At 51.3% G+C, this 87,537-nt stretch carries 69 protein-coding genes and 5 tRNA genes; 53 read left to right on the top strand and 21 right to left on the bottom strand.

The genetic code is table 11. The features are described 5' to 3' along the window. The first annotated feature begins 225 nt into the window (after nucleotides 1-225). Together KP814_RS23540 and KP814_RS23535 are read left to right on the top strand one after the other, a co-directional pair. Nucleotides 226-687, top strand: coding sequence for a methylglyoxal synthase (locus KP814_RS23540; protein WP_216739060.1), 462 nt, complete (start codon nucleotides 226-228; stop codon nucleotides 685-687). 200 nt (nucleotides 688-887) lie between these two features. Beyond that, nucleotides 888-3,821: an insulinase family protein gene (locus KP814_RS23535; protein ID WP_216739059.1), complete on the top strand. Its 2,934-nt coding sequence runs from the start codon at nucleotides 888-890 to the stop codon at nucleotides 3,819-3,821. A gap of 69 nt (nucleotides 3,822-3,890) precedes the next feature. Here KP814_RS23535 and KP814_RS23530 read toward each other — a convergent pair whose 3' ends face one another. Continuing rightward, nucleotides 3,891-4,709 carry a pyruvate, water dikinase regulatory protein gene (locus KP814_RS23530; protein ID WP_216739058.1) on the bottom strand — a complete coding sequence of 273 codons (819 nt, stop codon included), beginning with the start codon at nucleotides 4,707-4,709 and terminating at the stop codon, nucleotides 3,891-3,893. Between the two features lie 426 nt (nucleotides 4,710-5,135). On the opposite strand from KP814_RS23530, the gene ppsA reads away from it, so the two are divergent. The 3 genes from ppsA (at nucleotide 5,136) to rraA (ending at nucleotide 8,829) form a co-directional block, all read left to right on the top strand. Beyond that, nucleotides 5,136-7,466 carry a phosphoenolpyruvate synthase gene (gene ppsA / locus KP814_RS23525; protein WP_371824086.1) on the top strand — a complete coding sequence of 777 codons (2,331 nt, stop codon included), beginning with the start codon at nucleotides 5,136-5,138 and terminating at the stop codon, nucleotides 7,464-7,466. A 108-nt stretch (nucleotides 7,467-7,574) separates the two neighbouring features. Continuing rightward, entirely contained in the window at nucleotides 7,575-8,252 is a 678-nt protein-coding gene (locus KP814_RS23520) for an NAD(P)H-binding protein (protein WP_216739056.1), read from the top strand. 85 nt (nucleotides 8,253-8,337) lie between these two features. Further along, nucleotides 8,338-8,829 (top strand): ribonuclease E activity regulator RraA, encoded by a 492-nt coding sequence (gene rraA / locus KP814_RS23515; RefSeq protein WP_216739055.1) that lies wholly within the window; start codon nucleotides 8,338-8,340, stop codon nucleotides 8,827-8,829. A 49-nt stretch (nucleotides 8,830-8,878) separates the two neighbouring features. On the opposite strand, the gene KP814_RS23510 is transcribed toward rraA, so the two are convergent. From KP814_RS23510 to KP814_RS23495, 4 genes are all read right to left on the bottom strand, one after another. After that, nucleotides 8,879-9,190: a PilZ domain-containing protein gene (locus KP814_RS23510; protein ID WP_241567020.1), complete on the bottom strand. Its 312-nt coding sequence runs from the start codon at nucleotides 9,188-9,190 to the stop codon at nucleotides 8,879-8,881. 369 nt (nucleotides 9,191-9,559) lie between these two features. Continuing rightward, nucleotides 9,560-10,219 carry a TIGR04211 family SH3 domain-containing protein gene (locus tag KP814_RS23505; RefSeq protein ID WP_216739054.1) on the bottom strand — a complete coding sequence of 220 codons (660 nt, stop codon included), beginning with the start codon at nucleotides 10,217-10,219 and terminating at the stop codon, nucleotides 9,560-9,562. Between the two features lie 174 nt (nucleotides 10,220-10,393). Then, nucleotides 10,394-10,693, bottom strand: a complete 300-nt coding sequence (locus tag KP814_RS23500; RefSeq protein WP_216739053.1) for a YciI family protein — start codon at nucleotides 10,691-10,693, stop codon at nucleotides 10,394-10,396. A gap of 47 nt (nucleotides 10,694-10,740) precedes the next feature. Beyond that, nucleotides 10,741-11,325, bottom strand: a complete 585-nt coding sequence (locus KP814_RS23495) for a septation protein A (RefSeq protein ID WP_216739052.1) — start codon at nucleotides 11,323-11,325, stop codon at nucleotides 10,741-10,743. A gap of 167 nt (nucleotides 11,326-11,492) precedes the next feature. On the opposite strand from KP814_RS23495, the gene KP814_RS23490 reads away from it, so the two are divergent. Together KP814_RS23490 and KP814_RS23485 are read left to right on the top strand one after the other, a co-directional pair. Continuing rightward, nucleotides 11,493-12,353: a PHP domain-containing protein gene (locus tag KP814_RS23490; RefSeq protein WP_216739051.1), complete on the top strand. Its 861-nt coding sequence runs from the start codon at nucleotides 11,493-11,495 to the stop codon at nucleotides 12,351-12,353. Nucleotides 12,354-12,363: 10 nt separating this feature from the next. Beyond that, nucleotides 12,364-13,533 carry a phosphatidylserine/phosphatidylglycerophosphate/cardiolipin synthase family protein gene (locus KP814_RS23485; RefSeq protein ID WP_216739050.1) on the top strand — a complete coding sequence of 390 codons (1,170 nt, stop codon included), beginning with the start codon at nucleotides 12,364-12,366 and terminating at the stop codon, nucleotides 13,531-13,533. A gap of 41 nt (nucleotides 13,534-13,574) precedes the next feature. Here the strand turns inward: KP814_RS23485 and KP814_RS23480 are convergent, their stop codons facing one another. Further along, complete coding sequence (locus tag KP814_RS23480; protein ID WP_216739049.1) at nucleotides 13,575-14,132, bottom strand: YecA family protein; 558 nt, start codon at nucleotides 14,130-14,132, stop codon at nucleotides 13,575-13,577. A 221-nt stretch (nucleotides 14,133-14,353) separates the two neighbouring features. After that, nucleotides 14,354-17,521: a ribonuclease E gene (rne, locus tag KP814_RS23475; RefSeq protein WP_216739048.1), complete on the bottom strand. Its 3,168-nt coding sequence runs from the start codon at nucleotides 17,519-17,521 to the stop codon at nucleotides 14,354-14,356. A gap of 551 nt (nucleotides 17,522-18,072) precedes the next feature. On the opposite strand from rne, the gene KP814_RS23470 reads away from it, so the two are divergent. From KP814_RS23470 to sppA, 3 genes are read left to right on the top strand one after another with little or no spacing between them, the layout of a single operon-like run. Continuing rightward, entirely contained in the window at nucleotides 18,073-19,020 is a 948-nt protein-coding gene (locus KP814_RS23470; RefSeq protein WP_216739047.1) for an RluA family pseudouridine synthase, read from the top strand. Between the two features lie 12 nt (nucleotides 19,021-19,032). Beyond that, nucleotides 19,033-19,674 carry an HAD family hydrolase gene (locus KP814_RS23465; RefSeq protein ID WP_216739046.1) on the top strand — a complete coding sequence of 214 codons (642 nt, stop codon included), beginning with the start codon at nucleotides 19,033-19,035 and terminating at the stop codon, nucleotides 19,672-19,674. Nucleotides 19,675-19,734: 60 nt separating this feature from the next. Then, nucleotides 19,735-20,724, top strand: a complete 990-nt coding sequence (gene sppA, locus KP814_RS23460; protein ID WP_216739045.1) for a signal peptide peptidase SppA — start codon at nucleotides 19,735-19,737, stop codon at nucleotides 20,722-20,724. Nucleotides 20,725-20,780: 56 nt separating this feature from the next. Here the strand turns inward: sppA and KP814_RS23455 are convergent, their stop codons facing one another. Continuing rightward, nucleotides 20,781-21,377, bottom strand: a complete 597-nt coding sequence (locus KP814_RS23455; protein ID WP_216739044.1) for a nucleoside triphosphate pyrophosphatase — start codon at nucleotides 21,375-21,377, stop codon at nucleotides 20,781-20,783. A 126-nt stretch (nucleotides 21,378-21,503) separates the two neighbouring features. Here KP814_RS23455 and KP814_RS23450 point away from each other — a divergent pair, with 126 nt between their 5' ends. The 9 genes from KP814_RS23450 to tmk all read left to right on the top strand — a co-directional run bounded on the left by KP814_RS23450 (nucleotide 21,504) and on the right by tmk (nucleotide 27,998). Further along, nucleotides 21,504-22,025, top strand: coding sequence for a YceD family protein (locus tag KP814_RS23450; protein WP_216739043.1), 522 nt, complete (start codon nucleotides 21,504-21,506; stop codon nucleotides 22,023-22,025). A gap of 47 nt (nucleotides 22,026-22,072) precedes the next feature. Then, nucleotides 22,073-22,252 carry a 50S ribosomal protein L32 gene (rpmF, locus tag KP814_RS23445; protein ID WP_011396041.1) on the top strand — a complete coding sequence of 60 codons (180 nt, stop codon included), beginning with the start codon at nucleotides 22,073-22,075 and terminating at the stop codon, nucleotides 22,250-22,252. A gap of 11 nt (nucleotides 22,253-22,263) precedes the next feature. Beyond that, nucleotides 22,264-23,271 carry a phosphate acyltransferase PlsX gene (gene plsX, locus KP814_RS23440; RefSeq protein ID WP_216739042.1) on the top strand — a complete coding sequence of 336 codons (1,008 nt, stop codon included), beginning with the start codon at nucleotides 22,264-22,266 and terminating at the stop codon, nucleotides 23,269-23,271. 72 nt (nucleotides 23,272-23,343) lie between these two features. Beyond that, the gene (gene fabD, locus KP814_RS23435) at nucleotides 23,344-24,261 is read left to right on the top strand and encodes an ACP S-malonyltransferase (RefSeq protein ID WP_216739041.1); all 918 of its coding nucleotides are present in this window, start codon (nucleotides 23,344-23,346) and stop codon (nucleotides 24,259-24,261) included. Nucleotides 24,262-24,274: 13 nt separating this feature from the next. After that, nucleotides 24,275-25,006, top strand: coding sequence for a 3-oxoacyl-ACP reductase FabG (fabG, locus tag KP814_RS23430; protein ID WP_216739040.1), 732 nt, complete (start codon nucleotides 24,275-24,277; stop codon nucleotides 25,004-25,006). A gap of 113 nt (nucleotides 25,007-25,119) precedes the next feature. Beyond that, nucleotides 25,120-25,353: an acyl carrier protein gene (gene acpP, locus KP814_RS23425; protein ID WP_011396045.1), complete on the top strand. Its 234-nt coding sequence runs from the start codon at nucleotides 25,120-25,122 to the stop codon at nucleotides 25,351-25,353. 100 nt (nucleotides 25,354-25,453) lie between these two features. Next, entirely contained in the window at nucleotides 25,454-26,278 is an 825-nt protein-coding gene (gene pabC, locus KP814_RS23420) for an aminodeoxychorismate lyase (RefSeq protein ID WP_216739039.1), read from the top strand. Further along, nucleotides 26,229-27,308: an endolytic transglycosylase MltG gene (gene mltG, locus KP814_RS23415; protein WP_371824085.1), complete on the top strand. Its 1,080-nt coding sequence runs from the start codon at nucleotides 26,229-26,231 to the stop codon at nucleotides 27,306-27,308. Before pabC ends, mltG begins: the two co-directional genes overlap by 50 nt. Before the next feature lie 51 nt (nucleotides 27,309-27,359). Next, nucleotides 27,360-27,998 carry a dTMP kinase gene (tmk, locus tag KP814_RS23410; RefSeq protein WP_371824084.1) on the top strand — a complete coding sequence of 213 codons (639 nt, stop codon included), beginning with the start codon at nucleotides 27,360-27,362 and terminating at the stop codon, nucleotides 27,996-27,998. A gap of 65 nt (nucleotides 27,999-28,063) precedes the next feature. Here tmk and acnB read toward each other — a convergent pair whose 3' ends face one another. Then, a complete protein-coding gene (gene acnB / locus KP814_RS23405; protein ID WP_216739038.1) occupies nucleotides 28,064-30,634 on the bottom strand; it encodes a bifunctional aconitate hydratase 2/2-methylisocitrate dehydratase in 2,571 nt (856 codons plus the stop codon). Between the two features lie 338 nt (nucleotides 30,635-30,972). On the opposite strand from acnB, the gene KP814_RS23400 reads away from it, so the two are divergent. Continuing rightward, nucleotides 30,973-31,581 carry a tRNA-(ms[2]io[6]A)-hydroxylase gene (locus KP814_RS23400; protein WP_216739037.1) on the top strand — a complete coding sequence of 203 codons (609 nt, stop codon included), beginning with the start codon at nucleotides 30,973-30,975 and terminating at the stop codon, nucleotides 31,579-31,581. Between the two features lie 27 nt (nucleotides 31,582-31,608). Here KP814_RS23400 and KP814_RS23395 read toward each other — a convergent pair whose 3' ends face one another. Continuing rightward, nucleotides 31,609-32,343 carry a UDP-2,3-diacylglucosamine diphosphatase gene (locus tag KP814_RS23395; protein ID WP_216739036.1) on the bottom strand — a complete coding sequence of 245 codons (735 nt, stop codon included), beginning with the start codon at nucleotides 32,341-32,343 and terminating at the stop codon, nucleotides 31,609-31,611. A 3-nt stretch (nucleotides 32,344-32,346) separates the two neighbouring features. Continuing rightward, entirely contained in the window at nucleotides 32,347-32,841 is a 495-nt protein-coding gene (locus KP814_RS23390) for a peptidylprolyl isomerase (RefSeq protein WP_216739035.1), read from the bottom strand. A gap of 219 nt (nucleotides 32,842-33,060) precedes the next feature. Between KP814_RS23390 and KP814_RS23385 the strand changes: the two genes are divergently transcribed. After that, on the top strand, nucleotides 33,061-34,749 hold the full coding sequence (locus tag KP814_RS23385; protein WP_216739034.1) for a glutamine--tRNA ligase/YqeY domain fusion protein: 1,689 nt from the start codon (nucleotides 33,061-33,063) through the stop codon (nucleotides 34,747-34,749). Between the two features lie 53 nt (nucleotides 34,750-34,802). Further along, the gene (cysS, locus tag KP814_RS23380; RefSeq protein ID WP_216739033.1) at nucleotides 34,803-36,206 is read left to right on the top strand and encodes a cysteine--tRNA ligase; all 1,404 of its coding nucleotides are present in this window, start codon (nucleotides 34,803-34,805) and stop codon (nucleotides 36,204-36,206) included. Nucleotides 36,207-36,304: 98 nt separating this feature from the next. Here cysS and folD read toward each other — a convergent pair whose 3' ends face one another. Further along, nucleotides 36,305-37,189, bottom strand: coding sequence for a bifunctional methylenetetrahydrofolate dehydrogenase/methenyltetrahydrofolate cyclohydrolase FolD (folD, locus tag KP814_RS23375; RefSeq protein ID WP_216739032.1), 885 nt, complete (start codon nucleotides 37,187-37,189; stop codon nucleotides 36,305-36,307). A gap of 339 nt (nucleotides 37,190-37,528) precedes the next feature. On the opposite strand from folD, the gene KP814_RS23370 reads away from it, so the two are divergent. From KP814_RS23370 to KP814_RS23300, 15 genes are all read left to right on the top strand, one after another. After that, nucleotides 37,529-37,605 (top strand) — tRNA-Pro (locus tag KP814_RS23370). Between the two features lie 60 nt (nucleotides 37,606-37,665). Continuing rightward, nucleotides 37,666-37,742: transfer RNA gene (locus tag KP814_RS23365), tRNA-Arg, on the top strand. A 39-nt stretch (nucleotides 37,743-37,781) separates the two neighbouring features. Beyond that, nucleotides 37,782-37,857 (top strand) — tRNA-His (locus tag KP814_RS23360). Between the two features lie 68 nt (nucleotides 37,858-37,925). Beyond that, nucleotides 37,926-38,010: transfer RNA gene (locus KP814_RS23355), tRNA-Leu, on the top strand. Nucleotides 38,011-38,128: 118 nt separating this feature from the next. Continuing rightward, nucleotides 38,129-39,478, top strand: coding sequence for a trigger factor (tig, locus tag KP814_RS23350; protein ID WP_216739031.1), 1,350 nt, complete (start codon nucleotides 38,129-38,131; stop codon nucleotides 39,476-39,478). Nucleotides 39,479-39,586: 108 nt separating this feature from the next. After that, complete coding sequence (gene clpP, locus KP814_RS23345) at nucleotides 39,587-40,228, top strand: ATP-dependent Clp endopeptidase proteolytic subunit ClpP (RefSeq protein ID WP_011396058.1); 642 nt, start codon at nucleotides 39,587-39,589, stop codon at nucleotides 40,226-40,228. A 77-nt stretch (nucleotides 40,229-40,305) separates the two neighbouring features. Next, on the top strand, nucleotides 40,306-41,589 hold the full coding sequence (gene clpX / locus KP814_RS23340; RefSeq protein WP_127969652.1) for an ATP-dependent Clp protease ATP-binding subunit ClpX: 1,284 nt from the start codon (nucleotides 40,306-40,308) through the stop codon (nucleotides 41,587-41,589). Between the two features lie 211 nt (nucleotides 41,590-41,800). Beyond that, complete coding sequence (lon, locus tag KP814_RS23335; protein WP_127969653.1) at nucleotides 41,801-44,233, top strand: endopeptidase La; 2,433 nt, start codon at nucleotides 41,801-41,803, stop codon at nucleotides 44,231-44,233. Between the two features lie 198 nt (nucleotides 44,234-44,431). After that, the gene (gene hupB, locus KP814_RS23330) at nucleotides 44,432-44,704 is read left to right on the top strand and encodes a nucleoid-associated protein HU-beta (protein ID WP_011396062.1); all 273 of its coding nucleotides are present in this window, start codon (nucleotides 44,432-44,434) and stop codon (nucleotides 44,702-44,704) included. 42 nt (nucleotides 44,705-44,746) lie between these two features. Then, nucleotides 44,747-44,823, top strand: a tRNA-Asp gene (locus tag KP814_RS23325). An 80-nt stretch (nucleotides 44,824-44,903) separates the two neighbouring features. Continuing rightward, nucleotides 44,904-46,790, top strand: a complete 1,887-nt coding sequence (locus KP814_RS23320) for a SurA N-terminal domain-containing protein (RefSeq protein WP_216739030.1) — start codon at nucleotides 44,904-44,906, stop codon at nucleotides 46,788-46,790. Nucleotides 46,791-47,113: 323 nt separating this feature from the next. Further along, nucleotides 47,114-47,923, top strand: a complete 810-nt coding sequence (locus KP814_RS23315; protein WP_011396064.1) for a C39 family peptidase — start codon at nucleotides 47,114-47,116, stop codon at nucleotides 47,921-47,923. Nucleotides 47,924-47,986: 63 nt separating this feature from the next. Then, nucleotides 47,987-49,003, top strand: coding sequence for a transporter (locus tag KP814_RS23310; RefSeq protein WP_216739029.1), 1,017 nt, complete (start codon nucleotides 47,987-47,989; stop codon nucleotides 49,001-49,003). A 30-nt stretch (nucleotides 49,004-49,033) separates the two neighbouring features. After that, nucleotides 49,034-50,656 carry an OmpP1/FadL family transporter gene (locus KP814_RS23305; protein WP_216739028.1) on the top strand — a complete coding sequence of 541 codons (1,623 nt, stop codon included), beginning with the start codon at nucleotides 49,034-49,036 and terminating at the stop codon, nucleotides 50,654-50,656. A gap of 2 nt (nucleotides 50,657-50,658) precedes the next feature. Then, nucleotides 50,659-51,795, top strand: coding sequence for a MalM family protein (locus KP814_RS23300; protein WP_216739027.1), 1,137 nt, complete (start codon nucleotides 50,659-50,661; stop codon nucleotides 51,793-51,795). A 15-nt stretch (nucleotides 51,796-51,810) separates the two neighbouring features. On the opposite strand, the gene KP814_RS23295 is transcribed toward KP814_RS23300, so the two are convergent. Both KP814_RS23295 and KP814_RS23290 read right to left on the bottom strand, forming a co-directional pair. Continuing rightward, entirely contained in the window at nucleotides 51,811-52,887 is a 1,077-nt protein-coding gene (locus KP814_RS23295; RefSeq protein WP_216739026.1) for a polysaccharide deacetylase family protein, read from the bottom strand. Next, nucleotides 52,884-53,552 carry a DNA-J related domain-containing protein gene (locus KP814_RS23290; protein WP_216739025.1) on the bottom strand — a complete coding sequence of 223 codons (669 nt, stop codon included), beginning with the start codon at nucleotides 53,550-53,552 and terminating at the stop codon, nucleotides 52,884-52,886. Before KP814_RS23290 ends, KP814_RS23295 begins: the two co-directional genes overlap by 4 nt. On the opposite strand from KP814_RS23290, the gene KP814_RS23285 reads away from it, so the two are divergent. From KP814_RS23285 to tssI, 8 genes are all read left to right on the top strand, one after another. Then, on the top strand, nucleotides 53,551-54,363 hold the full coding sequence (locus KP814_RS23285; protein ID WP_216739024.1) for a DUF547 domain-containing protein: 813 nt from the start codon (nucleotides 53,551-53,553) through the stop codon (nucleotides 54,361-54,363). The genes KP814_RS23290 and KP814_RS23285 overlap by 2 nt on opposite strands. A gap of 122 nt (nucleotides 54,364-54,485) precedes the next feature. Next, the gene (gene ttcA / locus KP814_RS23280) at nucleotides 54,486-55,343 is read left to right on the top strand and encodes a tRNA 2-thiocytidine(32) synthetase TtcA (protein WP_216739023.1); all 858 of its coding nucleotides are present in this window, start codon (nucleotides 54,486-54,488) and stop codon (nucleotides 55,341-55,343) included. A 73-nt stretch (nucleotides 55,344-55,416) separates the two neighbouring features. Then, on the top strand, nucleotides 55,417-55,674 hold the full coding sequence (locus KP814_RS23275; RefSeq protein WP_216739022.1) for a hypothetical protein: 258 nt from the start codon (nucleotides 55,417-55,419) through the stop codon (nucleotides 55,672-55,674). Between the two features lie 470 nt (nucleotides 55,675-56,144). Further along, complete coding sequence (locus KP814_RS23270; protein ID WP_216739021.1) at nucleotides 56,145-57,578, top strand: aldehyde dehydrogenase family protein; 1,434 nt, start codon at nucleotides 56,145-56,147, stop codon at nucleotides 57,576-57,578. A gap of 74 nt (nucleotides 57,579-57,652) precedes the next feature. Beyond that, on the top strand, nucleotides 57,653-59,320 hold the full coding sequence (locus KP814_RS23265; protein WP_216739020.1) for an acetolactate synthase large subunit: 1,668 nt from the start codon (nucleotides 57,653-57,655) through the stop codon (nucleotides 59,318-59,320). Between the two features lie 137 nt (nucleotides 59,321-59,457). Beyond that, the gene (locus KP814_RS23260) at nucleotides 59,458-62,190 is read left to right on the top strand and encodes an ATP-binding protein (RefSeq protein ID WP_216739019.1); all 2,733 of its coding nucleotides are present in this window, start codon (nucleotides 59,458-59,460) and stop codon (nucleotides 62,188-62,190) included. 183 nt (nucleotides 62,191-62,373) lie between these two features. Beyond that, nucleotides 62,374-63,753 (top strand): hypothetical protein, encoded by a 1,380-nt coding sequence (locus KP814_RS23255; protein ID WP_216739018.1) that lies wholly within the window; start codon nucleotides 62,374-62,376, stop codon nucleotides 63,751-63,753. A gap of 534 nt (nucleotides 63,754-64,287) precedes the next feature. Further along, nucleotides 64,288-66,267: a type VI secretion system tip protein VgrG gene (tssI, locus tag KP814_RS23250; RefSeq protein WP_216739017.1), complete on the top strand. Its 1,980-nt coding sequence runs from the start codon at nucleotides 64,288-64,290 to the stop codon at nucleotides 66,265-66,267. A 105-nt stretch (nucleotides 66,268-66,372) separates the two neighbouring features. Here the strand turns inward: tssI and KP814_RS23245 are convergent, their stop codons facing one another. The 4 genes from KP814_RS23245 to KP814_RS23230 form a co-directional block, all read right to left on the bottom strand. Next, on the bottom strand, nucleotides 66,373-67,167 hold the full coding sequence (locus tag KP814_RS23245) for an XRE family transcriptional regulator (RefSeq protein WP_253938591.1): 795 nt from the start codon (nucleotides 67,165-67,167) through the stop codon (nucleotides 66,373-66,375). Between the two features lie 103 nt (nucleotides 67,168-67,270). After that, nucleotides 67,271-69,403: a carboxy terminal-processing peptidase gene (locus tag KP814_RS23240; RefSeq protein ID WP_371824083.1), complete on the bottom strand. Its 2,133-nt coding sequence runs from the start codon at nucleotides 69,401-69,403 to the stop codon at nucleotides 67,271-67,273. 451 nt (nucleotides 69,404-69,854) lie between these two features. After that, nucleotides 69,855-72,008, bottom strand: coding sequence for a 3-hydroxyacyl-CoA dehydrogenase NAD-binding domain-containing protein (locus tag KP814_RS23235; RefSeq protein ID WP_216739015.1), 2,154 nt, complete (start codon nucleotides 72,006-72,008; stop codon nucleotides 69,855-69,857). Between the two features lie 45 nt (nucleotides 72,009-72,053). Beyond that, nucleotides 72,054-73,262, bottom strand: a complete 1,209-nt coding sequence (locus KP814_RS23230; RefSeq protein ID WP_216739014.1) for an acetyl-CoA C-acetyltransferase — start codon at nucleotides 73,260-73,262, stop codon at nucleotides 72,054-72,056. Between the two features lie 253 nt (nucleotides 73,263-73,515). Here KP814_RS23230 and KP814_RS23225 point away from each other — a divergent pair, with 253 nt between their 5' ends. Continuing rightward, entirely contained in the window at nucleotides 73,516-73,782 is a 267-nt protein-coding gene (locus KP814_RS23225) for a late competence development ComFB family protein (protein ID WP_011396085.1), read from the top strand. Between the two features lie 90 nt (nucleotides 73,783-73,872). Here the strand turns inward: KP814_RS23225 and KP814_RS23220 are convergent, their stop codons facing one another. Next, a complete protein-coding gene (locus tag KP814_RS23220; protein WP_216739013.1) occupies nucleotides 73,873-76,725 on the bottom strand; it encodes a DUF349 domain-containing protein in 2,853 nt (950 codons plus the stop codon). A gap of 233 nt (nucleotides 76,726-76,958) precedes the next feature. Here KP814_RS23220 and KP814_RS23215 point away from each other — a divergent pair, with 233 nt between their 5' ends. Next, nucleotides 76,959-77,438, top strand: coding sequence for a regulatory protein RecX (locus KP814_RS23215; protein WP_216739012.1), 480 nt, complete (start codon nucleotides 76,959-76,961; stop codon nucleotides 77,436-77,438). An 18-nt stretch (nucleotides 77,439-77,456) separates the two neighbouring features. Here the strand turns inward: KP814_RS23215 and mltF are convergent, their stop codons facing one another. After that, on the bottom strand, nucleotides 77,457-78,986 hold the full coding sequence (gene mltF, locus KP814_RS23210) for a membrane-bound lytic murein transglycosylase MltF (protein WP_216739011.1): 1,530 nt from the start codon (nucleotides 78,984-78,986) through the stop codon (nucleotides 77,457-77,459). A 238-nt stretch (nucleotides 78,987-79,224) separates the two neighbouring features. Here mltF and purL point away from each other — a divergent pair, with 238 nt between their 5' ends. Both purL and KP814_RS23200 read left to right on the top strand, forming a co-directional pair. Next, a complete protein-coding gene (gene purL, locus KP814_RS23205; RefSeq protein WP_216739010.1) occupies nucleotides 79,225-83,121 on the top strand; it encodes a phosphoribosylformylglycinamidine synthase in 3,897 nt (1,298 codons plus the stop codon). Nucleotides 83,122-83,715: 594 nt separating this feature from the next. Then, nucleotides 83,716-84,027 (top strand): YqfO family protein, encoded by a 312-nt coding sequence (locus tag KP814_RS23200; RefSeq protein WP_216739009.1) that lies wholly within the window; start codon nucleotides 83,716-83,718, stop codon nucleotides 84,025-84,027. A 36-nt stretch (nucleotides 84,028-84,063) separates the two neighbouring features. Here the strand turns inward: KP814_RS23200 and KP814_RS23195 are convergent, their stop codons facing one another. Next, nucleotides 84,064-84,609 (bottom strand): NUDIX hydrolase, encoded by a 546-nt coding sequence (locus KP814_RS23195; protein WP_216739008.1) that lies wholly within the window; start codon nucleotides 84,607-84,609, stop codon nucleotides 84,064-84,066. Between the two features lie 157 nt (nucleotides 84,610-84,766). On the opposite strand from KP814_RS23195, the gene KP814_RS23190 reads away from it, so the two are divergent. Genes KP814_RS23190 through purT form a run of 4 tightly spaced genes read left to right on the top strand, consistent with a single transcriptional unit; the run spans nucleotide 84,767 to nucleotide 87,326 of the window. Continuing rightward, nucleotides 84,767-85,348, top strand: coding sequence for a CoA pyrophosphatase (locus KP814_RS23190; protein WP_216739007.1), 582 nt, complete (start codon nucleotides 84,767-84,769; stop codon nucleotides 85,346-85,348). A gap of 6 nt (nucleotides 85,349-85,354) precedes the next feature. Then, nucleotides 85,355-85,876, top strand: coding sequence for a gamma carbonic anhydrase family protein (locus KP814_RS23185; RefSeq protein ID WP_216739006.1), 522 nt, complete (start codon nucleotides 85,355-85,357; stop codon nucleotides 85,874-85,876). Between the two features lie 12 nt (nucleotides 85,877-85,888). Next, the gene (locus tag KP814_RS23180) at nucleotides 85,889-86,092 is read left to right on the top strand and encodes a DUF1289 domain-containing protein (RefSeq protein ID WP_216739005.1); all 204 of its coding nucleotides are present in this window, start codon (nucleotides 85,889-85,891) and stop codon (nucleotides 86,090-86,092) included. 31 nt (nucleotides 86,093-86,123) lie between these two features. After that, nucleotides 86,124-87,326, top strand: coding sequence for a formate-dependent phosphoribosylglycinamide formyltransferase (purT, locus tag KP814_RS23175; protein WP_216739004.1), 1,203 nt, complete (start codon nucleotides 86,124-86,126; stop codon nucleotides 87,324-87,326). The last annotated feature ends 211 nt before the right edge of the window (nucleotides 87,327-87,537 follow it).

The following is an 87,537-nucleotide window of genomic DNA, read 5'->3' as shown; positions in this document are numbered from 1 at the left end:
AGCTGGAGCTGGAGCTGGAGCTGGAGCTGGAGCTGGAGCTGGAGCTGGAGCTGGAGCTGGAGCTGGAGACTCGCCGGCCGGCGTTTCGTTGTTGTTTTCGCTTGTCATAGAGTCTGGTCTTTGCCTTTGGGTTCTGACATATTCGTATAAAAAGCTACATCCGATCTGCCGATGTCAGCGTTTTAGCATGTATAGAATAAAGTCTGAAATAGTGGATGTAACTACATGACAGATCAAGTAAATCGCCCCAAGGGCGTCACCAGTGTCGCTCTTATCGCTCACGATAACAAAAAGGCCGACCTGATCGCCTGGGTGGAAAAAAATAGCGTTAAACTGAACAAATGTACAGTCTACGCGACGGGGACGACGGGAAAATTAATTGCTGAAAAAACGGGAGTAGATGTCAGGCGCTGCCATAGCGGTCCACTTGGTGGAGACCAGCAGATAGGCGCTTTGATCTCAGAGGGAAAAGTTGATTTGCTGATATTCTTCTGGGACCCGTTGGAGCCGATGCCGCACGACCCCGATATCAAGGCGCTGCTGCGTTTAGCGACCTTGTGGAATGTGCCCAGCGCCTGCAATTCGGCGACTGCTGACTTTTTGGTCAACTCAAACCTGTTTGAAGAATTTCTGCCGCAGCGCCCGGATTTCGACTCCTATCTCAACCGGGATGTTCCCAATAAATGATTGCCTGCCATAGGAATGCGCAATCGAGGAGATAGAAAGATATGTCGGGTACGGTATTCGGTAAATATCTGTTCTCTCTGTTACACTTGTTTCAATTGTCGTTCTCTGTAGGCGCGGTTTTGAGCGTATCGGCAGCCTTCAGGAGAGCGGCGCAAGGAATTAAAACTAACTCGACACTCGTAAAGATTGGCTGGAAATAAATGTCTGACTCGTTGTCTTTGGATATCGCCCATCCCACATTTGAATGCATTAGCCGGCGCAAAATAGATGCGTTGAAAATTGAGCTTCAGGAATTCCGGCATCTGAAAACCGGAGCCAGGCACTTTCACTTGAGTTCCGAGCAAAAAGAAAACGTCTTTCTGGTTGCGTTGCGCACAGTGCCGACGGATTCCACTGGCGTCGCCCATATTCTTGAGCACACAACGCTGTGCGGAAGCAAGAATTTCCCTGTGCGCGATCCGTTTTTCATGATGACCCGGCGTTCACTGAATACCTTTATGAACGCGTTCACCAGCAGCGACTGGACGGCTTATCCGTTCGCCAGTCAGAACCGCAAGGATTATTTTAATCTGCTGGATGTCTATTTGGATTCCGTGTTTTTCGCGAATCTGAATGAGTTGGATTTTGCGCAAGAAGGGCACCGCTTTGAGTTTGAAGAAGCGGAAAATCCCAATTCTGACCTAGTCTACAAAGGTGTTGTCTACAATGAGATGAAAGGCGCAATGAGTTCGCCGATGTCGCAATTGTGGGGGGCGGTCACCAAATATCTGTACCCGACATCCACGTATCATTTCAACAGCGGGGGAGAGCCTGACCATATCCCCGACCTGACTCACGAGCAACTGTTGCAGTTTTATCGTAAGCATTATCACCCCAGTAACGCCGTGTTCATGACCTTTGGCGATCTGCCGGCGAGTGAGCTGCAGAAAGTATTTGAAGACAAGGCGTTGCAACAGTTCGAGCGCTCTGACGATATTCCTGTGATTAGTGATGAAAAGCGTTACTTCTCGCCGATTCGCGTGCAAGAAGCCTATCCGCTGGCGGCGGAAGAAGAGTCCGCCTCCAAGTCACATATTGTTATGGGCTGGCTGTTGACGCCGAGCGGCGATCTTGAGCGCAATCTGGAAGCTCACCTGCTGTCCAATGTTCTGCTGGAAAACAGCGCATCTCCATTAATGCATGCACTGGAGACGACGGATTTGGGGCACTCTCCATCCGGCCTCTGCGGCTTGGAAGACTCCTATAAAGAAATGGCGTTTGTGTGCGGAATAGAAGGCTCTGAGCCTGAGCGCGCAGCAGCGTTTGAGTCTTTGGTCGTCGGCGTGCTGGAAAAAGTGTCGACGGAAGGCGTACCACTGGAGAAACTTGAAGCTGTGTTGCACCAGTTGGAACTGAGTCAGCGTGAGATTTCCGGCGATTCTTATCCTTACGGCCTGCAATTGATTCTGGCGGCCATGTCGCCTGCGCTGCAGGGCGTAGATCCTGCGGAATTATTGGACATTGATCCGGTGCTGGTGAAGTTGCGTGAGCGCATCAAGAACCCGGAATACATCAAGACTCTGGTGAAAGAGCTGCTGCTGGATAATCCACATCGCATTACTCTGACCTTGGCTCCAGATGCGCAATTGGAAGCTCAGCGGGAAAAATATACTCACGCTAAATTACAGGCCGTTAAGAGCCGTTTGTCGGATGAAGAAAAGCAGAAAATCGTCGCTCAGGCACAAGCGCTGAACGAGCGCCAGAATCAAAAAGACCCGGAAGATATTCTTCCTAAAGTGGGTCTGGATGATGTTCCTCTGGATATCGCGATTCCTGAGCCGGTCAAGGCTCAAGGCGTTCTACCGCTGACAGCGTATGCTCAGGGAACTAACGGCATAATCTATCATCAGGCTATTTTGCCATTGCCGGATCTGAGTGATGAGGAATTATCGCTGTTGCCGCTGCTGACTTTCTGTCTGGCGGAAGTCGGCGCTGGTGAGTGTTCCTATCTGGAGATGCAAGAGCGCCAATCCGCCTACACCGGCGGTGTTTCCTGTTATTGGGAGATTCGCGGCGAGGTGGCGGATGAACAGAAGTGCAAGGGCTTCCTGGTTGTTTCCGGCAAGGCGTTGCAGCGTAATCAGGCCGAGTTGATTGGTCTGATGAAAGAGTTTTTATATCAGCCGCGCTTTGATGAGCTGGATCGCATCAAGGAGCTGGTGGCGTTGCTGGCTTCCAGAAGGGAGCAGGGCGTTACCAGTAATGGTCACGGTATGGCGATGATGGCGGCGGCGAGTCGCTTAAGTCCTGCGGGGGCGATTGGTCACCGCACTGGCGGTTTGGCGGGCATTCAGTGGATCAAGGCGCTGGATAAATCCTTTGCGGATAAAGCGAAATTGCAGGCGTTTGCGGATAGTTTGAAGCAGTTGCACCAGAAGCTTATCGCCAATCCAGCGCAGTTTTTGAGCGTTGCAGAGCCAGCCAATTTGGATGCGTTCAATCAGGCTGCATTTGCAGGATGGGGTGAGGCTGCGTCTGATTCTGAAGTCAGTCTGCTTAACCTGCCTGCTACGCGAGAGCATTGTCAGGTGGGTTGGATCACCAACAGCCAAGTAAGCTTCTGCGCGAAAGTCTATGCGACGGTTCCCAGCGATCATGCCGATGCCGCGGCATTGACTGTATTGGGGCACTATCTGCGCAACGGCTTCCTGCATCGGGCGATCCGTGAGCAGGGCGGCGCCTATGGAGCCGGGGCGGGACAGGATAACGCCAACTCCGTATTCCGCTTCTACTCCTACCGCGACCCGCGGATAGAAGGGACGTTGAGCGACTTTGACGATTCAGTCACTTGGCTGCTGAATCGTGAGCACGACCCTGCTGAGCTTGAGCAGGCGGTGTTGGGCGTAGTGAGCAACATTGATAAGCCGCGCTCTCCTGCTGGCGAAGCGAAGTCCGCTTTCCATAGCGAGTTGTTCGGTCGCACGGCCGAGCAGCGGAAACAGTTCCGTCGTCGCGTGCTTGCTGTGACGATGGAAGATTTGGAGAGGGTGGCCAACACTTATCTGCTGAACAAAGAGGCCAGTGTGGCGGTGGTGGGTGGAGAGAACGCTAAGGATACTTTCACCAAGCTGAATCTGGCTATTCACAAGATATAAATCGCTACGCCTCACGGCGATGTAATGACATAGAAGCCCCGGCGACGCAGGTTGCCGGGGCTTTTTTTGTTAGCGAATACGGCGCTCGATGCCGGTCATCATCATAATTCGGGTGGATATTTCTTCAACGGAATAGTCGGTGGAATTGAGGTAAGGAATACGCTCGCGACGGTACATCAGCTCTACTTCTTCCACTTCATAATTACACTGCTTGATGGAGGCGTATTTGGAGTTGGGCTTGCGCTCATTACGAATGACTGCGAGACGCTCGGGGTCTATGGTCAGACCGAAAATCTTTTCGCGATAGCTGCGCAGCGATTCCGGCAGGCGCTGGTCAAGAATGTCGTCTTCGGTCAAAGGGAAGTTGGCCGCCTTGATGCCGTATTGCAGTGCAAGGTAAATGCAGGTGGGCGTTTTGCCGCTACGGGAGACGCCAACCAAAATGATGTCCGCCTCGTTGTAGTAGCGGATCCGGGCCCCATCGTCGTTCTCCAGGGCGTAGTTCATAGCGTCAATACGACGGTTGTAAGAGGAGTTGCTGACGATAGAGTGGGATTTGCCGACAGTATAAGTGGATTTTGATCCTAGTTCCTGCTCCAGAGGCTCCAGGAAAGTGCCAAAGATATCAATCATATACCCCTGGCTTTTGCGTATTTCAGCGCGAATTTCACTGTTTACGATGGTGTCGAATATGACGGGTTTATTGCCGTCTATTTCCGATGCTTTATCTATGCGTGCGACGGCTTTGCGGGCTTTTTCCAGTGAGTCGATATATGGCAGGGTGATCTTTTCAAATTCTATGAATTCAAACTGCGCCAGCAGACTCTGTCCCAAGGCTTCGGCGGTAATGCCTGTGCCGTCGGATATAAAAAATGCGGTTCTTTTCATGAAGTTTAACCTGCTCAAAGCATATAAAAGGCGGAAGTAATAGTTAGTTATGATTTAAATGTATCTGTGCGTTTCCTTTGTCGCGAGTCCCGCCGCCGACAAGACTGGTCTGGAATGCCGCAATCGAAAGACTTGATCGTAATCGCCTAATTGCTAATTGTCTTCCTGTATTGTTGGGTGCAGAGCCCAGTATACAGATGCTAGACTACGCCGGATAAGTCGCTTATAAAGTGAATCACAAATAAGATTAGGCATAAACATCATAGGGATGGCTGCTACTTGTAGTTATCTCGGTAAACGGTTACAACTGTGTGGCGCCGCTGAGCTATGATTTGCGACATGCTTCGTAGTTTGACGCCAAACGCTATGATTTGACTAGGGAGAAGCACCTTGGAAGATTACATCATTTGGTTTGAAAGCCTGGGTATGGGCGATATCGACAAAGTGGGGGGAAAGAACGCCTCACTTGGCGAGATGATCAGTAACCTGGCCCATGCCGGGGTTACCGTTCCGTTGGGGTTCGCCACTACCGCTCACGCTTATCGTGAGTTCCTCCAAACCGAAGGATTGGATAAGCGCATTCATGATGAGCTGGCCAAGTTGGATGTGAACGATGTGGTAGCGTTAGCGGAAACCGGTTCCCGTATTCGCCAATGGATTACTGACACTCCTTTCCCCAAGCAGTTGGATGAAGCGATCGCCTCTGGCGTCGCTAAGTTGCAAGAAGGCAATCAGAATATGGCGGTGGCGGTTCGTTCCTCCGCTACTGCAGAAGACCTGCCGGACGCCTCTTTCGCAGGCCAGCAGGAAACATTCCTGAATATCGTTGGCGTCGAAAATATTAGACACGCAGTGAAAGAAGTTTTTGCGTCGCTGTTTAATGATCGCGCTATTTCTTACCGCGCCCACCATGGTTTTGAACACAGTCACGTGGCGTTGTCTGCGGGCATTCAGCGCATGGTGCGCAGCGAATCCGCATCCAGTGGAGTTATGTTTACCCTGGATACGGAGTCAGGCTTTAAAGATGTTGTGTTTATCACTGCATCTTACGGTCTGGGCGAAACGGTTGTGCAGGGCGCCGTGAATCCTGATGAATTCTATGTTCACAAGCCCACTTTCGAAGCCGGTCGTCCCGCTGTACTGCGTCGCAATCTGGGCAGTAAAGCCATCAAGATGGTGTATGGCGATCACGGCTCCGCCGGCAAGTCCGTGCAAACGGTGAATGTTGATCAGGAAGATCGTGGTAAGTTTTCCCTGACTGATGCGGAAATTTATGAGCTGACGCGTCAGGCGTTGGTTATTGAAAAGCATTACGACCGTCCGATGGATATCGAGTGGGCGAAAGACGGCGACGACGGCAAGCTGTATATCGTACAGGCGCGCCCTGAAACCGTTAAGAGCCGCGCTTCCGCCGTCATGGAGCGTTACCTGTTGAAAGAGAAGGGTAAAGTGCTTTGTGAAGGTCGTAGTATCGGTCAGAAAATCGGAAGCGGACCGGTTCGCGTCATCACCAATATCTCCGAGATGGATAAGGTTAAGGATGGCGATGTCTTGGTCACAGATATGACCGATCCGGATTGGGAGCCTGTAATGAAGCGTGCTTCCGCCATCGTGACGGATCGCGGCGGTCGTACCTGTCATGCGGCGATTATCGCCCGTGAGTTGGGTATCCCAGCGGTCGTCGGTTGTGGAGACGCGACCGAGTTGTTGAAGGACGGCGTCAATGTGACGGTATCCTGCGCCGAAGGCGATACCGGTATGATCTATGAAGGTCTGCTGGACTTTGAATTGCAGAAAAACAGCGTTGAATCCATGCCAAAACTGCCGTTCAAAATCATGATGAACGTCGGTAACCCGGATCGCGCGTTTGACTTCCAGGCGTTGCCCAATGAGGGCGTGGGTCTGGCGCGTTTGGAGTTCATCATTAACCGTATGATCGGCGTGCATCCCAAGGCGCTGTTGAACTTTGACACCCTTCCTCGCGATGTTAAGCAGGTCGTGGAGAAGCGCATTTCCGGTTATTCGTCTCCGGTCGATTTCTACATTGAGAAACTGGTTGAGGGCATTTCAACACTGGCGGCGGCGTTTTATCCGCAGCGCGTCATCGTGCGTTTGTCTGACTTCAAGTCCAATGAATACGCTAACCTGATCGGCGGCACCATCTATGAACCGGAAGAAGAAAACCCCATGTTGGGCTTCCGTGGCGCCTCCCGTTACATTTCGGACTCTTTCCGCGACTGTTTTGAGTTGGAATGTCGCGCGCTGAAGAAAGTGCGTAATGAAATGGGCTTCACCAACGTAGAGATCATGGTTCCGTTTGTGCGAACTGTGGGCGAAGCCAAGCAGGTAGTTGAGCTGCTTGAACAAAATGAACTGCGTCGCGGCGACAACGGTCTGCGTCTGGTCATGATGTGTGAGTTGCCTGCCAATGCGCTATTGGCTGAACAGTTCCTGGAATACTTCGATGGCTTCTCCATCGGTTCCAATGACCTGACTCAGCTGACCCTGGGGTTGGACCGCGATTCCGGTATTGTGGCGCACCTGTTCGATGAGCGTAACGATGCGGTATTGCGTCTGCTGTCCATGGCTATACAGGCCTGTAAGAACGCGGATAAATACATCGGTATTTGTGGGCAAGGTCCATCCGATCATCCTGATTTCGCTAAGTGGCTGATGGATCAGGGTATCGATAGCGTCTCTTTGAACCCTGACTCTGTGATGGATACCTGGTTCTTCCTGGCGGAAAAACACGCGTAACGACAGCGTTAGGTATATTCGCAAAGCCGGCTGATGCCGGCTTTTTGCGTTTAGGGATTGGGTTGCTGTCTTATCAAGTGCAACTGGGAATTGGATAAAGGAGACTAAATGGTGGATGGGAAGCGCGGCGCTTTGATATTGGGGGCGAGTGGCCTTGTCGGTGGATTATGTCTACGTCGCCTGCTTGCTTCAACGTGCTATGGGCAAGTTACTGCGATTGTGCGTCGCACTCTTGAAGTGGAAAGCGAAAAATTGGTTCAGAGAGTGGTTAATTTTGATCGATTGGAGCAAGAGCTGACGGATATAAGTGCGGATGACGTATTTTGCTGTCTTGGTTCGACCATTAAAAAGGCGGGCAGTCAGGAAGCTTTCAGTCAGGTCGATTACGCCTATCCTGCTGCTGCGGCTCATGCGATGAAGCGTAATGGCTCCAGTCACTTTTTGCTGGTATCGGCTATAGGGGCGTCAGAAAAGTCGCTGTTTTTCTACAATCGCGTCAAGGGAAAGGTTGAGCGAGCGGTGCTGGAAGAAGGCTTTCCTTTTGTGACGATATTCAGGCCTTCGTTGCTGCTTGGTGAGCGTCACGAGTCTCGATTTTTGGAGGGCGTGGGCGTCAAGGCGGCGGCATGGCTGAATCCGCTGATGCAAGGTCCGCTCAGAAAGTATGCCGGACTGGATGCAAATAAACTGGCGTACCGTATGGTTCATGAAGCGGAACAAGCTTTAACTACAAACCGACCACCTATACTGACGCTTGAATCCGATTGTCTGCAAAAGGTTCTCTAAAAGGCGGTCTTGGCCGTTTAAGTTTCTTGGTAAAAACCTTCTAATAATACTTCTGCACTTTCATAAAAATAGGGAGCACTAATAAGTGAAATATGTCACTCCAGATTTATGCGACGCATATCCACAGCTGGTTAAAGTGGTTGAGCCAATGTTTCAAAATTTCGGAGCCAGGAGTTCATTTGGCGGAGAAATTGTGACGGTTAAGTGTTTTGAGGATAACTCTGTCGTCAAGCAGCAGGTGGATCAACCAGGGCATGGTAAGGTTATGGTGGTGGACGGTGGCGGCTCCAAAAGGGCGGCGCTATTGGGAGATATGCTGGCGGAGAAAGCAGCGGCCAACGGATGGGAGGGGATCATTATCTACGGATGCATCCGGGATGTTGATGTGATTCGCCAAACTGATCTTGGCGTTCAAGCATTAGGTACTCATCCCATGAAAACGGATAAGAGGGGAATCGGCGATTTGAATGTGGACATTACATTTGGCGGCGTCACATTTAAACCCGGCCATTATATTTATGCAGACAATAATGGCGTGATTGTATCTCCAGAGCAGCTAAGTATGCCTCAAGAGTAGTTGAGCCAAAGGAAACAAAAAAGGCGTCGAGTGACGCCTTTCATGGATATCAATTGACGACCTTGGTGATCTCTACGCCTATGACGTATCTGTCCTCAGATACAGGCGTACATCTGATTACTCGGACGATGGTCTCAAAAGAAGGAAATGCCTCGTTGGACGAGGGGAGGGACGTTTGAAATTCTGCGCCCTCGGCGAACGGCTCACCAATTTCGATGGACATTCCTGCCCCACTCAGGTCTTTACAAACCCCTGTTAAGCTTCTGCCAGTGTCGGCGATAGTCAACACAATTTCTGAGTCGACTTTCATACGGATGAAATCACGTTTCTCGCTGTAATCGCGCATAGTTGTCAGTCTCATCGCGGCCTCACTTATTGTTATTGGGTCCTTAGTTTTATACGCTGCTAAAAAGGACCTGTCAAAGCTGGATTTGTTATAAGTTGGCCTATTGGTAGAACATTTGGTATGTGCTATTGAATCAAGGCACTATATATTGATAGCATGAAAACCTTTCCCCCCTTTCAAGCACACCCGCTTCCATTATTCCGGACGCGTTTTCAGCTCACTGTGATATAAAAAATATAGTGATGAAAGTATCCGGTTATAAAAGGCTTTAATAAAAAAGCAAACGTTTGTCTGCTTCCTTATATATGAATAGTGTAGCACTCGTCCGCAAACATACTCGGATGTTATTGCGGACGAGTTTTCAGGGAAGGGGGTAGATAAGCGTTACCAGCCGGCTTTCTTCTCTCTTTTAAACATGGGGACAATCAGGGCGATAATGACCCCAAGCAACACCAGTCCACCGCCCAATAGCATCTTGTCGCGCTCGTCGCTGTCTTTCAGGCGCAAATTTTCTGCAGAGAGCAATTCCACTTCGTTTTTCAGCTTCTCATTGCTTTCTCTAAGTTCGCGATTACGAGTATCCAGAGCGATGGCGTTCTCAGAAATGCGTTTGATATTGCTAAGCTCCAATTGGAGTTCTTTGTTGGACTTTTCCAGTTGCTCCCGAGCGCCGCCGAGGTTGGAGTTTTCGCCTTTGATCTGGCTGTATTCGTTCTGCAGGTCGTTAAATTTCTGCTGTAGCGCGGTATATTGCTGAGTCATTCTGTTGAGCTTATCTCTGGCGACAGGCTCATTGATCAAAAAGCGGGTGGGCAGCCAGCCTTCAATGCCTTCAGGGGTGCGGATAAGGCTGTATCCAGACTCGGCGTTGGTTTGCAGATGCTCCACCGGCGTGCCGCTTTTTACGCCTTTGTGAACGATACGAAACTCTAGTCCCTGACCGCTTCTCAACGGAGCGTACATGGTGTCGTCAATGTATTTCGTATCTGCAAATGCAAATGAGGAAATTAGCAAACCGGCTAATAAAAGCGCTTTTTTTCCCACGTTGTTATTCCTAAGTAGTATGCGGTGACATTGTTGGAAAGCCCGGGCGCATTTGTATCATTGTCTCAGTTTGAGTTGACCCTGCCTCCCGCTTTAAATAGCGGCAGTGTTAGTCGAATGTTTTTTAAACTATATCGACAGGGTAGTGCAAGCGCCCAGAGCGTTTGGTTGTTCTCAGGGCAATACTTTTTTGAATGGCTTGACGGTGACTTTCTCGTACACGCCCGCTTTTATATAGGGGTCTGCGTCCGCCCAGGCTTTGGCGTCTTCCAATGATGGGAACTCCGCTATCACCACGCTTCCGCTGAAACCGGCCGGTCCCGGGTCCATGGCGTCAACATGCGGAGTGGGGCCGGCGAGGATGAGGCGGCCCTGTTCTTTCAATGTTTCCAGACGCTGCAAGTGGTCTGGTCTTGCCTGCATTCTGTCTTCCAGGCTGTTGGCTTTATCTTCTGCGTAAATGACGTAGAGCATTGTGCGACTCTTGATTCTTTGAGGTATGTTGGAAGTTTCTTTGTTAACTAAAAGGACTTGTTATCGCCATTACCTGTAGCGCTATCGGATGGCGCTGGCTCGTCCTCTTCCATGTGGCGGCTGATGTAAACGCCCTGCATCAATGCGAAAACCAGGGACAAACCGAGCATGCCGAATAGCTTAAAATTAACCCATTGGTCTTGGGTGTAGTGGTAGGCGACATACAGGTTGAGTCCCCCCAATAGGGCATTAAAAATTACCCAGGAATAATTCAGTTTGGACCATGCATGCTGCGGAAGGCTGATATTCGCCTCCATCATGCGCTGGTAAAGGTTCTTTTTGCTTACCCAGCCGCCAATCAGAAATACGACGGCCAGCAACCAGCACACTACGCTGGGCTTCCACTTAATAAATGTGTCGTCTTTAAATAGAATCGTTGCGCCCCCCAGTATCACGACGATAACAAGGGCGAATAAATGCATCTTTTCCACTTTCCGGTATTTAAACCAGGAGAAGGCGACTTGTGCGGCGGTGGCGGGTATAAGCGCGGCGGTGGCGGTGACGATATCGTTAGTCGTTTTATAGACCACGAAAAAAAGAATGATCGGAAAAAAATCAAATAACAGTTTCATAGATAGCCGTGTCGTTTGGCGACGATCAGTCAGGACCGTCGGCGTTGTTGTCTCCCACAATGACGCAAGTTTAGGCGTGCGGAGAACTTTTTTAATTAGAACTTAAATTAGACGAGATGATACTGTATTTTCTACTAGCGTTGTACTTTAGGGTTTTGTAACCATTTATGCAGATTGTCAATCACGACTTCGATCTTCACTGTCACACCACCGCTTCGGATGGCTCCCGAAGTCCAGCAGAGCTGCTGGAGCTAGCTGTAAGTCGGGGGCTGACAACTTTAGCAATTACTGATCACGATACAGTGGAAGGGATGCGCTCATTGATGGATGCGTCACTGGATAAGGCGCTGGGGATCAGGTTGATTGCCGGTACGGAGTTTTCATGCCTGTGGCAGGGAATGACGATACATATGCTGGCGTTTGATTTTGATCTGGAAGGCAGTGAAGTCGCTGCGCTGTTGGAAAAGCAGAAAACACGTCGTTTGGATCGCGCCAGAGTGATCGCCGATAAACTGGAGAGAAAGCTAAAGATCGCTGATTTGTACGCCCGGGCGGAAACGTTTGCAGAAAGTGGAGTGCCGGCTCGTCCGCACTTTGCTCAGGCGTTGCTGGAAATGGAGGCGGTTGAATCAATCGATGTGGCTTTCAAGAAATATCTGGGCGCAGGAAAAATTGGCGATGTGAAGCTGTATTGGCCGGACCTGGAAGAAGTTCTTACCGCTGTGAAGCGCAGTAAGGGATACAGTTCTCTGGCGCATCCTTTCAAATACAAAATGACTGCTACGAAACTGCGGCGTCTGATGGCGGAAATTAAAGCCTGCGGCGGAGATGCGGTGGAGGTCTCGGTGCCCGACATCAACTCTGGCGAGTTTGGCTGGATTCAGCAAGAGGCTGGAAAGCTTGGATTGGCGCAATCCGCAGGCAGCGACTATCACGGCGCTATGATGCCTTGGCGTCAATTGGGTCGATTTCCCAAGATGGCTCAATCTTTACCTAGCCTCATTGACGTCTTGCGCGCTCGACAATAAATGAACTCTCATGGATAGATGCAAGGTTGTCGGAGACAACGCTTTCGGTTTCAGTATTGGGCATATTGAAATACTGCATGCGCTGCATCAGGCGCTTTCCTCCGCTCGTCACTACATATTTATTGAAATGTATTTGATGGAGAGGGGGCGGGCCTTTCAATGGGTGTATGCCTTATTGGAAGAAGCGTCGAATCGTGGGGTGCAGATATTTTTACTGCTGGACGACTTCGGTTCCCGCGCCGTGTTACGCGACCTCTTTTTATCTCACGCCTTGCCGGCGAATATTCATGTTGCTGCATACAACCCTATAAATTATCGACGTTGGACTCGAAACTTCCATAGAGATCACCGCAAGCTGGTGTTAGTGGATGGCGAGGTGGCGTTGGTGGGTGGTTTTGGGATTACGGACGATTTTTTCCCGCAAACTCCAGATCCGGGCGGGCCCTTGCCAGAAGAGACTATCGAATCTAATGATCAAGAAGCCAAGCCGGCTTGGCTGGATGTGGCTGTGACCATCTCGGGCCCGGTGTTGGCGGACTGGGATAGGGGCTTTAGGGAAATCTGGCGTGAAAGCAGCGAGATAATACTCCCCTTGGGCCGTGCGGCAGTTAAAGGTGGAGAAATGGCTGGGCGCGCCGCCTTTGGTTGGGGGTGGCGAAAGCAGGACATCGTGCGTGAATTGCTGAGCCGCATTAAGCGCTCACATGGAAGTTTGCAGATCATTACGCCTTATTTCGTTACGTCTTGGCGGGTCAGGCGCGCTCTGCGTTGGGCGGCGCGACAAGGCGTTAAAGTGCAGATTATTGTTCCGGGGCTGACGAGTGATCATCCGGGGGTAACCTACGCCGCGCGGCGCCATTATCGTTCTTTGCTGCGAGCTGGGGTGGAGTTGTTTGAATATCAGCCGACGTTTATTCATGCCAAGGTGTATATATGCGACGACTGGTGTTCGATTGGGTCATTCAATCTTGATCATTGGACGTATCGTTGGAATCTGGAAGCGAATCAGGAAGTATGGAATGCAGAATTTACGACTCAAGTGGCGGGCTTTTTCGAGCAGTGTCGTAGAAAGAGCAGGGCGGTAACCTTGGTCTCCCTGAATAAGATGGGCTGGTATAGTCGGTTGATGGTCTATTTGATGGGAAAATTAGACGAACTGCTGATTCGATTTCTGAGGTAGCGCAGCCCTCAATAAGGTTTGAGAGCTGCCTGAAAACAAGCTTATTGCTTTGCGTGATAGAGCAGGTATAGATCGGTCAGATTCTCTGGGATCTGGTCCGCCATTTCCGCCATCAGTTTGTCATTGTGTTTTATGTCCTCGAAGTCTTCATCCTCGAAGAGTTCGGAGTGCGCCATCATAGGAAGCAGCAATGACGCCACCGCGGCTTCGTCGTAGCCTTCAAACCACAGCTTTTCATTGCTCAGGAAGCCTTCAATAAATCCAGCAGACCAGTTAGCGAGAGCGTCTTCGTCGTCAAAGATTTCCTCTGGCACAGAGACGTTTTCCTCGCTGTGAAGTTGCTGCTCGATGTGCTTAAACAGTCTCAGAATGGCTTGTTTGATTTCCTCAAGCTCTTGGCTCTCCAGTTGGCAGGAGCCGTCGAGGATAAGGCGTAGCCACTCATTGACGTCCGCGTCCGCCGGACCAACGGCAAATGCGCTCAAGAGACCGTGAATCCCAAATAGATCCAGGTTTTCTTCTTCTTGATCGTTGTCGAACAACAGTGACTCAAGATGGTCGATTTCCTGGGAGGTAAAGGGAAAAGCTTCGGATTGCATGACGGGTTCCTTAGAGGACGCTTTGAATCAGTCTAATTTATGCCGATAGCGGATGCTACAGCAAAAATGTGAAGTATTAATATCCGCATTTTGCACTGACATAAGCGCTCCGTTTATAACGGTTTTCGCTGTGTCTCGGTCGGAACCTGGGAGCAAAAAGCGAGACGCCGACGGCAGGCGTTGCAGCCTGCCGTCGGCGTATTGTGCCAGCTATGGCCAGCTTAGGCTTGTGAAGCCTTGCTGTCCTGAGATGAAGGTTTGTCTTCAGCCTTTACGTCAGCGACAGTCGCCTCCGGGGCGCTGGGAGCGCTCTTGGGAGGTTCAGCCTCCTCGCGAGGTTTCTCCGCCACCGGCGCTTTTTGGGGCTGCTCAGGCTCTTTCGCTTCCATCTTGGATTCGATGGTTGCCGCTTCGGGAGCTTTTGGGGCCGCCATTGGCTGGGGGGCGGAAGCGCCTGCCGAGTTATTGCTGGTTTGAGTCTTCTGAGCCTGTATGCGCTTGCGCACCTCTCGAGGATCGTTGAAGGCTCGCTTAGGCTCCTCTTCGGACTCTGCTGCAGTTGTAGCTGGTTTGTCGGAATGTTTCTTCTCGGCAGTTGGCGCTGGCGCCGCTTTGTCTGCACTTTTATCCGCTACCGTCGCTGTGTCTGGCTTGGCCTCTGTGGGTGCCTCTTTCTTTGGTTGCTCAACAGCAGGTTTAGCTACGCTCTCCTCTTTCTTGTCTTCCTTGCTCTTGGCTTCTGCAGAGATGCTGTCCGCCTCTGGCGCACTTGCTTTTGCTCGTGCTACAGGCTTCTCTACCTGACTCTCTTTGGGCGCTTCCTCTGATTTAGCTTCCGCAGCCTCACGCTTGGGGCGGCGTGTTTTGTTGCGAGGGTCGTTTTCCGCACGGCCTCTGCGCGCAGGTTTTTCCTGCTCGCCTTCGCTCTGCTGTTTGACTTCTGCACCATCATCCTTGCGTTGACGTGTGTCTGCATCGAGCTGTTTCGCCGGCTGCTCTGAAGCGCGCTCCTGTGGCGCTTTGCCAGGCTCGACAGCGTCACTGGACTGTGCTGACTGCTGAGTAGGCGCTGCGCCTTTCTCTTCCGTCTTTGGTTGCGATGGGCGAGCTTTGTCGGTGGTTTCTACTTCAGCGATTGCTTCAACAGATTTGTTCCATACTTCTTTGGCGATTTCAGACTTTACGGGCTCGTCTGTGACGTTAGTGGCTACGACGGGAGTGCGACGTTCTGCAGTCTCTTCGGCCACTTTCTCCTGAGTTTCAGGCTTGTCTTGGCGCTCAGGTCTGTCCTGACGCTGTGGGCGGGGAACTGGCTTGCCGGAGGAGCGGTCGCGTCTTGGACGACTAAACTCCGACTTTTCCTGGCTGCCTGAGTCTGCTTTCGCTGATTCGTTGCGGCCTCTTTGCTCGCGTGGAGTATCGCCCTTGCTGGGGTCGCGATCTCGTTGACGTCTATCTTTCTGTCCGTCGTTACGTTCGTTGCGTTCGTTGCGTTCGTTGCGGCGCTGGTTGCGGTCGTCATTGCGGCCACGGTTGCCGCGACGATTATCCTGTCCGCCATCTCGGGATTCGGCTTGACGGTTGTCCTGGCGTTGATTGTCGCGTTGGCCATCTTGACGATCACGCACTTTAACTTTTCTGCGGCCGGCGTCTTTGTCTTGTGACGTTTGCGGAGATTCTGCAACCGTGATTTTAAGGTCGCTGTCTTTCTTCTCGCCAGAGAACATTTTTGACACTTTCTGACGCAGGCGCTTCAGCAAGCCAACTTCTTCGCTTGGAGCGGCAGGCGTAGAGGTTGGCACAATGGTTTTCACCGCGGCTTCCTGGCGTACAACTTCTTTGTGCAACAGGCTTTCAACCGGGTTTTTCTCTTCCATTTCAGGCTTAACGTTGTAGCTGATCTCGCTAACATTGGCGTTATCGTCCCGGATTCGCTGAACTTCGAAGTGAGGGGTGTCCATATGCGAGTTGGGAACTACAATCACTTTCACGCCATGGCGCTTTTGCGTTTTGGCCAGGTTCTCGCGCTTTTCATTAAGCAGGTAGGTGGCGACGCTGATAGGGCAGATTGCGCGAACTTCAGCTGTGCGCTCTTTAAATGCTTCCTCTTCAATCAGGCGCATGACGGATAGCGCAAGAGACTCCACGCCACGAATCGAACCCTGGCCTTTACAACGGGGGCACATCTCGTTACGGGTTTCGCCTAATGATGGGCGCAAACGCTGACGTGACATTTCCAGTAAGCCAAAGCGGGAAATTTTGCCGATTTGCACGCGAGCGCGATCCAACTCCAGTGCTTCTTTTAGGCGGTTCTCCACCTCGCGCTGGTTCTTGTTGGGCGTCATGTCGATAAAGTCGATAACAATCAGGCCGCCGATGTCGCGAAGGCGTAGCTGGCGTGCGATCTCGTCCGCTGCTTCCAGGTTGGTTTGCAGCGCGGTCTCTTCAATGTCGCCGCCTTTGGTGGCGCGAGCAGAGTTGATATCGATGGAAACCAGGGCCTCGGTTGGGTCGATAACAATAGAGCCGCCTGATGGCAGTTTTACTTCTCTCTGGAACGCGGTTTCGATCTGGCTTTCAATCTGGTAGCGATTGAATAGCGGGATGTCATCCTGATACAGCTTGATGCGGTTTTCGAAGTTTGGCATCACCGCTTTTACAAAGTTAAGCGCGTCCTGGTGTACTTGTGGGTGGTCGATCAGAACCTCGCCAATATCCTGGCGCAAGTAGTCGCGGGTGGCGCGGATAACTACGTTGCTCTCCTGATAGATCAGGAAAGGCGCGGGCTTGCTATCCGATGCGTGACGGATGGAGTCCCAGAATTGCAGCAGGTAGTCCAAATCTCTTTGCAGCTCTTTGGAGGAGCGGCCAACGCCTGCAGTGCGAATAATCAGTCCCATATCTTTGGGAACTGTCAGGCCTGACATGGCGTCTTTCAATTGGTCGCGATCATCGCCTTCAATGCGACGAGAGATGCCGCCTGCACGAGGGTTGTTCGGCATTAGCACCAAATAGCGGCCAGCCAGGCTGATGAACGTCGTGAGCGCTGCGCCTTTATTGCCGCGCTCTTCTTTGTCCACCTGGATGATTATTTCCTGGCCTTCCTGCAGCAAATCTTTGATGTTCATCTTGCCGCCTTTTTGCGGCTGACTCTTGAAGTATTCGCGGGAAATTTCTTTCAGGGGCAGGAAGCCGTGGCGCTCTGCGCCGAAGTCTACGAAGGCGGCCTCAAGGCTGGGCTCTATGCGGGTAATTTTGCCTTTATAGATATTGGATTTTTTTTGCTCGCGGGTGCCGGATTCAATGTCCAGATCGTACAGTTTTTGTCCGTCAACGAGGGCTACACGCAACTCCTCTGGTTGAGTTGCGTTGATCAACATTCGCTTCATTTATGTTTTTGTCCCACTCAGTGTTCTGTGGGCGCCAAAAACCGCTTAAGCAAGTCGGAACGGTGATGCGTGAGGCCACAGCGGAGGTGTGCTGGTGGACCATGGGATGGGATCATCCGGGTCAACCATAGAGTTACAGATTGTGCCTCTATTGTGCGAGCCGTACATTATCTATGTGTGCGCCGTGTCGTCACTAGTTTTCCATCCTCTTTTATAATCAGAGGATGGGCGGGAAGGTGATTGACCCTACCGCGGGAATTCGTTCCGCCTGGATATGCGTCTCTCGGCGCCGTTTTATCGGTTGCCAGTCTGATTACAGCATATAGGCTTGGAGTCAACGCTCGGTTTATAACCCGTGTTCAACTCTGTATAATCTCTTCGCGCCTGATGTTATGTCATCGCTCAGCTATTCGGATGCTAAATGGCCTACCTTTTTTCCGCCGAGTTAGCGCCTTGAAAATATAGCAGTTAAACCACTGGCATTCAATCACGTTTGTTTTGTCCGGTTTTTATCCAAGAATATTTGCGGTTTACGCCAGAGTTAAATATTTGTGACTAAATTAGATGGCGGGGCCGGCGTCGGCGCCCGAGTTGTTACTATCGATAGTGGGTCTGACGGACAACGCCTGGATAACTTTCTGGTGCGAGAGTTGAAAGGCGTACCGAAGGGGAAGATATATAAAATAATTCGCAAGGGAGAGGTGCGGGTTAATAAAGGGCGATGCAAGCCCGAGACAAAGTTGAAAGATGGCGATCAGGTTCGAATTCCTCCCATTCGAGTATCGGAAAGCGATAACTCAGAACCTGTCATACCTGCTGGCTTGATTGAATTGGTCTCGCAGTCAACGCTGTTTGAGAATGACGAACTGCTTATTATAAATAAGCCGTGCGGCGTAGCGGTACACGGTGGAAGCGGTGTTAGCTTCGGCGTCATTGAAATACTTCGCGCTGCACGCCAGGACTTACGTTTTCTAGAGTTGGCTCATAGACTTGATCGCGATACGTCTGGTGTTTTGGTATTGGCGAAAAAGCGCCGGGCCTTGGTGCAGTTTCATGATATGTTGAAAACGGGCAGGGTTGAGAAGATCTATCACGCTTGGGTGTGTGGTAAGTGGCCCAAGCACAAGTCAGTGATAACCGCTCCGTTGAAAAAGAACGTCCTGCGCTCAGGGGAGCGTGTGGTGAGTGTTAGTGAAGATGGCAAGGCCAGTGAAACGCGCTTTAGAGTGTTGTATTCCGGGACGGGGCGATCTTTGGTTGAGGCGCAGCCAATTACAGGTAGAACGCATCAGATTCGTGTGCATGCGAAATTTGCCGGACACCCCATTATCGGCGATGACAAATACTGCGACTCAGAAACGAATAAGGTCTATCGGGATATGGGGGTTAAAAGGCTCTGCCTGCATGCTTATTCGTTGCGCTTGAGTTGGCTTGATCGGCCAGAGCAAAAAATTGTATGTGAGTGGGATGAGGATCATTCTCCTGCGCTGAGAAGTTGACGTCTAAATCATATGTATAAGTTGCTGATATTCGACTGGGATGGAACTTTGGCTGACTCCACTTCTCATATTGTGGACTGTCTGGAGGTGGCCAGTAAAAAAATGCAGGCGCCTTTTCCGGGAAGAGAGGCGGCCAAGAATATAATCGGGCTTGGTCTGTCTGAGGCGATTGTCGAGTTGTTTGGTGTCGAAGATCAGATGTTTGTCGATGGCTTCAAAGAAGCGTATTCGGCGCAATTTCTGTTGGCTGAAATAACCCGGAGTGGACTGTATCCGGGTGTTATCAGTATGTTAGATGGTTTGCGTGATGCTAAATATCTGACTGCGATTGCGACGGGTAAGAGTCGACGTGGTATGGATAGAGCGCTTAATGCGATGGATATGAGTGACTACTTTGATGCTGTCAGATGTGCGGACGAGACACGCTCCAAGCCAGATCCGCTCATGTTGCAGGAGTTGTTGGATGAGTTTTCGCTGCAGCCGCATGAGGCGGTGATGGTAGGGGATACGGAATACGATATGGAGATGGCTATGCGGTTAGGTATGGATCGTATAGCAATGTCTCATGGCGCTCATCAAGTTTCCCGGTTGCAAAAATATCGGCCGGTAGCGGTCGCGGATAATGTGGCTGAATTACAGAAACTGTTTCTGTGATGGCCTTGTAGTTGTGACTATGGATGTTAAGACCAAGCTAGCAGGTGTGTAAAAACGAATATGTTTGAAAATTCTGAAGATAAAGCTATGCAGGAATCTGCTGGGCAACCAGGAAATCAAAAAGAGTGGCGTCTTATTGAAAAAATGGTGATGAGTTCTCTCAATGAGCAGCGCAAGGCGCGTCGTTGGGGGATCTTTTTTAAGTCGCTGACTTTTTTGTACTTGTTTTTCATTGTGATTGCTCTCAGTCCGGGAGTAGGTAAAAACGTTGCTGCGCGTACAGAGCCTCATACTGCTGTCATTGAAGTGAATGGTGTTATTGCGGCCACTGAAGAAGCTAATGCGGACGCCATCGTGTCTGCGTTAAGGGATGCATTCGAAGAAGAGACGGCTAAAGCGGTTATCCTGCGTATCAATAGTCCAGGTGGGAGCCCGGTGCAGGCAGGTTATGTGTACGATGAGATCGGGCGCCTGAAGAGTGAGCATCCAGATAAGAAAGTGTATGCGGTGATTATGGATATCGGCGCTAGCGGGGCTTATTACATCGCGGCCGCGGCGGATGAAATTTATGCTGATAAGGCGAGTCTTGTGGGGTCTATTGGTGTGACCGCATCCGGCTTTGGGTTTGTTGATGCGATGGATAAGTTGGGTGTCGAGCGCCGAATCTTCACCGCAGGTGAGCACAAGTCCTTTTTGGATCCATTTGTGCCAGTAAAAGAGGATGAGCGTGAGCTGTGGCAGGGTGTGTTGAATACAACGCATAAGCAGTTTATTGAGCAGGTTGAGAAAGGTCGGGGCGATCGCATCCATAAAGATAATCCGTTGCTATATTCCGGAATGATTTGGAGTGGCGAACAAGCCTTGGGCTTGGGATTGATTGATGGTCTGGGCAGTTCTGGTTATGTTGCCAGAGAAGTTGTGAAAGCGGAGAAGCTTATTAACTATACGCCGAAGCGCAACCCATTTGATGAACTGCTTGGGAAGCTGGGCGTAAGTGTTGGTAAAGGTGTGGCCCAGGCGGTGTTGGGCTCAGGGCCTCAGCTTCATTAACGTTATGGTCGGGCGCTTTGCCTGAATTTAAGTAAGTGCTGCAATGTAAAGAGGGGTTACGGTATGCGTAACCCCTCTTTTTTGAGTAGGGTAATCAGGTCGATTAGGGGGAGGCCAATGAGTGTGTTGGGGTCTTTTCCTTCTATTTTTTCAAATAAGCTAATCCCCAGTCCTTCGACTTTGAAGCTGCCAACGCAGTCGTAAGGCTCTTCGAGCTCCAGGTAGCGCTCGATTTCCTCTTTAGATAACTCTCTGAAATAAACGGTTTGCCAGTCAACACATGTTCTTGTGGTGTTGAGTCTGGTGTTTATTAGTGCTACCCCGCTATAAAAGGTTACTGATTTTCCGGAGCAGGCGGTCAATTGTTTGATGGCGTTGGTTTTGTCGCCTGGCTTTCTGAGTAATTGTCCGTCAAGTGCGGCTGTTTGGTCGGAGCCAATTATTAAGTGGTCTGGAAACTGTTTGCGGAGACTTTCTGCTTTTTCTTTCGCGAAGTTGATGGCTATATCTTTGGGGTGGCTGTTTGGTGTCGTGCTTTCGTCAAAGCATGGGGCGGCTTGTTGGAAGTTTAGGTTTAGTTTTTGTAGCAGTGCGGCCCGGTAAGGAGAGGTCGAGCCTAATATAATAGAAGGAGGTGTGTTTTTATTCGTCATTTTTGGAGTGTGAGCTTTGTGATTCAGGGCGAATAATCGTTTTGCGGCTCTTTTATCGCTTTAATTCCGTGATTTTGCAATCATCTCTTTGACTTTGTTTGGGCGCATCACTAGAATTGCGCGCTTATGAAAAAGCCTGGTATTCCGGAATTGGTAGATCCCTACAAAATGTGTGAGAAAGAACTCACGCTTGAAGGGGTTATTTTGGCTAAAGCACTCCCCAGATATGCGGATCAACTGGCCGGTGGCGCAACTGATAGTGATCAGGTTGAAGCGTCGGCTCGTTTTAGGCGTGATGAGCAGGGCTCCAGAGTAGCGTATATTGTATATTCTACTTTGGCGAGATTAACCTGTCAGCGATGTTTGGGTGAGGTTGGGCTGAAAATTAACGGTGAAACTACCTTCGCCTTTTTAGGTTCCGAATCTGAGTTAGATCAGTTACCGCGTTCCTATGAGCCAGTCCTTATGGAAGGGAGCGAGGTTAACCTGCTCCAGGCAATTGAAGACGAGCTGCTGCTGAGTTTGCCCATGTTCGCTTATCATGAAGATGAGCACTGTAGCGGTGAGTTAAACGAAATTAAGGGGCAGGCGTCCGAGACAAAGGCTGATAATCCTTTCTCGGTGCTGGGCGACCTGTTAAAAAAGTAGACCTGTTTTATTAGTTTTAGCGAAAGAGCTAGCTCAGGAGAATTGCAATGGCTGTTCAACAGAATCGTAAATCCCGTTCACGTCGCGGCATGCGTCGTTCACATGATGCATTGTCTTCAGCGGCGTTGTCTATCGACCCGACTACTGGCGAGAAGCATCGTCGTCACCACGTTACTCCAGACGGATTCTATCGTGGCAAGAAAGTGGTTGAGGTTTCTCAGGACTAAGAAGCCCTGTCTTGGAACGCAATATAACAGTTGCGGTCGATACGATGAGTGGGGACTTCGGTCCCTCCATCGTGATTCCTGCTGCATTAAAATGCATCAAAAATAATCCCTTCGTAAGTTTGATTTTGGTTGGCGATGAAGCTGAGCTAAGAAGCCTGCTTCGCAATCAGCCTACCTCTCCCCGTATATCAATCGTTCATGCTCCTGACGTTGTCCGTATGGATGACCGTCCCAGTCATGCGCTTAGGAAAAAGCAGCAGTCTTCTATGGCTGTGGCGCTATCATTGGTACGGCAAAAGGCTGCTCATGCCTGTGTGAGTGCGGGCAATACCGGGGCCTTGATGCTGTTGGCTAGATCGATTCTGAAAACGCATCCTGGGGTGGATCGTCCCGCCATTGTGAAGCGCATTCCATCGCCTAAAAATCGCTGTTATGTGTTGGATTTGGGCGCCAACGTTGATTGCACGGCTGAGCATTTGTACCAGTTTGCCCTTATGGGGTCCGCTTTGGTTGAGGCTCTGGAAGGTAAGCCTGAGCCGAGGGTGGCGCTTCTGAATGTGGGAGAAGAGGAAATCAAGGGGAATGAGCAGGTGCGGCTGGCTTCCCGTATGCTGGCGGAGTGTGAGTCGGTTAACTACATTGGCTACGTAGAAGGCGGGGATATATTTAAAACCATTGCTGATGTGGTGGTGTGTGACGGCTTTGTTGGCAATGTTGCTCTGAAAGCTGGCGAAGGGGTGGTGGAGCTGATAATCGGTATGGTCAAAAGCGTGTTTGATCGTAATTGGTACAGTCGTTTGGTTGGATATGCTGCGTTGCCAATGTTTCGCAAACTTCGCGACTTAGTGGACCCCTCTCGTCATAACGGTGCAAGTCTAATTGGGCTTCAGGCGACTGTGATTAAAAGTCATGGCAATGCACGAGAGATAGGGTTCCTTAGTGCGCTGGAGCAGGCTATTTTTGAGGCGCAGAAAGGTGTGCCCGAGATGATAAACGCCCGCCTTGACGAGCTTATATGACGCTCTGATGCAAGTTGTAATACAACTTTGATCTAATTACTCCGTTTAACTGTATTTGAGTATTCTAAGCCGATGAACACTGCTATCTTATTTCCAGGGCAAGGGTCGCAAAGCATTGGGATGTTATCTGATCTCAATCAGGCGTTTCCATCAATTGCCGAAACATTTCAGGAGGCGTCCGACGCCTTGGGTTATGACCTCTGGTCTTTAACTCAAAACGGGCCCGAAGATCAACTCAATAAAACCGAAATTACGCAACCTGCTATTCTGACTGCTAGTGTCGCCCTATGGCGGCTATATCAGCAGAAAGTGAATCCTTCCGTTGCCTTTATGGCGGGCCACAGTCTTGGTGAATATAGCGCCTTGGTCGCCGCTGGCGTCATTGGGCTGCAAGAGGGCGTGAAGCTGGTTCAGTTGCGTGGCCAACTTATGCAGAAGTCTGTCGAAGGGCAAGCGACGGCCATGGCTGCGATTTTAGGATTGGATGACCAGGCCGTGATTGACGGTTGTCGCGAAGCGGCTGCCGGAGAGTGCGTTGAGGCTGTGAATTTCAACTGCCCGGGACAAGTGGTTATAGCGGGAACGGAGTCTGCTGTAGAAAGGGCTATTGTGGCGCTCAAGGAGAAAGGTGCGAAGCGTGCATTGAAGTTGGCTGTAAGTGTGCCCTCCCATTGTGCGCTGATGAGGCCGGCCGCGGAGCAATTGGCGGAGCATATCGGCTCTATGGCGTTTAACAAGCCGTCTATACCTGTTGTCCAGAACGTGGGGGCGAGGTCTGTCGATGATCTTGCCGAACTCAAAGACAATCTGATCAAACAATTATTTTCTCCTGTTTTGTGGACGCAGAGCGTTCAACATATGAGTGAGGAAGGCGTGGACAGCTATGTAGAGTGCGGTCCAGGCAAAGTCTTGGCGGGTCTGGTTAAGAAAATTGATCGCGCCGCTTCCATTCAATCGCTATCAGACGCAGAAGTCTGGAACGCGTTATAGAAGGACTCCCATAATGGATAAAGTAGCCTTGGTGACTGGTGCTTCCAGAGGTATCGGCAGCGCCATTGCGGACTCGTTGGCGAAAGCGGGTTATATCACAATTGGTACGGCCACCTCTGAAACCGGCGCGGCGGCGATTACCGAGCGCTTGAGCGCTATCGGTAAGGGGGCGGGAAAAGTGTTGGACGTGGCTTCAGATGAATCCATTGCTCAGTGCCTCAAGTCAATTGAAGAAGAATTTGGCGCTCCGGCTGTGTTGATTAATAATGCAGGCATTACCCGGGATACCTTGATCATGCGTATGAAAGATGAGGACTGGGATCAAGTGGTTCAGACCAACTTGAGTTCAGTCTTTCGCATGAGCAAGCTGGTAGTGAAAAGCATGATGAAGGCGCGTTGGGGTAGAATTATCAATATTAGCTCCGTGGTTGCCTCAATGGGGAATGCGGGGCAGGTAAACTATGCCGCCGCCAAAGCGGGGATTGAAGGGTTTACGCGCTCTCTTGCAAAAGAAATTGGCGCTAGAGGGATTACAGTTAATGCGATTGCGCCTGGCTTTATCGAGACGGATATGACCAGCGAATTGCCTGAGGCCCAGAAAGAGGCCTTGCTGAGCGCTATTCCTTTGCAGCGCCTTGGTAAGCCATCTGAAATTGCTGAAGTGGCTTCATTTTTGGTTTCTGACGCCGCCGGCTATATTACCGGTGAGACCATCCATGTAAACGGCGGCATGTATATGGGTTAAGTTTGCGCCGCCGCGCTATGCGGTGCGTGAACTTTAGCTTGATTAATTAAATAGGGTTCAACTAGACTAGCACGCGATTAAGTGCTTGGTTATGAAATAAGAGTGAGGAAATTATGAGTACTGTCGAAGAGCGCGTTAAGAAGATTGTTTGTGAGCAGTTGGGAGTTAAAGAAGGCGACGTTCAACTGACTTCCAAGTTCGTTGAAGATCTCGGTGCTGACTCTCTGGATACTGTAGAGCTGGTAATGGCGCTTGAAGAAGAATTCGAGACCGAAATCCCAGACGAAGAAGCAGAGAAGATCACAACTGTTCAAGACGCTATCGACTACATCTTGGCTAATCAATAAGAAGTAACCTTCTCAGACCAAGCCGAAGAACCGCTCGCAGGTAAACCTTGCGGGCGGTTTTTTGCTTTTTGGGTTTGTGATTTTTTTTTTGGGTTGATGCATGTATCTGTTGAATGGTGAAAAAGCGGATCATATATCGATCGCCGATCGAGGGTTGGCCTACGGGGATGGTCTCTTTGAGACTATTCTTGTGGTAGATGGCCGCCCTGTTTTATGGAATGAGCACTTGGCGCGTTTGCGGATGGGGTGTGAGCTATTGCGAATACCCTATGGCGTGAGCGGCGATTCTTTGCTGGCGCGATTGGATGAGCTGCTTGCAGAGAGTAAAGATATGAGCTGCAAGTGTGTATTGAAGATTATCGTGTCCCGAGGAGCTGGCGGTAGAGGGTATGCGCTGCCCAAGGTGCAACGACCGGCGGAGGTGTTGGGCCTGTTTAGTGCGCCGGATGTCGACTCGATTCAAGTGTATGGTGGCAGTGTGCGGACTCTAAAATCGCAGGCTGTGGAATATGGCTCGTACGCGGGACTTAAGCACCTTAATCGCCTGGAGCAAGTGCTTGCGTCCGTTGAGCTTGATGGGCGGGCGTTCGAAGGATTGATGTTTGATGCTTCTGGGCGTTTAGTTGAAGGGACTCGGACGAATATCTTTCTCTGGGATGAGGGTAGAATCTTCACACCGACATTGGCGCGATCGGGGGTGAAGGGCGTGCTGAGACAATATATCCTTAACAATGCACCTGAGTGGGGTTTGCATATTGATGAGGCGGATATTGCTCAGGCAAAATTGAAAAAAATCAAGGGGATGGCTTTGGTCAATAGTGTGATGGGAGTTATTCCGGTTAATCAATTAGATGGTAAATTACTGAATATCGACTGTGTCATCAAAGAACTCCAAGAAAAAGTCCACCAAAAAATCCCGTTTTAGCTTGAGAAAGTTTGTTCTCAAGACCTTTCTTGCTGTATTTCTTATCTCATCAGCAGTTGTCGTCGGCGCATACTATTACGGGCGTTATTTGTTATTGCAGCCCTTGCCGGTGGCTGCCACCACTACAATTGAAGTCAAGCGCGGCGATTCTTTGCGGAAAGTTGCCGATAGGATGGCTGAGCAAGGCGTGCTGGAAAGCGCTGAATGGTTTTATTGGTACGGCCGGCTTAGTCGAAAAGATAAGCAGCTAGTGGCTGGCGAGTATTTGCTTGAGCCTGGCAAGAATACCATTGAGCTGTTCGCCTTGCTGACTTCCGGGAATACTCTGAATTATGCGCTCACTATCATCGAAGGCTGGAATCTGAAGGATGTGCTGCGTGAGCTGGAAAACCATCCAAAACTGGAAAAAACCATCGATACACAAGATCCGGCTCAGCTCGCCAAATTGCTGGGCATGAACTATCCGCATGCGGAAGGTCTTCTGTTTCCTGATACCTATTTTTATAAAAAAGGGACCCGAGATGTTGATCTGCTGACTACGGCTCATCGTCGGATGGTGCGTATTCTGGAAGATGAATGGTCTCGCAAGAGCGCCTGGAGTGCGGCGGCGACTCCCTACGAAGCGTTGATACTGGCTTCGATCGTCGAAAAAGAAACTAGCGTGGATAGTGAGCGAGGGCGTATCTCCGGGGTGTTTACTTTGCGGCTGGAGAAAGGGATGCGCCTACAGACAGACCCCACGGTGATCTATGGCATGGGTGATAAATATGAAGGAAATCTGCGTCGCAAGGATTTGCGCGAAGCAACGGCTTACAATACCTATGTCATAAAAGGGTTGCCGCCAACACCGATTGCTATGCCTGGGCGCGCCTCCATTCATGCCGCGTTGCACCCCGAGAAGACGGGGGATCTTTATTTTGTGGCGCGAGGTGACGGTACTCATGAATTTTCTAAAACACATGAAGCGCATGTAAAAGCAGTTAGGAAGTACCAGCTGCGTCGCAGAGAAGATTATCGCTCAACGCAGTAATCGAGAGTTGGTGCTGGGCGTGCTAAATTTGGTTTAAGTTTAGATATTTTAATGAGGCAAACGTTGAAGAAAGGGTTGTTCATTACCGTAGAAGGTATCGAGGGGGCGGGTAAGACCACTAACCTCAACTTCATTCGTTCTATTTTAGAGGAGGGCGGAGAGGAGGTGTTGATGACTCGTGAGCCCGGCGGTACGCCGATGGCGGAAGAAGTCAGAGAATTGTTGTTGCGCCCTCGTGAGGAAACAGTCTCGTCTACGGCTGAATTACTGCTTATGTTCGCTGCGCGAGCTCAGCACCTAGAGCAAAAGATTCGACCAGCTATCGATCGGGGTGTGCATGTGTTGAGCGACCGGTTTACCGATGCAACTTATGCCTATCAGGGTGGGGGACGTGGATTGTCCTGGGAAATGATACATGACCTTGAAAAGATGGTGCAGGCGGACTTCAAGCCGGATCTTACTCTGTTATTGCGTATTGATCCTGAGGCCGGGATGGCAAGAGCGAGAAAGCGTGGCGCCTTGGATCGTTTTGAGCAGGAGAAACTGGAGTTTTATTTCCGTGTTCAGGAAGGCTATATGAAGAGGGTGGCTGAAGACCCAGGGCGCTTTCTGGTTGTGGATGCGCAGAAGTCGTTGGAAGATGTGCAGGCTACGATTGCCCAGGAATTGGCGGCGAAATTGGTTAGTTAACTGTTTGTTTGAGTTTTGAATGGCGAATGATAAAAAAACGCCCCGCATTTGCGGGGCGTTTTGCTTTAGGCTTCCGCTTTCGCGTTAGCTGCTTTCTCGGTGTATGCATCCATCTTGTCGAAGTTCAGGTAGCGGTAAATGTCGCCAGCCATGCTGTCGATATTTTTCGCATAGTCCATGTACTCTTCAACGGAAGGGAGGCGGCCCAATACTGCCCCGACCGCCGCCAGTTCTGCGGAAGTCAGGTAGACATTGGCGCCGTCGCCCAAACGGTTGGGGAAGTTACGAGTGGATGTAGACAGTACGGTTACGCCGGGGGCTACGCGAGCCTGGTTGCCCATGCAGAGTGAGCAGCCTGGCATTTCTGTGCGCACGCCATTGCGTCCGTAAATGTTGTAGTAACCTTCTTCCATCAGCTGCGCCTGATCCATTTTGGTGGGCGGAGACATCCAGAATCGGGTTTTCAGCGCGTCTTTGTTTTGCTCCAGCAGTTTGCCGGCAGCGCGGAAGTGGCCAATGTTGGTCATGCAAGAGCCGATGAAGACTTCATCAACTTTATCGCCTGCTACGTCAGACAGCTTCTTGGCGTCGTCTGGATCGTTCGGGCAGCAAACGATAGGCTCTTTGATTTCATCCATATCGATTTCGATAACCGCTGCGTATTCGGCGTCGGAGTCAGCGCGCATCAGGCTTGGGTTGGCCAGCCATTCTTCCATGGCTTTGGCTCGGCGCTCGATGGTGCGGACGTCTCCGTAGCCTTCCGCGATCATCCAGCGCAGCATAACAATGTTGGAGCGCAGGTATTCGGCGACAGAATCTTCAGACAGGGTGATGGTGCAGCCTGCAGCGGAACGCTCCGCCGATGCGTCGGAAAGCTCGAACGCTTGCTCGACGGTCAGGCTTTCCAGACCTTCGATTTCCAGTACGCGACCAGAGAAGATGTTTTTCTTCCCTTTCTTTTCAACGGTCAGCAGGCCTTGCTGAATCGCGTAATAGGGGATGGCGTGAACCAGATCGCGCAGAGTAATGCCGGACTGCATTTTGCCCTTGAAGCGAACCAGTACTGATTCAGGCATATCCAAAGGCATGACGCCAGTGGCTGCGGCGAAAGCGACCAGACCTGAACCTGCAGGGAAAGAGATGCCCATGGGGAAGCGGGTGTGAGAGTCGCCGCCGGTACCGACAGTGTCTGGCAGCAGCATGCGGTTCAGCCAGCTGTGAATGATGCCGTCGCCAGGACGCAACGCCACGCCGCCGCGGTTCATGATGAAGTCTGGCAGAGAGTGTTGCATTTCTACGTCAACCGGCTTGGGATAGGCGGCGGTGTGACAGAATGACTGCATAACCAGGTCGGCGGAGAAGCCCAGGCACGCCAGGTCTTTCAGCTCATCGCGAGTCATTGGCCCGGTGGTGTCCTGAGAGCCGACAGTGGTCATACGAGGTTCGCAGTATTGGCCAGGGCGTACGCCTTCGACGCCACAGGCTTTTCCGACCATTTTCTGGGCCAGAGTGAAGCCTTTGCCAGAATCGCTGGCGGCTTGCGGGCGGCGGAATACGTTGGATGGCTCCAAGCCCATTGCTTCGCGAGCTTTGTCGGTCAGGCCGCGGCCGATAATCAGAGGAATACGTCCGCCTGCGCGAACTTCGTCCAGTAGAACGTCTGATTTCAGTTCGAATTCGCCGATGACTTCACCGGTTTCGTGATTCTTGACCTTGCCTTCGAAGGGCAGAATTTCGATGACGTCGCCCATGTTCATTTGGGATACGTCGCATTCAAAAGGCAGGGCTCCGGCATCTTCCATGGTGTTGAAGAAGATAGGAGCGATTTTTCCGCCAATACAGATGCCGCCAGTGCGCTTGTTGGGCACGCCTGGCATGTCGCGGCCAATGTACCAAAGTACGGAGTTGGTGGCGGACTTTCTGGAGGAGCCTGTGCCCACTACGTCGCCGACGAAAGCGACTTCGTGGCCTTTCTTCTTCAGTTCTTCAATCTGCTGCTCGGCATTGGTAATGCCTTCGCGAGGCATTTTGTACATCGCTTTAGCATGCAGAGGGATGTCCGGGCGCGACCATGCGTCAGGCGCAGGAGAAAGGTCGTCGGTGTTGGTTTCGCCTGTTACTTTGAAAACAGTGGCGACAATGCTCTTCGGCACTTCGGGCTTTTGCAGGAACCATTCTGCGTTGGCCCAGGAGTCCATGACTGCTTTTGCGTTGGCGTTGCCTGCGTCCGCTTTTTCTTTGATGTCGTGGAAAGTATCGAAAACCAGGAGCGTAGATTTCAGTTGTTCTGCGACAAGTTGTCCAAGAGAAGCGTCATCCAGCAGTTCAACCAGTGTGGAGATGTTATAGCCGCCCTGCATCATGCCTAATAATTGAACGGCTTTTTCCTTGGAGATCAGGGGGGATTGGGCTTCGCCTTTAACGATGGCGGTGAGGAAGCCGGCTTTAACGTATGCCGCTTCATCTACGCCGGGGGGCACGCGATTTTCCAACAAGTCTACTAGCGTTTCTTCCTCACCGGCTGGGGGGGCTTTCAGTAGCTCCACCAACCCTGCCATTTGCTCTGCATTAAGCGGCTTGGGTGGGACGCCTAGTTCGGCTCGTTCTTCAACGTGTTTACGATATGCTTCTAGCACGGTAGAACCCTCATCATTTCCTGTATCCGCCCTTATGGGGCGGTGTTTTTGATTGGGCGAGAGGTTACTTCGCTCCATATATAAAGACGCAATATTCTATGCCAATGATAGTGCAAAGTTAAGCAAACGCCCTATCAGCCCTGTTGATAGTCGATATAAATTTGAAAAATGTAGCCATTGGTCGTAATAAACTTTCGTGAATGTAGGTGGGTGAGCGGCTTATAGAAAATGGTGTTGTTGGTGAGTCGGGTGAGCGGGGATATGAGAATTTCTGGTATACTGCCCGGCTCACATTTTGATGATTAATTTTGACTTTTAGTGCGGAAACTCTAGTGGATATGTCTGTATCGGCTCCTGAAGATATCGTTAGCTTTTTAGGCTGTGAAACGCCCGAGGCATGGTTGCGTAAAGCTGCAGCGGAACTGCCGTTATTGCTGGTGGATCATGCGCAGTGTGAGAAGAAGGCGGCCTCTTCAGCATTGCAATTGATGTTCAGATATCCTGAGGATATTGAGTTGTCGACGCGGATGTCGAAGCTTGCGCGTGAAGAGCTGCGCCACTATGAGCAGGTAGTGAAAATCATGCAGGGGCGAAACGTGTCTGATCGCAAGCAAACCGCGTCTCGTTATGCTTCCGCGTTGCGCGATTGCGTTCGTAAAGGCGAGCCGCACAGACTGGTGGATATGCTAATCATAGGAGCGTTTATAGAGGCGCGTTCCTGCGAGCGATTCGCTCGACTAGTTCCCTATTTGGATGAAGAATTGGCTGCTTTTTATCGAGGCTTGCTTGAGTCAGAAGGGCGGCATTACAGAAACTATCTGAAATTGGCCAAAGAGCGTTCACCTGTCGATATAACGGACAGGATTGAGTATGTTCGTGAAGTGGAGGCGGATCTGATTCGTTCGCCTGATTCGGAGTTTCGCTTCCATAGCGGTGTTCCCGCTTAAAGTGTTGAGAGCCTGACGCTGCTTGCGTCAGGCTATATCCTCGGCTTTCAGGTTCAGCAATTGGAAGCCATCTGCGTCCGCTCTGCCATACCAGGTTTCGTCTCCCCAGTCGCCGAGAACAATGCGCTTTACTTCCCCTTGGAGTAGGTTATAACGATGTGTGTCGGGACGATGTGTGTGGCCGTGAATCAACAGCTCAATGTTATAAGTGTTGAAGGTGCTGATTACCTCGTCCGGCGCGACATCCATAATTTCTTCCGCTTTTCCTTGGTTCTTCGCCATGCTGATCTGCCGCATTTGGCGGGCTGTTAATTGGCGTTGATCCAGGGGGCGTGAAAGAAACTGCGACTGAAAGGCTGGATTGCGAAATGTGGCGCGAGCCTTCTGGTAGGCGGCGTCCAAAGTGCAAAGCGAGTCGCCATGCATAAGTAATGACGGGACTCCATACAGATCAAGGGAATGAGGCTCTTCCAGCAGGGTGGCGCCACATTGCTTGGCATAGGTGTCGCCAATGAGGAAGTCGCGATTGCCATGCATGAGATAGATGCAAGTTCCGGCTTCCGCCAGTCTGTGAAGCCGTTGCGCCACCTCTACTTGCAGAGCGGTCTGCTCGTCATCGCCTACCCAGACCTCGAAGAAGTCTCCGAGTATATACAGAGCGTCTGCATTCGGAGCTATTTTGTCCAGAAAATTAAAGAAAAACCGGGTGAGTTCCGGTTTTTCCACTTCCAGATGTAGATCGGAAATAAACAGCGTTGGCATGATTTATTCGACGATGGTGGCGGAAGTGATAATCACATCTTCGGCTGGAACGTCTTGGTGCGCGCCTTTATAAGTGGTGGCGACGGATTTGATTTGATTGACGATGTCCATGCCCTCAACGACTTTGCCGAATACTGCGTAACCCCAGCCTTCAGTGGTTTCCGATGTGAAGTCCAGGAATCCGTTATCTGCGACGTTAATAAAAAATTGAGCGCTTGCTGAGTGAGGGTCCATAGTGCGGGCCATGGCGACAGCGCCTGTCATGTTGCTAAGGCCGTTGTTTGCTTCGTTCTTGATTGGCGCCCGGGCCTGCTTGGGAGTAAGGCCTGGCTCAAAGCCGCCGCCCTGAATCATGAAGTTGGAGATGACGCGGTGAAAGATGGTGCCGTCATAAAAGCCGTCGCGGACATATTGCTCGAAGTTTTTCGCTGTAATAGGGGCGTTTTCGTGGTCGAGCTCGATTTTGATGTCACCGAAGTTTGTCTGCAAAAGAATCATGTAGTTACCTTTTAAGGCTTTTGAGCGGTTAAAACGTCATTTTAGCCAAAAAGCAGCGACCATTTCAGTAATTTGCGCTGCGACGAAGGTAAAGTTTCCCTATAATTACCGGTTTATTCCCTGTGCGTATAATCCAAGGGATATTAAAAGCGAATTCTTTTGCAAGGCTAAGAATCAGCCTTAAGCGCAATAAACATTGATGGTAGAGAAAGCATTTTTATGAGTGAAGGCGAGGCCATAAAGCCCAACTTTATTACCCAGATCATTGATAAAGATCTGGCGGCGAACAAGCATGGCGGCAAAGTGCATACCCGTTTTCCACCGGAACCGAATGGATATCTCCATATCGGCCATGCGAAGTCCATTTGTCTAAACTTTGGCGTTGCTGAAACCTACGCCAACGGCCGCTGCAATCTACGCTTCGACGATACCAATCCTGAAAAAGAAAGCCAGGAATACATCGATTCGATCGCTACTGACGTCAAGTGGCTGGGGTGTGAGTGGGAAGAGCCTGTCAGACATGCTTCCTCATACTTTGATCAGTTGTTTGAGTACGCCATTGAGCTGATTAACAACGGCAAGGCTTATGTGTGTAGCCTGACGCCTGACGAAATGACTGCATATCGCGGCTCATTGAAAGAGCCGGGCAAACCCAGTCCCTATCGCGACAGGAGCGTTGAGGAAAACCTCGATCTGTTTCATCGCATGGCGAAAGGTGAGTTTGCGGATGGCGCCCATGTGCTGCGCGCAAAGATCGATATGGCGTCGCCCAATATCAATATGCGCGATCCGATTTTGTATCGCATCCGTCGCGCTCACCATCATCAGACTGGTGATAAGTGGTGCGTGTACCCGATGTACGACTACACGCATCCGATTTCGGACGCTCTGGAAGGGATAACGCATTCTTTATGCACACTGGAATTTGAAGACCATCGCCCCCTGTATGACTGGGTGTTGGATAACATCAGCATCGATTGCCATCCACAGCAAATTGAGTTTGCGCGCTTAAATCTCAACTATACCGTCACCAGTAAGCGTAAGCTGAAGAAGCTGGTGGACGAAAAGTATGTTGAAGGCTGGGATGATCCGCGCATGCCGACTCTTGCAGGGTTGCGTCGTCGCGGCTATACGCCCCGCTCAATTCGTAGCTTTTGTAATGCGATCGGTGTAACGCGTAGCGAAGGTGTTGTTGACGTAGCCATGCTGGAGTTCGCGATCCGCGAAGATCTGAATGAGCGTGCGCCAAGAGCAATGTGCGTGTTGCACCCATTGAAAGTGGTGATTACCAACTATCCCGAAGGGCAAGTTGAGGAGTTGGTGGCGCCGGCGCATCCTCAAAATGAGTCCATGGGAACTCGCACTGTGCCTTTCGCGCGAGAGATTTATATTGATCAGGAGGATTTCCGGGAATCCGCCAATAAACACTTCAAGCGTTTAGTGTTAGGGAAAGAAGTGCGCTTACGTAACGCCTATGTGATTCGTTGCGATGAAGTTATCAAGAATGAAGCGGGTGAACCTATTGAACTGCGCTGTGTCTATGATGCTGACACTCTGGGTAAAGACCCGGAAGGGCGCAAAGTTAAGGGCGTTATTCACTGGGTCGCTGCGGATCAGGCGGTAGATGTGGAAGTGCGGCTTTATGACCGCCTTTTCAATCATGAAAGCCCCGACGCCCAGAAAGAGGTGGAATTTACTGAATTTCTGAATCCAGAATCTCTGGTTGTCTTGAGTGGAGCAAAGGCGGAGGCGAGCCTACGTCAGGCGGGTTCAGAAGTTCCATATCAGTTTGAGCGGGAAGGGTATTTTTACCTTGACCCAATCAAGGCGGCTCAGGGTGAGTTGGTGTTTAATCGCACTGTCACACTACGTGACACCTGGGCGAAAATTGAGGCGAAGGGCGAATAATTTCGCCTTTCCGCCGGAAGCAACGTTAACGGTAACATTAGGACTAATAGGTCGTGTTGAAGATATACAGTAGCCTTTCTCAGCAAAAAGAAGAGTTTAAACCCATTCAGGCCGGTAAGGTCGGTATCTACGTTTGCGGAATGACTGTATATGACTACTGTCACCTTGGGCATGCCCGGGTCCTGGTGTGTTTTGACATAATTACCCGTTATCTGCGCGCGAAAGGCTACGACGTCAATTATGTGCGCAACATTACTGACGTTGATGACAAGATCCTGAATCGGGCGCGTGATAACGGGGAGCCTGTTGACGCGCTGACGGCTCGTTTTATCGACGCCATGCATGAAGATGAGCGCGCGTTGGGCGTGCTGTCTCCTTCTGCGGAGCCTCGTGCGACGGGACACATTGGTGAAATTATCGCCATGATTCAGCAGCTCATGGATAAAGGGTTTGCCTACCATGCGTCCAATGGCGATGTTTACTACGCCGTAGAGCAGTTTGCGGATTACGGTAAGCTCAGCAAGCAGAAACTGGATGAAATTCGCGCTGGAGCCAGAGTTGAAGTGGATGCGGAGAAGCGCAGCCCTGCGGATTTTGTGCTGTGGAAGGCGGCGAAGCCGGGTGAACTGTCATGGAGTTCGCCATGGGGTGAGGGGCGTCCTGGCTGGCATATTGAGTGCTCAGCGATGTCTACGCAATGCTTGGGTGATACCTTTGATATCCATGGCGGCGGACCGGATCTTAAGTTCCCGCACCATGAAAACGAAATAGCGCAGTCGGAAGCCGCTACAGGCTGTAAGTATGTTAATTATTGGATGCATGCTGGAGCTGTAAGGGTTAACAAGGAAAAGATGTCTAAATCACTGGGTAACTTTTTCACGATTCGTGAAATTCTGGACAAATACCCGGCTGAAGTGGTGCGTTATTTCCTAGCTTCCAGCCATTATCGTAGTGCGATTGATTATTCTGATCTTGCCTTGGAAGAGGCGCGGAGCGGGCTGGAGCGTCTATACAACTCCATTCGTGAACTCTATGGGGAATTGAGTGCTGTTTCAGTGGATGAGTCTCTGGTTGGGGGGTATCGAGAGCGCTTCCATCAAGCGATGGATGATGACTTCAATACCTCGTCCGCTGTGGCTGTGCTGTTTGATATGGCGAAAGCAGTGAACGTGGCGAAAAAGGAAGATCGCGCCAAGGCGTTATTGCTGGCGAAAGGCATGATTGATCTGGCTGAGGTGCTTGGTCTGCTTCAAGCTAACCCTGAATCCTTGATGCAGGGAGAGAATGAAGAGGTTGGCGGTTTGAGTGTGGCTGAAATTGAAGACTATATTGCTCAGCGCAATGCAGCTCGCGCCAATAAGGACTTTGCTGAGTCTGACCGCATTAGAGACTTGCTCAAGGATAAGGGTGTACTGCTTAACGACTCGCGTGAGGGTACGACCTGGCAGAGAGCTTAGCTCGGCCGTTTAAATGTAAAAAGCCCCGGTTATTTATGTGAGTAACCGGGGCTTTTCTCTATATGGAGTCTGCTAAGTGATTGGCTATGAGGTGGGAGCTAATCTTTGTGCAGGTGATTCGCGGCGTAAAGCGTGTTCTCCATGAGGGTGGCGACGGTCATGGGGCCGACGCCTCCAGGTACTGGTGTGATCCAACTGGCGCGTTCCGCCGCTTCATCAAATTCGACGTCCCCAACTAGCGCGCCGTCATCTTTACGATTGATGCCTACATCAATCACGATGGCGCCTGGCTTTATCCATTCGCCTTTTACAATGCCTGGGCGCCCTACTGCGACGACAACGATATCGGACTGGCTCACTTTGGCTGGAAGGTTGACCGTAAAACGGTGAGTAATGGTGACGGTACAGCCCGCCAGCAATAACTCTAATCCCATGGGGCGTCCGACAATATTAGAAGCTCCGACCACCAAAGCATCTTTGCCTCGCAGTTCAACGCCGGTGCGGGCCAGTAGCGTCATGATGCCTTTGGGAGTGCAGGGGCGTAATACGGGCATGCGCTGCGCCAGTCTGCCCAGGTTGTAAGGGTGAAAGCCATCGACGTCTTTGTCTGGCTTGATGCGCTCTAATATATTGTCCGCGTCCATATGCGCCGGGAGGGGTAATTGGACAAGGATGCCATCTATAGCGTTATCTTCGTTAAGAGTGTCGATTAGATTGAGTAGCTCCTGCTCCGTCGTGCTCTCGTCCAAGGTGTATTTTTGAGAGAGAAAGCCGACTTCTTCGCAAGCCTTGGTTTTATTCTTCACATAAACTTGGGAAGCGGGATCCTCTCCCACCAATACAACGGCGAGACCGGGTGGGCGCAGACCGCTGTCGATGCGGGCTTTTACGCCTTCTGCAACATTTTTGCGAACGTCCGCGGCGACCTGCTTGCCGTCGATCAGCCTAGCGTGATGGTTGTTCTGGGCGTGAGTCATAGTCATGGCCAACTGATGGGAATAGGGGCCCACATTTTACTGAAATGGCGCTATAGCTCAATTGTTTAATGTAATGCTAAAGGCTGGTTAGGGTGGTCTTGATTGATGGTTTGAGTTTGGCGGACGGGCGCTTCATATTAGGAGGGTGTAAGTAAGCGGTTGGTGGCGGTATCATGTTGGGGTGGGGATGCTTCTCTCATCTATATGTATTTATATGGAGGCAAACCGCCTAATAGGCCGTGTTTGAAAATATTTTAAGTATTTTCAAATTGATGGTTGACGATGTCGGGTTCCGCGAGTAATATTCGCGCCAGCTTTCGCTGAGACGCCTGGTCTCACTAAGAGCGGGGTATAGCGCAGTCTGGTAGCGCGCCTGCTTTGGGAGCAGGATGTCGGGAGTTCGAATCTCTCTACCCCGACCACTTTACTCAGTGAGTAATCACGGTATGAAGTGGTAATTCGCAAGGATTCGCGAATATAGAGCGCCCGTAGCTCAACCGGATAGAGCATCGGCCTTCTAAGCCGAGGGTTGCAGGTTCGAGTCCTGCCGGGCGCGCCATGCTTTAAAGTGGTGGCCTTAGGTAGCGAAGCATTTGTGGTGGACGTAGCTCAGTCGGTAGAGCTCAGGATTGTGATTCCTGCGGTCGAGGGTTCGATCCCCTTCGTCCACCCCATTCCTCTCAAGCTTTAGGGCTTGTTAAAAAGTTTTGATGTGTTTTGCAGCAAAACTACCTCTTATAGTGCGAAAGTGGCGGAACTGGTAGACGCGCTGGATTTAGGTTCCAGTATCGAAAGATGTGAGAGTTCGAGTCTCTCCTTTCGCACCATGTTAATTTTTAATAATTGCGAAGCTCCTTGTTTGTATTCTCTACTTGCTAAAGCAGTCGGGGCTCCGTAATATTTGCCTCCACTTTTTTAAGTTGCGTATCAGAATCGAGGATTATCATGCAAGTTTCGCTAGAGTCGACCTCTTCTATCGAGCGTCGAATGACAATTGGTGTGCCGGCAACTCAAGTTAACTCGGAAGTAGAGAAGCGTTTGCAGAAAACTGCTCGTACTGTCCGCATGAATGGTTTCCGTCCCGGCAAGGTACCGATGAGCGTGGTCAAAAAGCGCTATGGAGAGGGCGTGCGCCAGGAAGTTATCGGCGAAATGATGCGCGACGCTTATGTTGAGGCGCTTCAGAAAGAAGACCTGAACCCCGCTGGCTACCCCAAATTTGAACCCAAGAAAATCGAAGACGGCGAAGACTTGGAGTTTATCGCTACATTCGAAATCTATCCTGAAGTAGCTATTGGCGACCTTTCCTCTATCAGTGTTGAAAAAGAAGACTTTGAAATTGTAGATGCCGATGTTGATACCATGATCGACAAGCTGCGTCAGCAATCTTCTGTATGGAAAGATAGCGAAGATGCGGCTGCTGACGGCGACCGTCTGACCATCGACTTCAAAGGCATGATTGATGGTGAAGCATTTGAAGGCGGTTCCGCAGAAAATGCACAGATCGTTATCGGCTCCAAGCGCATGATTCCAGGCTTTGAAGACGGTTTGGTGGGCTTAAAGGCTGGCGATGAAAAAACGCTGGATCTGACTTTTCCTGAAGATTATCACGCTGAAAACCTGAAGGGTAAACCTGCTCAGTTTGAAGTGAAAGTGAGCAAGGTTGAGCGTTCTGAGCTGCCTGAAATCAATGATGAATTCTTTGCGCAGTACGGAGTGCAGGAAGGCGGAGAAGAGGCTTTCAAAGTTGAAATTCGCAAGAATATGGAGCGTGAAGCAAAATTTGCAATCGCAAATAAAGTGAAGCAGCAAGTGGTTGATCAGTTGCTAGGCTTGAGCGAATTTGATGTACCTTCTGCTCTGGTTGACTCTGAAGTTAACAGAATGCGCGAAGATGCTGCCCAGCGTTTCGGCGGCGGTCAAATGAAGGCTTCGCAATTGCCTGCGGAACTGTTTAAGGATCAAGCGGTCAAACGTGTTAAGACCGGCTTGATTTTCGCTCAAGTGGTTAAAGATAACGGCCTTGAGGCGTCTGAAGAGCAGATCGAAGCGAAAATTCGTGAGCTGGCGTCTAGCTATCAAGAGCCTGAGCAAGTGGTTAGCTGGTATATGAGCAACCCAGAGCAGAAGGCTCAAATGCAGTCTGTAGTTCTGGAGGATGTAGTGGTTGACTTCGTGGCTGATAAAGCGAAGATCGAGACTAAGTCCGTATCATATGAGGACGCGGTCAAGCCGAGAACAGCTCCTGCTGCGGAAGCTGATCAGGCGGAAGAAGCTGAGCAAAGCGCGGAATAAAAAACGCGGTCTTGCGCTAAAAAAGCCAGCAAATTAAGCTAGAATGACAAACAGCCGGTAACGTCCGGCTGTTTGTCTTTTATAGATAGCAATGGAGTTCTGATAAAAATGGCTCGCGACGACAACGCAACGATGATGAATAAATTAGAAATAGCCAATGCTCTGGTGCCCATGGTGGTTGAGCAAACCGCGCGTGGCGAAAGATCCTACGATATATACTCAAGGCTGTTGAAAGAGCGGATCATTTTTCTGGTCGGCCAGGTTGAAGACCATATGGCTAATCTGGTGGTGGCGCAGTTGTTGTTCCTGGAGTCAGAGAACCCGGACAAAGATATTCATCTCTACATCAATTCTCCTGGTGGCTCCGTGACCGCGGGGCTGTCAATTTACGACACCATGCAATTTATCAAACCTGACGTCTCTACAATGTGTATCGGGCAGGCGGCAAGTATGGGTGCGTTACTATTAAGCGGCGGCGCTGCTGGAAAGCGCTACTGTCTGCCACACTCTCGCGTGATGATTCACCAGCCATTGTTGGGCGGTCTGCAGGGGCAGGCTTCCGATATAGAGATACATGCGAAGGAAATCCTGTTGTTGCGCGAGAAGCTGAACAACATTCTCTCTAAGCACACAGGGCAAGACATTGAGACCATCGCTCGCGATACCGACCGCGATAAATTTATGGACGCTGAGATGGCTAAAAATTATGGCTTGATAGACTCTGTGCTTGATAAACGGGTAGTTGGTTAGCATACTTGGTGTATGGTAAATACGTAAGACTAACTAAACCCGTCTTGCATATATTGAATTAATTTAGGGGTAGTTTGATGGCTGATGAAAGAAGCGGAAAGGGCGAAGACAGCGGCAAGTTGCTGTATTGCTCCTTTTGCGGGAAAAGCCAACATGAGGTTCGCAAGCTGATCGCCGGTCCGTCTGTATTTATTTGCGATGAGTGCGTTGATCTGTGCAACGACATTATCCGCGAAGAGATTCAGGAAGCGACCACCAGTGACAGCAGCGACAGGTTGCCCACACCTCACGAAATCAAGGAAACGTTGGATGACTATGTAATCGGTCAGACCCGAGCCAAACTTGCGTTGGCTGTTGCGGTTTACAACCATTACAAGCGTCTGCGTTACGAAGACAAAAAAGGTGAAGTCGAACTAGGCAAGAGTAATATTTTGCTGATTGGACCCACCGGTAGCGGTAAGACTTTGCTGGCTGAAACGCTGGCGAGATTGCTGAACGTACCGTTCACCATTGCCGACGCTACCACATTGACGGAAGCCGGCTATGTCGGCGAAGACGTTGAGAATATCATTCAGAAGCTGTTGCAGAAGTGTGACTATGACGTCGAGAAGGCGCAGAAGGGTATCGTATATATTGACGAGATCGATAAGATTTCACGTAAATCCGATAATCCTTCTATAACGCGCGATGTATCTGGCGAAGGTGTTCAGCAGGCGCTGTTGAAGCTGATTGAAGGCACTGTCGCCTCTGTGCCGCCTCAGGGTGGGCGTAAGCATCCGCAGCAAGAATTTCTGCAAGTTGATACTTCGAATATTCTGTTTATATGCGGTGGCGCATTCGCTGGTCTGGAAAAGATTATTCGAGATCGCGCAGAGAAGGGCAGCATCGGCTTCTCGGCGGTAGTGAAGAGCCAGATTAGCTCTAAATCTGTTGGCGAGACGTTAAAAGACGTAGAGACCGAGGACTTGATCAAATTTGGTTTGATTCCCGAGTTTGTTGGTCGTTTGCCTGTCATCGCTACCTTGGATGAGCTGGATGAAGCGGCGTTGATTCAGATTCTGACTCAACCGCGTAACGCCTTGACCAAGCAATATTCTAAGCTGTTTGAAATGGAAAGCGTTGAAGTGGACTTCCGTGAAGACGCCTTGCACTCTATCGCCAAGAAAGCCATGGAGCGTAAAACCGGCGCGAGAGGGCTACGCTCTATACTTGAGCAAGTTCTCCTGAAGACCATGTATGACATTCCTTCAGAGCAGGATGTTTGCAAGGTTGTCATCGACGAGGGCGTTATCGCCGGCGAGTCCGAACCAATCAAAATCTACAAAAACAGCGAACAGGCTAAATTGGCTGCTGACGAGTAGCATCTATCGCGGTAATGGTTAAATTACCGCCTGTTTTTGAAGGTTTTTGTAAAAAAAGGGGCTTTAAGCCCCTTTTTTCTAAAATATTCCTATCTTGTAATCATCCTACATTTGTATTTTGCGGCCATTGTCCCCATCATCTATATCAAGTGAAAGATAGTGACCAGCATACGGCGCGAGTAAGAAGCGCCATCAAGTTCTGAGGTGTTATATGGTTGAGGGTTCATCACCTATCGTAATCCCTTTACTGCCATTGCGTGATGTAGTTGTTTTCCCGCACATGGTGATCCCTTTGTTTGTCGGCAGAGCCAAATCTATTAAAGCTCTCGAAGAAGCAACGGAAGGCAATAAGGAAATCCTGCTGGTAGCTCAGCGTGACCCTGCGGACGAAGATCCCGGGCAGTCTGAAATATATGGCATTGGTACCGTATCAACGATCCTGCAGATGCTCAAACTGCCTGACGGCACTGTAAAAGTGCTGGTTGAAGGCAACTATCGCGCCCATATTGATCGCGTAGAAAACGACGATTATCTCAGTGCGAAAGTCAGTGAATTGCCTGAGCCAATTCTTTCTGAGCGTTCCGCCGATGTCCTTACTCGTTCTTTACTTTCTCAGTTCGAGCAATACGTGAAACTGAGTAAGAAAATTCCAAATGAACTATCTGATTCATTGAGCAATATTGCTGAGCCCGGACGTTTGGCCGATACCATCGCGGCGCATTTGGAGCTTAAGCTTGAGTCTAAGCAAGAGTTGCTGGAAGTTGTGGATGTTAAGGCGCGAGTTGAAGCGCTGATGCAGCGACTAGAGAATGAGATTGACATTCTGCAAGTGGAGCAGCGTATTCGCGGCCGCGTTAAGAAGCAGATGGAAAAAAGCCAGCGCGAGTATTACCTCAACGAACAGATGAAAGCCATTCAAAAGGAAATGGGAGATCTGGGTGATGGCGGTAATGAGCTGGAGCAGCTTGAAAAACGCATCCTCTCGGCAGGCATGCCGGAAGAGGCGCGCAAGAAGGCGGAATCTGAGTTAAGCAAGCTCAAAATGATGTCGCCAATGTCAGCTGAAGCGACCGTTGTGCGTAGTTATATCGATTGGATGGTGAACATTCCATGGAAAAAGCGCAGTCGCGTTAAACATGACTTGGATGCGGCGCGTAAGATCTTGAATGAAGATCACTACGGCTTGGAAGAGGTTAAAGAGCGCATTCTTGAGTATTTGGCGGTACAAAGCCGGGTCAAGAAAATGAAGGGGCCTGTGCTTTGCTTGGTTGGTCCTCCAGGTGTAGGTAAGACTTCACTAGGGCAGTCGGTTGCAAAGGCCACCAACCGTAAGTATGTTCGTATGGCTCTCGGTGGCGTACGTGACGAAGCTGAAATTCGCGGTCACCGTCGGACTTATATCGGCTCTTTGCCTGGGAAGCTGCTGCAGAAGCTGGCGAAAGTCAACGTGAAGAATCCTTTGTTCCTGTTCGATGAGATCGACAAAATGGGCATGGATCATCGCGGTGACCCTGCGTCTGCTTTATTGGAAGTGCTGGACCCGGAACAGAACCACACGTTCAATGACCACTATCTGGAAGTGGATTACGACCTGTCTGAGGTTATGTTCGTTTGTACTTCCAATACAATGAATATTCCGCCAGCTTTGTTGGATCGTATGGAAATTATTCGGATTCCAGGATATACGGAAGACGAAAAGGTGAATATTGCTCAGAAGTACTTGTTGCCCAAGCAAATGGTGAACAACGGTTTGCAGGAAGGCGAGATGGAAACGGATGAGCAGGCTATCCGTACGGTCATTCGATACTATACAAAAGAGGCTGGCGTACGTGGCCTTGAGCGTGAGATCGCAAAGATCTGCCGCAAAGTTGTAAAAGAAAATGTATTGCTGAAGGGCAAGAAGGGCGAAGCTCGCCGTGTTACTGAAGAGAATCTTGAAGATTATCTGGGAGTGCGCAAGTTCAACTACGGCAAAGCGTCATCCCAGGATCGAGTTGGGCAGGTTACTGGCTTGGCCTGGACTCAGGTTGGCGGTGAGCTGCTGACAATTGAATGCACCTCGGTGCCTGGTAAGGGTAAAGTGGTGAAGACGGGCTCGCTTGGCGATGTCATGCAGGAGTCTATTCAGGCGGCTTTGACGGTGGTGAGAGGGCGTTCTCACGTGCTGGGCATAGCTCCTGATTTCCACGAGAAGAATGATATTCACGTACACGTTCCCGAAGGCGCAACGCCGAAGGATGGCCCTAGCGCAGGGATTGGAATGTGCACCGCGTTGGTATCGAGTTTGACCAACGCGCCGGTTAAGGCTAACGTGGCGATGACAGGAGAGATTACCCTTCGTGGTGAAGTCCTGGCTATCGGCGGGCTTAAGGAAAAGTTGTTGGCCGCGCACCGTGGCGGTATTAAAACGGTGGTGATACCACAGGAAAATGTTCGTGACTTAAAGGAGATTCCGGATAACATCAAAAATGAATTGGAAATTATTCCAGTTACATGGATAGATGAAGTTTGGAATATTGCACTGGGAGATGACTTTGCAAATAGGTTATCTAGTGCTGAAGGGGGCGTATCGGAAAAAGATAAAAGCTCCATTAATAAAGGTGATGAAACTTCTGATGGGGCGGACCGTATAAATACGCACTAGTGGAAGAAGCTGCTTGACACGCTTTTATCCGTGTTGGTATAAATGATCGCGTTGTCAGGCAGCGTCCCACAAGGGCTGCCGGCCAATTAAAAGAAGAAAAAGGATGTACTCACGCTCTAAAGTTTTAAGTGTGTTGTATACCTGAATTCCTTCATCACCAGTCAATTAATCAATTCAAAAAGATCTAAGGGGTTTAGTGTGAATAAGTCAGAATTGATTGATGCTGTTGCTGCATCTGCAGACATCTCAAAAGCGGCTGCTGGTCGTGCTCTTGATGCTGTCGTTGAGTCAGTTACTGAAGCATTAAAAAAGGGTGAGCAGGTTACTTTGATCGGTTTTGGTACGTTCTCTGTTAAAGAGCGCGCTGCACGCACTGGTCGCAACCCGCAAACTGGCGCTACGATTAAAATCGACGCTGCCAAAGTTCCCAGCTTTAAAGCCGGTAAAGCTCTGAAAGACGCAGTCAACTAGCATCTTGTGTCCCTAGTAAAATAGGGACGCAATGCAATCGAAGGAGCGGTAGTTCAGTCGGTTAGAATACCGGCCTGTCACGCCGGGGGTCGCGGGTTCGAGTCCCGTCCGCTCCGCCAAGATCCAAGGCGCCTAAGAGCGCCTTTTTTCATTAGAACAGTACAACCAGATTTGGAAGTTAGAATTCTAAGAGGGGCGCATGCTTCAAAATATTCGGGATAACGCCCAGGGCGTGATCGCCAAGGTAATTGTCGGCCTAATCGTAATGACGTTTGCCTTCTTCGGCATCGAGTCTATCGTTGGAGGGCTCAGCGGCGAGCCCGAAGTTGCGTCAGTCAATGGCGAACCTATCACTAAGTCTCAGTTCGAGCGCAAGTTCGAGAGAAACCGCCTTCAGGCTATCGCCAGCATGGGAGAGAATTACGATCCCAGCAAAATCGATGAAAACAAACTGCGTAAAACCACCCTTGATGAATTTATTACTCGCGAAGTTCAGCTCCAGGCTGCGCGGGAGGCTGGTTTCGCTGTTTCTGATGCAACCATCAACAACTTTATCACTCAGTGGCCAATGGCCCAGAAAGACGGTAAATACGACAACAACCAGTTTATGGAAGCGCTGCGCAGGATTGGCATGCGTCCTATGGAGTTCCGTAAAGAGTTATCGGATGAGTTGCTGGTAGGACAGTTGCAGTCCGGGATTGCTCAAACTTCTTTTGTTATCGGGGAAGAGCTGAATGAGCTGCTGAGAATGGAACGTCAGACTCGCAGTTTTAGCTACTATCGCCTTAATGCTGAAGACGTTGCGAAAGATATTGAGATTAGCGACGCGGAAGCTGAGGAATACTACAACTCGAATAAAGACGAATTTATCCTGCCTGAGCGCATCATCGTCAATTACATTGAGTTGACCCGAGATGTCTTGGTGAGTCGTGCAGAAGTCAGCGACGACGAAATCAGCAAGCGTTATGAGGAAGAAAAGAAAGAGTTTCATCCATCTGAACAACGCCGTGCTTCCCATATCCTGATTGAAACCTCTGATGACGTGTCTGATGAGCAGGCGTTGGCTAAAGCTCAAGAAGTTGAGCAGAAGCTAAAAGACGGTGGCGATTTCGCTGCGCTGGCGAAAGAGTTTTCAAGCGATCTAGGCTCAGCTAACGACGGCGGTGACCTGGGTTATGCTCAGAAAGGCGCTTTTGTTAAGCCTTTCGAAGAAAAACTGTTCTCCATGAATGTGGGCGATGTTTCCGAACCGGTTAAGACCGAATACGGTTACCACATCATCAAATTGAATGACGTTAAAGCGGTTGAAATGCCAAGTCTGGAAGAATCCAAAGACCGCATAGTCAAAGAGTTGCAGGAGCAGAAGGCGGATAGTCTGTTCGTTGAAATCAACGCCAAGCTGAAAGACATCACTTATACCGCGGATGATCTGGCTGGACCAGCTGAGGAGCTTGGTTTGGCGGTACAAACGTCTGAGCCCTTCTCCAGAGAAGGCGGGCAAGGTATTTTTAGTGGTCCTCAGGTAATCCAGGAGGCTTTCTCCGCGGACGTAATCGAAGACGGCCACAACAGTCAGGTTATCGATCTGGGCAAGGAAGGAAGCCTGGTGTTGAGGAAGAAAGAGCTGTTGCCAAGCGTGCCTCAACAGTTTGCTGAAGTGAAAGAAGCGATTAAGCAGAAGCTGGCTGTACAAAAAGCGAAAGACTCTCTGGCTGCGAAGTCGGAAGAAATGGTCGCTCAGCTGAAGAGTGGCGATCTGGCTCCGGTTTCTAAAGGTGCAGATGGCGAGCAGACGGGTTGGGTGGAGCTGAATGACGCTCGTCGTTCTCAGGCTGGCGCTGCGGATATTTCCCGCTTGGCCTTTAAGCTGCCTAAGCCGACTGAAGGTAAGCCCGTTATAGAGAAGTTTGAGACAAACTTTGGTTATGCGGTCATCGTTCTGAATGAAGTGAAGGACAATACAGAAGACCTGAGCGAAGCGGAGCAAAAGACCTATAGAACCTTTATGGCGAGCCGTAACGGTCAGCGTGAATACAACGACTACAATGAGAAAGTTCAAGACACGGCGGAAATTGAGCGCCTGTAAGCTCTCGATTTAAGCTAAAAAAAGACGGCCATGCGCCGTCTTTTTTATTGTCCAGAAGAAACGTCCACTCTAAAAACGAATAGCTTGTAATAGGCGTTTTCTATGGGGTGGCGGCAGGTGGGATGGCGCCGCTATGAACCCTCTGCTAAACCTTGCTCCCTCTGGCGCTTGGCGCATAAGGGATTTTACCGATCTTGCGCTCCCGTCTAACTGAGAATTGTGTACTGGTTATCTTTACCAGAAAGGCAATTGCGGTATCTTTACTTTACAAACAGTTACGTTGTAATCCCGTAATTTCGCAGAATAAAAACGAGTGGAAATGAATGCTTCTAGTGCTCGCCGGTTCGGTGCTCGCTTTCAATATCGCCAATGAGGCGGCTATTGTTGAGCCGCAGCCTAAAGGGGTTGTGGTGTATCAACAGGCAATCAGCACTGCGGGCAATGACGTAGCATTTTTGCGTTACGACACGATGGTCGAACCAGCGAAAGAGCAAAAGTTTCGCAATATCACCAAGCAAGCCTATGACTACAGCTGTGGTTCCGCCGCACTGACTACTGTGTTGGAACATTATCTGGGGCGTACTTTTGAAGAGCGTCAGATCATGGAGGGGCTGCTTCATTATGGCGACGCGGCGCGTATTGTTGAACGCCGTGGCTTTTCCATGCTCGACTTCAAACGACTGGTGACGGCGCTGGGGTATCCCTCAGGTGGTTTCAAAGCGGAAATTGAAGACTTGGCTGAGCTGGATCACCCCGCTATCGTGCCGATCCGCTATGGCGGCTTCAAACATTTCATTGTTGTTCGCGCAGTTCGCGATAATCGCGTCTTTGTGGCGGACCCCTCGTTAGGCAACATCACTTTCACGGTAGAGCTGTTCAAAGAGCATTGGGATCAGAATGTTCTCTTTATCGTCTTTCCCGGCAATACCAAGCCTGTGGACGGACTGGAATTGAGAGAAGAGGACATGCGCTATGTGGATGAGCAGACCTTCACCTTAAATGCATACCGGGAATTTCCTCAGTTTCATGAGGCGACGGAGTTTCGCATACGTAACGAACTGGAAAGACTTAAAAACAACGAAGACGGTTCAGTTAACAACACCAACAAGTATTTGCATTACAAACGCAATTAAAAAGTCCTGAAAACGTAACCGTCTGGAAAAGCTAATAAATACAATAACATTAAGGGAAAGCTAATGAAGCATTGGGTAGTATCCTGTGTTTACTGTGCGCTTACTTTTACGGCTGCTTCGCCTGTCTTAGCCGATGAGGGGCAAAACAGCGTGGACAAGGCGAGAGAGGCGTTGACCAAACAGGAGGACGATGCCGATTCCGCTAAACAACTGGAGGAAGTGTTCCAGGCGGCGGAGAAAAACTACTCCTTGTTGAAGAAGAGCAAGATGTCATTGACCTATGCCTTTGACTACAGCTACTTCGGCGACCAGCGCCTGGACATCGACATCGTCAACGGTTCATTCCGGAATTTTGACGTCACGCCTGCGGCGCAACATACCTTCACCAACACTTTCACCTTTGACTATGGCGTACTGGATAACCTGACCCTGTCCACACGCGTGCCGTTGTCCACCAAATACGATACCGAGACAGAGCTGAACAACTCTGATGTAGGAGACGTTTCACTGACCGCCCGTTGGCAACCTTTCGCTTATGTCCCAGGGAAACCGTCCTACACCCTGTTCAGTACTTTCAAGTCTAAAACCGGGGTCAGTCCATATGAGATTGACGTCAAGAGGCAGCTGTCTTCCGGGAGCGGTTACTACTCCTTTTCCGTTGGTGGCAGCTTTTCTAAAGTGCTTGATCCCGTCGTCATATTCAGCTCCGTCAGTTATACATTTCCTCTGAAAGAGACGGATCTGAATCAGGTGCGCGGGGGACAGAGACTGGTCTCTGTAGAACCCGCCAACTCCCTGTCGTTATCGGCGGGCTTTTCCTATGCGCTGTCATATGACGTATCGCTCAGTGTTTCATCGCAGCTGAGCTATTCGGATGAAACCGTTCTGAGTTTCGACACTGGCAATAAAGCAGTCGCCCAAGATCAGGTCAGCAGCTTGATGAGTTTCGCTATGGGCATTCGCGTCAGTGAAACCAAAATCATTAACACCTCCGTGGGGTTTGGTCTCACGGAGGATTCGCCTGATGTAACTATCGGGGTGTCTATCCCCATCAATATCGCAGGACTTAAAGAGCAATAAGCGGGAACAACAATCAGGCAGAGTTGTAAGATGAGCTTAAATATTAATAAGAATACAAAGCTCCTGGCTACGGCGGGACTATGCGCAGCCTGCTGGAGTGGAATCGCTTCCGCCCAGCTGGCGACGAATCTGATGGTGGACCCCTATGCATTGTCGCTGGGTAACGCCGTGACGGCTGCGCCTCCTGGCGTGGCTTCCATTCATTATAATCCCGCAGGCCTGACCAAGTTGAAGGGACGTCAGCTGGCGGTGACGCTGATGGGGGTGCACGCCAATATACAGTCTGACTTCTACGCCCCTGAAGGCTATAACGTGTTCGGTATCGATGGGGTGGAAAACGACCCTATATTCGATGGCGATACGGTGGCTAGAAGTCGCACGAATACCATCGCCTTGTACGTGCCAGGCTTCGGTATCCAGCGTCTGCCGAAAGGTCCGCCGGCGCTGGCGCCTTCTGTAGGATTCAGTTTGAACCCGCCGGGCTCCAAATTCACGTTTGCGAACCTGACCTACGGCCCGGAAATTCTGGGTTATTACCGGAAGAAAGACGATTCCGCCAGATATCTGGGTAAGGCGCTGTCATTGCAGCGTTTTACGTACTTGTCGCCTTCATTTGGCTATGAAATCAACGATGAGTGGTCGGTAGGGTTTGGCGTCAGCATGTCGTCTCAATCATTGGCGCTGGATACCTATACCCGTGCGCCCAACTTGATGATCGGTGTGTTGGAGGTCCTGCAGGACGCCTTCAATTGTGAGACCGGAGAAGAACCGCTGGCGCCGTTTCTCGGCCTCTGCGGCGGTAATGTGGGCCCCTGGGACGACATTGGGGGAATGAGCATTCAGGTGCAGGAGACCTTGTCCCCGAAATATCACGTCGGCGTGCTCTGGGAGCCGACGGACTGGTTCGCATGGGGGGCCAGTTATCAGAGCGAGTCCGACATGAAGTTGAAAGGGACTTATGAGCTTGCGTATACCGATGACTGGTCCGGTTTCTGGCGTTCCTTCAACGGCTCGATCGTCGGCGCTATCACCGCCGGGATATTCTCATTGCCATCCGGGACTCCCCGAGAAGCGGGGCAGCTATCCATCGACCTGACTCACCCTCAGCACTTTCAAACCGGCGTGAGTGTGAAGCTGAATCATCAGTTTACCGTGAATGTGGATGTGGGGTGGACGGATTACAGTTCCTGGGACGCCTTCCTGCTCAAGTTTGATCGCAACCTGGAATTCCTGGGCGCGGCGCGTCTGCTGTCGCCTAACGCAACGGCGAACACCATGCGTTTGCCATTGGAGTACCAAGATGTCTGGAATGTGGGGGTTGGCGTCGAGCAGCACCTTTCCAATCGTCTGGACCTTCGTTTCGGGGTAGAGATGCGTAACTCGCCAATCCCTCATAATCGCCGCGATATTCTGGCTCCTCTGAATGACACAGTGCTTTATAGCGTTGGCATGGGGTATAAGTGGGATAGAGACACGACGGTAGACTTCAACCTCAGCTACATGCGCAGTTGGCAGTATATTCCCGCTGGCTCCAGTTTAAACCTGAACGACGACGGCATTCAGAATATTGTCTACAACCCCTATGCCGGCGTGGATGTGGAGACCAATCTGAAACTGATCATGGCGGGTATGACCTTCCGGACGGCGTTTTGAGCATGAAGACGAGTGCATTACTTCTTTCGTTGACGCTATTCAGTAGCGGCGCGGCGCTGGCGGACAGGTACTACACCTGGGTGGATGAAAACGGTCAGGTGCGCCATGCGCTGATTCGCGATGGACAACCAGTGCCTTCGCCACAGGCGCCACAACAAACACAGCCGGAAGCGCCTCAGCCGACGGCCGAGAAAAGTCCGGCTTCTGCTGAGGCGGCAGTTCCTCCCGTTGAGCCGGAAATTAACGCGGAGGCGACGACTCCCAACCAGACACTGGAAGTCCCTGCTACGAATGATGCTCAGGAAGTTTCTGAAGGGGAGCGGTCCCAGTCTGCGCCGCCAGTGAGCCAGCCTAAATCAAGCCATCGCGAAATTATCGACGAGTCTACCTATATCGATGCGGCGGAGCTGGAAAAACGCGGCTTTGTGCGCGATGGCGATAGCCGTTTTTACACCTGGGTCGACACTAACGGGGTCATGCACACAGAAGAATATAATCCCGCCGACGCCAAGTCCAAGGAGCACATACAGCCTCTGCAACCTGCTCAGGTTGTGGCGGATGAACAACGAATCGAAAAGGCCCGTCTCCCCGAAGGCGCGGACCCCATTGCCGCTGATTTGCTTGGCCTGAACGCGCCGGGCGCGAAGCAGGAGATCGACCTCATTTACGATCGCTGCTGTGAAAACCTGGTGAATGACGAGCGGGTTGAGCTTGAGTTTGATGATGGGGAGCTGTTGGAAATTCGCAAGGACGAGCAGGGCTACAACTTCGGCGTAGGCTACAGCTTGTATCGTGTTGTGGAGATCCCTGAAGGCAGCGCCAATCGATTGTTGCAGTTGCGCGCATATGCGCAACCTGACGCGTTTTACCCATCAGTGTTGGTATTGGATAGCGATTGGAAACCGGTGCGCTTCCTGCAGGATTTGCTCTATATCTACGAGCCGGAAAACTGGTTCCGTTATGGCTATCTGGAAGGTTTTCTCAGGGTAAAAACGAAGGATGAGAAGTATCTCGTCTTGTTGACGACAGGGGCGGATCTCAAAAAGCGCACTGTTGCGGAAGGTGTGGCTGACAAACCGGTTGTTATCAGCCACTCCGCCAGCGGCATACTGCATCTGGCGATTTTGCCCCCTGAGTAGGCGAGAGGGGGAGGGTTAATCCTCAGGGACGGCGGGATTGATCCATGGGAAAGAGCGCCAATAGAACAGTCCGCCGCCAGCCGGCGCTGTGCAGTTGTAGCGGAAGCGGCGGCCTTTGAACGGAGCTGCTCCGACGACGGTCACTTCGTTGTTATCGACTGCGCTATCGAGAAGGCCCTGTCCGCTGCCGTAGCATGTGACCTTTGCGTTCAACTCCGTGCTGAAGCGCAATTGCGGAGGATTGTTATCTGCAATCAGGATGTTCTGTGGCGATAGCATCTGCGCAGGCAGCGGCAATGTGCTCAGCTTTTCTTTTAACTGCGGAACGGAGCTGTAAGCGTTGGAGGCGGGAAAACGGGGCAGAGAGGTCCAATCGCTGTCAGGCCCGATAGGGCCGGAGTGCTGGCCTAATCCGACGTAACCCAATGAACTCACCAACTTTTGCAGTGACGCATCGTATTCGCCGTAAGGGTAGGCGAGTAGTTTGAGTGAGGCGCCAGTCTCTTCCTCGATTCTTTTTTCCGCTTGTTCGATGTTTTGAGTGATGCGCGCGCGCCAGGCGCTGGCGTCCTCATTGGTTTTGACTTCCACCATATGGATGTGGCCCACGCCATGGTTCGCCACCACGCCGCCGTGTTTCCCCATTTCTCGGGCCTGCTCCCAGGTAATGTGCGTGCTGCGGTGATTATCAAGCGCGTCCGGATTCAGGAAAATCGTGAATGGATATCCGCGTTCCTTCAATAGCGGGTATGCAGTTTCGTAGATGCTTTTGTAGCCATCATCAAAAGTCAGCGCGACCGTTTTCTCGGGAAGGTTGCCGTCTTCCTGAAGTGTGCGAATGATCTCCGCCAATGGCAGCACTTGATAGCCATTATCGGCGATAAACTGCATGTGCTGGCGAAAGAGCTCCGGGGTGGTGGAGGTGCTGCGCGGGGTATCGTCGCTGATGTGATGGTATTGCAGTATGTATGCGCGGGCGGGACTTTCTTGAGCCTGGGCTGATGCGCAAAGCAAGACGCCGGCGGCGATGCCAAGCGCCTGAATCCGACGAGTGATTGATGTTGCTGTGAGAGAATAGCGTCCGTTATTCATAGTGAGTAATAAACCTTCAATACTTCATATGCTTCCGTGATGGCTTGAAACAACGCGGTGTCTCCGCCACGGTCCGGGTGATGTTCCATGGCGAGGCGGCGGTAGCGGGCCTTAATCTGTCCTGCGTCGCTATCTGGGGCGCATCCCAGGGTGTCCAGCGCGGACTGCTTTTGATGGGGGTGTACGTACATCAGCCAAAAATCTCTGATCAGCTTTTCCACGTCTGCGGCGCTGGTGTCGAATAGGTTTTTCGAATTGAGGTAGTATTCCGCCAAGGGGTCCGCCGCCACCGGCGCGTTGTGGTTGCTGTGAGCCTCCGCATCGTAGTGATAAAGGGTGATGCGTACGGAGGTCATGGCGAGGACAAGATTATGTTCTTGTAACCATTTGTTTTTCAAGCGATAGAGCGTATGGAACGTCAAGAAGTGGGTCTGAAAAAGATCCAGTGGAGATTGCAGGCAGTTCTCTGAAAAAATGCTATGTGGCGGCGAGGTCAATTGTTTGATTAGGTCGTGTTCGGAAATCATTGCCGGGCCGGGGAGGAGAATCTCTGCGATGGCCTGTTCCAGTTTTTGCGTGAGATAGCGCCAACTGGTCGGTTCGCGGGAACCTTCCGTACCTGCAAGGGTCAAATCCTCTGGTATCTCTGGATGATCAAAACTCATGAGCGTAAGACTATTTTTAATCCTGATTTTTATGGGCTGGTTGTCGGGCGAAGCTGCCGCGGCGCCGAAGGCCGAGTATTGGGGCCTGTGGGACAAGGCCAATGAGCGAAACCCTGCTTTGCTAGATCATAGCACTTGGACCCGTCTTCTGCAGACCCACCTTAGTGAGGATGGGGACGGCTTCGCCAGATTGACTTACGGCAGGTTCACGACGGAAGAGAAGCGTCAGTTGGATAGCTACATTGCCTCACTGACGTCCGTTGATCCCCGCGAGTATTCCAGAAATACGCAAATGGCTTACTGGATCAACTTATACAACGCCCTGACTGTGCAGTTGGTGTTACAACATTATCCGGTAGACAGTATTAAGAAGATTGGCGGCGGCTGGTTTCGTTTTGGTCCCTGGGACGATGTCATCACCCATGTGCAGGGACAGGCGCTGACCTTGAATGATATCGAGCACCGAATCCTGCGTCCTATCTGGAAAGACAAGCGCATTCACTACGCGGTCAACTGCGCCAGCCTCGGCTGCCCGAATCTCTATCCAGAAGCCTTCGATCCAAATCGTCTGGAAGAACAGTTAAATAACGCCGCGCAAAACTTCATTCGCCACCCCAAAGGCGTGGCCTTCGTTAAAGACGGCCTGCGACTGTCCTCCATCTACGACTGGTATCAAAGCGACTTCGGCTCCCGGCAAGAACTCCTTGACCATCTCGCCAGGTACTCCGCGGAGCCGGAGAAAAGCCGACTGGAAAACTATAAGGGCGGCATTGAATACGCCTATGACTGGAAGTTGAATGATGTGCAGTAGGGGAGACCTTGGTTGCCCGTAAATTCAACATTCATTGTTTACAGACTGAACAAAAACTGCACTGGCGTTAGACGGGGGGATTTAGGCTATAATGCGCACCCGTTAACCGGAGGTAGTGAGATATGACGGCGGCTTTTAAGTCAGAGATGGCGCAGCGCGATCGCTTGGAGTTGAACAAACTGAGAAAACTGCTGCGGCGTGAAGTCGGCAGGGCGATTGCTGATTTCAATATGATTGAGGATGGCGATAAAGTGATGTGCTGCCTCAGTGGCGGTAAAGATTCATACGCCATGCTGGACATCCTGTTGAATTTGAAAAAGCACGCGCCTATCAGCTTTGAGGTTATTGCGGTTAACCTGGACCAGAAACAACCCGGTTTTCCCGAACATGTTCTGCCTGAGTATCTAAGCTCCCTGGGCGTTGAGTATCACGTCATTGAGCGCGACACATACAGTATCGTGAAAGACAAGATCCCTGAGGGTAAAACCACCTGCGGTCTGTGTTCACGTTTGCGTCGTGGGATTCTTTACGATTTCGCCGTCGAACATAAGTGCACCAAGATTGCGTTGGGGCACCACCGTGACGACATTATGGAAACGCTGTTCTTGAATATGTTCTACGGCGGCAAAATGCGCGCAATGCCTCCCAAACTGAAAAGCGATGACGGCCGCAATATCGTAATTCGTCCTCTGGCTTACTGCCGTGAAAAAGACATTGAGCGTTACGCTGGCCTGCGTGAGTTTCCAATTATTCCCTGCAACCTGTGTGGCTCTCAGGAAAATCTGCAGAGACAAAATATCAAAATGATGCTGCAGGACTGGGATAAGCGTTTTCCTGGTCGTCTGGAGAACATGTTCCGCGCGGTACAAAACGTGCTGCCTTCGCATTTGTGCGACACCAGACTGTATGACTTCGACAAGTTGGAGCGATACAGTATGGAACCGGAAGAGTTCAACCAAATCAGCGTCCTTAACCTCTAAACAGACATAGAGCAGATGGGCCGAGTTCTTCGGCCCTTATCCGTCTGTATCATCCGCCGGAGAATCAAGCGTCATGACGCCTTTATCGCTAGCCATTCTCAGTATTGTCATCGGCATCTTTCCATTGTTGGTCGCCAGTATGGCGAAGGCGATAGCAAGTTCTTTGGGCGGAACCCTGAGCGAAGCGGATTGCGAGGGTTGCATGCTGTTCGGAAGAGACATCAGCCCGATTCTATACAGAATGTTCGTCTTCGCCTGGTTGAGTATGTTTACGCTTGGTTTGGGCATGCTCGGCGTCATGGGTTCTATTGCCTGGGCTTTGTTGAGTTAACCTTTTCGTCGGCAATTTCATTTATCCATTCTTCTCATGTTGTTCATTTCTATCTGGGCCATGGTCGTCACGATCTGCTTCCAATACTCGCGTCGAACGAAATTAACATATCGTAATGCTTTGATTTAATTGACGGCTTTTATGTCTATCCGGCGCTTAGGTTGTCATGAAGAACAGCTTTTATTCGGCGCGTGCGCTGATATGTTTTTCCCCGCTGAGAAGCGGCCCAATCGGTTAGTTTTCTTATCCTATAGGCGTATCTCGACATACGCTCCTGCGCCGACCGCGGTTTTGCGAGTCGGCTTTTTTTGTCGCCTCTTTTATTGCTTCGACTTATCAGGCTCATAGTCTTTTCCTTTAGGCAAAACATTTTGCGAATGTGTCATACTCGTGCGCTCGAATTAAGCGAGCAGTATCAGGCTCCGCCTTTCGCTTATACGTCAACTGCCTGACAGAAAAAGGACCTGCTTATGTTAGCCAAATCCTATCCCTTCTATCTCGCCAACGAGCCTGTCGCAGATCCTCGCGGCTGGTTGCCGGTCGAAGACAAATATACTGGAGAAGAATTCACCAAAGTTGGCCTGGCCGATCATGATGATATTGAAAAGGCTATCGCCGCTGCGGAAAAGGCGGTGGCTCCCATGCGCAGAATGCCTGGATACAAACGTCGCGATGTGTTGCTGCATACTGTTGCGCGTCTGAAAGAGCGCTCGGAAGAGCTGGCTCAGGCGCTGGTGCGGGAAGCGGGCAAGCCGCTCAAGGACAGCCGTGGTGAAGTGGGGCGTTTGATCGAAACTTTTCAGATTGCTGCTGAAGAAGCTGTTCGCAATAACGGAGAATGGCTGGATCTGGCTTATTCCGCACGCAGCGAAGGCTATCAGGGAATGGTGCGCCAGTTCCCGATTGGCGTCTGTTCGTTTATCACCCCCTTTAACTTTCCTTTGAATCTGGTGGCGCACAAGGTGGCGCCGGCCATCGCCGCCGGTTGTCCTTTTGTCCTCAAGCCAGCCAGTCTCACGCCGATTGGCGCACTAATTTTGGCGGAAATTCTTGCCGAAACTGACCTTCCCAAAGGCGCTTTCTCCGTCGTGCCCTGTAAAAAGGACGACGCCATGGCGCTGATCTCTGATGAGCGCATCAAGCTGTTGAGCTTCACTGGCTCGCCGGCGGCGGGTTGGCCCATGAAAGCGAAGGCCGGCAAGAAAAAGGTTGTGCTGGAGCTGGGCGGCAACGCGGCCTGTATCGTGGAGCCGGAAACCGATCTGGATAAGGCGATTCCACGCGTCCTTTTCGGCGGTTATTACCAGTCTGGACAAAGCTGTGTCAGCGTTCAACGCGTGCTGGTGCAGGAATCTTTGTATGAGGACTTCAAACGTCGTCTGGTGGCTGAAGTGGAGACGTTGAAGACTGGCGATCCCAAAGATGAGGATACCTTTGTAGGTCCGCTGATCAGCCGCAAAGAAGCGGATCGTGTGGCTTCCTGGGTTAGTGAAGCGGTGGAGGCGGGCGCTGAACTGCTGATCGGCGGCGAGCGCAGCGGCAATGTCATTACGCCTACTGTGTTGGCTAATACTCCGCGTCATTGCAGCGCTTATAACGAGGAAATCTTCGGGCCGGTGATCGTGCTGGAAGCTTACAAGACTTTCGACGACGCGCTGCAAGCCGTCAATAACAGCAAGTTCGGCCTGCAAACCGGCGTATTCACCCGTGACGTGGAAAACATGCAGAAAGCCTGGGAAGAACTGGAAGTGGGCGGCGTTATTATCGGTGACGTGCCGTCCTGGCGTGTGGATCACATGCCCTATGGCGGCGTGAAAGACAGCGGCATCGGTCGGGAAGGGGTGCGTTACGCCATGCAGGACATGAGCGAACCACGTTTGCTGGCGATCAAGCGGCAAAGCTGATTGTGTTGCGAGGGATTCAGGCGCAGCTATTGCGCCTGGATACGGAGTACGTGTGAAACCCTGTGGAGAACTGAATGAAAACAGAGCACGGGGGCGAGAAAGCCTCAGACCTATTTGTCAAAGCGCTGGAAAATGAAGGCGTCAAATATATCTTCGGCGTGCCCGGAGAAGAAAACCTGGACTTACTCGAGTCGCTGCGGGGTTCTTCCATTAAGCTGGTGCTGACCCGGCATGAACAGGCGGCGGCCTTTATGGCGGCCACCTATGGCCGGTTAACGGGGAAAACCGGCGTGTGTCTATCGACTTTGGGACCAGGCGCCACCAACTTGGTGACCGGGGCCGCCTACGCAAAACTGGGCGCTATGCCGTTGCTGATGGTGACGGGGCAGAAGCCGGTGAAGAAGTCCAAGCAGGGCTTGTTTCAGATTGTCGATGTCGTGGACATGATGCGTCCATTGACCAAGTTCACCCATCAGATCATCAACGTGAACACCATTCCTTCGAAAATCCGTGAGGCGTTTCGTCTGGCGGAGGAGGAAAGACCGGGGCCCGCGCACCTGGAGCTGCCGGAAGATATCGCTGAAGAAATATCCGACTCCGATGTCATGTTGTTCGAATCCAGCCATAGCCGCCGTCCGGACGCCAATGATCTGAGCATTCAGCAGGCGCTGGAGATGATCCAGAACGCCCGCCATCCGCTGGTGCTGATTGGCGCGGGGGCGAACCGTAAACGAGTGTCGGAAGCGTTGCTGGGGTTTATTGAGAAGACAGGCATTCCGTTTTTTAACACCCAGATGGGCAAAGGCGTGGTGGATGAGCGTCATCCACTGTTTATGGGAACGGCGGCGTTGTCCGATGGCGACTATCTGCATTGCGCCATCGATTTCGCTGACTTGATCATCAATGTCGGCCATGACGTCATCGAAAAGCCGCCTTTCTTTATGGAGCCCGGCGGCAAGAAAGTCATTCACATCAACTTCAATTCCGCCAATGTGGACCGGGTGTATTTCCCCCAGTTGGAAGTGGTGGGAGATATCGCCAATTCGGTTTCCAGGCTGACGCAGTTGCTGGAGCCGGTGAATACTCACGACTTCGAGTATTTCCAGCGGGTTAAGGAAGAAGTTGAGAAACAGCTATGCGAAGGCTCTGAGGACAACCGTTTTCCGATCATTCCGCAGCGGCTGGTGGCGGATGTGCGCAAGGTGATGCCTGATGATGGCGTTATCGCTCTGGATAACGGCATGTATAAGATCTGGTTCGCCCGCAACTACAAGGCGCACATGAATAACACGGTGTTGCTGGACAACGCCCTCGCCACTATGGGAGCGGGATTGCCCAGCGCTATCGCGGCGGCCATGCTGCATCCCGAATTGCAGGTGATGGCGATCTGCGGCGATGGCGGGTTCATGATGAACAGCCAGGAAATGGAAACGGCGGTGCGTCTGGGATTGAATCTGGTGGTGTTGATCGTTAACGACAGCGCCTACGGTATGATTCGCTGGAAGCAGGAACAGGGCGGTTTCCATGATTGGGGACTGAGCTACGGCAATCCTGACTTTGTGAAATACGCGCAAGCCTATGGCGCCTCTGGACACCGCGTGCAACGCGCTGAAGACCTGTCGCCCACCATTAGACAGGCTTTCGCTGAGGGTGGCGTACACTTGATTGACGTGCCGGTGGACTATTCGGAGAACCGTCGTGTGTTGACGGAGGAGCTGGCCAGCAGAGTCTGTCTGGTCTGACCGCTAACCATACTTTTCCCACTTCGGTCCCGAGCCGCCATGGCCGGGACCTGCTTCCACGGGTTTGAAGCTACGCCATCTATAGCCTATAAAATATTCAGGCGAATACCTTATGTGGAAGGACCCCGTCCAACATTATGGCCAAATCCCATTCCGTCGGGACCCTGTTTTATAACCTGCTTACCGCGCTGGCGTATTTTGTCACGGGTAGAATTGGTTTATGGCTGACCACGGACAGCACCTATGTCACCGCTATCTGGATACCTTCCGGCATCGCGCTCGCGGCGGTGCTGCTGGGCGGCTACCGGCTTTGCGCAGGCGTTTTTCTTGGGTCGCTGATCAATAACCTGAGCGTAACTCAGGGTTTCCCCGATGCCGAAATCTGGCCCTGGCAACTGTTCACCTTTGTCGCCATTGGAACTGGCGCCGCCCTGCAGGCATGTTTGGGGCGTTATTTAGTTATTCGCTTCGCGAACTATCCCGGTCGTCTGGCGGAGCTTCCCGAGATCATTCGCTTCCTGATTTTCGCCGGCCCGGCGAGCTGTTTGTCCAACGCCATAATCGGCTGTAGCAGTCTGTTGCTGGCCGGGTTTATCCCCGCAGAAAATTACGCGCGCTCCCTCGGTGTCTGGTGGATTGGCGACACCATTGGAGTGGTGGTTTTTACCCCGCTGATATTGGTGTGGGGGTTGCAGCCTCGCGAGTCATGGAAAAAACGACGTTGGGCGGTGACATTCTCATTGCTCGGAACTTTCTTTCTCGCGACGGTCGCGTTTTTGTATGCGAAATCCTGGGAGGAGAGCAGCTTACGACTGCGCTTTTTCAGTGAGGCCCAGGGCTATTCCGCCGCACTCAATCAGAGCCTGGAGGCCCACCTGGATGTCGCCCGGGCGATAGAAAGAAACCTTCCCGCCAATGCCACAATCGATCGGAGCGGCTTTGAGAAGGCCGTGTTCTGGGCGTTGGAGCGTTACCCGGGGTTTCAGGCCATGTCCTGGAACCCATACATCCGCAGCTATGAGCGGGAGGAGTTTAAAGCCGGGCTGCTAGACGACTACGACGTCGATATGGGAATAGTGACTCGCCTGGACGGTGAACTGCAGCGCTCGCCGGAAAAGCCGATTTATCTTCCTGTGCGTTTTATCTTTCCCTTAGAAAGTAACCGTGGCGCGCTTGGGTTTGATGTGTCTTCCAACCCGTCCCGCCTGACCGCGATCGCTGAGGCCAGGGATTCAAGAAAACCGGTGATGACCGGCCCTATACATCTGGTGCAACAGTCTCTCGACAATATGGGCGCTCTGGTGTTTTACCCGCATTTCCTCAGTAGTGGACACGGCGAAGGCCCAACGCTGTCGCTGACTCCAGGTGGTGAGGAGAGAGACGGGGAGGGAGCGGAAGACACGGATTATCCGGAAGGCTTTTTGGTGGCGGTGTTTCGCATTCACTCGTTGTTGCGGCACTTTACCGAGAGGCTGAATATGGATGGCTATCACATTACCCTTGCCGACATTACAGAGCAGCGCTACTTGATGCATGAAATGACGATTGATAACGGCAAGGTCAGTATGTCCCCGGACATCTCTGAAGAAGAGGTCAATAGCCGCCCTTATCGCTGGGATCATAAATTCTCCGTTCTTAACAGAGAGTGGGATCTGGATATTGCTCCCACCAAGAGCAACATCGCTGCGAACACTTCCATCAACGCCTGGATTGTCTATGTGTTGGGGCTGTTGTTCACTGGCGTCAGTGGCATGGTGTCGTTGTTCTTCAGTGGTCGAACGCTGGCTTTGGAAGCCTTGGTTGGCGAACGGACGGCGGAGTTGAGGCACAGTGAGCAACGCTTGCGGGCCATTTATGAACATACGCCGGATGGACTGCTGACGGTGACGGAAGATGGAAGCATCACGGCGGTGAATCCGGCGGTGGAGAGTTTGTTTGGATACGCCTGTTCCGATTTCGCCGGTCTGAATATTCGGGTTCTGATTCCGGATTTTCATGCGGCTACAGCTGAGACAAATCAAGAGTCTGCTGCTCTGGATGCAGGGCCGGGATACTTGCAGGGCATTCGCCGCAATGGGCAGGACTTCCCTCTAGAGCTGCAAACGGTGTGTCTGTCCCAGACGCCGCCAGCCTCTTATCTTTGCATCGTGCGTGATGTGACCGAAAGGGCGGAGGCGGAGCGCATCAAAGACGAGTTTATCTCCACCATCAGTCATGAGTTGCGGACGCCCTTGACTGCTATAAACGGTTCACTGACGTTGCTGGACGCCAAGATCGCCCTGGCTGCGCCGGACAAGCATGCGCATATGATTGAGATTGCGCGGCGCAATACGGATCGCTTGCTTAATCTGGTTAATGCAATTCTGGACCTGAAAAAAATGGCGTCTGGAGAGATGACCTTGCAGCTCAGTCACTTCAATCTGGCGCAGCTTGTCAGTGACGTTTTGGCGCTCAACCAAGGGCTGACTCATAACGCCGACGTGAGCTTTACGCTGCAGATTCCTTCTGACTGTGCGGTAGTGGTGGAGGCGGATGAGGAACGTCTGACTCAGGTGCTGACGAATCTGATATCCAACGCCGCCAAATTCTCGCCTCCGCATTCAGAAATCGCGGTTGCAATTACGCTGGAAAACGGCGAGGCGCGGGTTTCCGTCACAGATAAAGGGCCTGGCGTACCGCCGGAATTTCAAAACCGCATATTCGGTCGCTTCGCGCAGGCCGATTCCTCCAACACTCGCAACAAAAGCGGAACCGGTCTTGGCCTTAATATTTCCAAAGCCATTATCGAAAGGCATGGCGGCAAAATCGGCTTCCACAATAATCCTGGCGGGGGTTGTACGTTCTATTTTGAGATGCCGGTGCTTGCTTGAACTAAACGGCGAGTCGTTCAGTTTACAAGTTACCGCCAGATCTGCTTACCGCCTAGAGACGGTAGCGTCAAGAAAGCTGAGTTCGCGCTTGATAACCGATAACATGCAACCAATTTGTTAAGCGCGCCGTCAGTCATGACAGGCAAAGGGCGCGCTGTTACTCAATTGGGAAGCGCAGGCGCTATGGCTATCAAATTTACTACCTCGACAATTGCGAACGGCGTGAAAGGCGCCGTGCAGTCCTCCAAGGAGGCGCTGTCCAATCTGATGTCATCGGTGGATGAGCAGTATCAGCGTGTGAAGGAAAGCGTCGGTAAGCTGCAGTTATTTTCCTCAAGCCAGACCGCTGCGTCCTTGTATGAGGATGTGGATGAGAAGCTCTACTTTATTGTTCCTTTCCGTCTTGCGGAGCAGGGTTATGTATTGCACACCATGCGCGTGTTGCCGCCGGGCGTTCCGCCGCTTAACAGTCTTCCCAAAAAGCGTATCTTCCACGCGCCGTCGAACTGCTCCAGAGAAATGATTCAGCACTTGATTGTAGAGCCTATGCTCGCGGAAACGCCTCCACCTGAGGATGGCAGCGGGTTTGGTCAATATCTGAAAGAGGTGGCGAACAATATCGACCGGGTAGAAAACAAAGTGACAGGCGGCCTGCTATTGGTGGGAGGTTTGGTTGCGATGATCAACCCGGTGACGGCGGCGGCTATCGCCGGACACGCCTTACTGCCCACTCTGGCTAAATACGGACTGAACAGCGCAGGCAAGAAACTCAATGCGTTGAACGCCGAAAAAGAGGTTGAGCTGGCGCGGGCGAAACTGTTAAAGGAATTCAGCGAAAGTGGGGTGGAGTATCTGGAGAACCCGATACTGACGGAGCTTGTCCTGGCGCTATCGACCTCGGCTGAAGAGCACGATCCGGCGACCTTTGATCTCCAGCAACACCACTTCAATAACCGCGACAACGCCAAGCTTATCCATCTGACATGCGCATGTATTTACGATGTTTACGCAGATCTGCTCAAGACCAGGCGCAAATGGCGCGACGCCGGACTCGGCGCTGAAGATATTCAATGGATCAATCAATTGGGTCTGGAGGCGGACCACTATCGGTCCCTGATCAAGTCAAAGGGAATGCTTGATTGGAAAGCCTCCAAGCAGCGCCTGATGATGCGCTTGAGCGACATGGGACTCAACGAGACCAGAGCGTTAGTCGGGGAGATAGACCATCTTATCGATTATCTGCTGCCCTACATTAGTCGCCAGTCTGTCTTTCAGGATGACAAGCATGACTTCCAGAAACTGGTGTTTTCCTGGTTGCCGGAATACATCAATTACTTTTTGAGCATGCCCACAGACAAACTGCTCGAAAAAGAGGGCGATGCTGAGTCACTGGCGGACCGCTTCATCGCTGAGATCAGGCTCCTGCAGGTTAACTTGAAAGAAATGTCCGCTTCCGTTTATCTCAACAAGTCGACATCAATGGTCAATCTGGGCGATTTCTTCAGATATAAGTTTGATCGCTCGGGCTCGATCGCCATGGACAGCGAGAAAGAGCGCGGCTGAGGAGTTGATGCCTCTTATTATAAATATTGCCTGGGATACTTTGATGGAGTAGTCCTGCTGGAGATAGGGTGGTTTAGTTAAAAATTTCATCCCTATGGCTGGTGTAGGCGCCACTCCCGATGAGATAGAATCTATGCCGTTTTAATGCTGGGCGCCCGGCATTCATGCGTTATGCGCTTAATATGTCGTTGCATTTGTTACTCTGGAAATCAGTGCAGAGTCAGTGCTCCTTAGCTTGATCAATAGCCTGGGCGCAGAGGGATGAACTTTTTTGATGCTTCTCCATTTTATATCTTCTGGATATGCCTTTTCACAAAAGTCAGCGTCCAAAAATCCGTAAAAAATCAGGTATTACTGACGGCTTTCAGTTTGTTTTGACGCTCTGTTTGTAATGGTTGATAAGTGATCGGCCCTTGATTTATGCAAGATGGGCGACGGTCATATAGAATTGCAGAAAACCGAATTTGAACTTGGCCTCTAATCAATCAAAATGAGGCGACAAAAAATTAATCATGCTGATGGAAGGGTTAGACCATGGCGGGACCGAAGCAAGATAAACAGCTCCTGACGATTAAGTCTCCGTTAGGGGCGGATGTGCTTGTAATGAAAAAACTCAAGGTAACGGAATGCCTGTCAGAGCCGTTTGAAACGACTGCGACGGTCTGGAGTACAGATTACAACATTGATCCAAACGCTATCGTTGGTAAAGAAGTTACCATCAGCGTGCATGCGGACCCTAGTAAACCCAGGCACTTTTCGGGCATCGTAACCCAGATGTCCGCACACCAGATTGAAGAGAACCATTATAGAGAATACAGGCTCAAGATGGTTCCGTGGTTTTCCCTGCTCAAGTATCGTCGCGATTGCCGGATCTTTCAGGAACTGACCGTTCAAAAAATTATTGATAAAGTCTTTAGTGAATTAGGGTTTTCAGATGTTAGCTGGCGCTTGCAAAAAACATATGAAAACCGGGTTTATTGCGTGCAATATCGTGAGACCGATTTCGACTTCGTCTCACGCTTGTTGGAGGAAGAGGGGATCTATTACTACTTCCAGCACGAAGAAGGCAAGCATACGCTGGTGCTTAGCGATAACGCCAAAGGGTATGAATCGGTATCCGAGTCCTCTTTGGATGTCACCGACGGCGCTCACACGAAATTCAAAATCAGCAGCTGGGAGCATGCGTACCAGCTTGTCAGCGGAAAAGTTTCTCTAACGGATTATAACTTCGAAACCCCCGCCACCAGTTTGGCGGTTTTTCAGGGTACTAAGGTCAAGCTGCCTAATATCAGTAAGTTTGAAGTTTATGATTACCCTGGCGAGTATGCGCAGAAAGGGGAGGGCGATGGTTACGCCAAGACCCGTATGGAAACATTGGAGAGCGGCTATTCACTGGTTAATGCGGAAAGCAATTATCCTTCGATGTGTTCAGGTTATATCTTTACGGTAGGGGTCCATCCTGACTCGAAGGAAAGTAAAGAAAAGTATGTTGTCGCCAGCGTGACGCATAACGCGGAAGAGGGGAGCTATCGAGCTGGTGTTGAATCCGCGCCGCATTATTCCAACTCATTTCAATGCGCCCCCAGCACAACGATTATGCGCCCAACTCTGAAGACGCCAAAGCCTGTAATAAGCGGTACACAAACGGCGTTGGTTGTCGGTCCGTCAGCGGATGAGATTTATACGGATGAGTTTGGCCGGATTAAAGTTCAGTTTTATTGGGATCGCTTGGGCAAGAAAGACGACAAGAGTTCCTGCTGGATTCGTGTTGCGCAGATATGGAGCGGTAAAAACTGGGGCGCGCAGTATATTCCGAGAATCGGTCAAGAAGTGGTGATCTCCTTCCTAGAAGGGGACCCGGATCGACCTCTTATTATCGGGAGCGTATACAATGCGGAGCAAATGCCTCCCTACGAATTGCCAGCGAAAAAGACCCATACCGGCGTTAAGTCACGTTCTTCCAAGGGCGGTGGGACGGAAGACTATAACGAAATTATGCTCATCGACGAAAAAGGCGAAGAGCTGATTCGTGTCCACGCTCAAAAAGACAGAGACATTACGGTTGAAAACGACGATACAGAAAGCGTCGGAAATAACCAGTCCATCAGTGTCGTTAAGAATCAGACTGAGGAAGTTGGCGAAAACCGTACTATCAATATCGGTAAAAACGACAGCCTGACTGTTGGTGAAAATCAGAGCATTGATATCGGTAAAAACAAAGATGAAGTCATTGGTGAAAACTCATCGCTGAATGTCGGCAAAAATGTAACGGTTGAGATTGGTAAGGACCGTACTGAGTCGATTAAAGGCAAGCACACTGAGTCCATTACCAAAGAGTACTCGGTTGACGCCAAGAGTGTTCAGATCACGGCTAAAGACGAGATTACCTTGCAGGTGGGTAAAGCCAGCATCACCATGAAAAAGAATGGCGATATCACTATCAACGGCAATAAGATAAATACCAAAGCCTCGGGCGTGATTACCATGAAAGGTAGCCAGATCAAGGAAAACTAATCCGGTAATCTTCTGTATTTGTTCTGTTCATGATCGCGCTCCTTATAGGGGCGCGATTTTTTTGAGCCTTATATCTCCCCGATATACGCGGCTGATCTCCCCCCCTTATTCTTTTTCTGACTTAGGCTCGCCAGAGGGCTTGGTTGTAGTTGTCTTTTCGTTGTGAGGAGGATGTGTCTCTTCCGACGTTGGTTTCTCCGTCTGTCTGGCGTCTTTATTCGGTTTGCTGAGCTGCTCGTTTTCGGCGACAAAGTGCAGGCCCATTTCAAATGCCTTTTGAGTAAACTCCAGCACTTTGTCAAAACCTTCATCGGATAGCTGACGCGCTGCGTCATGGCGGCGATAGATGTTTATAAATTTGCGCTCACGCTCATACTGCAGCGGCAGTCGACCCAGCCCCCAGTCATTCAATATGCGCCACAACTCTGGGTTATAGGTGCGTGTATATTTGAGGATAAAAGGGACGGGATCATTGCGGGCCAGTAGAGCCGCCAGGCGAAGAATGAGCTCGAATGAAATCGTCGCCGTACCATTTTCGACCGCTTCCCACAGGCTTTTGTCTTTTAGGCTTAAGGAATCACTGAGTTCATGGATAGTGAGGCCTGCAACTTCACGTAAGTCTTTCAGAGACTGCCCTGCGGCGGCCATAAGCTTCAACTGGTCCTGATTTTTCAGGATGGTTTTGCCGACGCGAATGGAGCTATCGGTGGTTAACTTGGCGATTTTCAGGGCGGAGGAGGTTAATTCACTGATGCGGTTAAACCAGCTGCTTTCATCGCCTTTGGCTGCGGTGGTTTTGGCTTTTGTTGAAGACTTGTGCGTTGCAGGCATTGAGGCGCTGTCCTTGGCGTCTGTCCTGGCTGGTGAAGCGCCGGACTTCTTGGGAATGTCTCCAGACATAAGATGACCTGCAACGATGAATATCTTGTTGCACTGTCGATTAAAAAGTGAATGAAGTCAATGACGTTAGCAGAATCAGGCTTCTGCTAACGTCAGGATGGGATTAGCTTTTAGAGTCCGCGATTTGCTGTTGCATGGTTAGCACGTCCACCAGAATTTCGCCGGTCTCACGCGCTACAAAATCGAGATCTTTCTTCGAGGGCGCTTGCGCCGATTGTTCTTCCTGATAGGTCTCGTACTCTTTGTAATTCTTAAACTGATTCTCTTTCTTGGCCGCGCGCTTCAGGTTGACGTAAGCCAGCTCACGATCCTGCAGTTTTTTCAGTTCCTGTTTGCGGACATCCTCGCGCAAGGAGATGGTTTTTTGCGCTTTGGTTTCTTTTAAGAAGTCGATTTCCTGCAGTAAAGCCTGGTACTCGGCATTTTTCTCCATGCGGGTATCATGGTTTTTCGCTAAGTCTGAAATCAGTGGACTGAAGTTGCCATATCTGCGGTGTGCGACAGCATCGATATGGTCCCAGGGCAGGGCTTGCGGTAATGCATCTTCACCGATCTCACTCTTGTCGATTGCGGATGGAATAACGACATCCGGAGTGACGCCTTTATGCTGAGTGCTGCCCCCTGAAATACGGTAGAACTTGGCTTCAGTAATTTTCAGTTGGCCATGGCTTAGGCCGCGTACAGATTGGACGGTTCCTTTACCGAAGGTCTGTTCGCCAATGATAACGCCGCGTCCGTAATCCTGAATGGCTGCTGCGAAAATCTCAGAAGCGGAAGCGCTCATGCGGTTAACCATGACTGCGAGAGGGCCGGTGTAGGCGATTTGCTCATCCGGGTCGTCGTAAACACGCACGCGGTTGTCTGCTGTGCGCACTTGCACCGTTGGGCCTTCCTGAATAAAGAGGCCAGTCAACTGAATCGCTTCCTGCAAAGCCCCGCCGCCATTATCGCGTAGGTCAATGATCAGGCCGTCAATGCCCTCGGCTTTCAGCTCATTGAGGAGCTTATTCACGTCACGCGTGGTGCTGCGATAGTTCGGATCGCCTGCCTGCATTGCGCGGAAATCGGCGTAGAAGGTGGGGATATCGATAACGCCTAACTTGTATTCGCGTCCGCCACGATTGATGTTAAGAACGTGCTTTTGAGCGGATTGATCTTCCAGGTCCACTTTATCCCGTACGATGTTGATGATACGGGTTTCTGAGTCGTTACTGGCGGTGGCGGGAATAACTTCCAACCTTACCACAGACTTTTTAGGGCCGCGGATCAGGTCCACCACTTCCTCCAGGCGCCACCCCACGACATCGACGATTTCGCCTTTGTCGCCCTGACCAACGCCAACGATACGGTCAGCAGGTTTGAGCTTGCCGTTCTTATCGGCGGGACCCGCCGGCACTAATCTGACGACCTTGGTGTGCTCGTTATCCGATTGCAATACAGCGCCTATGCCTTCCAGCGACAGGGACATATTGATATTGAAGTTTTCGGAGTTGCGAGGCGAAAAATATTGGGTATGAGGATCGTAAATATTGGTCAGCGCATTCATATATGCCTGAAATACGTCCTCTGAGCGGGACTGCCTGATACGACTTAGCTGACTTTCGTAACGCTTACGCAGGCCGTTGCTGATGTCTTCGTCGGTTTTGCCCAGCAAGCGTTGACTCAATATGGCGCTCTTCAGACGTTTGCGCCAGAGGTTATCAAGCTCGCCCTCGGTCTTCGCCCAGGGCGCTTCCTCTCTGTCGATGAGGATTTCTTCGTCTTTTTTGAAATCCAGTTTATCGACGCCGGTGTCGAGCAGGCCGGTAATGTAGCCCAGGCGGCCGACAATGCGTGACTGAAAGCGATTGTAGATGCGGAAAGCGGGATCAAGCTGACCGGATTTAATGGCGCCATCAAGTCGATATCGATAGTTTTCAAACTCGTCGATGTCGCTTTGGGTGAAGTAGATGCGCTGTGGGTCGAGATATTTTATGTAGTTATCCAACACCTCTGAGGATACTTCGCCATCTATTTTCAGGCTGCGGTAGTGAGCGTACTGCAGTTGTCTGGCGATATCCCTGCTGGCTTTTTCCTGGTCCGCGGTAGGGGACAGGTTGAGATAGTCCGGGTTTTCCGTCTTGGCTCCAGAAGCGACGGCGGCGTTGCCGGCCAGCGCCAGTGAGCACAGGGAGGTAAACAGGACAGCGTAGAGACTGCGGCGTTGTAACAAAAACATATGTTTAAACTTATTCACGACTAAATCCGGGATAATTGTGCAAGGGTATAAATACTCCACAGCTTTTATACAGTATTAACACTTTGATTGTAGGCCAGATACGAAGTTCCAACTAGTATCTATTCATCACCAATTGTAAGCCTTTGCAATGGCGGACAATCAAAAGCGAATTCAGTCTGCATCTGCTGGAAATGCCGATGAAGTTTTACACTCACCTAGTTTCTAGAGTTAATGCTGGGTTGCAAAAAAGCAAATGACAATCTATTCATAATGGCCGCTAATTGCCTAAGGTGTGAAGAGGCGCTCAGGATAGGCGCTAGGTGCGATGAAGCAGGGGGCGAATTGGTAGAAAAGTAAGAATGTGGTGTTTTTTACTTTTCTAAACGACGTACGTCCCCTCTAGCGAACATTGGGCTTCGCTGGAGGGGGCGGCAATATTTTGCGTTTATTGAGCTGAGTTAAATGGGCGCTACTCGAAAATTGCGCCTTTCTCCGCTAGTGATACCAGTAATGCGGGAGGCGCGAACCGGTCTCCATGGCGATCGCGAAGATAGTTGGCGCGCTCGACAAACTGGCGCAAGCCGTATTGGTTGGCGTACTGGATAGCGCCCCCTGTCCAAGGGGCGAAGCCCAAGCCGAAGATGCTGCCAATGTTGGCGTCCTTAACCGAGCGTAAAACGTTTTCCTCCAGACAACGCATGGTTTCCAGCGACTGAATGAACAGCAAGCGGTCCTTTAGCTCTTGCAGGTCGGTGTTTTGAGTTATCGTCATGTCGGTATATTTTTCCACGAGCTTTGGCCAAAGGTGTTTGGCGCCCTGTTGGGGATACTCGTAGAAGCCTGCCCCGGCGGCTTTACCTTTACGCTCAAACTCGCTCACCATCGCGTCAATTACCTGTTCTGCGGGATGTGGGGACCATTTGCCGCCATTCGCCTCAACATCCTTGCGGGATTGATCTCTGATATGAGTCATCAGGGTCAAACTGACTTCGTCTGACAGAGCAAGCGGCCCGACCGGCATTCCTGCAAGCTGCGCGGCGTTTTCGATGGCGGCGGGATGTACGCCTTCCGCCAGCATGGCGACGCCTTCATTGACGAAAGTGCCAAAGACGCGTGATGTGAAGAAGCCTCGACTGTCGTTTACAACGATAGGGACCTTGCCGATCTGCATGACAAAGTCGAAGGCCTTGGCCAGGGTTTCTTGTGAAGTGGACTCGCCTACAATGATTTCCACTAACTGCATCTTATCCACAGGGGAGAAGAAGTGCAGCCCGATAAACTTCTCTGAGTCTCTGGAAGCCTGAGCGAGTTGTGTGATGGGAATAGTAGAGGTGTTGGAGGCGAAAATACCCTCTCGGCGTAGCATCGGCTCGCTTTCCTGGGTCACCTTGGCCTTCAATTCACTGTTTTCAAATACCGCTTCAATAATGAGGTCGCACCCCTCCATTAAGCTGACGTTAGTGGTGGGCGTGATGCGGTCGAGCACGTCTTGCTTTTGAGGCTCTGTCATGCGTCCCTGGCTGACCTTTTTGCCAAGAATTTTATCGGAGTAGGCTTTGCCTTTTTCCGCAGAGGCTTGCTCTACATCTTTGAGTACGACTTGCAGCCCTCTTTGCGCGCAGGCGTAGGCGATGCCTGAGCCCATCATGCCAGCGCCCAGTACGCCGACTTTGCTCATTTTGTGTGTTGGAATGTCTTTCGGACGACTTTGTCCCGCCTTTAAATCATTTAGCTGAAACCAGAAGGTTCCAATCATATTTTTCGCCACCTGGCTGGTGGTGAGATAGGTAAAATAGCGGGACTCTATTTTCTGGGCGGTGTCGAAGTCTACCTGCGCGCCTTCTACAGCGGCGGACATGATGGCCACCGGGGCGGGGTAGCAACCCTTGGTTTTGGCTTTCAATATGGCGGGAGCAATCGCCAGCATCTGCGCCACTTTGGGGTTGCTGGGCGAGCCTCCGGGAATTTTGTAGCCCTTTGCATCCCAGGGTTGTTGGGGAGATGGGTTTGCTTTTATCCAGGCGCGCGCGGCGTTAATAAGCTCCTCAGGACTTTCGGCCAGCTCATGCAGCAGGCCCATCGATAAGGCTTTTTGCGGGGATAGCTTTTTTCCTTCCAGTAGAAGAGGGAGCGCTTTTTCCAGGCCCAGATATCTAGGGAGACGGACGACGCCGCCTCCGCCGGGCAATAACCCTAGCGTTACCTCCGGCAAGCCCAGTTCAATTCGTTCGTCCGCCAATGCGATACGTGCATGACAGGCCAGCGCCAGTTCCCAGCCCCCGCCCAGGGCGGCTCCATTGATCGCCGCGACGACAGGTCGCCCCAACAGCTCAAGTTGGCGCAGAGGTTGGGTAATGCTTGTTGTCAGCATGTCCAGGAAGTCCTGGGCATGTTCTTTATTTACCTGAATCAGCTCTCTCAGGTCGCCACCGGCGAAGAAGGTCTTCTTGGCTGAAGTAATGATGACGCCAGCAATATGTTCCTTGTCTTGCTGCAGGCGTTGCAGAGTGTCGCGGAAAGCTTCGCGGAACTCCGCATTCATGGTGTTGGCGCTCTGGCCGGGCATGTCCATGGTCAGAAGGACGATGTTTTCTTGGTCTTTTTCGTAGCGTATGGCAGTCATGTCATCTCTCGCTTGTCATTGTCCGTTAGTAGTGTCTGACGCTGTTCAGAGTCGTTCGATGATGGTGGCGATGCCCATGCCTCCGCCTACGCAAAGCGTGGCCAGACCATATCGCAGCTGACGGCGCTCCAATTCGTCCAGCAATGAACCAAGTATCATGGCGCCTGTCGCGCCGAGAGGGTGTCCCATGGCGATGGCTCCGCCGTTCACATTGACCTTGTCGTCAGGGACGCCCATTTCTCTCTGAAACTTAAGGACAACCGCGGCGAAGGCCTCGTTCACTTCAAATAGATCTATATCGGATACGGACAATCCTGCTTTTTGCAGTGCTTTGCGGGTGGCGGGAGCCGGTCCCGTCAGCATTATCGTGGGATCTGAGCCGGTGACAGCCGTCGCTACGATACGAGCGCGGGGCTTCAGACCCAGTTGATCGCCTTTTTGCTTTGAACCGATCAATAGCGCCGCTGCGCCGTCGACAATGCCGGAGGAGTTACCGGGGGTATGCACATGGTTGATACGTTCAACGAAGGGATATTTCTCCTTCGGTACGAAGTCGAAACCCATCTCTCCCATCATCTGGAAGGACGGCTTCAATTGCGACAAGCCCTCCAGTGAGGTTTCTGGGCGAATCAGTTCGTCTTCTTCCAGCAGGATAAGGCCGTTCCGATCTGTCACCGGAACAATGGACTTTTTGAATAGACCCTGACGTCTCGCCTCTGAGGCTTTGCGTTGAGAGTTCACTGCAAACTCATCCACCTGCGCGCGGGAAAATCCTTCTATCGTCGCGATCAAGTCGGCGCTGACGCCTTGTGGAATAAAGTGGGTGCGTAAATTGGTGGCCGGGTCCAGCGCCCAGGCGCCGCCGTCGCTGCCCATGGGAACCCGTGACATGGATTCAACGCCGCCCGCAACCACCAGATCCTCCCATTCGGAACGGATCTTCATTGCGGCAAGGTTCACCGCCTCTAGGCCTGACGCACAAAAGCGGCTCAATGTGACGCCTGCCGCCTCATTGCTCCAGCCGGCGACAAGGGCGGCGGTTTTGGCGATGTCCGCTCCTTGATCTCCGACGGGAGTCACGCATCCCATCACAATATCGTCCACTTGTTGAGTGTCGAGTTGGTTGCGTTGCTGCAATGAGCTCAATATCCCTGCGAGCAGGTCGACGGGTTTTACTTCGTAAAGGGAGCCGTCTTTTTTACCTCGACCACGCGGCGTGCGAACACTGTCATAGATGAAAGCGTCTGTGTCCATGAATCGTACCTTCTTGTTTTATTGAACGCTGATGACGTTATTTACCATATGCGAGGGGCCTTTGCGGAGAAATGACAGGAACAAACAACCCCATTGGCGAAAACATCCAGTTTGCTCAGGCATGCGAGCCCGCAATGGCGAGGCGAACGGTCTGGTCTATTATTAAGTCGGAGCGAAGGTCAAATATGAGTTGTGGCTGTTCGCCCGGAATCCAACTGCAGGTGTGAGATGAAAGGGGTTATCAGGAGGCGCTATGTCTATTCTCGACAATGTTTATAACTATTATGAAAAATTGGTGTTGGAGGAGCTGGCCAAGCAGATGGAAGGGCAGGAGCCTGATGAGGATTTTCTGACTGATGCTGTGTGTGTTGCGTTAAACCACTTGCCCGCCCGTTATTTTCGCCACGGTGTGGATATGGCGTTCTACCTTTCTTCGGATGAGTTCTTGAAGATGCAGGAGGAAGTCGTAGGCGCCGTCGCCAAAGCTGTCACATATGTAAAAGAGGGGCATCGAGACTAGGTATTGTCGAGGTCGAGCTATAGCGGCGTTTGCCGCAGCCCTCCGCCGCAATGATTAGCGGCGGCGAGGCTTTGGCCTGATCAACATGGATCAGTCGCGATGAGGATGCGGTTGTAATTTGACGACAATACCTTCCAGAGCTGTACGCAGGCGCTTATCCAGGTCTTGTGCTGCGCCATTGTCATCCGTCCTGGCGGTCGCCCACTGCAGGACTATCTGCTCAAACTTACTGATAGGACTTTCCAACGGTGCGGATTGCTGCATGCCGGCGGTGAGTCGCTCTACTTGCAGCTGCATGCGCCGGGTTTTCTCTTCCGCAGGACTCTCCATTTCCGCCAGGATTTCCGCAGTAAGAACGAGGTCGCGAGCTTCGTCCTGAGAAATCTCGTTCAGGCTTCCCGCCTGTGCGAATTGAGTTAGCGCATTTTCAAACTGGGCTTTATGCGGCGCCTGCAGCTCATCAAGCTCAGTCGGCCACTCAACGTTTTGGGCGTCTGTCAGCGTCCGGATGTGCGCGCCGTTATCGAGGATGCCTCCCCAGTAGTGGATATAGGACGTCTTGGTGCGTTGCTCCAATGCTTTACGGCAGGTTCTAACGGCGCTTTTGAAGCGGCCGTGCAACTCTTTGCCATGATCGCCCAAGTGGCCCAGGTCGCTGAAGGCTTCAGACAGCGACGCTATAGCGCTTTCCGTGCTTTCGTCGGGATGCTCCGCCAGCGCAATAGCGGCGGTCACCAGCTCTTCCGCTCTTTGTACGTTATGTTGCTGTTCTTCATGATGCTTCTGACGAGTTTCGTTCAGGCGGCCGAATATCTGGTCGCAAGCTTTGCGGAACTCGCTCCACAGGCGTCGATCTTCACGATGATCGGTAATGCCCGCTGATTGCCATTCTTTCTGTAACGCTTTGGCCTGATGGGTGGCGGTGCGGATATCTTCTTCCGCGATCAAAGCTTCCGCGCGTTTAACAATGTCGGCCTTAATTGCCTGATTGCGCGCTTTCTCGCCGCTGAGTCGTTCATCCAGGGACTTCAGCAACTCATTGAAATGCTTTTGCGCCTGCTTGCCGTGTTGTGGGTCAACCGGATAGTACTGACGCCATTCTTCCCGCGCCTTGCGATTGATCTTATCCACCATTTTCCAGTCTGGCGCGTCCCAATCCACGGAGTCGATGAAGCCGCGTAATTGATGGACAATTTCTTGACGCTTATTGAGGTTAACCTCTTTGAGCTTTTCTTCTTCGCTGAAAAACTCCCTGCATGGCTCGTAAGCCTTTTCGGACGCGTCGCGGAACCGGTTCCACAGCGACTGATCGGAGGAGCCTCCAAGCGTGCGCCACTCTTTTTGTAACTCGCGAATACGCTGAGCTTTAAGGTGCGGCTCCAGGTGTTGGTCAGCCAGATGCTCCATACGTTCGCACAGTTCTTCCTGTTTCGGCCGGGTAGCGAACCCTTGCCAGTCCTTCAGATCCTCCAGGCGCTTCTGCTCCAATCGGAAGCGGGCGGTCAGGTCGTGCGCGATCTTGGTGGGAAGACGCTCCAGTGTGCGAGCGATGTCCTTATTTAGTTTCAGGGCGCGTTTTACAGCGCCTTCATCAATCGCATCGCTTAACTGCTGAATATATTTCTGCACTTCTTGCTTTAAGCGCTTCTGATCCTGGATGTGCTGGGCCTGGATGGTATGGATCTCGCCCATAAGCTCCGCTGCTTTGGATAGTAGCGACGGTCTTTGGTAGCCGGATGGCCATTCCACCTCATCCACCATTTGCCGGATCTTTTTCAGAGTATGGCGGCTATCTTTGGATTCGCTGTCGCCTTTCTCCTTAAATTCTTCCGCCTGTTTGATCGACGTATCAAGATCCCCTTGCAGGTTGCTGAGCTTGTGCAGGCAGGAGTAGTAATGGCGAACTTCGCCCATTGCGGCTTGGTAACGCTTTTGCTCGTGTTTGCTGACTTTGTGGTCGCGAGTCGCTTCCAGCCAACGGTTTTCCTGAGTCTTTATCAGCGCATCCAAGGCGGATAACTCGCTGGGCGTACTCAGGGGCGCGGCCTGTAACTTTTCGATAGTGTTTTCCAGCTCGGAGCAGGTGGCGTCACGTTCTGTTTGCAACTCCTGCGTTTGCGCCTCTTCATGCGCGGTGGCCTTGGCTTCGTCCTCCATCGCTGTGGCTCTGGTGCGGCAGGTATCCAGTGCGGTTTGGATGCGCTGCTGTAAATCGACAAAGCGCGCGGGCGTCAGTGTCTGGAACGTGCGCTCCAGGGCATGTAGTTTTTCTGGGTAGTAACGTGTGACGTCTGTTTTGGCGTGATTTTCAAGTGTGAGGCAAAAAGCTTCTATTTCCTGACGTGCGGCGGCTTCTTGCTTTTCCTGGTCTTTTTCTTGTTTCAGTTTGCCTTTGACTAACTGAAACAGACCTTTATCTTTGGTTTTCGCCACTTTGGCGAGACGTTCAAGGGCGCTAGGCTCCTGGATATGGTCCGCCGCTTTCATGCGAACTTTGCTGAGGTGGTGTTCGGTGGCGATTTTCTCCAGCATCGGGGAATTGTTGTCCCCTAGCGCCTTTAAAAATGCTGGGAGCTGGGTTTCCTCGTTCAGGGCGCCAAGAATCGTGAACAGCAATTCATCGGAGGCTTGTTTAAGATTTTGGGCGACAAAGCTGTCGAAATTGCTGGATGCGCCTTGTATAAGAGACTGCAGGCGCGCTTTGGACGCATCCCGAACGACTTTATCTTTGTCGTTGGTGAATTTAAGCAGGTCTTCGATTTTTATCACTTTTTTCAGCGCCGCCTGGCGCACTTCGGCTTCTGAGTCTTTTGCGATAACCTGTTCGAGGATGCTGCGCTGCTCTGGTATATTCCAATCAAGTTCGTTGATCGCGTCCAACCTGGTTTGCGGGTTGTTACTTTGCCACTTGGGCTTGAATAGCTTGTTTAGCAGGGTCGGCATGAAAGGTTCCTGAAAGTTCAATTATCGGGCCTTGAGTTCTTGCGGAAAGACTACTGGCGGCATACTGCGTCGCTACGGACGTGCGATCTGGTCACCGTTCGCGCTATGCTCATTTGCGCGACAGCATAGTCTACTCTCGTTGTTGGCGTCTCGGAAGGGTTGGGCGTAAATCCGCCGCCTTTAATAAAACGCCAGACTGTTTGCATACTGATTGATAAGTGTAAGGTTTAATTATGGACGCTTCCGCCAACCCTGATTTTGAAAAATTAAAACAGGCGCTTTTGGCAAAATCGTTAAGATTGCTCGCCCGTCGGGAATATGCCGAGCGCGAACTTCGCCGCAAACTTGAGGCCGGAGGCGCCGATACGGACGCCGTGGAAGCTGTGATCGCCCATCTGCTGGAGAATAATTGGCTGAGCGATTTACGCTATGCGGAGATTCTGGTCCGGCATAGAGCGGGGCAAGGCTATGGTCCAATAAGAATCACAGCGGAGCTGAAGCAACAGGGGGTGGAGCAGGACTTGGTCAGAAAGGCGTTTGCGGAGTCCGGCGTAGACTGGTTTGAACGGGCTGAAGCGACCCTGACTAAGCGATTTCGAGAGCGACCGGAAACACCCGTTGAACTGCAGAAACAGAAGCGTTACCTGATGCAAAGAGGGTTTAACTTTGACGAAATCAATGAGGCGGTAAAGGCTGATGTGGACGAGTTTTGAGGGAGAGAAGAAAAGGTCTTAGAGCATTGGCGGTGTGACTCGGAATGGAGCGGGAATGGCCGGCGTTTCCTCTGCTATCCCGTCAACTCCTGGCGTTGAGGCGTCTTCATTTTGAGCGACGCTGCCATCTTCCGCACTGGGCTGAGTCATCCATACCAAGACGTCGTAATAGCGACGGATATTTTGCACATAATGTACCGGCTCCCAGCCACGAGCGTAGCCGTAGCGAGTCTTCACATACCATTTCTTCTGCTGTAACAATGGCAGCGCCTGTTTGACGTCAATCCATTTGTCCTGATCCATCCCTTGCATTTTGGCCAGCGCGCGGGCGTCTTCCAGGTGTCCAAGGCCGATATTGTAGGCGGCCAGCGCCATCCAGGTGCGGTCTGGCTCCGCAATACGCTCAGAGATACGCTGCTTGATGCGGCTGAAGTAGCCAGCGCCGCCGAAGATGCTTTGCTCAGGATTAAGCCGGTTCTTAACGTTCATCTCCTTGGCGGTGGGCAGCGTCAGCATCATCAGCCCTCTTACGCCGGTAGGAGAGGTGGCGTAGGGGCGCCAGTGGGATTCCTGGTAACCAATGGAAGCCAGCAGTCGCCAATCGACTTCGAACTTTTCAGACGCCTGTTTAAAAGTCGGCTCAAACTTAGGCAGCCTGTCTTTGATATGGCTGATATAGGTGCGCGCGCCCACGTAATTCAGCTGATTCACGTGCCCGAAATAGCGTTCCTGCAGATAGATCAGCGTGCCGTCTTCTTTGATTTGCTTAATGAATTCGTCCGCTTTCTGAATGAGGGACATGTCTTCGCCGGGTGGGAATATCCAGCTGATCTGTAACGGCTCCATTAAAGGAAAGGCTTCCCGTGCGCGGGGGAACATGGCCTTATGAATTTCGTATTCCCGGGAGTTGACGATGGCGTATTCGTATTCCCCTTCCTCAATCAGGCGCATGATTTCGGATGTTTCCATATCCGCCGCTTCCAGCCAGTCCATATCGGGAAGGCGAGAATCCTTAACCTGCCGCAGGAACTCTGCTTGCGCCGTCTGCGCAGGGATAATCATTTTACCCCCAATCAGATCGTCTACCTGTTTTGGCTTGGGACTGCCGTTTCGAAACAAAACCAGAGGCTGAATTTCCAGATACTCAGAGCTGAAACGGAGGCCGGGACTTTGCGCGGAAGCCGCCAGGCGACTCAAGCCGACAGCGGCCAGATTGGTGTAGTTTTGTTCGAGGACTGTGTAGGCTTCGTCAAGATCGCTGGCGACCCGCAGTCGCAACTCGACGCCGAGATATTCCGAAAACTTTTTCGCCAGCTCATACTCAAAACCGGCGGGGCCGTCCCGGTCTTCGTAATAAGTAGTGGGGGCGTTGCGAGTTATAACGTGAAGGACGCCCTCCTGCTCGATCTTCTCCAGCGTCGTAGGGCGGCTGCATGCGCTCAGGTTGGCGATAAGCGCTGCTGCGGTCAGCGTCTGAATACCGCTCCTAATCAGTTTGTTCAGGAAACGTCCTGTTCGCCATGAATGAGTGCAGGCTGATGCAAGCAATATCAGTTCCGGTTATAAACAAAGGGGCTCAATACTTAACAGTAACAAATCAAGTTGCAAGTTAACTGTAGTTAAACTGTGAAAAATCTTGTCGATTTATGTACAAAGCGTTACGGCCCGGGTTAACCCGCAAGCTGCGCCGCGCTTATGGCGAGGCCTCTTAAAAGTGGCTCAATGGCTTGATATCTATTATCATTAGCGCCTCTTTTTTCCAGCCTAGAGGCCATCAGTCAGAGATATGTTTGAACTCCGTGGCGCACCAGCCCTCTCCCCATTTCGGCGCGAAAAACTACTCAAGAATATCCAGGAACAGGCTCCTGAAGTCCAGTCAGTGTATGCCGAATACATGCACTTCGTTGATTTGGAAGGAGACCTTTCCGCAGATCAACGCACCGTTCTGGATCGCTTGCTTCAATACGGGCCACAAGGTCAGAGCGAAATGCCAAGCGGCACTCTGTTTCTGGTTGTTCCCCGTCCCGGCACGATTTCTCCATGGTCGAGCAAGGCGACGGACATCGCACATAATTGCGGACTGACGGCGATACGTCGTATCGAAAGAGGCGTGGCTTACCATATTGGCAGCTCAGAACAACTGAGCAGCGAACGCCGCGCTGCGATTGCTGCGATTTTGCATGACCGCATGACGCAGTCCGTGTTCCATGAGATAGCGGGGGCGGAGCTTCTATTTGCTCATGCTGAGCCCAAGCCGATGACAACGGTCGATATCCTGGCTGATGGTCGTGACGCGTTGGCGGAGGCTAACCGCTCAATGGGGCTGGCTCTGGCGGAAGACGAAATTGACTATCTCACCAGCGCTTTCACTGAGTTGGGACGCAACCCCACGGATGTTGAGTTGATGATGTTCGCTCAGGCGAACTCAGAACACTGTCGTCACAAGATCTTTAATGCGACCTGGGAAATTGATGGCGAAGCCCAGTCCCACTCGCTGTTTGGCATGATCCGCAACACCTATGAACAGGGTGGCGAAGACGTGCTCTCGGCGTATCGCGACAACGCAGCGGTAATTAAAGGCGGTCAGGGTGGACGTTTCTTCCCTGATCACCGGACCAAGGTTTATGGATATAACGTTGAAGATATTCATATCCTTATGAAGGTGGAGACGCACAATCATCCAACAGCTATTTCTCCCTTCGCCGGCGCGTCAACGGGGTCCGGTGGAGAAATTCGCGATGAGGGCGCGACTGGCATTGGCGCTAAACCCAAAGCGGGTCTGACCGGCTTCACCGTTTCTAACCTTAATATTCCTGGTTACAAGCAGCCATGGGAAGGCGATTACGGCAAACCGGAACGCATCGTATCCGCTTTGCAAATTATGCTGGATGGCCCAATTGGCGGTGCGGCGTTTAACAATGAATTTGGCCGGCCGGCGTTGTGTGGATACTTCCGTACCTATGAAGAACAGGTGCCTGGCGTAAACGGTATTGAATGGCGGGGTTACCACAAACCGATCATGATCGCTGGCGGCATGGGCAACATTCGCGGTTCCCATGTGGAAAAGAAAGATATTCCTGTCGACGCTAAGTTGATCGTATTGGGCGGCCCTGCAATGTTGATCGGTCTGGGTGGTGGAGCCGCGTCTTCTATGGACAGCGGTGCTGGCCAGGAGGATCTCGACTTCGCCTCTGTACAACGAGATAACCCGGAAATGGAGAGACGTTGCCAGGAAGTGATCGATCGCTGCTGGCAGTTAGGGGATGACAACCCGATTCTGTTTATCCATGACGTTGGCGCGGGTGGTTTGTCCAACGCATTGCCTGAACTGGTGAAAGACGGCGGTCGCGGTGGATTGTTCGAACTACGGGATGTGCCTAACGATGAACCTGGCATGTCGCCGCTGGAAATCTGGTGTAACGAATCTCAAGAGCGTTATGTCATGGCGGTTGCGGAGCAGGATATGGAGCTGTTTGATCAGCTCTGTCGACGTGAGCGTTGTCCTTACGCGGTCGTAGGCTCTGCGACGGAAGAATTGAAGATTCAAGTCTCTGACGAATACTTTGCTAACAGCCCGGTAGATCTTCCGATGTCGGTTCTGTTTGGCAAACCGCCAAAAATGCACCGCACTATAGAGCGGAAGAGCTTCACTAAGCCCATTTTTGATTCCACTGCCCTGGACCTCAAAGAGGCGGCGGAGAGAATTCTCCGATTGCCCAGTGTCGCGTCCAAGAGCTTCCTGATCACCATCGGCGACCGCTCTGTGACGGGAATGGTTTCCAGAGACCAGATGGTTGGCCCATGGCAGACGCCAGTTTCCGATGTGGCGGTAACTACGGCAAGTTTTGACACCTATCGCGGCGAAGCGATGGCGATGGGGGAAAGAACGCCGATTGCGCTGATTGACCCTCCTTCATCCGGTCGTATGGCGGTAGGTGAGACGGTTACCAACCTCGCCGCTGCAAAAATAGAAAAGCTGTCAGACATTAAACTGTCTGCGAACTGGATGGCCGCAGCCGGGCATCCTGGTGAAGACGAAGCTTTGTTCGAAACGGTCAAAGCGGTAGGTATGGAGCTGTGCCCTAAATTAGGCATCACCATTCCTGTGGGCAAAGACTCCATGTCCATGAAGACGGTATGGGAGGAGGGCGAGAAGCAGAAGTCCATGACTGCGCCTCTGTCTCTGATCGTCAGTGGTTTCGCGCCGGTTGAGGATGTACGCAAGACGTTGACGCCGCAGATGGATCTATCTGCGCCATCCAAGCTGCTACTTATAGATCTGGGCGCAGGTAAGAATCGACTGGGCGGTTCTGCGTTGGCGCAGGTTTATCGTTCCGTCGGTGCAGTGGCTCCGGATTTGGATAACCCTGAAGAGTTAGCGGCCTTTTTCGCATGCATCCAGAAGCTGAACGGAGAGGGCAAACTCAAGGCTTATCATGACCGTTCCGACGGCGGCGTGTTTACTACTTTGTGTGAAATGGCGTTCGCTAGCCGTTGCGGCATGACTATTTGCTTTGATGGTTTGGTAAAAGACCGTACTCACATCGCCCGCGAGTTGTTTAATGAAGAGCTCGGCGCTGTGGTGCAGGTATCCGAAGAGCATGTTGAGGATGTGAAGGCCTGTTTTGCTGACGCAGGATTGGCGGATCATGTTGTCGTATTGGGAGAGCCTCATGCCGACCAATTAGTCAAATTCCAGCATGAAGGACAAACCGTTCTTGGTTATAGCAGGGCCGCGTTACAAAAGATCTGGGCTGAGACCAGCTATCGTATGCAGGCCATGCGGGATAACAGCGAGTGTGCGGCCGAGGAATTTGCCACTATTGATGATGACAACGATCCGGGCTTGAGCGCCAAGCTTACTTACGACGTCAACGAAGATATTGCAGCTCCTTTCGTTAATCGCGGCGCCAAGCCAAAAATTGTGGTGCTGCGAGAGCAGGGCGTGAATAGTCAGGCTGAAATGGCGGCGGCGTTTGATAGAGCCGGCTTCAGCGCGGTTGACGTGCATATGAGCGATATCCTGTCGGGCGCGGTCTCTCTGAGTCAGTTCAAAGCCTTGGCGGCGTGCGGGGGCTTCTCGTTTGGCGATGTGTTAGGCGCGGGTGAGGGATGGGCAAAATCCATTCTGTTTAATGCTCGTGCAAGAGACCAGTTCGAGGCGTTCTTCCATCGCAAAGACACCTTCGCGCTTGGCGTCTGTAACGGCTGTCAGATGATTTCAAACCTGAAAGAGCTGATTCCTGGCGCTGATTCCTGGCCACGCTTTGTGCGTAACCGCTCTGAACAGTACGAAGCTCGTGTTGCGATGGTGGAAGTGTTGGACTCGCCGTCCATATTGTTCCAGGGAATGGCGGGCTCCATGATGCCTATCGCAGTGGCGCATGGAGAAGGTCTGGCGGAAGTGGGTCCTGAAGGGGCATCGGCTTTAATGGCTCAGAAAAATGTGGCGCTGCGGTTTGTGGATAACTATGGCCGTCCCACCATGTCGCATCCATTTAACCCTAACGGCTCTCCGCTGGGCATCACCTCTGTGTGTAACGATGACGGGCGTATCACCGTCATGATGCCGCATCCAGAAAGGGTGTTCCGCGCTGTTGCTAACTCCTGGCGTCCTTCCACTTGGAGTGAAGACGGCGCATGGATGAGGATGTTCCGTAACGCGAGGGTATGGCTGGGCTAATTCCAAGACGCAATGATGATATTTAAGGGTGAGAGACATTGGTCTCCGCCCTTATTCTCCGCTGAATCTGTTCATTTTCAGGGCTCTTCGCCACGTTAGATAAAAAATCTCCGTTTTCCTTTTCAAGTGTCCAAATTAGGCTATGCTTTTCTGCGCTATTATTTTTTGTCAGAAAAGGTAACAAAGTGTACGTCATCGCTAGTTGCAAAACTTGATGTGCTCAAAAAACGCTCGCATGAATTGCGGAGCCTGCCGGAAAATCCCTATCGCGGCCTAAAAATGAGGCCTTTTCGTCTGCATTATTTCTGTTTATTCACACCAGAAATATCTATGTCAAGTAGCATCTAAAAATATTTCAAAGATGTTGTGGCGTCAGCGTTGACAAATGTAACTTATTGATAAATATTGGTATTTCTATCCTGTTTAATTCGTCGCCAATTTGTCCCGGGCATAGGCCCTATGGGCGATTTGGGGGGAAGTTAAGTATTTATCCCCAAAGTTATCCACAGAATCTGTGGAGAACTCTAATTTCTCAGTCAGGGTAGTAATTTAGTGTCTGCCTGTGGATAAAATTTAAACTGTAATGGAAGAGAAATGTATAAATTAAGCTTTTTTGTTCCTGAATCGCATATGGAAACCGTAAAAGAAGCAGTCTTTACTGCGGGGGGCGGAAAGATCGGCGATTACGATCGCTGCAGCTGGCAGACAAAGGGTGTTGGACAATTTCGTCCTTTGGACGGCAGTTCTCCATTCTTGGGAAGTGTCGGTGAGGTTGAACTGGTCGAAGAATATAAAGTGGAGTTGGTGGTTGAGGATGCATTGATCGCGTCGGTGGTGGCGGCAATGAAGCTGGCGCATCCCTACGAAGAGCCGGCATACGACGTATACCGGCTTGAAAGCATCTGACGGCGCATTGTTATGCAAAGTGCCTGAAGGGGAGGGTTAACCCTTGGGAATGCCGGTGTGAATATCTTTCACATGGACAGGAAAGGAGTTGCTTTTACGGTCTTGGAAATACTGCTGCAGCGTTATTTTTACCGTAGGAAATGCGATTTCATCCCAGGGAATATCGCTTTCTGAAAACAACTGTACGTCGAGGCTCTCTTCCCCGGCGGCGAACTCTCCATTAATTACGTTGGCGCGGTAAAAAATATGCACCTGACCGATATGGGGGACGCTGATCATCGTATACAGGCCGTCCAGGTCCACACGCGCTTGCGCCTCCTCCCACGTTTCTCGCATGGCGGCTTCTGAAGTGGTTTCCTGCATTTCCATAAAGCCGGCGGGCAAAGTCCAAAAACCTAATCTGGGTTCGATGGCGCGCTTGCAAAGCAAAATACGGTCGCCATAAACGGGAAGCGTGCCGGCAACGATTTTAGGGTTTATGTAGTGAATGGCCTGGCAGTTGCCGCAGACATGTCTCGGCCGGTTATCTCCTGCGGGAATCTTATGCTCGACGGGTTGGCCGCATTGGCTGCAATACTTCATGGTCAGATGAACAGTCTCACTGGTTGTCTTTTTATTGGCCGAAAATAAGCGTTCGCAATTTGGGTGTTCTTTTTGAATGCTGCGCCTCATATTGCACCATACATTACCCCGGACTTGTATGGTATCTTTCCTTGTTTTCCTCACTTAGTCGTCCGTCATGCTCGATAAAATCATCGCAACTTTATCCTCCAACCAGCCGCGACGCTTTCCCAGCGACTTTCCAGAAGCGGCGGTCCTGGTGCCGATCACTAGAGAGGATTGTCCTCAAATTATCCTGACCAGACGCGCTGAGCATATGAAGACTCATAGCGGGCAGGTGGCTTTCCCGGGAGGCATGCGGGACCCTTCGGATCGGAACTTGCGGGACACTGCGCTGCGGGAGACGTTTGAGGAAGTCGGGGTGTCGCCTGAAAAGATAGAAGTGGTTGGCGGCCTTAACCAGGTTGTGTCCCGCCATGGAATAGCCGTCACTCCTTATGTTGGGATCGTAGACCCTGAAGCAGAGCTGATCCCAGACCCAAATGAATTGCATAGCGTATTCAAAGCGCCGGTAAGCTTTTTCTTGGAAAATGAGCCGGATCGACTGGATAAGATCAATTTTGAGCAGTATCGATTACAGGTGCCTTGTTGGTATTACGGCGATTATGAAATCTGGGGCGTTTCCGCAATCATATTGATGGATTTTTTCAGAGTTTCATTTAACCGAAGAATTGGCAGTTTTACTGAAGATAGGGATTGAACGCATATGAGGTTTAATTTAGGCGATGATCAGACTGAAATATCCGAGGATGGATGCTTCGTGGCTCCAAATTCTGCTGTTATAGGGCGAGTGATAATGCGCCCTCAATCCAGTGTTTGGTTTGGCGCAGTGGTCCGAGCGGATAATGATCAAATAACCATTGGCCCAAAATCGAACGTTCAGGATTGTGCAGTGTTACACACAGACTCTGGCTGTCCTATCGTCTTGGGAGAGGGGGTGACTGTCGGGCATCACGCCATGCTGCACGGATGTGATGTGGGCGACTACAGTCTGATTGGCATCAATGCGGTTGTGCTTAACGGAGCCAAAATTGGGCGCTTTTGTATCATCGGCGCTAATGCATTGATTCCCGAAGGTGTCGAGATCCCTGATGGCAGCTTGGTGATTGGCTCTCCAGGAAGAGTAAAGCGTGAATTGAGTGAGGAAGAAAAGAGGCAGCTTATCGCCAGCGCTGAACACTATGTAGAAAATGCACTCAAATATACGCGCACTTTGCAACCAGCCTGATTTTGCACATTTATGAAAGAGAATTCGAATCGAATAAATGGTGAGCGAGTTGTGCGCTCGCCATGCGTCAGTATCTGCGCTTTGGATGACGATGACATATGTATTGGTTGTCACCGTAGCGTTGAGGAAATAGCTGCTTGGTCTCGAATGAGTAACGAACAGCGCATGGATGTGTTGAAAAAAGTGGCTGACAGAGAACGTAAGTCTGTCATTTGAGCCGCCTAATAATGAATAGGAGCAAAAGGCTATGGTAAGAATTGGTACTCCGCTGACGGATGTTGCAACACGCGCAATGCTATTGGGAAGTGGGGAGCTGGGAAAAGAGGTTGCGATTGAACTGCAGCGATTTGGCGTGGAAGTCATTGCAGTGGACCGCTACCCAAACGCGCCAGCAATGCAGGTGGCTCACCGCGCACATGTCATCGATATGCTCGATCCTAAACAGCTGCGGGCGTTGGTTGAGCTTGAAGCTCCTGATTTCATAATCCCTGAAATTGAGGCGATTGCGACAGCTGAGCTGCTTGAGCTTGAACGAAGCGGCTTTAATGTTGTGCCCACCGCTCGTGCGGCCAACTTGACTATGAATCGCGAAGGAATTCGTCGATTGGCGGCGGAGGAGTTGGGGCTGAAAACGTCGCCTTATGCATTTGCTGCCGATTTTGACTCCTTTCGCAATGCTGTGAACTCAATTGGCGCCCCTTGTGTCGTCAAGCCAATTATGAGTTCCTCGGGAAAAGGCCAAAGCGTTATACGTAGTGAAAGTGATATTGAGCGCGCTTGGCGATACGCCCAAGAGGGAGGGCGAGCGGGGCAGGGCAAGGTAATCGTAGAGGGATTCGTAGACTTCGATTATGAAATTACGCTTTTAACTCTGCGGCATGCAGGAGGGACTTCCTTTTGTGATCCTATTGGCCATTTGCAGGTTGATGGAGACTACCGGGTAAGCTGGCAGCCTCATCCTATGAGTGCTTTGGCATTGGACGCTGCACAGAATATAGCGGAAAAAGTGACTGCGGCTCTGGGCGGATATGGGATTTTTGGTGTGGAACTCTTCGTAAAAGGTGACGAAGTCTATTTCAGTGAGGTGTCGCCACGGCCCCATGATACCGGATTGGTTACCTTGGTTTCTCAGAACCTGTCGGAGTTCGCTTTGCATGCAAGGGCATTATTAGGTCTGCCGGTTCCTTCAATTAAACAAATGGGGCCGTCTGCTTCCGTTGCGTTATTAGTAGAGGGCGAATCATCCCGAGTCTGCTTTTCTTCACTTGAAGCTGCGTTAAGTAATCCAGACGTACAAGTGAGACTTTTTGGCAAACCGGAAGTTTACGGCAAGCGTCGAATGGGCGTGATTTTGGCTCAGTCTGAAAGTATTGACGAGGCGAAGGAGCTTGCGCAGAAAGCGGCGGACAGTATTGTCGTTGAGCTTGAGCCAGAAATGAAACAAGAGTGAGCTTGTGAAATAAAAATAACGTGCTTTACTTGTAAATTGCCCCTCAGAAACTTTTCTTAAAAAAGTTAAAAAATGGAGTTGACGGGAAAAAGGAGGGGCGTATAATGCGCCCCACTTCGACGGGGAAGCCGGTCGGAGGGGAGGGAAAGAGCTGGTTCGAGAGAGTCGGCGGCGCTAAAAAGGAGTTGACACTGAGAAATGAAAGTGTAGG

It is taken from the genome of Hahella sp. HN01 (genome assembly GCF_018986435.1).
Lineage (GTDB): Bacteria > Pseudomonadota > Gammaproteobacteria > Pseudomonadales > Oleiphilaceae > Hahella.
The sequence above is the reverse complement of the archived record's forward strand: the minus strand, read 5'-3'. Positions and strand labels throughout refer to the sequence as shown.

Coding starts and splice junctions, on each gene's coding strand:
- KP814_RS23540 (WP_216739060.1), top strand. CDS start 226: ATGACAGATCAAGTAAATCGCCCCAAGGGCGTCACCAGTGTCGCTCTT.
- KP814_RS23535 (WP_216739059.1), top strand. CDS start 888: ATGTCTGACTCGTTGTCTTTGGATATCGCCCATCCCACATTTGAATGC.
- KP814_RS23530 (WP_216739058.1), bottom strand. CDS start 4,709: ATGAAAAGAACCGCATTTTTTATATCCGACGGCACAGGCATTACCGCC.
- ppsA (WP_371824086.1), top strand. CDS start 5,136: ATGGGCGATATCGACAAAGTGGGGGGAAAGAACGCCTCACTTGGCGAG.
- KP814_RS23520 (WP_216739056.1), top strand. CDS start 7,575: ATGGTGGATGGGAAGCGCGGCGCTTTGATATTGGGGGCGAGTGGCCTT.
- KP814_RS23510 (WP_241567020.1), bottom strand. CDS start 9,190: ATGAGACTGACAACTATGCGCGATTACAGCGAGAAACGTGATTTCATC.
- KP814_RS23500 (WP_216739053.1), bottom strand. CDS start 10,693: ATGCTCTACGTCATTTACGCAGAAGATAAAGCCAACAGCCTGGAAGAC.
- KP814_RS23495 (WP_216739052.1), bottom strand. CDS start 11,325: ATGAAACTGTTATTTGATTTTTTTCCGATCATTCTTTTTTTCGTGGTC.
- KP814_RS23490 (WP_216739051.1), top strand. CDS start 11,493: ATGCAGATTGTCAATCACGACTTCGATCTTCACTGTCACACCACCGCT.
- KP814_RS23485 (WP_216739050.1), top strand. CDS start 12,364: ATGGATAGATGCAAGGTTGTCGGAGACAACGCTTTCGGTTTCAGTATT.
- KP814_RS23480 (WP_216739049.1), bottom strand. CDS start 14,132: ATGCAATCCGAAGCTTTTCCCTTTACCTCCCAGGAAATCGACCATCTT.
- rne (WP_216739048.1), bottom strand. CDS start 17,521: ATGAAGCGAATGTTGATCAACGCAACTCAACCAGAGGAGTTGCGTGTA.
- KP814_RS23465 (WP_216739046.1), top strand. CDS start 19,033: ATGTATAAGTTGCTGATATTCGACTGGGATGGAACTTTGGCTGACTCC.
- sppA (WP_216739045.1), top strand. CDS start 19,735: ATGTTTGAAAATTCTGAAGATAAAGCTATGCAGGAATCTGCTGGGCAA.
- KP814_RS23455 (WP_216739044.1), bottom strand. CDS start 21,377: ATGACGAATAAAAACACACCTCCTTCTATTATATTAGGCTCGACCTCT.
- KP814_RS23450 (WP_216739043.1), top strand. CDS start 21,504: ATGAAAAAGCCTGGTATTCCGGAATTGGTAGATCCCTACAAAATGTGT.
- rpmF (WP_011396041.1), top strand. CDS start 22,073: ATGGCTGTTCAACAGAATCGTAAATCCCGTTCACGTCGCGGCATGCGT.
- fabD (WP_216739041.1), top strand. CDS start 23,344: ATGAACACTGCTATCTTATTTCCAGGGCAAGGGTCGCAAAGCATTGGG.
- fabG (WP_216739040.1), top strand. CDS start 24,275: ATGGATAAAGTAGCCTTGGTGACTGGTGCTTCCAGAGGTATCGGCAGC.
- acpP (WP_011396045.1), top strand. CDS start 25,120: ATGAGTACTGTCGAAGAGCGCGTTAAGAAGATTGTTTGTGAGCAGTTG.
- pabC (WP_216739039.1), top strand. CDS start 25,454: ATGTATCTGTTGAATGGTGAAAAAGCGGATCATATATCGATCGCCGAT.
- tmk (WP_371824084.1), top strand. CDS start 27,360: ATGAGGCAAACGTTGAAGAAAGGGTTGTTCATTACCGTAGAAGGTATC.
- KP814_RS23400 (WP_216739037.1), top strand. CDS start 30,973: ATGTCTGTATCGGCTCCTGAAGATATCGTTAGCTTTTTAGGCTGTGAA.
- KP814_RS23395 (WP_216739036.1), bottom strand. CDS start 32,343: ATGCCAACGCTGTTTATTTCCGATCTACATCTGGAAGTGGAAAAACCG.
- KP814_RS23390 (WP_216739035.1), bottom strand. CDS start 32,841: ATGATTCTTTTGCAGACAAACTTCGGTGACATCAAAATCGAGCTCGAC.
- KP814_RS23385 (WP_216739034.1), top strand. CDS start 33,061: ATGAGTGAAGGCGAGGCCATAAAGCCCAACTTTATTACCCAGATCATT.
- folD (WP_216739032.1), bottom strand. CDS start 37,189: ATGACTATGACTCACGCCCAGAACAACCATCACGCTAGGCTGATCGAC.
- tig (WP_216739031.1), top strand. CDS start 38,129: ATGCAAGTTTCGCTAGAGTCGACCTCTTCTATCGAGCGTCGAATGACA.
- clpP (WP_011396058.1), top strand. CDS start 39,587: ATGGCTCGCGACGACAACGCAACGATGATGAATAAATTAGAAATAGCC.
- clpX (WP_127969652.1), top strand. CDS start 40,306: ATGGCTGATGAAAGAAGCGGAAAGGGCGAAGACAGCGGCAAGTTGCTG.
- lon (WP_127969653.1), top strand. CDS start 41,801: ATGGTTGAGGGTTCATCACCTATCGTAATCCCTTTACTGCCATTGCGT.
- KP814_RS23320 (WP_216739030.1), top strand. CDS start 44,904: ATGCTTCAAAATATTCGGGATAACGCCCAGGGCGTGATCGCCAAGGTA.
- KP814_RS23315 (WP_011396064.1), top strand. CDS start 47,114: ATGCTTCTAGTGCTCGCCGGTTCGGTGCTCGCTTTCAATATCGCCAAT.
- KP814_RS23310 (WP_216739029.1), top strand. CDS start 47,987: ATGAAGCATTGGGTAGTATCCTGTGTTTACTGTGCGCTTACTTTTACG.
- KP814_RS23305 (WP_216739028.1), top strand. CDS start 49,034: ATGAGCTTAAATATTAATAAGAATACAAAGCTCCTGGCTACGGCGGGA.
- KP814_RS23300 (WP_216739027.1), top strand. CDS start 50,659: ATGAAGACGAGTGCATTACTTCTTTCGTTGACGCTATTCAGTAGCGGC.
- KP814_RS23295 (WP_216739026.1), bottom strand. CDS start 52,887: ATGAATAACGGACGCTATTCTCTCACAGCAACATCAATCACTCGTCGG.
- KP814_RS23285 (WP_216739024.1), top strand. CDS start 53,551: ATGAGCGTAAGACTATTTTTAATCCTGATTTTTATGGGCTGGTTGTCG.
- KP814_RS23290 (WP_216739025.1), bottom strand. CDS start 53,552: ATGAGTTTTGATCATCCAGAGATACCAGAGGATTTGACCCTTGCAGGT.
- ttcA (WP_216739023.1), top strand. CDS start 54,486: ATGACGGCGGCTTTTAAGTCAGAGATGGCGCAGCGCGATCGCTTGGAG.
- KP814_RS23275 (WP_216739022.1), top strand. CDS start 55,417: ATGACGCCTTTATCGCTAGCCATTCTCAGTATTGTCATCGGCATCTTT.
- KP814_RS23270 (WP_216739021.1), top strand. CDS start 56,145: ATGTTAGCCAAATCCTATCCCTTCTATCTCGCCAACGAGCCTGTCGCA.
- KP814_RS23265 (WP_216739020.1), top strand. CDS start 57,653: ATGAAAACAGAGCACGGGGGCGAGAAAGCCTCAGACCTATTTGTCAAA.
- KP814_RS23260 (WP_216739019.1), top strand. CDS start 59,458: ATGGCCAAATCCCATTCCGTCGGGACCCTGTTTTATAACCTGCTTACC.
- KP814_RS23255 (WP_216739018.1), top strand. CDS start 62,374: ATGGCTATCAAATTTACTACCTCGACAATTGCGAACGGCGTGAAAGGC.
- tssI (WP_216739017.1), top strand. CDS start 64,288: ATGGCGGGACCGAAGCAAGATAAACAGCTCCTGACGATTAAGTCTCCG.
- KP814_RS23245 (WP_253938591.1), bottom strand. CDS start 67,167: ATGTCTGGAGACATTCCCAAGAAGTCCGGCGCTTCACCAGCCAGGACA.
- KP814_RS23235 (WP_216739015.1), bottom strand. CDS start 72,008: ATGACTGCCATACGCTACGAAAAAGACCAAGAAAACATCGTCCTTCTG.
- KP814_RS23230 (WP_216739014.1), bottom strand. CDS start 73,262: ATGGACACAGACGCTTTCATCTATGACAGTGTTCGCACGCCGCGTGGT.
- KP814_RS23225 (WP_011396085.1), top strand. CDS start 73,516: ATGTCTATTCTCGACAATGTTTATAACTATTATGAAAAATTGGTGTTG.
- KP814_RS23220 (WP_216739013.1), bottom strand. CDS start 76,725: ATGCCGACCCTGCTAAACAAGCTATTCAAGCCCAAGTGGCAAAGTAAC.
- KP814_RS23215 (WP_216739012.1), top strand. CDS start 76,959: ATGGACGCTTCCGCCAACCCTGATTTTGAAAAATTAAAACAGGCGCTT.
- purL (WP_216739010.1), top strand. CDS start 79,225: ATGTTTGAACTCCGTGGCGCACCAGCCCTCTCCCCATTTCGGCGCGAA.
- KP814_RS23200 (WP_216739009.1), top strand. CDS start 83,716: ATGTATAAATTAAGCTTTTTTGTTCCTGAATCGCATATGGAAACCGTA.
- KP814_RS23195 (WP_216739008.1), bottom strand. CDS start 84,609: ATGAAGTATTGCAGCCAATGCGGCCAACCCGTCGAGCATAAGATTCCC.
- KP814_RS23190 (WP_216739007.1), top strand. CDS start 84,767: ATGCTCGATAAAATCATCGCAACTTTATCCTCCAACCAGCCGCGACGC.
- KP814_RS23185 (WP_216739006.1), top strand. CDS start 85,355: ATGAGGTTTAATTTAGGCGATGATCAGACTGAAATATCCGAGGATGGA.
- KP814_RS23180 (WP_216739005.1), top strand. CDS start 85,889: ATGAAAGAGAATTCGAATCGAATAAATGGTGAGCGAGTTGTGCGCTCG.
- purT (WP_216739004.1), top strand. CDS start 86,124: ATGGTAAGAATTGGTACTCCGCTGACGGATGTTGCAACACGCGCAATG.